The sequence below is a fragment of the Aeromonas allosaccharophila genome (assembly GCF_016026615.1).
Taxonomy (GTDB): domain Bacteria; phylum Pseudomonadota; class Gammaproteobacteria; order Enterobacterales; family Aeromonadaceae; genus Aeromonas; species Aeromonas allosaccharophila.
Genome location: NZ_CP065745.1, coordinates 2,977,501 through 3,092,843 on the forward strand (window position 1 = coordinate 2,977,501; position 115,343 = coordinate 3,092,843).

Consider the following 115,343-nt stretch of genomic DNA (forward strand, 5'->3'; position numbering starts at 1 on the left):
CAGCCCCAGAGCTGATGGCCGACCGGGTTGATCTCTGCAGGGCATGTTCAGGGTGTTGCCACCGGATAGTGGATCAGGTTGTGGAAAATAGCCGGAGCAATGCCCAGATTGCGATAACCGTGGGGGCGGTCGGCAGCAAAGCGCACCGCCTCCCCTTGCGCCAGTGAGTGCCACTCCCCTTCCACCAGCACCTCCATCATGCCGCTGATGACGATGACATGTTCGGTCACTCCCGGCTCATGGGGCTCGGATTCACGCTGGTAACCCGGCAACAGGGTCAGCTCAAGCAATTCGAAGCCAAACCGGTTTTCATAAGGGAAGAGCGGCGCCACTTGCATGCCCTCTCCCGCTGGCTGCTGGCGAATGGCATCGGCGGTGCGATAAAGCACCTCTTCCTGCGCGGCTGGTGCGGGCTCGATGAAACTGGAAAATGAGACTCGAAAACCGGTGGCAATCTTCCATAGTGTTGCCACCGTCGGGCTGGACTCCCCCCGCTCAATCTGCCCCAGCATCGCCTTGCTGACACCCGTTTCGCGCGCGGCGGCATCCAGACTCCAGCCGCGCTCGCTGCGCAGCTCCTTCAGTCGAGCAGCCAGATGCTGACTCATCTCTTGCATAACTGCCTCTTTATTACTCTTGCACAATGCGCCTTGTGCGCTATAGCGCACGACGATATAGTCAAAACCAGATTGTACGTAATAACGCACAGCGCGTCACAACGCCAAGAGGAAGCCCAATGCCCTTCGCCCTCCCCCATCTGGTCGCAGGTTTTATCGCCGTGATGGTCGGTTACACCAGCTCCGTCATCCTGATCATCCAGGCCGCCACGGCGGCGGGTGCTGATACTGCCCAAGTAGCCTCCTGGCTCTGGACGCTGGGGATCGGCATGGGGGTGAGCTGTATCGGCCTCTCTCTCTATTACCGCATGCCCGTACTGACCGCCTGGTCCACCCCGGGCGCGGCACTGCTGATCACCACGCTGGGCAACTTCACTCTGGCGGAAGCCATCGGCGCCTTTGTGATCTCGTCCTTGCTGATCACTCTGTGTGGCATCAGCGGCTGGTTCGACCGTTTGATGAGACATATTCCGGCTCCACTGGCCGCCGCCATGCTCGCTGGCGTGCTGCTCAGATTCGGGCTGGATCTGTTCAAGGTCGCCCCGCAAGATCCCTTGCTGCTTGGCACCCTGCTGCTGACCTTCCTACTGGGGCGTCATCTCTGGCCCCGCTATACCATGGTACTGGTGCTGGGAGTGGGGATGCTGATCTGCAGCGTGCGGGGGGAGTTGCAGCTGGCAGCCCTGCACTGGCAGCTCGCCAGCCCGGTCTGGACCTGGCCAACCTTCTCCCTTGATGCCCTGTTTGGCATCGCACTGCCGCTGTTCATTGTCACCATGACATCGCAAAACATGCCGGGGATCGCCATCTTGCGGGCCCATGGTTATCAGCCTGCCACTTCCTCGCTGATCAGCTGGACCGGCCTGACCGGCCTGCTGCTGGCCCCTTTTGGCGGCTATGCCTTCAATCTGGCCGCCATCACCGCCGCCATCTGCATGGGCAAAGAGGTCGACCCGGATACCAAGCGCCGCTGGCCTGCTGCGGTCTGGGCGGGTTGCTTTTATCTTGTGACCGGCTGTTTTGGCGCAACCGTCGCCGCCCTGTTTAGTGCCTTCCCGGCAGCCCTTGTCAACTGCATCGCCGGATTGGCCCTGCTAGGCACCATCGGCAGCAGCCTGCACTCTGCCTTGCACCAGGATGAAGCGCGAGAAGCTGCGCTGCTTACCTTCATCATTACCGCGTCCGGGATCAGTCTGCTCGGCATCGCAGCAGCCTGCTGGGGTCTGCTCATCGGACTTGCCTTGCACTGGCTTCATTTATATCGACAAGAAAATCAATGAGACATCAAACCGTGATGACCTGCGCAAGATCCGGAAAAATTAGTTCACAGATGAAACTAATTACCCTCTATTGGTGTCAGGGCACCACTCTTCCCGGACATGTTGCCCTGTCAGGTTCATGCAACGGAGAATAATAATGAAACATCAGGCTTTCATCATTTTGCTGGCGCTTCTGGGCGTCAGCACGGCACACGCAGCCGACACGGACAGAGAGCTGGCTCGCCAGCTCGCACTTCAGCAGAAAAACCTGCTGCCCCTGCTGAGCAATCAGCAATACCAGAGCCCGCTTCCCAACCTGCTGCAAAAAGCCAGCCCGCGCCTTAAACGGCAGGCGACCGATGCCAACCAGGCGGCCATCAATCGGCAAGGACTGGATGGCGAGGTCAAGCAACTGATGCAGTTGCGGCTGGCCAACACCGATCAGGCCGCCGCACTGCAACAGGGCGTCGAACCGCTGGTCGCCTATGTTCCGAGCGGGGATGAGAAGAGCTGGAGCGCGATCGAGGCGTTCGACAGCGCCGGCAATCCCGTCTATCTGGATGTGGACAAGGCACCGGCCCGGCCGGTTCTGGTGGTCGAAGCCGATCCCGTCAAAGCCAAAAATGCAGGCTTGAAGGTGATGCGCAAGGCGCTGGCCGATGCGGATCTGCAAAGCGCCCCGCAAGCGGCGGCCAGCACGGCGCCGCTCAAGACCAGTGTCCTGAAAAAGATCAGACTGAAGGATGATCAGGAACCTTGGCTGCTCGGCGCGGCCGAAGTGTATGCGGTGGTCGCAGGGGTCAATCCCGGTCGGGATGAGCCAGTGGTCGATATTGTCGACATGCCCTACCTCGACTATGACAACACCGATTACACCCCTAACCAGATCCTGGTCTACTGGGATCGCTATCGCTGGGGTGCCGTCGACGTGGTGATGATGGAGCAGGATGACAACGTCAACTACAAGGAGCTGAGCGCTCTGCTGATTGAAGCCCTCAAGCTCGGCTTTACTGCGGGTGGGGTGCCGGAAGCGCTGCCCTTCCTCGATCTCGGCGGTCGCATCGTCAAGGCGCTGCCCGACTCCTGGATGACCAACAACGATGACTATCTGGATACCTTCTACACCCTGGAGCAGGATCAGGTCTATCACCAGTATCCGGGGGCGGCCGGTAATGCGGTTATCGATCTTGAACCGAAAGAGATCCCGGTGACCCGGCCTTAAGCAACGGCCATAACGAAAAAGCCAATGAGCAACTCATTGGCTTTTTGCTTTTATCGCGGTGACCAATGGTCAGCCCTTGGGACGAACCCCCAGGGTATGACAGATGGCATAGGTCAGCTCGGAGCGGTTCAGGGTATAGAAGTGGAAATCTTTCACCCCCTCCTGACTCAGCACGCGCACCTGATCGATGGCGATGCTCGCTCCCACCAGATTCCGGGTCATCTGATCGTTATCCAGCCCCTCGAAACGCTGATGCATCCAGCGCGGGATCTTCACGTTGGTGAAACCGGCAAACTTGGCCAGCGTCTGGTAGTTGGAGACCGGCAGGATCCCCGGCACGATTTCGGCATCGATACCGATGGCGGCGCAGCGATCCCGAAAGCGCAAGTAAGTCTCCACATCGAAGAAGAACTGGGTGATGGCGCGGTTGGCACCGGCATCGATCTTGCGCTTGAGGTTGAGCAGATCGGATTGCGCACTCTTGGCCTCCGGGTGGCCTTCCGGATAGGCGGCAACCGAGATATCGAAATCAGCCTCTGACTTGAGCAGGGCAACCAGATCGGTGGCATACATATCCGGCTTGTCCAACCCCTGCGGCAAGTCACCGCGCAGAGCCACGATATGACGAATACCGCTGTTCCAGTAGTCGCGGGCGATGGTGCGCAGCTCGTCGCGGCTGGCATCGATACAGGTCAGGTGCGGCGCCGCAATCAGACCAGTCCGCTCCTTGATGTCCTTGATCACCTTATGGGTGCGATCACGGGTGCCGGAGTTGGCGCCATAGGTGACAGAGACGAACTTGGGTTCCAGCACTTTTAGCCGTTCGATGGACTGCCAGAGGGTATTCTCCATCCCTTCACTGTTGGGCGGAAAAAACTCGAAACTGACCGATATATCGCCATTCAAATCTGCCAAGCTCTGGTTGAGCGCCTCAACCTGACGTGCACTGTGAAATCCCATCTGCTCTTCTCCCTGTCCTGCAATCCATCTTCCTACGTCAAAACGGATGTTTGGACGTCTAAACGTCTTTATATTTATGAGTAAAACGATACAAAGTCAACAGGGATTTACCTCACATCCGATCTGACGAACGTCATATTTACAAAATTAACGGTACGTAACCGAAAAGTGCCCATCCCAAAATCGCCCCAGTCGAGTTATGATGGGGCCAGATCGTCCTGGACGTTCTGAATCTGCGTGTGATTGTTTGGCCGGAGGATTCTCCGGCCCCTTTTCATCTATTTCCCACTCCTGCCGATAACAGAATGAGTCTTTGCAGGAGCACCATCATGGATACCCACCCCGGCTTTGCCACCGACTTGCTGTTTGATCGCTACCAAGGCGAGGTCACTCAGCATGAGCAGTTCTGGGCGGTTCGCACACCGGATGCTCCCGACTACTACTTTGGCAACTACCTGCTGCTCACCACCCCGCCCAGCGACCGTGACAAAGGCTGGCTGGAAGCCGCCTTTGATCAACTGATCGGTCACGACCACAGAGTCCGCCATCGCACCTTCCAGTGGCCACTGGCAGCAGGGCAAAACAGCCGGATCGCCGGTTTTGTCGCAACGGGATACCAGTATATGGAGTGCGTGGTGCTGGCGCTGGATAAGCAGAGCTGGCAGCCTCATGGTGATATCAATGGTCCCCAGGCTCGCACCTTCACTACTGCGGATTGGCAAGAGTGGCTCGACTTCGAACTCCATGAGAAGGATGAGGGGCACACGGCAGAGAGTTATCTCCCCTATCTGCAATCCCGCCGGGCGCTCTATCAGGCCATGATTGCCGATGGGCTCGGGGATTGGTGGGGGATCTGGCAAGAGGGGCAACTGGTCGCCAGTTGTGGTCTCTTCTTCTGCGGCACGCTGGGTCGTTTCCAGTTGGTACGCACTCACCAGGCGTGGCGCAACCAGGGGTTATGCCGCCAGCTGCTGAGTCAAGTAGCTCGCGCAGGATTGTCCCGCGCCAAGCAGCTGATCATCGTGGCCGACGAGCACTACCATGCCCAGCGCATTTACCGCTCTCTGGGGTTCGCCCCGGTAGCCCGCATCGGCAGCCTCTGTCGCTGGCCCCACGACACACCATAAAGCGATTCGCTCTGGCCGCGAGCCATCAATAAAAACGGGAGGCTGATGCCTCCCGCTTGTTATTTATGCTGATGAGTTATTGCTGCGGTGCTTCCAGCTCGTTGGAGAGCGCCTGCTCCACATCAGCCGCAGGAGCGGGGACTGGCGCCGTCGCAGCTGATGCAGGTTCTGCGGGAGTCACAGCGGGTGTCACCACGGCCGGCGTGTCACTGGTCGCGGGTGCAGCGGACACAGCAGCCGGTGCTGAAACCGGAGCTGGCGTGACGGCATCACACTGACAATCCGCGCTCTTGGCCTTGTTGCCCTGATGAGGGGCATACCAGCCCTTCAAGCCACCTTCCAGTCGATCCGCGGCCGCCTTGGGCTCCATCTTGCCAAGCAGCACCGCCTGACTCACTTCGGCCAGTTCATCCCCCAACTTGGGCGTACCACGAGAGAGGATCTGGGTCGCCACCCGAATGGTCGAATCACACTGATCGCGCCACTCCATCATTTCTTTAGCCGCCGGATTGGTGACATCGAAGAAGTGGTTGGAGAGGGAGAAGAATCCCGGCAACGAGTTGGTATAGAGCTCGGCAAATTGCGGCGTCGTCAGCCACTGCAGGAAGGCCATTGCCCCCTCTTTGTTCTTGCTGGCCGGATTCATCCCCATACCGATATCGGTGTGGTCGGTAAAGAAGCAGCCATCACCCTGTTTGGCCACCGGCGGACGCATGACGCCAAAATCAACCTTGTCGGTGAAGGGCGCAATCTCCCAAGAGCCCGCCACGTAGAAGGCGGCCTTGCCCGAGGTGAACAACTCGTTGCTGGTCGCATAATCGCGGCTCTCGCCCCCCTCACCGAGGTAGGAGCGCCAGCGGGCCAGTTCGTCGAACACCTTCACATATTGCGGGTTATCCAACCGCTCCTGCCCGCCGATCAGCGCCAGACGGCCGTCCTCCCCCTTCCAGTAGTTGGGGCCAATATTCTGGAAGCCCAGTTCGGAAGCAACCCAGCTCTCGGAGCCGCTCATGGCCAGCGGCACATAGCGACCATCGGCCTTGATCTTGTCCAGTACCGCAAAGAACTGATCGCGGGTTTGCGGCAATGTGAGCCCCAACTCACTGAAGATCTTCTTGTTATAGAAGAAGCCATGGATCACCGAGGCCATCGGCACACAGAAGGTCTGGGCACCGGAATCGGTCTGCCAGGGTGACTGGGCAAAACTCGGGAAGTTCTCCATCCCCGCCATCTCGGTCAGCTCGGCCAGATGGCCCGCCTTGAACAGGGCGAGCGAATCATCAAACGGACGGCAGGTGATCAGATCCCCCGCCTTGCCCCCTTTCAGACTCTCCCACAGGGTGGGCATGTAATTGACGTTCTGCACCGGATGAAAACTCACCTTGATGCCGGGATGCGCCGCCTCAAACGCCGGAATGATCTTCTGCTCCCACAGCGCCTTGTCATCGGTTCTCCAACTTTCAATCACCAGCTCACTGGCCATCAGCTGGCCACACAACAGGAGACTCAGGGCTCCAATCCACTTTTTAGACATAAGCCCTCCTAGACCTTGAAATGTGCGATCAATTGCTGCTGTTTGGCGACTAGGTCGGCCAGCACTTCGCTGCTGCTGGCGGATTCGCGCGCCTCCCGCTCTGTCTCGTATGCCACATCGGCAATACCGGCAATATGACGAGCAACCCCCTGACTGACGGAGATCTGCTCCTGAGCGGCATGGGCCACCTGATCGGCCATCGACTTGATGGCCCCCATCCGATCGGCAATGGATTGCAGCGCCACATCCATCTCGCGAGTCTGCTCGACACAGCTTTGGGTCTGCTCCTGGCTGCGCCCCATCACTTCAACCACATGCTTGCTGGAGCTTTGCAGGTTCTCAATCATCCCCTGGATCTCTTCGGTCGAGGTCTGGGTGCGATTGGCCAATGCCCGCACCTCATCGGCCACCACCGCAAAACCGCGACCGGCATCGCCAGCACGAGCCGCTTCGATGGCGGCGTTCAGAGCCAACAGGTTGGTCTGCTCGGCAATACTGCGGATCACATCGAGAATGCTGCCAATGTTGTTACTGAATTCCCCAAGCTTGTAGGTGATCCCGACCGCCTCTTCCATGGCACCGGCCAACTGCTCGGTAAGCCGGCGAGTGGTAGCTACTTTCTGGCGACCACTGCGCGCCTCTTCATCGGCCAGATCCACCTCCCGCTTGGTGCCATCGGTAGAGCGGGCCACCTCGGTGGCGCTCACTTCCAGCTCGGTAATGGCGGCGGCCACCTGATCGGTCTGGCTCTTCTGCTCCTGCACCCGGGACATGGCCCGTTCGCTGATCTCGGCGGCACGGCTCGCCTCATCCACCAGATGACGTGAGCCCGCATTGATTTGGGAGAGCAGCTCGCCGGTCTTGCCTGCCAGCGTATCGATGGAGCGGGAGAGCGTGCCAAATTCGCAACTGCTGCGGTAGTTAATGCGGCGGGTCATGTCACCGGCCGCCATGTAATCGAGCTCCTTGTTGATCATCTGCAACGGACGCTGAATACTGCGCGCCGTGGTATAGCCGATCACCAGCGCCGCAGCAGCCGACATCGCGGCAACCACCAGGATCCAGAAGCTGGCGCTACTGACCGCCGCATCGGCATTGATCCGGCTATCGCTGGCAATGGCACCGGCAGACTTGCCCATCTCATCGAGCAAATTGAGGCTGTTGACCAGACTGGCATCCAGCTGCTGATTCTGAGTGGCCAGCGACAGCTCCAGTTGCTGAGCCTGACGCATGGTTGCCAGCAATCCCTGAGCACCAAGCGCCAACTCCTGCATCCGGTCGAGATTGGAGACAAAGCGCGCTTTCACATCATCCGGCACCGTCACTCGCTCCAGACGCTTGCGCGCCATCTCGATATCCTTGCTCAACACCTTTTCCAGCTCGTTCAAATCGGTTTTGGCACCGGCACGGCGGATATTCTTCAGATCGCGGGCGATACCGGAGGTAATGAGCTCCGCCTTGTTGCGCATGGAGCGTTTGCTAGCAGTCTGTTGCAGCAGCAGATCCGCCGCCCACTGGTAGGTATCCTCAAGCCGGATAAATTCCATCTCCAGCTTGTGGCGCTGATCCAGTGCACTGACCCACTGCCGATGCTGGGCCAGCATCTGATCCGCCAAGCCATAAAATTGCGTGGTGGCACTCTCGACCTGCTGGAAGCGGGCGCGGGCATCCGCCACGCCGGTAAATTTACCCATCTCCTGACTCAGCTGGGCGAAGCGGTTCTGCTGCTCCTTGAACTGATTAGCCAGCTGCGGCAACTGGGCGGCATCTTCACTGGTGCGGTAGACCAGCACCCAGCGGTTGCTATCCTGCAGCGCCCCCTTGAGACCTGCGACAGCCACCACCAGCGGGGTTGCCCGGTCAGATACGGCGGAGAGGCCGTCATTTATACCCTTGATTTTAAAGGTACTGATCACGCCAAGCAGGATCAGCAACAGCAGCATCAACACAAATCCGGCGATGATCCGCTGCACGATAGATAAACCCATGGAGACATCCTCACTCATTGGGGGAAGGTAAAGTGAACATAGTCACTATCGGCAGGGGTGGCGAATAACTGAAATAAAGCTGTGGGTATTTAATTGATTTGTATCGGGTTGGATCACAGTCCGGACCGGACCAGATCAGTCAAATAAAAAAAGCCCGGCACAAGCCGGGCTGAAAGAGACGTACTTTGCTATCTTCCGCGATCCTTTCAGAACCGCAGTCAGAATCATTAGAAGCGGTAGCCGACACCTACCATAAAGGCCATCGGGTCGACCTTGGTATTAATGGTGCCAATCGCAGTATGTACATCGGTATCGATATCCATGATCCAGGCCGAGCCATTCACAAACCAGCGATCGGTGATCGCCATATCGATACCAACTTGTCCGGCAACACCCCAGGAGTCATCGACTTTGACATCGGTCCCGGACAATGCACCACGGCCCTCTTCATCAAAGAAGGTGGTGTAATTCACGCCAATACCGACATACGGGCGAACCTTGCTCTGAGCATCGCCAAAATAGTACTGACCCATCAGAGTCGGCGGCAGATGCTTGATCTTGGCAACTTCAGAGCCACCCAGTTTGACTGAATGAGAGAAGGGCGTTGCAGCCAGCAACTCAACACCCCAGTTATCAGTAATCATGTAAGAGAGAGTCAATCCCAATTGCATGTTGTCATTAATTTCCAGCTCTACAGGCGTGCTGCTTTCCTGCGGCGATACAAATGCCAAACCACCACGAACCAGAATGTCGCCAGCCTGGTGGGCCATGGCGAAGGGAGAGGTCACTGCAGCGGCAATCATCAGAGGAAGTAATTTTTTCATCACGTAATCCCTTTTTTTGTTTTCATTTGATGCTGTAAGCCCGCTGACTATATGCCCTTGTAAATGCAAAGTTATTGACCTGAAGCAAAAGTTGCACAGAAATAAATCGATTGCTGTGACATCTTTGCGCACCATCCCAATCTTGTCGTTCCCCCAGATAACACGCCGCCATGCCCATTCCTGGATGCCTGCGCCGCCTGCACCCAACGCCAAAAGGCGCATGTCAATGACACCTTACAGCCATGTAGGACAACGATTAATTGTTGTTAAGATGAGCAAATCAGCGTATTTTTGCGCCACGCAAGTTATTGGGAAGTAATGGTTTATTTATGAAGAATGAGTCGAGATGGCAAAAGGTGGGGGCCTTTCTCGCGGCCGTGTGGGGAATCGGATCCTTTCTCTTTATCCTGCTCGGTTTTATTGTCGCGCTGGCCTATCTGGTCCTGGTAAAACACGGTTAATCAAGGCTTGCAGATGAGTATTGAGTGAGAACCGCCCCTTCGACAAGTTGTTCCGGGGTCTGGCCCATCACATCGCGAGAAGACGGGGAACCACCATACCCGCACCACCGATTGCGCCCTCCCAGCTTGGCCTGATAAAGCGCCATATCAGCCAGCTTGAAACTGTGGCTCCAAAATGAATCCGGATACTCCGGATGCAACGGATAGCGACAGTATCCCAACGACACCGTCAACCATAGCGGCCTGTCTTCGAAACCAAAGCGGTGCTGGGCAACACGCAGCCTGAGGTATTCGGCTCGCAGCGCCAACTCCTGTTCGTTATCCACCTGCAACAACAGTAAAAACTCCTCTCCCCCCAGTCGGATAATCGGCTCTGATTCACTCACCACCAGCTTGCGCAGCAGTTCAGCCAGTTGCTTCAACACCAGATCCCCGATGTCATGACCAAATCGATCATTTATCCGTTTGAAATGATCGAGATCCAGCAGCAACAGCAGACAAGGCTTGGCTCCGTTAGCCTGCAACCAGCCATCCAAATAACGGCGATTGAAGCAACGGGTCAAGGGATCGGTGAACGCCGCCATCTCCATCTGACAGGATCGCTCCAGCAACGCATCGTGTTGCTGGCTGACCTTGCTGGCCATCTCCCTGAACTTGCCACTCAAGGTCGCCATTTCGGCACTGCTGTCGATAAACGGGATCAAATTGGCATCTGGCCGATCGCCAAAACGCTGCAACGCTGAAACCAGCTGCTGCAACGGGGTAAGCACAATACTGTTGAGTCGGTACATGGCAATCATGATGCAGATAAAACTGATGAACAGCATGCCCACAAAGGTCCAGAGCGCCCCTTCCAGCACACTACCCAATACTTTGCGCTCCTCCTCGATGACCAGCGTCAACACCGGCAGGTTATCGCTGTTGAGCAGCCGCACCTCTCCTCTCAGCCGATCCAGCCCCAGGTCAATCAGGCGATAGGTCATTTGCGATTTCAACGGTTTGAAGGAGGCGGTGACATCCAGATTGGTATGGGAGATCGCCAGTGGCAGTTCGGTTCGCTGCGATACCTGCTCGAGATAAGCGGTGTCGAGCCAACGCATCACCAGCAAAAAACCGTTGAACGGCGCAGAGCCGTCACTGTTTCTGATCGGCTGCCAGGAGTACATCAGTGGCCCCCACTGGGAGGCTCGAATGCCATGCAGGTTGGCCCCCCCCTGCGCCATAGACTGCTCTTTGAGCTGTTTTTTCAGCTCGTCGAGGAAATAGGGAAACTGATCAGGATTGATCCCGGGCGCATCGGGCAGCAGGGTGCGCGTCCAGATTTCGTGCCCCCCGAGATCCATAAAGCTCATCAGGTTGAGGCTGAAATCCCGCATTGGCATGTCGTTGAACAGATTGGATTCGATGTACATCCTGTTTCTGTTGCCTATAAAGCGGTGGCTATCATCCCAGATGCCCCAATCCCGACTGAATGCATCGAGAGCAGCGACATCGGACTGCACCACCCGGCTAACTCGCAGCAGGTGATCCTTCATGCGCTGCTCTTCAATCCGGCTGGCCGCCGGGATCTGGGCCCATGCCAGCAGGAACAATAGCAGCAGGATAGCCCCCAGCCAGATGGGGAACATGGAGTAAGCCAACTGATGATCAATCGTGCGCGGAGCCTGAGCCATAACCCGATATATCCATTACCATGATGCCGTGATACCCAGCCTGCCCGCATCACACGAGCCGCACCTGCAGGCTCCCGAACTTCATAGTAAAAAGGGGCCAAAGGCCCCCCGATTATAACGGTTTATCTGGTCAATAGCGGTCGCAAAAAACGTGCTGTATGAGACTCTTTATGGCCGCATATCTCCTCTGGCGTCCCCGTCACCAGAATTCGGCCGCCACCGGCGCCCCCCTCCGGCCCCAGATCGACGATCCAGTCGGCTGTTTTCACCACATCCAGGTTGTGCTCGATGATGACGATGGTATTGCCGCGATCCCGCAACTGGTGCAGTACCTTGAGCAGTTGCTGGATGTCGTGGAAGTGCAACCCGGTGGTCGGCTCGTCCAGAATATAGAGGGTCTGACCGGTATCCCGCTTGGAGAGCTCCCGCGCCAGCTTGACACGCTGCGCCTCGCCGCCAGAGAGAGTGGTCGCTGACTGACCAAGGCGAATGTAAGAGAGGCCCACATCCATCAGGGTCTGCAACTTGCGCGCCACTGCCGGCACCGGATCGAAGAACTCGCGGGCATCTTCCACTGTCATGTCGAGGATCTCGTGGATGTTTTTGCCCTTGTATTTCACCTCCAGGGTCTCGCGGTTGTAGCGCTTGCCCTTGCAGACATCGCACGGCACGTAGACATCCGGCAGGAAGTGCATCTCCACCTTGATGACCCCATCCCCCTGACACGCCTCGCAGCGACCGCCCTTGACGTTGAAGGAGAAACGGCCCGGCTGGTAGCCGCGCGAGCGCGCCTCCTGGGTGCCGGAGAGCAGTTCGCGGATCGGGGTAAACAGACCGGTGTAGGTGGCCGGGTTGGAGCGCGGCGTACGGCCGATGGGGCTCTGGTCGATATCCACCACCTTGTCCAGATGTTCCAGCCCCTCGACGCTGCGATAGGGCGCAGGCGTAGACTCGGTCGCCTTGTTCAGTTCACGGTGGGCGATTCGGAACAGAGTGTCGTTGATCAGGGTCGACTTGCCGGAGCCGGAGACGCCGGTGACGCAGGTCATCACCCCAATGGGCAGATCCAGATTGACGTTACGCAGGTTGTTGCCGCTCGCCCCCTTGAGTTTCAGCCACTTGCCGGTGAGCGGCGTGCGCTCGGCCGGGATGGCGATCTGCTTGCGGCCGGAGAGGTAGTCACCGGTCAGCGACTCCGGATTGTCGATGATCTGCTGGGGGGTGCCCTGCGCAACAATCTCGCCGCCATGCACGCCCGCCCCCGGACCGATATCGAGCACATGGTCGGCGAGGCGAATGGCATCCTCGTCGTGCTCCACCACGATCACCGTGTTACCGAGATCGCGCAGGTGAGTCAGGGTCTTGAGCAGCCGCTCGTTGTCGCGCTGGTGCAAGCCGATGGAGGGTTCATCGAGCACATACATGACCCCCACCAGACCGGCACCGATCTGACTCGCCAGTCGAATGCGCTGGGCTTCACCACCGGAGAGGGTCTCGGCGCTGCGCGACAGGCTCAGGTAGTTGAGACCGACGTTCACCAGGAAGCCGAGTCGCTCGACGATCTCTTTCAAGATCTTCTCGGCGATCTGGGCGCGCTGGCCGGTGAGATTCAGCCCCTCAAAGAAGGCGAGCGCATCACCGATAGACTGCTCGGCGATAGCGGGCAGGTTGCGGTTGTCGACGAAGACATGACGCGCCTCTTCCCGCAGTCGGCTGCCACCGCAGCTGGTACAGGATTTGTTGGCGATGTATTTGGAGAGCTCTTCGCGCACCGAGTTGGACTCGGTTTCCCGATAGCGCCGCTCCATGTTGTGCAGGATCCCCTCGAACGGGTGCTTGCGCACCACTACGTCGCCGCGATCGTTCATATAACGGAACTCGATCTCGGTGCGGCCAGAACCACGCAGGATCACCTCCTGGGTCTTCGGCGGCAGATCTTCCCACGGCGTATCCAGATCGAACTTGTAGTGCTCGGAGAGGGATTTCAGCATCTGGAAGTAATAGAAGCTGCGCTTGTCCCAGCCACGGATGGCGCCGTTGGCCAGGCTGATGGCAGGATCGCCGATCACCTTGGCCGGATCGAAATATTGCTGCACCCCGAGGCCGTCACAAGTCGGGCAGGCACCGGCCGGGTTGTTGAAGGAGAAGATGCGCGGCTCCAGCTCCGACATGGAGTAGCCGCACTCCGGGCAGGCGAAGTTGGCGGAGAAGGTCATGGGGGCAGCCCCCTCCTCTCCATCCATCGGCACGACCTGCACGATGCCACCGGAGAGGGTCAGCGCCGTCTCGAACGATTCGGCCAGCCGCAACGCCAGGTCGTCACGCACCTTGAAGCGATCCACCACCACCTCGATGGTGTGCTTCTTGTGCAGCTCCAGCGCGGGCGGGTCTGAGAGATCGCACACCTCGCCATCGATGCGGGCCCGGATATAGCCCTGCGCCGCCAGATTCTCCAGCAGCTTGGCGTGTTCCCCCTTGCGATCGCGCACCACCGGGGCCAGCAGCATAAGCTTGCTCCCCTGTGGCTGGGCCAGCACCTGATCCACCATCTGGCTGATGGTCTGGGCGGCGAGCGGGATGGCATGAGTCGGGCAACGAGGCTCACCGACCCGGGCAAACAGCAGACGCAGGTAGTCGTAGATTTCGGTGATGGTGCCGACGGTCGAGCGCGGGTTGTGGGACGTGGACTTCTGCTCGATGGAGATGGCGGGCGAGAGTCCCTCGATATGGTCGACGTCCGGCTTCTCCATCAGGGAGAGGAACTGGCGGGCATAGGCAGAGAGCGACTCCACGTAGCGGCGCTGCCCCTCGGCATAGAGGGTATCGAACGCCAGAGAGGATTTGCCCGAACCGGATAGGCCGGTGACCACGATCAGCTTGTCGCGGGGCAGGGTCAGATTGATGTTCTTGAGGTTGTGGGTGCGAGCACCCCGGACCACGATCTTTTCCATCTTGTTGCACGCTCGATACGGAAACCTGAGCGAGTCAGTATGGCATAGAGACTACTGGATGAATAGACAGGCATTATCTATCGCCATCATCCTTTTTCACGGTGAACAACAGCGCCGTCATCCCCTGACCAAGCAGGGGGCCCCACCCTCAATCCATGCCAGCAACCGCTCGCCCGCGGAGTGATCAACTGTTACTATTGGGGGCTAAACGTGAGCCAGGTAATGGATAAACATCAGCCTGATTGCTGCAACGGATATAGAAAAACTATGTTGTTCAATATGATAACAACATGGGGAAAGATAAAAGCGCGGTAACTCATTTGGTTGGCCCAGGCTTTCAGTCTGGCCGGAATATAAAGGTGGAAGAGAGATTATGGCCAGTCGAGGCATCAATAAAGTCATTCTGATCGGTAACCTCGGGCAAGACCCGGAAGTACGCTACATGCCGAGTGGCGGTGCTGTGACCAACATTACTCTGGCTACCTCTGAAACCTGGCGCGACAAGCAGACTGGTGAGCAGAAAGAGCGTACCGAATGGCATCGCGTTGTCTTCATGGGCAAGTTGGCCGAAGTGGCTGGCGAGTACCTGAAGAAGGGCTCCCAGGTCTATGTCGAAGGCAAACTGCAAACCCGCAAATGGCAAGATCAGAGCGGCCAGGAGCGTTACACCACTGAAGTGCTGGTCGACAGCTTCACTGGCGTGATGCAGATGTTGGGTGGCCGTCCACAAGGCGGTCAGGGTATGGGCCAGAACATGGGTGGCCAATCCCAGGGTAACTGGGGTCAGCCGCAGCAGAGCATGCCTGCCCAGCAGCCGATGAACCAGCAGCGCCCGGCGCCGGCTCCGCAGCAAAACATGCAGCCGCAAGGCGGTTATGGCCGTCCGGCCCAGCAGCCACAATCTGCGCCGCCGGTATATAACGAACCACCGATGGATTTCGACGACGATATCCCGTTCTAAGAACAGACATATTAAAAAGACCCTGATAAAACAGGGTCTTTTTAATTCAAGCCGAGCACCTCTACCAGCAGGGAAGAGTATTCTATTAGTGACGGCCCATATTCAGCCATGAACCGGCGCCACAGGAGCACTTGATGAAAGGTGCGATGAAACCGATTGCCCGGATGCTGCTATTGCTGGCGATTTTTCTCCCCGGACAACTACTGGCACAACCGCTCAAGGTAGGGGTCAGCTTTGCCATCCCTCCTTATGTCATCGAAGGCGATAACCGCGGCATCGAACTGGATCTGTTGAAAGAGGCGTTCGCCGGTAGCGGCTATGAGCCCAGCTTTGAATATCTGCCGCTGGAGCGCACCTTCCGCCTGTTCGAGTCGGGCAAGCTGGATGCCATTATCAACGTCAGACCCGGCATGGTTGATACCCTCTTTCTGACCCGCCCCGTCATTACCTTCCATAACCGGATCTTCAGCCTACGCACTACCCATATCAGTATCCTGGACGATCTGCATTCAAAACGAGTCACCGCCTTTCAACGGGCAAGGATCATTCTGGGGGGCGAGTTTGCCACCATGGCCAACCAGAATCCCCACTATGAGGAGGTGGCCAAGCAGCAGGGACAGGTTCATCAGTTGATGCGCGGCAGGGTCGATGCGGTGGTACTGGAGGAGCGGGTGTTCTACTACTATCTGGACCAGCTGATCGCCACGGCGCAGGCTGGCGAGCGCTACGAACGCAGCCAGGTCAGGCAAGCGGACCTCTTCCCACCCACTGTCTATCACTTCGCCTTTCGCTCGGCTGATGCCCTCAAGTTGTTCAACGCTCGTCTTGAGGCCATGAAAAAGGATGGCAGTTATCAGCGAATTTTCGAGGTGTACGGCGCCAAGCCCTAGACATTCATCAGTTCAAGACGACAGCCCCGAACTCGGAAACATAAAAGCCAGCCCATTACAGGCTGGCTTTGTACTGGCTCCGAAGGAACAGCAGTAAAGGAGCGTTACTTCATTGCGCTGCCGTTTTTCAGATCTGCTTTCTGACGTTTGGCTTCGCGTTTCTCTTTCAGTGACATCTGCGGTTTTTTCTTGGCATCTTTGCCGTTGTGATGTTCTTTGTTACTCATCATCAAACTCCAAAAATGTTACCCAGACAGTTGGTTCCTCATGGGAGCCAGCATGCCATCCGAATCATCAACTTCAGTACGCTTGGTGGGATGGTGCAAGACCATCACCAGACTCAGCATACCCTCCAGCGGCATCCGGATCCAGCCTCATTCTCGCCCAAAAAATGCAGTGCTCAGCCTCCGGAACACTGACGCCACACAACCTCGACATGAAAGACCAAAAAAGAGTAATTCGCATTATTAAATGTTGTCATGCTTATATTAACGCATCACTTTCTAGATATTTTTACGGATAAATATAAACCTCACTCAATATTTATTGCCGCTCAAGCCGTCACCATTTTCATAAGCATTCGCAATATCACCAGAAACATCAGGTTACAACACCGAATAGGTTATTTCCGGTCAGCCAGATATAATGCGCGCCGCACCGAAATATCCGTTTTTATTCAGGAAGCTGTGACATGAACAGAAAAACCAGAGCCGCCATGGTGTCGGTCTGCTCCAATATCAGTCTGATTATCATGAAGGTCGTAGCCGGTTTCGCCAGTGGCTCGGTCAGTATCATCTCGGAGGCCATCCACTCCGCGATGGATCTGGTCGCCGCCCTGATCGCCCTGTTCGCAGTAAAAAAATCCGATCTCCCGCCCGACGAGCGTCACCCCTATGGCCACGACAAGATTGAAAATGTCTCCGGCGTCATCGAAGCACTGCTTATCTTGCTGGCCGCAGGCTGGATCATCTTCGAAGCCGTCGACAAGCTGATCTCACCCAGCCCCATCGAGAGCATTGGCTGGGGCGTACTGGTGATGGTGATCTCGGCGCTGGTCAACAGCGGGGTATCGGCTTACCTATATAAAGTCGCCAGAGAGGAGGAGTCGGTCGCGCTGGCTGCCGATGCACTCCACCTCAAGGCTGACGTGCTCACCTCCGCCGGGGTGGCCGCCGGTCTTGGCGGCATCTGGCTGGCCGGTCTGTTCGGCCACTCCCTCGCCATCCTCGACCCGCTGGTCGCCATTGCCGTCGCCATCTTTATTGTCAGAGAGGCGATCAGCATGCTCAACGAGGCCTTCCAACCTCTGATCGACCAGAGCATGAGCCCGGAAGAGCTGGCGATGACCAGCCGCATCATCACCGAGTGCTGCCCCGCCGCCAGCGGTTTTCACGATCTGCGCAGTCGTCGTGCCGGTCGCCGCCGCCATATCGACTTTCACCTCACCCTGCCCCCGCAGATGAGCATCGGCGAAGCCCACGACATCTGTGATCGCATCGAACACGCCATCATGCAACAACTGCCCCACGCCATCGTACTGATCCACGTCGAGCCGGAGGAGCAAGGCGTACTATCCCCTCTCGCAATAAACTGAAATGTGGCAAACAGGCGGTAAAGTGGCAGCGAAATACCGGAGATCTGGCACAAACCCGCATTTTTGCGGCCTAAATGCCGATTGCATAAGAAGTGATCGGCACAACTGTGTTAGGGTATCTAACCCCCCTGCCGCAGGAGCGCGCCGTGAAAAAGCTGGAAATGAAAGATCTGACCGAGGCTGAAAAAGCCGAGATAGCCTTGTTATTGCAAAAGGCACAAGCCAATGCAGACCACCAGCTGACCAACGGAGAGCGGAACAAGATCCGCGAAGAGGGTCGCCTGAAAATTGTGGCCGACCGCGCCGAAGCGGCCAAGGTAGCCTCCAAGCTGGCCCGCGAGAAAGCCAAAGAACGCGCCAAAAATCAGGTACTGCCAGAAACCTTCAGCTGGATCGACTCGGTCAGCAACAAGTTTCGCAGCAAGCGCTGACCCCCAGCTTCCAAAACGCCCGCTCGCACTTGGTGCCAGCGGGCGTTTGCATTTCTGGCCCGCGCACGATGAATCCGATGTGGTCTTGTTATCTTGTTAACTGATTCACTGCTCTGGCGTTCATCCCAGCGTCAAATGGTTGCTTTGCATGACGGGTTCTACACCCAAGCAAACTGACGCCCCAGCCATCGCCACCCTTTCGTTTTTTCATATTTTTTGCCAGAACTGGCTACATAGTCAGGACAAAAAAGCCAAATCCGGCTTTCTAGAGGGTAAGGCTAATCTTTGCTGATTTCGCTATGCAGTTGAAATACATCATGTTTACTATAAAAGATGAGATTTTCGGCTGTTACAAAACATTAATATCGAGATAAAGTTTGCTTTAAAAATGAGAGCGTGTTTTAATCTTTCTCGATGGTTCGGCAGTTCAGACCTGATTATGTTAGGCAGTCATTTTAGTAAAGCAGTGATTAGCATAAGCGTTATCCTCGGATAATTCTTATCAAATAATTCTCCTTCTTTAGTGCTCCCCATACGTATTGCTGACGAAAAATCAAAAATTGCCATCTAGGTGGCATTCAACACTATTTAAGGAAATTATTATGTCTAACAAAATGACTGGTACCGTTAAGTTCTTCAACGCTGAGAAAGGTTTTGGTTTCATCTCCCCGGCTGACGGCAGCAAAGACGTGTTCGTACACTTCTCCGCTATCCAGTCCACCAGCTTCAAAACCCTGGACGAAGGTCAGCGCGTTGAGTTCACCATCGAGCAAGGCCAGAAAGGCCCGGCTGCTGCCAACGTAGTTGGTCTGTAATTCAAGCCTGAGCATGCCGCTGATGGCTCACGCCAATCGCTGACAGCTCTGCAAGAATTAAAAAAACCCGCCTAGGCGGGTTTTTTGTTGTTCCCCGATTTTTTCCTCACGGTTCTCCCACCGCCCAACCATTTGATCCCTTCCTTACACAACTCTCACCGCTTGAGTCTGACAATGAGCTCCAAGTGAGCTCAAAATGTAAAATAGTGACGAAAAAGTCAGGTTATCCGCTGTATTTGCCGCGAATTCTTGCTATTTTGCGCGCCACAAAAGCAAACGATTTCCTTCACACTTTCAGGATAAGTTATGGCAAAGCAAGATATGGCCGCCAACCGAGCAAAGGGCGGCTTTTTGGACTCTTATTTTTCCATTTCTGCGCGCGGCAGTAGTGTGCGCCAGGAGCTGTTGGCCGGTTTGACCACCTTCCTGGCCATGGTCTACAGCATCATAGTGGTGCCGAACATGCTGGGTGCCGCCGGCTTCGAGCAGGGCCCCGTCTTCGTGGCGACCTGCTTGATCGCCGCCTTCGGCTCCCTGCTGATGGGCCTGTGGGCCAAGTTGCCGATGGCCATAGGTTGCGCCATCTCCCTCACCGCCTTTACCGCATTCAGTCTGGTACTGGGTCAGGGACTGAGCATTCCGGTCGCCCTGGGCGCCATCTTCCTGATGGGTGTGCTGTTTACCCTGATCAGCGTCACCGGCGTGCGCCAGTGGATCCTGGATAACCTCCCCTCCGGCATCGCCCACGGCACCGGCATTGGTATAGGTCTGTTCCTGCTGCTGATCGCCACCAACGGCGTCGGCATGGTGATCAAGAACGAAGGGGCCGGTCTGCCGGTTCAACTGGGTGAAGTGACCTCCTTCCCGGTCATCATGACGGTGCTGGGTCTGGCCGCCATCTTCGGTCTGGAGCGTCGCAAGGTGCCGGGCGGCATCCTGATGGTGATCATCGCCATCTCCATCCTCGGCCTCATCTTCGATCCGAAAGTGACCTGGCAGGGCTTCTTCGCCATGCCGAGCCTGACCGGCGAGAAAGGCTCGCTGGTAGGCAGCATGGATCTGCTGGGTGCCCTCAATCCTGTGGTCATCCCGACCGTGCTGGCGCTGGTGATGACCGCCGTGTTTGACGCCACCGGCACCATCCGTGCCGTGGCCGGTCAGGCGGGCCTCATCAACGAGCGTGGCCACATCATCAGCGGCGGCAAGGCGCTGACTGCCGACTCCGTCAGCAGTATGGTCGCTGGCGTGGTAGGTGGTGCTCCGGCTGCCGTCTACATCGAATCTGCCGCAGGCACTGCGGCTGGCGGCAAGACCGGTCTGACCGCTGCGCTGGTCGGCGTGCTGTTCCTGCTGATGATCTTCCTCTCCCCGCTGAGCTACCTGGTGCCTGCCTACGCCACCGCACCGGCGCTGATGTACGTCGGCCTGCTGATGCTGGGCAACGTCACCAAGCTGGACTTCAATGACTCGGTCGATGCCCTGGCCGGCATGCTGTGCGCCGTCTTCATCGTACTGACCTGCAACATCGTGACCGGCATCATGCTGGGCTTCGTGGCGCTGGTCGTTGGCCGCATCTTCGCTGCCGAGTGGAAGAAGCTGAACATCGGCACCGTCATCATCGCTCTGGCGCTGGTGATCTTCTATGCCGGTGGCTGGGCCATCTAACCTGCCCGTATATTCCGGTTATAGCCAAGGGCCCTGCGGGGCCCTTTTTCATGGCTGTGAGGCCGCTAACAGTTTCCCGCCCGTTTGCCCCACGTAGTTTCAAATTGAAACACCAACCTCCCCTTAGCTGTTTCAAATCAGAACCAAACCGACCGTCATTTTTATCCTTTTTTCTGTCGTTAGACTGGCTCTATCAACCATTTGCCCACCCGTGCGGTGGCAAGCCAAGGAGTGAGCCATGAAGAAACTGATCAATGCCGTCGATGCTGTGGTCCGTGAACAACTGATGGGGATGGCTGCCGCCCACCCCGAGCTCAAGGTACGTATCGAACCCCACTACATCACCCGCGCCGACTCCCCCGTGATGGGCAAGGTCGCGCTGGTCTCCGGCGGTGGCAGCGGCCACGAGCCGATGCACGGCGGTCTGGTGGGCAAGGGGATGCTGGATGGCGCCTGCCCCGGCGAGATTTTTACCTCCCCGACACCGGATCAGATGTACGAGTGCGGTCAGGCCGTTGATGGCGGCGCGGGCGTGCTGTTTCTGGTGAAGAACTACACCGGCGACGTGCTCAACTTCGAGACCGCAGTCGAACTGCTGCACGGAGACGGCGTCAAGGTCGGCTTCTCGCTGATCGATGACGACGTGGCGGTCAAAGACAGCCTCTACACCGCCGGCCGCCGTGGCGTAGCCACTACCGTGCTATGCGAAAAACTGGTGGGGGCCGCTGCCGAAGCGGGCTATGACCTGACCCGCTGCGAGGCACTGGCCCGCCGCATCAACAACCAGAGCCGCACCATCGGCGTTGCCACCCACGCCTGTACCGTGCCTGCCGCTGGCAAGCCCTCCTTCACCCTGGCGGACAACGAGATGGAGTTCGGCGTGGGCATTCACGGTGAACCCGGCATCGAGCGCCGCCCCTTCACCGACCTCAATACCCTGGTGGATGACATGTTCAGCGAGCTGGCGGATAACACTCCCTATGGCCGTACTCTGCGTCACTGGGACAGAGCCTCCGGCAACTGGCAGGAAGAGCACACCTTTATCGAACCGCTCAACAAGGGCGATCGGGTTATCGCACTGGTCAACAGCCTCGGCGGCACCCCCATCTCCGAGCTCTATGGCGTCTATGGTCGCCTCGCCACCCTGTGCGAAGAGGCGGGCATCCATCTGGTGCGCAACCTGATTGGCCCCTACTGCACCTCCCTGGACATGACCGGCATCTCCATCACCCTGCTCAAGGTGGATGATGAACTGATGACCCTGTGGGATGCCCCCGTTCACACCCCCGCCCTGCGTCGCGGCTGCTAAGGAGAACCCATGTTAAGCAAGCATCACATCGTCAACTGGCTGCTCGACTGCGAACACATCTTTACCGAGCAGCGTGACTACCTCACCGCGCTGGATACCGACATCGGTGACGGTGACCACGGCCTCAACATGCAGCGCGGCTTTTCTAAAGTGGCCGAGAAGCTGCCCGCGGTGGCAGACAAGGATATCGGTCAGGTACTGAAAACCACCGGTATGACCTTGCTCTCCTCGGTCGGTGGCGCCAGCGGCCCGCTCTACGGCACCTTCTTTATCCGGGCGGCGGCCAGCACCGACGCCTGCCAGAGCCTGAGCCTCAGTCAGCTGTGCAAAATGCTGAGCGACGGGGTCGAGGGGATCGTCTCCCGCGGCCGTGCCGAGCCGGGCGACAAGACCATGTGCGATGCCTGGTGGCCAGCGCTGGCCGCCCTGCAACAGGCGCAGCAGCAAGAGCTGCCGCTCAACGAGGCGCTGGACAAGGCGGTGGCAGCTGCCGCAGCCGGTACCGAGGCCACCATCCAGATGCAGGCCCGCAAGGGGCGCGCCAGCTATCTTGGCGAACGCAGCATCGGCCATCAGGATGCCGGGGCCACCTCGACCCTGCTGCTGCTGACCGCCCTGCGTGACAGAGCGAGGTTGTGACATGATCGGAATCGTAGTTGTCTCTCACAGCGCCATGTTGGCGGCCGGTTTGAAAGCACTGGCCGACCAGCTCGGCAGCCCGGCCCGATTGCTGCTGGCGGCCGGGGTCGATGACCCCGACCACCCCATCGGCACCGATGCCATCGCCGTGATGAGTGCGATTGAAGAAGCGGATGACGGCAGCGGCGTGCTGGTGCTGATGGACTTGGGCAGCGCTCTATTGAGCGCCGAGACCGCCCTCGAACTGCTGCCTCCCGAGTTAAGCGCCCGGGTGCGGCTCTGCCCCGCTCCCTTGGTCGAGGGCACCCTGGCCGCCGTGGTGGCAGCCGGTTCCGGCCTGACGCTGGATGAGGTGGCCGCCGAGGCACTCGGCGCGCTGGGGCCGAAACAGGCGATGTTGCCGGGCAAGGCGGAACCGCAGGATGTCGAGGCCGCTCCAGCCCCCGACGACGACTGGATGCGCTGCGAGGTAGTGGTGGATAACCCCCACGGCCTGCATGTGCGCCCCGCCGCCCGACTGGTGGCCGCCCTCAAACCCTTTGCCGCTGAACTCAAGCTGCAAAAGGGGGACAAAGAGGCCAATCCCCGCAGCCTGACCCGGCTCGCCATGCTCAACGTGCGTCAGGGCGACACGCTCACCCTGCTGGCGCGTGGGGAAGATGCCACCGCCGCATTGACCTGCTTCCAGCAACTGGCCGACGAGCGTTTCGGCGACTGACGCCGCACGCCACTGTTTCAAGGGGCTGCACTCGCTCGCTGAGCCTGTGCAGCACCACTTTCGTGCAAGTAAAAAGAAGACGAAGGAGTCCCCGGCACTGCCGCCCCTTCGCCCCGATTCTTAATTCATAAAGAGAGAGGGATAGAATATGGACCGCATTATCATCAGCCCCAGCAAATACGTGCAAGGCAACGGGGCCCTCGCCAATATCGGCAACTACGTTAAAGCGCTCGGCGCCAAGCCACTGATTCTGGCCGACGCCTTCGTCACCAAGCTGGTGGGCGATACCGTGGCCACCAGCTTCCACGGCGCCGGTATCAAGCCAGAGTTCGACTGCTTCAATGGCGAGTGCTCCCGCCCCGAGATCGACCGCCTGCTGGCCCGCTGCAACCAGACCCCGTTTGACGTCATCATCGGCATCGGCGGCGGCAAGACGCTGGATACCGCCAAGTCGGTCGCCTTCTACCAGAAGGTGCCGGTGGTCATAGTGCCGACCATCGCCTCCACCGATGCGCCGACCAGCGCGCTGGCGGTCATCTACACCCCGGAAGGGCAGTTCAGCGAATACCTGATGATCCCGACCAACCCCAACATGGTCATCATGGATACCGGCGTGATCTCCCGCGCTCCGGTACGGCTGTTGGTCTCCGGCATGGGGGATGCGCTCTCCACCTACTTCGAGGCGCGCGCCAACAAGGTCTCCGGTTGCCAGACCATGGCCGGGGGTGCCTCCACGCTGGCGGCGCAGGCCATCGCCGAGCTCTGCTACAAGACCCTGCTGGCCGATGGCTACAAGGCCAAGCTGGCGGTGGAACAGGGGCTCTGCACCAAGGCGGTGGAGAACATCATCGAGGCCAACACCTATCTGAGCGGCATCGGCTTCGAGAGCAGCGGACTGGCCGCCGCCCACGCCATCCACAATGGCCTGACCCAGCTGGCCGAGTGTCACCACCTCTACCACGGTGAGAAAGTGGCATTCGGTACCCTGGTGCAGCTGGTGCTGGAGAACGCCCCGATGGCGGAGATCGAAACCGTGCTGGGTTTCTGCCGCTCGATCGGCCTGCCGACCAACCTGCATATGATGGGGGTCAAGGAGCTGGATATGGCGCGCCTGATGGAGGTGGCCAAAGCCTCCACCGCCGAGGGGGAGACCATCCACAATATGCCGTTCAAGGTCACCGCCGAGGATGTGCTGGCGGCCATCGTCACCGCCCACCAGCTGGGGCTGTAACCGCGCCACCGCTGACCTTGCCATATACAACGGCCCCGCAACTGCGGGGCCGTTTCGTTTTCAGCGGGCTGCTTGGCGACGGTTCAGGTCGGCGTTAGCCGTGATAGTCGGCGGGATCGATCTCGAGCAATTTGAGCCGCCGCCAGAGGGTGGTGCGGCTGATGCCAAGATGCTGGGCCATCTGGCTCACCTGCCCCTTGCAGGCGTGGGCGCAGCGCAAAATGGCCTGCCGCTCCAGCTCTGCAAGCGTGAGCAGCGGTTGCCCCACCACCTCGTCCGCCACCTGCTGATAGCCGTGACGAATGGCGGCAGGCAGCGCCTCAGGCGGGATCGGCCCCTGACCGGCATGAAGCAGCGCATGCTCCACCGCACTGCGCAGCTCCCCCAGATTGCCGGGCCAGGGATAGGCGAGCAGACAGTCGAGGGCCGCCGGACTGAACTGGCGCACCGGCTCGCGCCCCTGCGCCCCTAGCTGCTGGCTGATAAGGCCCGGCAGATCGGCCGCGCGCTCACGCAGCCCCGGCAGCCATAGCTCGCACGCCTGCAGCGCATAGAGCAGCTGGCGGCCAAACAGCCCCTCCTGCACCAGTTGCTCCAGCGGGGCGCTGCTGGTGGCGATGATCCGCACCTTGAGCGGCAGGATACGGGCCGAATCGAAGCGCTGGATGCGGCCGGTCTTGAGCAGTTGCAGCAGCGCCGCCTGCATGGGGGCAGAGAGACACTCCACCTGCTCCAGCACCAGGGTGCCGCCGTGGGCCAGCTCGAACTTGCCTGCCCGCTCCTGCCCCGCCTCATCGGAGCCCATCAGCTCCAGCGCCATCCGCTCGCTCGGCAGCGCCTTGCAGTTGAGGGTAATGAGCGGCCCGGCGGCCCGCTCGCTGCCAAAGTGAATGGCCTCCGCCAGCTGGGCCTTGCCCACCTCCTCCTCGCCGCGCAGCAGGATCGGCCCCTGACTCTGGGCCGCCTGCCGGGCATAGCGCAGCAGCTTGCGCATAGCGCTCGACTCGCCCACCAGCGCCGACAGCTCGGGCACCGTCTGCCGTAGCTGGTGAATGGCCCGCAGCCGATCGACCGGGTGCAGCAGGGCGATAAAGCTGACCCCCTCCGGCCCCGGCAGCGGCTTGAGGCTCACCAGCGCATTGATAAACTCCCCCTGCTGAGCGCCGAGCCGCTCCAGCGTCACCTCCACATGACTCAGTGGCGTCTGCCCCTTGATGGCCAGCTGCAACCGCTGGGGCAGCAGCAGGTGCTGCTCCAGCGGCTGGCCGAGACAGAGCGCCGGATCGAGCCGCAGCCGGTGTGCCGCCAGCGCGTTGAGGTAGCGCAGTCGGCCCTGCGGATCCCAGGCCAGCACGCCGTCATCCATACCATCGAGCAGGGCGTAAAGTTCGCTCAGGTGATGCTGGGACTCCTGCATCAGGGTCTCCATCTGCAGCAGATGGGCCAGCTCGCGCCCCGCGCTGACGGTGAGCGCCAGATCGCCGGCGCTCGCCTCCTCCACCTTGCAGATCAAAGCGATGATGGCGACCTGACGGCCATTGCTGTTGTAGACCGGACTGGCACAGCTGTGCCACGGGTGCAGGGTCTGGTTGAAGTGCTGGGGGCCGCTGACGCAGAGCGGCACTCCCTCCAGCGCCGCCAGATTGATGGCATTGGTGCCGATGCGCCCCTCGCTGAAAAAGGCGCCGGGGCCAAACCCCAACGCCGCCAGCTCGCGCAGGGTGTCGGGGTGGCCGGTCCGGGCCAGCAGGCAGCCGCTTTCGTCGGTGAGCAGCAGGGCGCAGGGACGCCCCTCCATAAATTCGTAGAGATCTTCGAGGGCCATCTCGCCGGTAGTGAGCAAGTCCCGCTTGCGCTGGCGCAGGCTCTGCAAGGTCTGGCCCTTGGCGCTGTGGGGCGGATGCCAGAGGGTGGCGCTGGTCTGGTGGGCGCAGCGCAGCCAGGATGCCTGCAGATAGTCAGGCCAAGCGAGCAGCGGCTGAAGGTCAGATGGCATGGTCACAGCAATATCCGGCAAGATGTGAGCCGACCATTTAACCACGCCAGCGCCCCCAATTCAGTGACCTGCCTCAGAGGGTGGCAAGCCCGTCATCTTCCCGCTCGAGCTCACCGTCGGCAAATTGCTGGCCGAGCCAGTGACAGAATGCGCGGCACTCCGGCATCCCCTCGCTCTCCTGATGCACCAGCAGATCCCACTGCGGCCCCTTGACCCGATGGGCAGAGAGCGGCAACAGCAACCCCTGCTGACGGGCCGGACGGGAGAGCAGTTCGCTCACCAGCGCCACACCGAGTCCGGCGCTGGCGGCCTCCAGCAGCAGGCCGGGATCGGAGAAGTTGAGCCCCCGGGTCTGCAGATGCAGATCCTCCCCTCCTCTCAGCGTCCAGTGATGCCAATCCAGCTCCCGCTCGCCGTGCAGGGTAGTGCGCTCCTCCGCGGGCCGGGACAGCACGGTTGCGGTGGCCACCGGCAGCAAGCGATCCGCCAGCAGGTGCTGATGGCGACACTCGGCCTGCGGCGCGAGATCCCAGCGCAGGGCGAGATCAACGGTCTGCTCGGCCATGTCGGGCTCTTCATCGCTGGTGAACAGCCAGAGATCGATGTCGGGATACAGGCGATGAAACTCCCCCAATCGCGGCAGCAGCCAGTGGCGGGCGATGGCGGTGCTGGTGTTGAGCACCAGCTGGTTCGGTTTGCGGTACTGCTCCAACCGCTGGATCCCCATCGCCAGCTGCAACAGCACGCTCTGGGTGGTCTCCAGCAGATCCTGCCCCGCATCGGTCAGCGCGACCGAACGCCCCTGCCGGTGAAACAGCGGCTGGCCGAGCAGCTCCTCCAGCGAGCGGATCTGCTGGCTGATGGCGGACTGGGTCAGGTGCAGCTCCTGCGCCGCCTGATGAAAACTGCCGAGTCTGGCCGCCGCCTCAAAGCCCCGCAGCACGTTGAGCGGGGGCCACTGCTTGAACACCATTGATTAGCTCCACTTATCACATTTACGGAAAATTGATCGTTTGTTCGCCGCTACGGCCACGGATAGTCTATTACTCAACGCAATTCGATTAACAGCGCTTGTCACTTCCGGTCATTCAGCGACAGCAAAGAGCGCCCTCATCCAAGGAGTTTTTCATGCCATCCCGACGCAACGTATTGAAACAGCTGGCCGCCATTGGCGTGCTGGCCGGGCTCGGCAATCTGCCGGGCAAGGCCCACGCGGCCAGCGGCAATGCCGGTGAGGATGCTGCCAGCGGCGAGCAATTCCATATGCCCGATGAAGCCGCCCCTCAGACGCAGGTCTGGGTCGCCTTTGCCGCCAGTGCCGATATCTGGGGTCGCGACTACAAGGAAGTGCAGGCCACCATCGGGCGGCTGGTTCAAGCCATGACCCCTTACACCAAGGTGAGCGTGCTCTGCCGCGAAGAGGAGGAGGCGCTGGCCCGCAAGCTCTGTGGCGAGCAGAACACCCGCTTTATCGTCGCAGAGCTGGACGATATCTGGCTGCGCGATACCGGCGGCGTCTTCGTTCAGAATGGCGAAGGGGAGCTGGGGCTGGTGGATTTCAACTTCAACGGCTGGGGTGACAAGCAGGAGCACGAACAGGATGCGGGCGTCGCCGAGCTGGTCAGCAAGCAGGCGGATGCCCACTATCTGCAGAGCAAGCTGACTGGCGAGGGGGGCGGCATCGAGGTGGATGGCAACGGCACCGCCATCATGACCGAGAGCTGCTGGCTCAACAGCAACCGCAATCCAGGTGTGAGCAAAGCGCAACTGGAGGCGGAGCTGAAAGCCAATCTGGGGCTGCGCAAAATCATCTGGCTGCCGGGTATCAAGGGCAAGGACATCACCGATGCCCACGTCGATTTTTATGCCCGCTTTGTCCGCCCCGGGGTGGTAGTGGTCAATCTGGACAACGATCCGGCATCCCACGACTACCAGGTGACCCGCCAGCATCTGGCCATCCTCAAGCAGGCCACCGATGCGGACGGCAACAAGCTGGAGCTGCATATGTTGCCGCCACCGCTCGATGTGCGGGACAACCGCTTTAGCCGCAGCCGCGACTTTGCCGCCGGTTATATCAACTATCTGCCGATCAATGGCGCGGTGATCGCCCCCGAGTTTGGCGACAAGGCCGCCGACCGCTACTGCCACGATCTGCTGGCCAGGCTCTACCCCGGCCGCCAAATCGTGCAGATCAATATTGATCCGGTCGCCGCCGGTGGCGGTGGCATTCACTGCATCACCCTGCACCAACCGGCCTGACCCTCCCCTACCCACTGATAACCCGGGGCGTTGCCCCGCCCCGGGTTATATCGCCATACCCATTGTTGTTAACCACGAGCCCCTGACCCGCCACCCTAAATCTTGGCCAGTGATGCCATACGGGGTGTCACCGCGATCACACTACCGAGTTACTCAAGAAGCAGAGTCTCGGTAGCGATTTCCATTAGCGTTCGAGGTAGACTGGTAACATTATTATTTTTTACATGGCAGTTATCAGATCTGGTTGATGTTATTACAATGCTCTATTAACGGATCGATGCTGCTTTCCACCTAATTACATAAATATTTTCAGGAGATGGTTTTGATCTCAGATTCTTTATTTTGGAAAGATGAGCTGCTAAAGCTAGCTCAAAAGGTAGGTCTAAGGTTGGCCCAACGAAGATGGAGCCAACGCTCATTGTTTGCGGTTGAAAAATAAATTTTTCTTGGATTTTACTCTATTCGCAAGCTAATTGAATCAAAAAAAGTCTCCAGTTCTGTTTCTGGCAAGAGTTACAAAGTCATTGAATTCCCCAAAAATAGTCAATTTAACATTTCATTAATTGATAATCCGTCAAAAGAGTTTGATTTCAAAAAATATAATCATATTAACATATCAATTGCTGATATTTGCAATCAGTTTATCCACAGTTATTATTTCCTTCCTGTCATACCGGACGGTAAGTCACTAGTAGGTTTTTTTATCTGCTCTGACTATCAGCGCAAGAAGTCCATCTACTTCATAAATATATTAGATGTTGTTGACATATATAAAGCCGTCGGAGAAAACTATCCAAAAAGTTACCATCTAATAAAAAATGAGAGTGGAAAGATCAATATTAATATTGAGTGAGCATATATTAACCCGCAGGTTCGATTAGCCGCAAGGCGTAATAGGTCGCTCGCGCAAATCAATTTCTCCGATATAACGGGTACCAATATTTCCCCTCTGGCAGATGCCGCTGATTCACGGAAACGCCGGAACAGCGGCATCTCGAGCGTCCGATCACGCTTCGCCAATCGAACCGGCATGGGACGGCAATAAACAAAAGAGCCGCCCTTATGGGCGGCTCTTTGCATCAGCGATTGCTGGCTGAATCGTCTTTTTACTGAATCGTTATTGGGCCTTGGGCGCTTCAACCGCAGCGGCCGCCGGTTGGTCATCTTCCTTGATCCAGGCATCCAGCAGGGTGTAGCCCACCGCCAGCACCACGGGGCCGATAAACAGACCGATGATCCCCATGGTCAGCAAGCCGCCGATAACACCCACCAGAATCAGGATCAGCGGCAGATTGGCGCCGCGTTTGATCAGGAAGGGGCGCAGGAAGTTGTCCATGGTGCCCGCAAACAGTGACCACACCAGCAGGAAGGTGCCCCAGGTGGTGTCGCCGCTCCAGTAGAGGTAGCCGATACAGGCCAGCAACACCGGGAAGGGGCCGATCTGGGCGACGATCAGCAGGAACATCACCACCACCAAAATCATGGCGTAGGGGATACCGGCAATCAGCAGGCCGACACCGGCCACCGTGGATTGCACCAGCGCGGTCACCACCACCCCCATCGCCACGGCGCGGATCGCCTGTGACGCGAGCACAGTGGCATTGTCACCCCGTTGGCCCGCCAGCCGGTGGGCAAAGCGGCGAATACCGGTCGCCACCACTTCACCTGAGTGATAGAGCAGGCCGCAGATACCGACCGTCAGCAGGAAGTGAACGAACAGCAGCCCCAGATTACCGGCCTGAGAGGCCAGCCAGCGGGCGGTCTGACCGAAATAGGGCGCCAGCTTGGCAAACAGCACCTGACCACCACTCGCCAGAATTTGCTGCCAGAACTCATACAACTTGGTACCCACCAGCGGGATCTGTTGCAGCCAGAGCAGCTCCGGTGGCGGCGACTGGCTGATATGGGTGCCCAGCTCGATCAGCATGGGGGCCTTCTCCGCCACATTGGCCAGCGTCATAAAGAGCGGGATGACAAATATCAGCAGCAGCACCAGCGTCATAAACAGGGCCGCCAGCGAACGCTTGCCCCACAGCAGGCGCTGCATCATCAGCATCAGCGGCCAGGTGGCGATGGTGATCATGGTGGCCCACACCAGTGCTGGCAGGAAGGGCTGCAACACCAAGAAACAGGAGATAATCAGGAGGCTGATAAACAGCACCCCCAGGGTTGTCTTGGCCAAATCCACTTTTTTCACATTCATAGAGTTCCCTTGTCAGAGCCGTTGCCCTTGGGTCGTGTGTCGCATTTCAAGAAAGAGAGTATCCACCAGAGGCCCGCGCTCAACCAGAGCCCCAGCCCGAAAAAGAGCGATAACTGGCCGAGCAGGATGTTAAGCGAACTGCTGGTCAGCAGCGGCACCGCCCACAGCCCGGCCCCGATCACCGCGCCCCCCGCCAGCGTGACTGCGCAGGTCAGGATGGGGGGATAACCGCCGCGACTCAGGGTAAGCAAACCGCCCATCCAGAGCCCGAGCGCCGTCAGGCCGATCCCGGTCAGATGGGCAGATTGGGTCAGTCCCCCGAGCGCCAGCGCGGCGGCAATCAGCAGCAGCCAGCCAACCGCATGCCCATCGGCACGCCAGCAGGGGCGAGCAGCCAGCAGCAAGGCACCGATCAGCAGGCCCGCCGCCACGTCAGAGATAAAGTGTACCCCGAGCCAGACCCGCGCCAGACCTGTGACCAGCGCCAGCAGCAAGGCCAGTGAGAGCGCCCGCCAGCGGTGCGTCGGCCACAGCCAGCCAAGCAGCGCCCCCCAGAACAGCAGCGCCGAGGCGGTATGGCCGCTCGGCATGCCAAAGCCCTGAGCACTGTGAGTCGCCAGCAGCGGTTGCAGATGGAAGGGGCGCGGCCAGCCGATCCCCTCCTTGCTCACCTGCACCAGCAGCCCGAGCCACAGCATGGCGAACAGCAGCTGGCGCAGCCGTGGCCACCCCAACAGCGGGAGCAGCAAAGGTATCAGGGCAAGCTGAAAGCCGCCTGAACCAAACAGATTGCTGACCGACAGCCACCAGACATCCGGCCCCAGCCACTGCTGCAGACGCATCATCAGCGGGATCTCGGCCTGATGCAGCGCATTGCCCTGCGCCACGAAATCGGCCTGCCAGCGCACCTCGCTCTCGGGCACCTGTTCAAGCCGGGATTGCAGCCAGTCGAGCTGATCCGGGAAGCGGCGCTGCTCGCGGGGGAGCTGGTCGGTGGCGATCAGCCGGGCGTTGAGGATCTCGCCCCCCAGATTGGGGGCCGTCAGGATCGAGACAAACGCAGAGTCTTGCTGGGCGACAATCGGTTCCAAGGTGCGGCAGGCAAAGACCTGCGCTTTCTGCCAGCGGCCAAGATCCTCGACGATTTCGCCCTGCAAGCCGGTCTCTTCATGGAGTTCGCGCAGCGCCGCCTGTTGCGGGCTCTCGCCGCCATCGATATAGCCGCCGCTCAGGCTGTAGCGGGAGGAGATGCGATCCTGCACCAGCAACAGTTGATCCTGATGGCGGATGGCGCAGGCTGCCGCCGAGGGTGCCGAGGGAGCCGCCGGTTCGGCACTCACCGCAGGCACTACGGCAATCAGCGCCAGCAACAGTAAAAAGAGGGTTCTCGACATCAATTTGCTTTCCCTATGCGTAATGGCGACAAGCCTCCCAGAAATCAGATAGTTGGGCAATGGTAGCGGCCGGATCGCCGCCGTTCCCGCCGCGATGGCGGTGCACGGAAGATTGCGATGAAGCGGGGCACTCCCTACTATTGGCGGCTATCTTCAATTTCATGCAGCAAATGCTGGAGCCCTCCATGAGACAGTTCGGCTTTTTCCTCGGCATCGCCATCGGTGTCATTTTGATCCTGTTCGGCAGCATCGTCATCTTCCAGGCGCTCCCTGCCGCACTGGATGTGCTGGAGATGCCAAGCCGCATCCCGTTCGTACGCGAGGTCTACACCTGGCTGATGACCAGCGCCAACGGCCTGACCTCCCAGCTGGAGCAGAACTTCCTGGAAGCGTTCCAGACCGTGCTCAAGCTGATCCTGCTCATCACCTTCATGTGGGTCTGCGTCAAGCTGGTCAACATGGGGGTGCTAATTATCCGCGCCGGGGTTGATCTCATTCGTACCGCCATCGCCCACAGCGAAGGTCCGCACGACCAGAAGAAGCCGGATCAGCACGATCACTTCTGACTCTGCCGTGGTCGATAGATGTGAATGCTGCCGCTCCCAACAGGGGCGGCAGCGTTATATGCGCGGTATGAAGGCCCTTCCCTGCCCCATGAATGCCCGATAAAGCACCGGCTTTCCCTTGTGAATCAGCAAACTGCCCATATGTTGCATCACCTTGACATGGTTTGCGCCCCGCGCGGCGGCTGCCCGGTTTCTATCCCGACCCCGTGCTCTGGTATAATCGACCACCTCTTTTCCCCGTTATGGAGCCTGTTCATGCCCAATCATGCAGAAAGTGCCCTCGAGGTTCGTCTCGACAAGTGGCTGTGGGCGGCCCGTTTCTACAAGACCCGCTCCGTGGCGCGGGATCAGATAGACGGGGGCAAGGTGCACTACAATGGTCAGCGCAGCAAACCGGGCAAACAGGTGGAAGTGGGTGCTCTGATCCGCTTCTGGCAGGGGCAGGACGAGCGCGAAGTGCGGGTGCTGGCCTTGAGCGAGCAGCGCAAATCGGCCCCACTGGCCCAGCAGCTCTATGAAGAGACCGCCGAGAGCCTGAAAAAACGGGCCGAGAACAGCGAGGCACGTCGCTTCAACAGCCAGTTTGCCCCCAGCCCCGAGCGCCGCCCCGACAAGCAGGAGCGACGCCAGTTGCTCAAGGTCAAACAGTACTGACCGACCCCGATTTGATACCGGGCTGGCAGCAACCCCAGCCCGCCCGATTTACCTCACCGAAAAGCCAGGAATACATGATGAGCAACCAAGATCTGCTGTATCGCTATCTGTTTGAAGAGTACGAAGTGCGTGGCGAGCTGGTCCAGCTGGATCACACCTACCGCCACGTGGTGGAAGCCCAGAACTACCCGGTGCAGGTGCAAAAACTGCTGGGCGAGCTGCTGGTCGCCACCAGCCTGCTGACCGCCACCCTCAAGTTTGAAGGCTCCATTACCGTACAGCTGCAGGGCGATGGCCCGGTGCGTCTGGCCGTGATCAACGGTGACAACAACCAGCAACTGCGCGGTGTGGCCCGCTATGAAGGCGAGCTGCCGAGCGATGGCAAGCTGCAGAGCCTGATCGGCAATGGCCAGCTGATCATCACCATCACCCCGGAACAGGGCGAGCGCTATCAGGGCATCATCGCGCTGGACGCCGACACCCTGGCAGGCTGCCTGGAGCACTACTTCGCCCGCTCCGAACAGCTGGCGACCAAGTTGTGGATCCGCACCGGCTACCACGAAGGTGTACCGCGTGCCGCCGGCATCATGCTGCAGGAGCTGCCCGCCCAGAGCGAGGATCACAGCAACGATTTCGATCACCTGACCCAGCTCACCAGCACCATCAAGGATGAAGAGCTGTTCGGGCTGGAAGCGGAAGAGATCCTCTACCGTCTCTACCATCAGGACAAGGTACGGGTGTTCGATCCGCAGGCGGTCGAGTTCCGTTGCACCTGCTCCCGCGAGCGCTGCGAAGGGGCCCTGTTGCAGATAGAAAAGGAAGAGGTGATGGAGATGGTGCAGGAGCTCGGCAAGATCGACATGCACTGTGATTATTGCGGCGCCCAGTACCAATTTAATGGGATCGATGTCGAAACCCTGTTCAGCAGGGCTCCCGGCAATGATGCAAACCAGTTACACTAATTAAAGGCGGGCAAAACCCGCCTTTAACTTTAATAACAAAAAAATACCCTATTTTATAAAGTTTGATGGCGATCGCTAAACTCTACCACCTAAGTGATAGGATGACCGTCAGATAGAACCCTACCAACCTCTGAACCCAGGAGAATACAATGACAATCGTGGCAGAACCCACCCTGGCCCAACAATTAGGACTGGACCAGTACGGCATCACAAACAGCCAAGAAATCGTTCGCAACCCCTCTTACGACCAGCTTTTCGCGGAAGAGACACGTTCTGACCTGGAAGGGTTCGAGCGCGGTGTGGTGACCGAGCTGGGCGCCGTCAACGTCAACACCGGTATCTTCACCGGTCGCTCCCCGAAAGATAAATATATCGTCAAAGATGCCACTACCCAGAACACTGTATGGTGGTCTGACCAGGGTAAAAACGATAACAAAGCCATTAGCCCGGAAGTGTGGTCACATCTGAAAGCGCTGGTCACCAAACAGCTCTCCGGCAAGCGTCTGTTTGTGGTCGACGGCTTCTGCGGTGCCAACCCGGATACCCGTCTGGCCGTGCGCGTCATCACCGAGGTGGCCTGGCAGGCTCACTTCGTGAAGAACATGTTCATCCGCCCGAGCGATGAAGAGCTGAAAACCTTCAAGCCTGACTTCGTGGTGATGAACGGTGCCAAATGCACCAACCCGAACTGGAAGGAGCAAGGCCTCAACTCCGAGAACTTTGTTGCCTTCAACCTGACCGAGAAGATCCAGCTCATCGGCGGCACCTGGTACGGTGGCGAGATGAAGAAGGGCATGTTCTCGATGATGAACTACTTCCTGCCCCTGCGCGGCATTGCCTCCATGCACTGCTCCGCCAACGTGGGTCAGGACGGCGACGTCGCCATCTTCTTCGGCCTCTCCGGTACCGGCAAGACCACCCTCTCCACCGATCCCAAGCGTCAGCTGATCGGCGATGACGAGCACGGCTGGGACGATGACGGCGTATTCAACTTCGAAGGTGGCTGCTACGCCAAGACCATCAAGCTCTCCGAAGAGGCAGAGCCGGACATCTACCACGCCATCCGTCGCGATGCGCTGCTGGAGAACGTGACCGTTGCTGCCGATGGCACCATCGACTTCGATGATGGCTCCAAGACCGAGAACACCCGCGTCTCCTACCCCATCTATCACATCGACAACATCGTCAAGCCGGTCTCCAAGGCAGGTCACGCCACCAAGGTGATCTTCCTGACTGCCGATGCCTTCGGCGTGCTGCCCCCGGTCTCCAAACTGACCAAGGAGCAGACCAAGTACCACTTCCTGTCTGGCTTCACCGCCAAACTGGCCGGTACCGAGCGCGGCATCACCGAGCCGACCCCGACCTTCTCCTCCTGCTTCGGCGCCGCCTTCCTCTCCCTGCACCCGACCAAGTACGGTCAGGAGCTGGTGAAACGGATGGAAGCGGCAGGTGCAGAAGCCTATCTGGTCAACACAGGCTGGAACGGCACCGGCAAGCGCATCTCCATCAAGGATACCCGCGCCATCATCGACGCCATCCTGGATGGCTCCATCGAGAAGGCCGAGACCAAGGTGCTGCCGATCTTCAATCTGGAGATCCCGACTGCGCTGCACGATGTGAACCCGGCGATCCTCGACCCGCGCGACACTTACGCCGACAAGGCCGAGTGGGATGCCAAGGCCGTCGATCTGGCAGGCCGCTTCATCAAGAACTTCGAGCGCTTCACCGATAACGACGAAGGCAAACGTCTGGTTGCGGCAGGTCCGCAGCTGTAATAGCCCCGCTTCCTATCAGTGACATCATGCCGGTCAGCCACGCTGACCGGCATTTTTGTTTTTATGGAGCCCCGAACGCCGCCAGCCACGCGGCGGCGAGCCCCTAAACCTTGCCTTGCCACTCCTGACGGGGTAGATTCAGCCAAACTTTATACAATATACAATTTTGTAACGCCCAATCGTGACCCGACCATGACCCCACCCTACAAGACCCGAACCCAGATGGTGATGGAAAACCTCCGTGGCCGGATCCTCCGTGGGGAGTTCCCCGCCGGCGCCCCCTTGCGTCAGGATGCCATTGCCAAAGAGCTGGCCGTGAGCCGCATTCCGGTGCGCGAAGCATTGATGCAGCTGGAGGCACAGGGGCTGGTCAAGTTCGAGGCCCATCGCGGCGCCGTGGTCACCATGCTGGATGCCTCGGCCATCGAAGAGCTCTTTTATTTGCGAGCACTGCTGGAAGCCGATACCCTGTTTCACGCCGTCGACAAGATGACGGAAGCCACCTTCGCGCAAGCGGAGGCGATCCTCGCCCAGTTTGATCACGCCCTGGAGTCAGGCACCCAGATCGAACATTGGGCCGAGTTGAACCACAGCTTTCACGCCACCCTCTATCAGGCAGCCGGTCGCCCCCAGGCACTGGATCTCATCGCCCAGATCAATCTGAGCTGTGACCGCTATGTCCGCTTCGAGCTGCTGTTTGCCAGCGACGGCGTGGACAAGGCGGAGCGTGAACACGCCCAATTGCTGGAACTGTGCCGCGCCCGACGCAAGCACGAGGCGGTGGTGCTGCTCAAACAGCATATCGAAGCGGCGGGCCAGTCGATCAAGCGGATCCTGGCCAGCGGCCATAAAAACTGAACACTCATATAGCAACCATCTGGCACTAACGACATGAATAATTTCGAGATAATTGAAACCCGCGTCGCCCAAGTCAGGGCCGAGCTGGCCATGCAGGAGTTGGACGCCTTTATCGTCCCCCACGATGATGAGCACCTCGGCGAGTACATCCCCGCCTATGCCGAGCGGCTTGACTGGATCACCGGTTTCAACGGCTCTGCCGGGGTCGCCATCATCATGACCCAGCGAGCAGCCCTCTTTGTCGATGGTCGCTATACGGTGCAGGCGCGGATGCAAACCCCCGCCGAACTGTTCGAATTCCTCCACCTCAATGAAGATCCCCACGTCCAGTGGCTGGCCGAGCAGCTGCCGTCAGGCTCCCGGGTTGGCTTCGATGCCCGCCTGCACAGCCTGACCTGGTACAAGAATGCCAAAGCGGTGCTGGCCGATCGCTGTATCGAGCTGATCCGCGTCGAGCAGAACCCTATCGACCAGCACTGGAGCGATCGCCCGGAGCCGACCAAGAGCCCGGTCATCCTCTACAGCGAGGAGCTGGCGGGCCAGTCCAGCCAGTCCAAACGTGAACAGCTGGCGGCCGACCTGCGCAAGCGCGGGCTGGATGCAGTGCTGCTGACCCAGGCCGAGCCCATCAACTGGCTGCTCAACCTGCGCGGTCGCGACATCGACCGGCTGCCGGTGGTGCTGGGCTTTGCGGTGCTCTACGCCAACACCAGCATGGATTTCTTCGTCGATACCGACAAAATTGACTGCTTCGCCTTCACCCAACACGTAGGCCAAGACGTCTCCGTCTACCCCATCGACAAGCTGGGCGACGTGCTGCAACGCATCGGTGAAGATCAGCAGAAGGTGCTGGCCGATCCGGACAGCGCCAACGCCTGGACCCAGCTCATCATGGAAGAGGCGGGCGCCATTCTGGTGGCCGGCCAAGACCCGACCATGCTGCCGAAAGCGTGCAAGAACGAGATCGAGCTGACCGGCATGCGCGCCGCTCACCTGCGCGACGGCGTGGCCATGACCCGCTTCCTCGCCTGGCTGGATCGGCTGATCGCCTCCGGCGAGTTCGAGGGGATAGATGAAGGCACTCTGGCCGATCAGGTGGAAGCGTTCCGCCGCGAGCAGGAGCACTACGTCGAGCCGAGCTTCGATACCATCTCCGCGCTCGGCCCCAACGCCGCCATGTGCCACTACCACCACACCAACGGTGTGCCGCGTGCATTCGGCCAGGACAGCCTCTATCTACTGGACTCCGGCGCGCAATACATGGATGGCACCACCGACATCACCCGCACCATCAAGGTGGGTGAGGTGAGCGACGAGCAGAAAGCGATGTTTACCCGGGTGCTGCAGGGCCATATCGCGCTGGATCAGGCCCGCTTCCCCCGTGGCACCGCCGGTATCCAGCTCGACGTGCTGGCCCGCATGCCGCTGTGGCAAGCCGGTTACAACTATGACCACGGCACCGGCCACGGCGTCGGCCACTTCCTGAGCGTCCACGAAGGGCCCCAGCGCATCGCGCCGAAAGGGAGCATGGTCGCCCTGCAACCGGGCATGGTGCTCTCCAACGAGCCGGGCTACTACCGCGAAAATGGTTTTGGCATCCGCTGCGAAAACCTGGTGGTGGTGACCGAGCTGGAACAGGTTGGCGAGCTGCCGATGCTGGGCTTCGAACGGCTGACCTACGTGCCGTTCGATACCCGCCTGATCGACCGCAGCCTGCTGAGCCCGGCCGAATTCCGCTGGATCAACGAATACCACGTCGAGGTGTTCCGCCGCCTGAGCCCGCTGCTCGAGGGCGAAGATCTCGCCTGGCTGGAGCAGGCAACCAGCCTCATCTGATGACACAGGGCCTGCGGGCCCTGTTTTTTTATCGCCCCTTTTGACCTGTATCAACACCCCGAACGAGCAGGTCAGGAGAATGGCGGCCATGAAAAGTCATCATGCCAGCCCAGCCCGGGGCTCACACGCCGCAGCCAGCAAAAAGGCGAGTGACCACCCCAGACTCATGCGCGAGCAGCAGACGGTCAGCGCCATGATCCGCCTCTACTGCGACCACCATCATCAGGATCCCCACTGCCGCCACTGTCGCCAGTTGCGGGATTTCGCCCATCAGCGCCTTCGTCGCTGCCGTTATGGCCACGGCAACAAACCCACCTGCGCCAACTGCACGATCCACTGCTACGCCCCGGCGATGCGCAAAGAGATCCAGCAGGTGATGAAGTGGAGCGGCCCGCGCATGTTGCTGCGCCACCCCTGGCTCACCCTCCGTCATCTGCTCGATGGCTTGCGCAAAGCCCCCAAACAGCCCCAGAGCCGGCCACTGCCACCATAACCGCCAATCCCTTGCATCCGGCAGGGGATGACCACTACCCTATGACTCCTTTTCTGCCGTTGACCCAACCGTCAGCGGCGTTGCTGATCCGCTTGCTGCCGATGGAGTCCTGATGCACCACAACCCGCCCCTGCTACGCCCCGCCACCCACCATGACATGCACGCCATCTGGCAGATCGATGCCAAGGTCTTTGGCGACGATGTCTATCCCGCCTTCTTCTTCCGTCAGGCGATGGACTTGTGGCCCGAGCTGCTGTTGGTGGCCGAGTACGAGGGGCAACTGGTGGGTTATGTGCTGGGTGGCGTTGGTCAGGAGCGGTCGCAAGGCTGGGTGCTCTCGCTGGCGGTACTGCCCGAGGCACGCGGTTTCGGTCTGGCCGAGCGAATGATGCGCCAGATGGAGGCCAACCAGCAGGCGCTGCAGATCAGCGAACTGCGGCTCACGGTCGATCCGGTCAATCCGGCCCAGCGCCTCTACTACCGGCTCGGTTACACATTGCAGGCGGAGGTCGCCGACTATTTCGGCCCCGGAGAAGACCGTCTGCTGCTGGTGAAAACGCTCTCCGGTACAGCTGCGATTCAAGGACAAAACCGGTTACAGAACGCATAATTGGTTACATTTTGCCGATTTCATGTGTGACGGGGTTGGAGTAGAGTTCACTCATCAACCGGATTGTTCAAATTACGTGCAGCCCAGGAGGCCCACCATGTTGAAGCGTATGACCCTTATTGCCCTGCTGGCAGCGACCACCATCACCGGATGCGCCAACAGTGACGTTTACTCCGGCGATGTGTACACCAAAGACCGCGCCAAACAGGTGCAGACTGTCAGCTACGGCACCATCATCTCCACCCGCCCAGTGAAGATCCAGGCCGATGAGAACTCACTGGTGGGCACCATTGGCGGCGCCGTGGTCGGCGGCCTGCTCGGTAGCACCATTGGTGGTGGCCGGGGCAGCGATATCGCCGCCGCCGGTGGTGCCATCGCCGGTGCAGCGGCAGGCAACGCCATCGGCAACAAGGTGAATCAGGTCGACGGCGTCGAGCTGGAGATCAAGAAAGAGAGCGGCGAAGCCATCGTGGTGGTGCAGAAAGCCAGCCCCACCTTCGTACCGGGCGCGCGGGTGCGCATGACCCAGGGCAATGGCAGCATCAACGTGGCCGTCGTGAATTAAGCGTGTGAACTCAGGTTTCGCCACGCTCGAGTTATAAAAAAACCGCCGGAACCGGTAATGCCAGTCAGTTAAGCCTGACTGGCATTGTTTTTATTGGCTTTTTTCACACTATACCTCTGTGGCCTTGGCTTCACGCAGCGGGGGTAACTTCGCTCCCTTCGTGCCGGCAGCACAAACTGCCCCGCCTGTTTCTCCAGGTCAGCTACCCGCTTCGGGATAGTACCCGGTGACAGGTACGGCATGCAGCTCAGTTCATGGATGAGATACACCGACGCCATGTGAAAACTCAGCTGACTCGCCGTGTACCCCTTCAGGCTCGCCGCCATCTTCACCATCTGGCTGCGCAGCAGGTTGTACGCCAGCAACACGCCCCACAGCTCTTGCCGTATCCCCGTCGCCTTCTTGCTACGCAGGGTCAGTCGATGTTGTTGCAGGCTGTGCTTCATCTCCCGATAGCCCAACTCGATTTCCCAGCGATGGCTGTAGAGTTCAGCGATGTCAGTCCCCGGGAAGCGCATCGGGTCGACCATCGAGGTTAACACTTGGCGCTCCTTGCCGTTGATGTTGCGAGTCAGCAAGCGGGCTTCCACCGTATCCGGCAGTTGTGGCCACTTCTTGCGTGCCTGTGGACTGGTCGTCAGGCGCACCAGCACATCCTGGCGCCCCAGCTTGCGTACCACCTCGTATTGCGTGCCCTTTTTGAGCGGCAGCAGCCAGTGCCGCTCGCTACCCGCAGTTTGCCAGGCATGTAGCAGACCGAGGGAGTAAAACCCCTTGTCGAACAGGGTCAGCGAGTGGTCCGGCGTGCGCGCGACAAGCTGTTCGGCCAGCACCATCTCGTTGACGGCGCAGCTCTCCATGACAGCCTGAACAAGCAGGTGACTGGTCAGCTCCATCTGGCAGAGCATGCGTACCTGCGGATAGGCTGTCTCGCCATGCTGGGTGCCGGGCTTGGCAAACGCGGCGGTATTGTCCAGGGTATCGGGCGTGCGCCACATCACGCCATCGACGGCGAGCAGTTGCAGCCCGGCCCAGCCGGGGTGATTGGCCTGCTGGTGCCAGAGCGAGGCTGTCTCGTGAAACAACCGCTCGATGCTCTTGTCCCCGAGCTTTTGGCGGGCTTGCAGGAAGGCGCTGGGGGCAACAAAGGGACGGTCACCGGGCAACAGGATATCGAGCTGATTGACCAGCTGGGTCATGGGGACATGGCGGAACATGGCCATGCCGATGATGGCCCAGACCAGGCGCTCCATGGGCATGCGGCGACGGCGCAGGGTCACGACATCCTCTTCGGCGAGCAGAGTTGTGATGAGCTCGGGGGAAATGAGGTCGGAGAGTGACTCAAACTGAGCGGGATTGCTGGCGTGGAGGAAGTCGAGAGCCTGTACGATACGCATAAAAAATCCGAAACCAATCAACAGGTTTCGGATTTTTACACATCAGGAGGATCGGTCAATGGATCCTTAACTGATCGGCATTAGCCGGAACCGGCGGTTTTTTGTTATCTGACGTTCAGGATTACATGCTGTAAGCCTTCTCGCCGTGGGAAGTGACATCCAGCCCTTCCCGCTCGGCATCGCCGTTCACCCGCAGACCCACCAGCATGTCGACCGCCTTGAAGGCAATCGCCGCCACGGCACCGGACCAGAGGATGGTGACACCAACCCCGATGGCCTGGATCTTCACCTGAGTCAGGATGGAGTAACCCTCGGCAACCTGATTGGTGACATAGTCCCACACCCCGGTGCCGCCCAGATCCGGGCTGGCAAAGACGCCGGTCAGCAGGGCGCCGAGAATGCCGCACACCCCGTGCACGCCAAACACGTCCAGACTGTCATCGGCCCCCAGCAGGCGCTTGAGACCGTGGACACCCCACAGACCCGCCACACCACTGATAAGCCCCATTATCAGACCACCGCCCACTCCGACGAAACCGGCCGCCGGGGTGATCACCACCAGACCGGACACCGCGCCAGAGGCCGCACCCAGCAGGGAAGGGCGTCCTTTCATCACCCACTCGGCCAGCGTCCATGACAGCGCTGCCGCAGCCGGTGCCACCCAGGTGTTGATAAAGGCGAGTGCGGCGATACCGTTGGCTTCCAGCGCGGAGCCGGCGTTGAAACCGAACCAGCCGAACCAGAGCAGGGAGGCGCCAATCATGGTCATGGTCAGGCTGTGCGGGGTCATGGGATCACGACCGTAGCCCAGACGCTTGCCCACCAGATAGGCCCCCACCAGACCCGCCACGGCGGCGTTGATGTGCACTACGGTGCCGCCGGCGAAGTCCAGCGCACCATGCTGGAACAGATAACCGGCAGTGGCGGTCGCGGTTGCTGCGGCCTCGGCGCTGGTATAGGCATCCGGACCCGCCCAATACCACACCATGTGAGCCAGCGGGATATAGGCGAAGGTGAACCAGATCACCGAGAAGAGCAGCACGGCAGCGAACTTGATGCGCTCGGCAAACGCCCCCACGATAAGGCCGCAGGTGATGGCGGCAAAGGCCCCCTGGAACACCACATAGATCAGCTCGCTGATCCCGACACCCTTACTGAAGGTGGCGGCGATGGAGTCAGGCGTCACCCCCTTGAGCAGCACCTTGCTGAAGGAGCCGTAGAAATTGCCCCCCTCGGTAAAGGCCAGCGAATAGCCGTAGATCACCCAGAGCACGCAGATGAGGCAGAACAGGGTAAAGACCTGCATCAGCACGCTCAGCATGTTTTTGGCTCGCACCAGACCGCCGTAGAAGAGGGCCAGACCGGGGATCGACATCAGGATCACCAGCGCCGCCGAGAGCAGCATCCAGGTGTTGTCACCCTTGTTGATTGTCACGGCGGCAACCGGTGCCACCGCCGCCTGTACCTGAGCGACCTCTTCGGCCCAACTTGGGGTAACCAGCAAGGCAGGCAACATCGTCAGACCAGCCATCATCCATTTTTTGACCATAGAGCACTCTCCTTCCCTGTCGTACCGGTACGAGACCGGCTCCATTTCCCTGATTGAATCTGTGGCGAGCCGCAAGGTGTTGCAGCAACCCGCCAGAATCACACCCGTGCCCGGCACGGGGATGTCTCTTGCTACCTCCTCATCACTGCGTCTGCCGCCGATGACAGCAAGAGACCGTCTGACAGATAATAAGCATAAAGCGGGCCATAAATTTAAATCCTTTAAAATCATAAAATTAACTATCGACGAAACCCCGCTTGCACCAACATGGCGCGCTGACTGCGCCAACCCGCCCAGGGCCGCCCTGTCACAGGGCAGGCGATAACGTGCGCACCATAAGTGCGCAAACCCGGGGCCAGCCCACAAGCTGACGTCATCGATATCGCCTGCTGAGGGCCCGCTCGTTTACACTGACAGACCAGCCGCTTCCTGTTATCCGACTACGGCATACCATTACGCAGCCCCTTGTTTGCAAGGTGATGGCAGGCCCAATCCGAGGAACACCATGCAGTTCGATCGTCTCGACATCAGACTCTCCCACTACCGCCATCTCGACCGGGAGCATCGTGCCCACATCATGCTGCTGGGGGGATTGATGCTGGTCATCATGGTCCTTCATCTGTTGCTGTTGCCCCATTTCCCGTTCGCTCGCCTTCATGTCATCAGCTTTGGCTTCGAGGGGATCAACTGGCTGACCATGCTGTTCCTGTTCTGGGTGGTGCAGTGCGCCCCTCTGCCCACCAGAACCTATCGCCTGCTCTGCTACGGCCTGATGTTGTGGATCATGGGCGCCACCGCCGACATCATGGACGAGCTGGTCGCCCAACCACTCTGGATCGCCATCTATGCCGAGGATCTGCTGCGATCCAGCGGCATCCTGCTCAGCAGCATCGGCATCCTGAGCACCATGCACCACCTCTTTCACGTCAACGCCCAGTTCAGACAACAGGCGCTGTTTGACGATCTGACCCGCCTGCCAAACCGGCGCTACTTTCATCAGCAGCTGTTTCTGGAGCAGGGCGAGTGCCAGGGGCTCATCCTGCTGGATCTCGATCACTTCAAGGTGATCAATGACAACTACGGTCACGATATCGGGGATCGGGTGTTGCTGCAGTTTGGCGAGCTGTTGCAGCAGCACTGCCCGCCCGGGGCGCTGGCAGCCCGCATCGGCGGAGAGGAGTTTGCCCTGCTGCTGCCCGCAGCAAACGAAGCCCGCTTACAGCAACTGGCCAACACCCTGCTGGCGGCGACCCGCGCCATTGCCCCTGACCCGGCCCATCCCCTGACAGTCAGCTTGGGGGTGGGGATCCGCGAGCCTAAGGAGTCGGCAATCTCGCTGTTCAAGCGGGTGGATCAGGCGCTCTATGGCGCCAAGGAGGCGGGCAGAAATTGCGCCGTGTGGGCAACCCCGGTCAATCACGGGACGTGAGCATCTGCCGGAGCAATGATGAGCGCTGCAGCAAACATCCAGACAAAAGGGGCCATACGGCCCCTTTTTCCAGCATGAAATTGTTGCAGCTTAAAAGCGGAAGGTGAGACCGATATTGGCCTGCCACTGGGTCACCAGCTCGCCCCGCACCTTGAACACGCACTGCTCCGGGTTGCAGAGAAACTGGCTGCTGTCGTTGACCAGCGAGCCATAGCCGCGCACCTCGGCCCGCAGCGCCAGATGCTCGGCGAGGCGCGGTTGCACCCCGAGCGCCAGCGACATGGAGGGGGTCACCTCGCTGTCGTAGGCGGCGAAACGGGTCACCCCGATCCCGGCGCCGATATAGGGCGCCATCAGGTTGTCAGAGAGGGTCAGCGCACCGGCAAAGTGCAGGGTATCGACCGTCAGGCGATCAGGCTGGTCGGGAGAGAGGGTGGTGGACTGGTGGCTGTAGAGCAGCTCGATCATGCCGGGATCATCCACCTCCTTGCTGATAAAGAGGCCCCAGCTGCCGGAGCTCTGCCCCTGCAGTGAATCGAGCGAGGCAGAAAGCGGCACCGGCTGCACCTCATCGCTCTTCTCGAAGTCAATGGACGAGCTGTAGCCGAAAAACGGCGTCACCTGCCAACCGGATGTGGCCGCGCCCTCGGCACTCCAGACCTGCCCGAATGGCAGCAGCAGCCCCATTATCACGATCCCTGCTCTCTTCATCATCGATCCCTGAACTGAATGTGATTGTTCAAAGAGCATACCAGAGTCATCCTGCTCCAATCCTAAATGGCGGCTGTACCGGTTCAATTTCATGGCGGTGATCACACTCACCGATGGCGCTGCAGGCCAGCACCACTGCCGCCGCCATGTGCCCCTGCCACCATTCATCAACGGTTAACCTCTGCCACGTATGCTGGCGCCAAATCGGGCCATAGGGGCCCGTTATCACCACTCAGAAGGACATCAGGGAATGGTTGCCGCGCAACTCAACGACCCCAAAACCACCCTCGCGGATACCCTGAGGGCCACCGCGCATGCCATCGACGAGAGCCATATCAGCCTGCGCCAGATGCTCGCGCTGGTGGGTGAGCAGGGCATGCTGCTGTTTTGCGTGCTGCTCACCGTCCCCTTTCTGCTGCCGGTCTCCATTCCCGGCGTCAGCACCCCGTTTGGCCTGCTGATCCTCTTTATCGGCATCGGCATCACCCTCAACCGGGTGCCCTGGCTGCCCGCCATGCTGATGGAGCGCCGCTTCGCCGCCGATCAGCTCAAGCCCACCCTGCACAAGGGAGCGGATCTGCTGGCACGGGTCGATCGCGTGATCCGCCCGCGTCTGCTGTTGCTGACCGGCAGCAGCACGGTCAACCGCTGCAATGGCCTGCTGATCATGCTGGCCGCACTGCTGCTGATGCTGCCCCTGGGCGCCATCCCCTTCACCAATGCCATGCCTGCCTGGGCCATCCTGCTGCTGGCCACCGGCATGTTGCAGCGGGACGGCCTGTTCGTCGCCAGCGGCTATCTGCTGGTGAGCGCGACCCTGGTCTGGTTCAGCGTGCTGGCCATCGGCTTGCTAATGGCGGGCCAGAGCGCCAGCGGCCTGCTCGGCTAAACCCGATGCACAGAAAAAGGGCGACCATATGGTCGCCCTTTTTGATTTGTGCGGGATACCGCCCGGTCAAAGCAGATCGTAGATAAGGGCCGAGATGGCAAGCAGCCCCATCACCAACACAAAAAGGGTACTCGGCCCGCGATAACGCTTGAGTGCGGGCAAGCGATAAATGGAGCAGGCTGGCAGCAGAAACAGGATCACCGCGATCAGCGGGCCACTGACACGCTCGATGATGTCGAGCACATTGGGATTCAGATAGGTGATGACGGCGGTCACCATAAACAGGATCACCGACGACACCCGGGCGATGGTCGACTCTCTGAGGGAGAGCCCCAGCCCCTGACAGGCACCGCTCACCATGCTCACCGTCCCCTCGCTCACCCCCATGGAAGTGCCGAGGAAGGATTTGGACATGGCCAGAATGGCGATGAGCGGCCCCACATAGGCGATCAGCGGGTTGGAGAACTTGTTCGCCAGCGCCGACAGCACCGAGATATTGTCGGTGCGGGCCAGCGCCATCTCCGCCTGACTCAGGCTCATCACGCAGCTCACCACGAAAAAGAGCACACTGCCGCAAATCAACATGCTGCTGCACTTGATGATCCGCTTGGCGCGCAAGTCGGCACTCTCCTGACAACGCTTCTTCTGCGCCGCGCTGAAGGAGGAAATAATGGGCGCATGGCTGAAGGAGAACACCATCACCGGCACGATCAGCCAGAGGGATTTCCAGAATGCCGGATCACGCCAGTCCACCGCCTGACTCTCGCTGAAATAGGAGAGGCTCCACTGGGGCAACAGATAGATAGAGAGGCCAATCAGAAAGGCGACCATCGGCAGTGCCAGCACGCTGATGGCCGACACCACGATCTGTTTGCCAGCCAGCAGGATTAGATGCAGACCCAGCATCACCCCCAGCACCAGCAGGCCACGCGGCAGCTCGGCGTTGCCCAGTTGGTGGACCACGAAGCTCTGGATCGCATTAGTGATGGAGATGCTGTAGACCAGAATGATGGGGTAGAAGGCCATCAGATAGACCAGCATCAGCAGCTTGCCCGCCTTGGCACCGAAGTGCTCCTCCACCACATGGGTGATATCCCCTTCCCGATGGGAGCTGGAGAGCACAAAGCGGCTCAATGCCCGGTGGGAATAATAAGAGAGCGGAAAAGCCAGCAATAAAATAAACAGCAAAATAACCGGAGAATTACTGCCAACAGTAATAGGGAGAAATAACGTACCGGCACCGACAGCCGTGGCATATAAGCCCATGGTCCATACCGAATCGCTTTTCTCCCATTTCAACTTTGAAACATGGTGACTCTTTTCAGCAATAGAAACACTCATTGCAATATATACCTTATTAGTCTGTCATCATTATTTTTATTGGCCCAAATAACAGGCTGGAGATATGTCATTGCATATCGCCCTGTACATGAAAAAACAACGCCGCCAGCGGCCAACAGGGCCACCGGAGGAAGACGGAGCTGCCACGCTACCATCGTTGAAATCGCTATCCGGGTCAAGGTTAATAATTCATGACTGTTTGAATCGGATTGTTTCAAAAGAGAGCGAGATGTGTCACATCCGTCACCCAAAACCCGATTCAAGTCTGTTTGATAACATACCGATAAAACCTCATCCTGTTGCCCAACAATACAAATAAGACCAGCGATCAGGCCGATAATATTAACACCTTAGCCAGTGGAATATGAGTGAAATAATACGGCGAACTTTTCCACTAATTGACAGTGATGTCAGCCAAATTATTGATGGCAAAAGGACAGGTCATTTCTGGCCAATAACAGGGCCAATCAGCTCAGCGTGCCGGGCAGTGTGCCACCCGGTTGCGCCCTGCCCGCTTGGCCCGGTAGAGCCACTCATCGGCACGGGCCAGCGCCTGATTGATCTCCTCCTCCGGCCGCACCAGGGTCGTGCCCAGACTGACTGTCATAGCGACCGGATCGGCAGGCAGCGCTTCGACGGCGGCGCGGATCTGCTCCGCCATCTGCAGCAAACCGGCTTCATCGATCCGTGGCAGCAGGATCAGAAACTCCTCACCACCGCTGCGCACAAAGAGATCGTCCGCCCGCAACAGGGCATCGATGCAGCCACTGAAGCGCTGCAACGCCCGATCTCCCTGCTGATGGCCGTAACGATCGTTGATCTGCTTGAAGTGATCGATGTCGAGCATGATAAGGCCACAGGGCGCATCCCCTGCCCGCAACGACTGACAGTGCTCGAAGAAAAAACGGCGGTTGTAGAGGCCGGTCAGCTGGTCGGTTTCACTCTGGCGCAGCAGTCGCTGCTGCAACTCGAACTGACGGGTGATATTGCGGGTCACCCAAGCCACCGCCCGCTTGCCGTCATAGAGGGAGGGCAACGGCGCAATCTTGCCCTCGAAACGCTGCACCCCTTGCGGCCCGACGGCGGCGTTGATCCCCCCCACCTCGGCGGCGGAGAGCTCATACTCCACCACCCGCACCTGACCGCTTGCCAGCGACTCGGCCACCTGCGCCTTGACCCACATAGCCATCTCGGGGGGCAGCACATCGGCCAGCTGTTTGCCCGCCAGCGGATTGCCATCGTGATAGGATTGCTGCTCCATGCCGCCGATATATTCCACGTAATAGCCATCCTCACTGAGGATAAAGATAGGGTCTGGCAGTTGGGCCATCACTTCATAAAGCTGGGTTACCGAAAGCGCCACGGAGACTCCTGTACTTCAGCGTCAAACAGGGGGGAGATATTCTGCCTCAAGAGGACTCAACGGCCCTCATCGACCCGGATGGTTAATTTACCGCCACAGCCAACAATCCTTTACATCTAGCCGCCCGTCAACATCTCGGCCAACACCGATTACCAGCGTGCTCCGCCTCCCGACCCCGCGCTCGCTCACAGTAGCGAAAGCCCCCTCATCCGGTCGCGGATATCCCATTGTTTCAACTCACAAGTTCATTTACGCTGGCCGTCCTGAGTCCAGTTTTCAGCTCATCAGCCATCAGGGAGCCAGCCACCCGCAACCGCAGGGGCTGTACCACGGAAAAGGAATCGCCAGATGAAAAACGCCATCGTCACCGCCCGCTTCGACGCCATCAGCACCGAAGGGGAACAGCTCGTCCTCAAGATCGCCATCAAGGCCCCCGAGCCGGATCCCAAGTCCGCCAGCGGTGACTGGCGCTGCAAGGTGAAGCTGGCGGGGCTCAGCGACAAGACTTTTATCTACGGTGTCGACAGCCTGCAGGCCCTGAGCCTCGCCATCAAATTTGTCGAAACCGAACTGTGCGCCTTCTCCGATGCGGGTTGGCAATTCTATCTGCCGGGCTGCCCCGATCACCCCATCGACATGAGCGCCTGCTACTTTCCGGCGCTCTAACCCGGCCAACCCAAGGAGCCCTGATGCACGGACCCGATCCCGCCAATCCCCACCCCATGAACGGTTTCCCCCAAGTGTGCTTTATCAAGAACACCATCAAGGGGCCCAATATCGAGGTGGGTGACTACACCTATTACGACGACCCGGAGGATTCGGCGGGCTTCGAGCGCAACGTCCTCTACCACTTCCCCTTCGTCGGCGACAAGCTGATCATCGGCAAGTTCTGCGCCATCGCCCGCGGGGTGAAGTTCATCATGAACGGCGCTAACCACCAGACCTCCGGCTTCTCCACCTACCCCTTCTTTATCTTCGGCAACGGTTGGGAAAGTTCCACCCCCGCACCGGGCAGCCTCCCCTACAAGGGGGATACCGTGATCGGCAACGATGTCTGGATTGGCTATGACGCCCTGATCATGCCGGGGGTAAAGGTCGGCAACGGCGCCATTATCGCCGCCCGATCCGTGGTCACCGGTGACGTGCCCGCCTACGCCGTGGTCGGTGGCAACCCGGCCAAGGTGATCCGCTACCGCTTCGACGACGACACCATCGCCCGTCTCAACGCCATCGCCTGGTGGGACTGGCCGGTAGAGCAGATCAGCCGCAATCTGGCGCTGATAAGCGGCGGCGAAATAGCCACGCTGGAAGCGGCAACCCGCTAGAGGCAACCTGCAAACCCAGCAAGATCGTAGAAACAACAAAGGGCGCCTTGTCGGCGCCCTTTGGCTTGATTGATATTGCTGAAGCCTGCTGGCTTGGGCTGGCTATCAACCCGTATTACGCATGCCTGCGGCGATACCGGCGATGGTGACCATCAGCGCCTTGTCCAGCTCGGGGTGCAGGGTCTCCGGGTGGTTGCGGGAGCGGTTGAGCAGCTCGGCCTGCAGCACGTTGAGCGGGTCTGTGTAGGGGTTGCGCAGCTTGATGGACTCCTTGATCCAGGGCTGATCCTCCAGCAGATCCCCGCGCGGGCTCAGTTTCAGCACCACCTCGATGGATTCGGCGAGCTCCTGACGCAGCTGTTTGCCAAGGCCCCACAGCTCCTGCGGCACCAGACGGGTGTCGTAGTACTCGGCGAGCCAGACGTCCGCCTTGAGGAACACCATCTCCAGCATCTCGAGGCGGGTGCGGAAGAAGGGCCACTGGGCGCTCATCTCTTCTAGCACCGCCAGCTTGCCGCCGTCGATGGCCTGTTGCAGCGCCTTGTGGGCACCGAGCCAGGCCGGCAGCATCAGGCGGTTCTGGGTCCAGGCGAAGATCCACGGAATGGCGCGCAGGCTCTCGACGCCGCCGTTGGGTTTGCGCTTGGAGGGACGGGAACCGAGCGGCAGCTTGCCGAGTTCCATCTCCGGGGTGGCGGCACGGAAGTAAGGGACGAAGTCCGGATGACCGCGCACGATACTGCGGTAGTGATCGCAGGAGTCGGCGGCCAGCTGCTCCATCACCTCGCGCCAGCACTCTTTCGGCTTGGGCGGCGGCAGCAGGTTCCCTTCCAGCACGGCGCTGGTGTAGAGCGCCAGACTCTTGATCGCCACTTTCGGCAGGCCGAACTTGAAGCGGATCATCTCCCCCTGTTCGGTGGTACGCAGACCCCCGCGCAGGGATCCCGGCGGCTGGGAGAGGATCGCCTGATGGGCAGGCGCACCACCACGGCCGACGGTACCGCCACGGCCATGGAACAGGGTGAGGCGGATATTGTTGGCTTCGGCCAGACCCACCAAGGATTCCATGGCAGCGTACTGGGCCCAGCCAGCGGCCATCATGCCCGCATCCTTGGCGGAGTCGGAGTAGCCGATCATCACGTACTGACGGCCCTGAATGTAGCCGCGATACCAGTCCACCGAGAGCAAACGCTCCATCACGGCGGTGCCTGCCATCAGGTCATCCTGGGTCTCGAACAGCGGGGCGACCGGCATGCGGAACTTGCAGCCCGCCTCTTTGAGCAGCAGTTGCACCGACAGCACATCGGACGGTGCTCCGGCCATGGAGATGATGTAGATACCGAACGCATCGGGGTCGTGCTGGGCGATAACCTGACAGGTATCCAGCGTCTCGCGCACCTCGGCACTCGGCTCCCAGTCGTGGGGAATGAGCGGGCGGCGGGAGCTTAATTCAGTGAGCAGGAAGGCCTGCTTGTCATCTTCGCTCCACTCGGCGTAGTCACCCAGGCCCAGATAGCGGGTCAGCTCGGAGAAGACCAGCCCATGACGCTCGCCATCCTGACGGATATCCAGCTTGACCAGATGGATGCCGAAACAGGCGACCTTGCGCAGCACGTCCAGCAGCATGCCATCGGCGATGTTGCCCATGCCGCAGGCGTGCAATGAGTGGTAGCAGAGCTCCAGCGGCTCGCGCAGCTGGGCGGTGGTGGTGATCAGGTCGCGACTCTCGCTCACCTGCCCTTGCACCTTGGCGGTGAGGTGCTCCTTGGTTTCGCGCAGCGCTTCACGCAGTTCGCGCACCAGCGCACGGTAGGGCTCGGGGTGATCGCCAACGCGGGCGCGCACGTCGTCGGTACAGTCGGACATGGAGAGCTCGGAAGTGAGCTCCTTGATGTCTTTGTAGAACAGGCTCACCGCCATCCAGCGGCCCAGCTCCAGCACTTCGGCAGTCACCTTGGCGGTGACGAAGGGGTTGCCGTCGCGGTCACCGCCCATCCAGGAGGTGAACTTGACCGGCGCGGCATCCAGCGGCAGCCGCACACCCAGATGGTGTTGCAGACGCTCGTCCAGATTGCGCATGAATTCGGGAATGGCTGGCCACAGGCTGTTCTCCACCACAGCGAAGCCCCACTTGGCCTCGTCAACCGGAGTCGGGCGCTGTTCGCGGATCTCGTTGGTGTGCCACGCCTGATTGATCAGCTGTTCGATGCGATTGAGGATCTTGTCCCGCTCGCGGGGCAGCAGGTCGGAGAGCTCCAGCGCCTCGAGGCAGTCGTTGAGCTGCACATGCTTGTGGATCAGGGTGCGACGGGTCACCTCGGTGGGGTGAGCGGTCAGCACCAGATCGATATCCAGCTCGCGCACGGCCTGAATGATGGCCTCTTGCGACAGGTTGGAGGCTTTCAGCTTGTCGAACATCTGCTCCAGCGGATCCGGGGTGCAGACCTGCTCTTCGCAGCGACGGGAGATGGTGTGGAACTGTTCCGCCACGTTGGCCAGATTGAGGAACTGGCTGAAGGCGCGCGCCACCGGCAGCAGCTCGCTATCACTCAGGGTGCGCAGGGTATCGAGCAGACGTTCCCGGTCTGATTCATTGCCCTTGCGGGAGGACTTGGCCAATTGGCGAATGGTTTCGATCTTGTCGAGAAAGGCCTGACCCTGATGATCCTTGATGGATTTACCCAGCAGCTGACCCAGCATGCCTACGTTGGCGCGTAGTGCGGCGTACTTTTCGTTCATTCCACATCCTTATCTTGTTGGTGCCTGACACCCATCCGGGGTGCGAGACGACCTCACTTATTGTTGTGCGATTACAACATATGCTCCGTCATCTTAGGGTGACAATCTACCCAGATTGTCTGCGCAAGGTCAAATAACAGGCCGATTCAGAACATGTATTTCCGTCACCACTCCACAACCGGCTTGTTATGTAACTTACTTACAGTTTTACGCCCCTTTCACCGCCGCCGCTACAGGCAAAAACGTCTGATCAAGTGCTGCAACACCGAGGTGGTCGGCTTGACGAAGGAGAGGTCGAGATACTCATCCGGCTGGTGCGCCTGGGTGATATGGCCGGGGCCCATCACTATGGTCTCGCAACCAAGCTGCTGGATAAACGGTGCCTCGGTGCAGTAGTTGACCGACTCGGCGGCGCGGCCGCTCGCCTTCTCCGCTTCGCGCACCAGCACAGAGTCGTCCGCGCAGGCGTAGGCGGGAATGGGCTCGTGCAGATGTTGCAGATGCAGGCAGCCCGGCTGGTGGATTTCGATGGGTGACAGCGCCTCTTTGAGCATCCCCATCAGCTCGTCCGGCCCCACCTGCGGAGTGGGCCGCAGGTCGATATGCAGCTCGCAGCAGCCGCAGATGCGGTTCGGGCTGTCACCACCCTGAATGTAACCGAGGTTCAGGGTCGGCTGCGGCACGGCAAAGCGGTGGTCGGCGTAGCGCTCTTTCAGATCCTGCTGCAAGCGCAGCACCTGGCCCATCGCCTTGTGCATGATCTCCATGGCGTTTACGCCGTTGGCGGGATCCGAGCTGTGACCGCTCTTGCCGGTAATGCGGATCGCCTCCGACATATGCCCCTTGTGGGCCACCACAGGCACCAGCCCGGTCGGCTCGCCAATCACGGCGTAGTCGGGTTTCAGCTCGGCCGCCGCAGCGATGGCGCGGGCCCCCGCCATGGTGGTCTCTTCGTCGGCGGTAGCGAGAATGCGCAGCGGCTTGGTCAGTGTGGTTAGGTCGATCTCTTTCAGTGCCTCCACAATAAAGGCGAAGAAGCCCTTCATATCGATGGTACCGAGGCCATAGAGACGGTTGCCCTCTTCGGTCACCTTGAAGGGATCCTTGCTCCAGCCCCCCTCATCGAACGGCACTGTATCTGTATGACCCGCCAGCAGCAGACCGCCCTCCCCCTGACCGATCGTCGCCACCAGATTGAACTTGCCCGGCAGATCGGGGAGCGCCGTCACCTCGCACTGAAAACCGAGCTGACCGAACCAGTCGGCCAGCAGCCGGATCACCGCCTCATTGCTCTGATCCCACTTGGGATCCGTGCTGCTGATAGAGGGAATCGCAATAATATTCTTATAAAGTGAAAAAAAATCCAGATTGGCCATCAGCTCCTCCTTGCGTCCCCGGAATGTTTCTGTTAGAAAATACAAATGCAAAGTGAGTGCATGAATATTCTGTAATTTTACCTGAATATCTGGCTCATCAACAAAGGCTTCTAGTTGTAAGGGAAAGTTAATGTTCTGTCACCTGATCTATAACCGACGACACACACCCGCCTGACTTGCCCCTCCGCACTTGTGCAAAGGGGCGATCGAACACCCTTGTGCACTACAGCGTCATGCTGTGAATCTCGAACTCTGACTTGGAATATTCAACATGCTTAACACCGTCATCGTCGGTGCCAGTGGCTACGCGGGAGCCGAACTGGCCGCACTGGTACAGAACCATCCACAACTCAAACTGTTCGGCCTCTATGTCTCCGCCGGCAGTCAGGATGCCCACAAGCGCTTCTCTTCCCTGCATCCCCAGTGGGTCGGCGCCCTCGATCAGCCGCTGCTGCCGCTGGACGACGACGGCATGACCCGGATCCTGACCCAGGCCGATCTGGTGCTGCTGGCCACCGCCCACGAGGTGAGCGCCGAGCTGGCGCCCAAGTTTCTCGCCAAGGGGCTGCCGGTGTTCGATCTCTCCGGCGCCTTCCGGGTCAAGGATCAGGGCTTCTACGACAGCTTCTACGGCTTCACCCATGACAGCGAGCAGTGGCTGGATCAGGCCGCCTATGGTCTGGCCGAGTGGAACGCCGATGCCATTGCCAACGCCCAGCTGATCGCCGTACCCGGTTGCTACCCGACCGCCTCCCTCTGCGCCCTCAAGCCGCTGCAGCAGGATGGCCTGATTGCCAAGGATTGGCAGCCGATCATCAACGCCGTCTCCGGGGTCTCCGGTGCCGGTCGCAAAGCCGCCATCAACACCAGCTTCTGCGAAGTGAGCCTCAACCCTTACGGCACCTTCAATCACAGACACCAGCCGGAGATCAGCCATCACCTCGGCAAGGAGGTGCTGTTCCAGCCCCATCTCGGCAACTATGTGCGCGGCATTCTGGCCACCATCTATGTCCAGCTGGCGGACGGCGTGCCCCCCACCCAGGTGGATCAGGCCTTCCTCAAGGCTTACGAAGGCAAGCCGCTGGTGCGCCTCACCGGCCAGATGCCCTCCATTCGTGGCGTCGCGGGCACTCCTTACTGCGACATCGCCTGGCAACAGCAGGGCAACATGCTGGTGGTGGTCTCGGCCATCGACAACCTGCTCAAGGGCGCCGCCTCGCAAGCGATTCAGTGCATAAATATCAAATTCGGATTTGAACCGGCCACCGGCCTGATTTAAGGACTCAAGGAAGGATTGCAACGATGGACAAGCAGACTCTGGTAATCAAGCTGGGCGGCGCCCTGATAGAAAACGACGAGGCGCTGACCGCCCTGTTCGCCACCCTCAAAACCTTTCTCGACGATCAGCACCGTCCGCTGGTGCTGGTGCATGGCGGTGGCTGTCTGGTGGATGACCTGCTCAAGGGACTGGGTCTCACCTCCACCAAGAAGAACGGTCTGCGAGTGACCCCGTTCGAACAGATCCCCTTTATTGCCGGGGCGCTGGCGGGCACTGCCAACAAGCAGATGATGGCCAAGGCGATCGCCACCGGCATTCCGGCGGTGGGGCTCTGTCTGGCAGATGGCGGCCTCTGTCAGGTGACCCAGCTCGACCCGGACCTCGGCGCGGTCGGCGAGTGCAAACCGGGCAACCCGGCGCTGGTGGCGGGGATCCTCGGTCAGGGCTTCCTGCCGGTGGTGAGCTCCATCGGCATCACCGCCGAGGGGCAGCTGATGAACGTCAACGCGGATCAGGCGGCCACCGCCATTGCCGAGGCCCTCGGTGCCGATCTGGTGATGCTCTCCGACGTGAGCGGCATCCTCGATGGCAAGGGCAAGCTGGTACCCCAGCTCGACAAGCTGACCGCACTGGATTTGATGGAGAAAGGGGTAATCACGGACGGCATGGCGGTCAAGGTAGAAGCGGCCCTGCACGCCGCCGAGACCCTCGGCAAGCCGGTCTGTGTCGCCAGCTGGCGTTACCCGGATCAACTGCTCAAGCTGCTGGCTGGCGGCGCGGTCGGCACCCAAGTGGCCATTTAATCTCCACCGGAACAAGGAACATCCGATGCAACATCTTCTGAAAGACAGTGATCTGAACAAAGCCCAGATCGAGGCGCTGATTGCGCTGGGCAAAGCAGTGAAGGCCGACCCGAAGAAGTACAGCCAGGCGCTGGCCGGCAAGAGCGTGGTCACCCTGTTCGAGAAACCCTCCCTGCGTACCCGGGTCACCTTCGACATCGGCATCGCCAAACTGGGCGGCCACAGCGTCTATCTGGATCAGCAAAACGGCGCGCTGGGCAAACGGGAGTCGGTGAAGGATTTCGCCGCCAACCTGTCGCGCTGGTGTGATGCCATCGTCGCCCGGGTGTTCGATCACCAGACTCTGGTCGAGCTGGCTGAGCACGGCACAGTGCCGGTGGTGAACAGCCTGTGCAACCTCTACCACCCCTGTCAGGGGCTGGCCGACTTTATGACCATTGCCGAGTACTACGACGACTTGTCGAAGGTGAAACTCGCCTACCTCGGTGATGGCAACAACGTTAGCCACTCTCTGCTGCTGCTGGGGGCAACTCTGGGCACCGACGTCACCCTGATCTGCCCGAAAGGCCACGGCCCGGATACCCAGATCTTCCTGCAGGCGCAGGCACTGGCGGCCAAGTCGGGGGCGACCATCCACATCAGTGATGACGTGGCAGATATCGAAGGGTTCGACGTGGCCTACACAGATACCTGGGTCTCCATGGGCGACAACACCCCGATGGAGCAAGTCACCGAGCTCTTTATGCCTTACCAGATCAACCAGGCCCTGCTCGACCGGACCGGCATCCAGCACGTGCTGCACTGCCAACCGGCCCACCGGGAGCTGGAGATCACTTCTCAGGTGATGGATGGCCCCGCCTCCCTCATCATGGACGAGGCCGAAAACCGGATGCATATCCAGAACGCCGTGTTGCTGACCCTGTTTGGGCATAAATAGTCAGGGCAACAAGTAACGCGGCAATCAACCTGAATCACGACCCTTTTATTGAATCATCATCGAATCATCACGGAGAGAAGTAACATGAGCGGAATCAACAAGATCGTACTGGCTTACTCGGGTGGACTGGATACTTCGGCCATCATTCCCTGGCTCAAAGAGCACTATGACGCCGAAATCATCGCCTTCGTCGCCGACGTCGGTCAGGAGCGTGACGATCTGGAAGGGATCGAGCAAAAAGCCATCGCCTCCGGCGCCACCAAGTGCATCATCAAGGATCTGCGGGAAGAGTTCGTCAAAGAGTACGTCTACCCGACCCTGAAGACCGGCGCCGTCTATGAGGGCACCTATCTGCTGGGCACCTCCATGGCCCGCCCGATCATCGCCAAGGCGATGGTCGAAGCGGCACTGGCGGAAGGGGCCGATGCCATCTCCCACGGCTGCACCGGCAAGGGTAACGATCAGGTGCGTTTCGAAGGTGCGGTCGCCGCACTGGCGCCCCAGCTGAAAGTGATCGCCCCGTGGCGGATCTGGGACATGCGCTCCCGGGAAGATCTGCTCTCCTATCTGGAGACCCGCGGCATCCCCTGCAAGGCGACCCTGAAGAAGATCTACAGCCGCGACGCCAACGCCTGGCACATCTCCACCGAGGGTGGCGAGCTGGAGAGCACCTGGAACGAGCCGTCCGAAGCGGTCTGGCAGTGGACCGTATCGGCCGAGCAGGCCCCGGATCAGCCGGAGTACGTCAAGCTGACCGTGGCCAAAGGCGAAGTAGTGGCCGTTGACGACCAGCCGCTCAGCCCGCACCAGATCCTGATGACCCTGAACGAGCGTGCCGGCAAGCACGGCGTGGGCCGCATCGACATCACCGAGAACCGGATGGTGGGCATGAAGTCCCGCGGCTGCTACGAAACCCCGGGCGGTACCGTGATGGTCGCCGCACTGCGCGCCGTGGAAGAGCTGGTACTGGATCGCCCGACCCGCGCCTGGCGGGAGAAGCTGGGTGCCGAGTTCTCCCACCTGGTCTATGACGGCCGCTGGTTCACCCCGCTGTGCAAGGCGATCGTCGCCTCTGCCAACGCCATCGCCGAAGATCTGGATGGTGAAGTCATCCTGAAGATGTACAAGGGTCAGGTCACTGCGGTGCAGAAGAAATCGCCGAACAGCCTCTACTCCGAAGACTTCGCCACCTTTGGTGCCGACGAAGTGTATGACCAGAGCCATGCCGAAGGCTTCATCCGTCTCTACACCCTGGCCAGCCGGATCCGCGCCATGAAGGAGCAGCATCAGGCCATCGGTGGCGATCACACCCACGGTTGATCCGCGATCATTGATCCCGTCGCATGGGTCAGGGGCTAAACCCTGACCCGATACTCACAAGAGGTGAGCAAGGCCTCGCCCAACGGCAAGAGGCCTTGATTTTTTCACCTCAACCGATAAGGACAGTAGCGCATCTATGGAATTATTTTGGGCACAGTTAGCGGTCGTGCTGGTATGTATCGCCATTGGTGGAAAATTCGGCGGTATAGGTTTGGGGGCTGCAGGAGGGATGGGGTTATTCATCCTCTCGTTCATATTCAATCTGGCACCAGATGCCCCCTCAGTCAGCGTCATTCTCATTATCATCGCAGTTATTACCTGCACCGCAATTTTACAAGCTGCAGGCGGGTTAGATCTGCTGGTTGGCTTGGCAGAAAGAATATTACGGGCCAGACCCAATGCCATCACCTTTCTCGGGCCATTAATTTGTTATATTTTTACCGTCCTGTGTGGCACCTCCTATATCGCCTTCTCGGTTTATCCAGTCATCGCCGAAATTGCCACAGATGCCAGAGTACGACCAGAAAGAGCCATGTCGATGTCGGTGATCGCAGCCAATATGGCGCTGGTCGCCAGTCCTATTAGTGCCGTGGTCGTAGGAATGCTGGCAAAAGCCGCCTCGTTACACATTTCACTGCTCGATATTTTAACGATTACACTTCCGGGCACCCTGCTCGGGTGTCTGGCTGGTTGTCTATTTGTCTATAAAAGAGGGGCCGAACTCACTGATGATGAAGAGTTTGTCCGGCGCCAGCAAAGCGGTGAGTTCAACCCGCAAAAGGTGTCTGCAAAACAGGTCGACAACCCGGCCCAAGCCAGGCTTGGCTTGGCCATTTTTGCCATCGGGATCTTGTCCACCGTCATACTGAGCTCGTTTGAGGGGCTGCGGCCGGTGTTTGATCATCAACCCATGTCGATTGCCACCACCTTGCAGATTTTGATGCTGACGACAGCCAGCCTCATCATGATTCTGTGCCGCATTTCACCCGAGGCGCTTCACGAGGGATCAACCTTTAAATCCGGGCTAATCGGCGTGGTGGGTATATTTGGTTTATCGTGGATGACTGGCACCTTATTTGGTCATTACAACGATATGTTCATCAGCAATTTCTCGAATATGCTAAATGAATATCCGATGCTGTTTGGATTAATCTTGTTCTCACTATCCATTTTGATATATAGCCCGGCTGCAACCATCATAGCCTTAATGCCAATGGGGGTTGCCATGGGATTACCAGCATACACCCTGATTGCATTATTACCGACTGCATGTGCCGTCTTTATTATCCCCGGAGGCGCTCAAATTGCCTGCGTGGCATTTGACCGGACCGGCTCAACCAGATTGGGTGGATATGTTGTAAACCACAGTTTTTTATTGCCTGGCATGGTATCGTTAATCATGTCGGTCATATTTTGCATGGTAATTGCAAACACCCTGTTTTGATGCTCTGGATAGATGACCAGTTAGCACACTACAACATTAATTTATTCTCGGTGGCCAAGGTGCCGCCGACAACGGATTCAAGGAGAGCAGTATGGCACTTTGGGGTGGACGCTTCAGTCAGGGAGCCGATAGCCGGTTCAAGCAGTTCAATGATTCGCTGCGGTTCGATTACCGCTTGGCGGAGCAGGATATTCAGGGCTCTATGGCCTGGGCCCGCGCGCTGGTGAAAGTGGGCGTATTGACCGCCGATGAGCAGGGCAAGTTGCAACAGGCGATGGAGGTGCTGCTCACCTCGGTGCAGCAGGATCCCCAGCAGATCCTGAGCTCGGACGCCGAAGATATCCACTCCTGGGTCGAGAGTCAGCTGATCGCCGCCGTCGGCGATCTCGGCAAGAAGCTGCACACCGGCCGTTCGCGCAACGATCAGGTCGCCACCGACCTGAAACTCTGGTGCAAGGCGCAGGGCGAGCTGCTGCTCGGCTCCATCACTGCCCTGCAGCAGGGGCTGGTGGCCTCCGCCCGTGCCAATCAGGCCGCGGTGCTGCCGGGTTATACCCACCTGCAGCGGGCCCAACCGGTCACCTACGCCCACTGGGCGCTGGCCTATGTGGAGATGCTGGAGCGGGACTACTCTCGCCTGCAGGATGCGCTGAAGCGCCTCGATACCAGCCCGCTCGGCTGCGGTGCGCTGGCGGGCACCGCCTACGCCATCGACCGCGAAGCGCTGGCGCTGGATATGGGCTTTAGTGGTGCCACCCGCAACAGTCTGGATTCGGTCTCCGATCGGGATCACGTAGTGGAACTGATGCACGTAGCGTCCCTCTCCATGACCCACCTGTCGCGCTTTGCCGAAGACCTTATCTTCTACAACACCGGCGAGGCTGGGTTTGTCGAGCTCTCCGATGCGGTGACCTCAGGCTCGTCGCTGATGCCGCAGAAGAAAAACCCGGATGCACTGGAGCTAATCCGCGGCAAGACCGGCCGGGTAGTCGGCGCCCAGATGGGTATGCTGATGAGCCTCAAGGCGCTGCCGCTGGCCTACAACAAGGACATGCAGGAAGACAAGGAGGGACTGTTCGATGCCCTCGACACCTGGCACGACTGCCTCGATATGGCGGCGCTGGTGCTGATCGATCTGAAGGTCAATGGCGAGCGCACCATGGCGGCTGCGCAGGGCGGCTACGCCAATGCCACCGAGCTGGCGGACTATCTGGTGGCCAAGGGGATTCCGTTCCGTGAAGCGCACCATATCGTCGGCGAAACCGTGGTCTTTGCCATCAGCGTGGGCCGCCCGCTGGAGGAGCTCTCCATCGGCGAGTTCCAGCGCTTCAGTCCGGTGATCGAGTTCGACGTCTACCCCAATCTGGAGCTGGAAGCGACCCTGGCCAAGCGGGTCGCCAAAGGCGGCGTCGCCCGCGAGCAGGTAGAAGCGGCCCTTACCGCCGCAGAGCAGTGGCTGGCCAAACGGGTGGGTTAATCCACGGTCATACTCATCCGAAATAGAAAGAAAAACGGCAACCTGAGGTTGCCGTTTTTTATTCTCATATAAATCACTCAGCACATATTCATACCAAAACTATAGGCTTATAAAGCTACTCACTATGGCAACTGAAAACGCATCCATTATTCATTAGGAAATCGCAGCTCATCGTACAGTTCCTGTAGGCATTGCTCAATCAATTTAATTGAGTTTCCATACACAGATATTGCGCTGCTTGATAATTCTGAATCTTTATTACCAGCAGACATGTAAAGCTCTATGTTACATAGAGTAGAGCAACGACTGTGCAAATCATTCAAAATATCTTTTGATTTTTTTGAGAGGAAGATGAAATCCTCCTGCATTATATAATGCAAAGCTGTTAGATGAAGCAAGGCGGAAGTGTAAATCTCTGGTGATAGCGAATCTAATGTAGGATGAAAATCCCCTCGCACATCATGCTCACCAAGTGATGCTTCACAATACTTCTTAAAATCAACAAGTTGATTTTGAAGCCTTTTGAAAACCCTAATTTTTTCATCCAACAAAACATCTTGTTTTTTAGATAGTAAAGATAAATCCACCTTTAATCGTTCAATTTCTTTCAAGTAAACTACCTTTACATCCTCAACCTTCCTTGTTATCTCCTCAATATCTTCTTGTGTCGCTAAGTTTTTACCTTTTTCAGATGAATAAGCAAATAAGTAACGTCGAAATAAGAATACGCAACCTATACCTAACAGAATTAGGCACTGTAAAAAAATCATAACCCCACTCATAGACACATCGACCTCTAGAGGAAACATTACTCATTTAAAAAACGAACTAAAAACATAGTTACTTTCAGATCTAACATCTTATTTTATGATTATTCCATGTCAACATTTAAATCTGCAGAATAATAACCTCGGGAGCACTAATTACAACTCCCCTCAAGCGCTGGCATTTAGCAGCTTGCCAACCCCCTCCCCCTTGCCATTGGGCAGGGTCTGTTTAAAGGCGCCGAGCAGCTGGTCGAGGTTGAGATTGCTGGCACCGAGGGAATCCTTGAGGGTATCGAGCTCGATCTGCAAGGCATCGAGGCGGGTGCTCTGGGTGCCGTTTGCCAACTGGCCACGGGCGCTATCGATGGCGGCAGGGAGGGATTGGCCACCATTCTCCTGTCCTAGGGTCTGCATCAGCTCCCCCATAAAGTGGTTGATGGCAGCACGGTTCTGCTCGCTATTGGCATCCTTGATGCCGAGTCGCTGGAACAAACTCTGGACGGTCGGGGCGAGGCGCTCCTCCTGCACGGTTGGCTGCACAGGCTCAGGTTTGCTACTGCTGCCAAGCAGCTGACTGCCCAGCTTGAGGGCGATAGAGGCAAGGGGGAGCAGGTTGCTGATCATGATATCTCTCCGCGACAACGACCCTGAATGGTGTTGCCAAGAGATGTGCATAAGCGGGGCCAGCACGGCGATAAAACGCACCGCACCGGCTAATCCCTTGAATGGCTGATCTATTTGTTCAAGCAGCACGCAGGAGATAGCCGAGCACAAAAGGCAGTCAGGCGGCCAGTAGCTGCCGCCACGAACGGTAGTGGCAATGTGGTGGCAAAGTGTTTTGCCGCCCACCCGAGCCTCTACCCCTTCCTTTTACACCCGGATCGCCAACTCTTTGAGCCACTTGCGCAGCCGCCCGTTGGCATTGAGATAGGGGGAGGCGCTATTGAACTGGATCATCCGCCCGAGCGTCCACTTCTCATACCAGAGGCAGCCATACAGCTGCTGGTCGCTGCGCGCCTCCACCAGTTCGATGATGCGTCCTCTGGCGGCTACCAACCGCTGCAACAACGCCGGATAGCAGAGCCCCTCGTAATCCCGATAGAACTTTTGGGCCAGCCCGCCCAACTCGTTCCACTTAAAACCGGTTTCGGGAAAATCCACTGGCAGACCTGCCGCATCCCGCTCGATCCACTTGATCAGCAGTTCGTTCCAGCCGATAAGGTAGGCCAACAGATTGACAACGCTCATGGTGGTTCCCTTGCTGTGCCCTGCCAGGGTCGGCTCCCGCACCCGACTCTCGGGGACGGCCTGCAACGCCTTGAACAACTTGCTGAAATTGGTATCGATCACGAGTAGCAGCTCGGCCTTGTTTTGCGGGCTCCCCATTGATCTCCCCTTGTCAGATTTGCTTGCGGCGCAGCCGAGGCGATTGCCGCAACCAAGGCAGCACGTTACGCCAGCCCTCTTCATCCTGTGCAGCTCATCCAGTGCAGGCCAACCATCACGGCAAGATCGGCAATGAATCAACTAATCAGCTATATCAGGGCCATTCATCGACAGGCGAGCCCCGTCACCCTCACACGCCAAGAGAGTGAACACTATAGCGAGCATGATGAGAGCGGCACTGTGATCCAGCACCAGATAACGACCAGCTGGTTTGCCAATGGAGTCGTCATCCGCCAGCAAACCGAACAGGACGAAGCACCATCGCAGCAACTTTGTGCCGAGTGCTGGATCAGCTATCGGGTCATCGCCAGTCCCATCCCCATCACTCCAGCCAGCAAGCTGTTTCACAACCACTGTCAGGAGCGATTCTGGTTGAAGGTGCAGGGCATCACGCCACAAGGGTGATTGGTATGCCCGTGAACAGAACCGGCAGGGAGAAATGCAAAGAGGCTCCGAAGATCCTCTTTTTATATCCGTGCCTGAACCCGACTCAGCCCAGCAGCATATAAAGCTGGTGAGCCGCCACACCGGCGCACAGGCCACCGATAGTGTGGGCGACGATGGCGCGGGAGGTGAGGTGGCGATAGCCGAGGGCATCAAGCATGGCGGTGTGGGTGCTCAGGAAGCCACTCCAGCACATCCCCATGGCGGTAAACACCGCGACCTCGTTACCGGTGATCCACCCTTTGGCAATAAAAGGCGGCACCAGTGACATGGCGGCACCAACCGCACCAAGCGAGGTGGCCGGGAAAGCGACCAACTCCGGCTGCTGGAAGCCAAACAGCAGGTCAAACAGCCAGCTCACCTTGGCGGCCAGCACTGGCAGCAGGGCTACCCCCTGAAACGCTTCGCCGGTATAGCCCTTGTCGCCCGGGCCAAAGGTCAGCAGCATCACGAAGGTACTGATGATCAGCACACCCGGGATCACCGCCATCCCCAGCTCCACACCGGATTTGCCGCCATCGAGCAGGGAGTTGAGGATCCGCAGCCAGCCGGGGGCGGCCTCTTTGGTCACCCCTACCTTGGGGCCGTTGCCCGCAGGCAGCTCATCGATCAGCACTTCACCCACCAAGGGGCGGATCATCCGCTGCATCAGTCGGGTAGAGACCACCGACCCCACCAGAGCGCCGAGCAGACCGATCAGCGCCGCGCTGGCGGTGGATTCACCGCTCGGCAGCTGCAGGGTGGCCATAAAGGTGACCACGATCAGCCCCATGCCAAAGGCGGTGCCGAAGTTGGTCAGCGATACCAGCTGCCAGGGGGTGAAGCCTTTGCGAAAACGGCTGTCCTTGGCGAGGCTGATCACCGCCGGGTTGTCGGAGAAGAAGGTCATCAGCGCCGCCAGCGCGGTGCGACCGGGCAGGCGAAACACCGGCTTCATCAGCGGGGCCAGCAGCACCTCCAGCAGCCGGATCACCCCGAACTCGCTCAGCAGTTGACTGAGCGCACCGGAGAGCACGGTGATCCCCATGATAAAGAGCACGGTATTGAGCAGCAGCTGGTGGGCGGTATTGAACAGGGTGTTGACCATGGCAGAGAGGCCCATCTGGCTGCCGAGGTAACCGAACAGGCTGCCGAGAATAAGCAGCACCAGCACCGGCTCCAGCCAGTCCCGAATGGCGGCAAGTCGCCCCTTTGACTCTATAACTACATGATTTTCCATATCTATCCTGCGGTTCATCTGTGCGTGTGTGGTTGTTTTTATGGTTGTAAACGGGCTGGGCCCAATAGAAAAAAGCCCTTGTCTTGCGACAAGGGCTTTTTGAATTGGCTCCTCCTACTGGACTTGAACCAGTGACATACGGATTAACAGTCCGCCGTTCTACCGACTGAACTAAGGAGGAATTGTACTTCGGAGACCAGATATCGCTATCTCATCAACCTTAATTGGTGCCCAGAGACGGAATCGAACCGCCGACACGGGGATTTTCAATCCCCTGCTCTACCGACTGAGCTATCTGGGCAAATGGTGCCGGCTACCGGAATCGAACTGGTGACCTACTGATTACAAGTCAGTTGCTCTACCTACTGAGCTAAGCCGGCACACTTTAAACCATTGTGCATGAACAAATTTTTTATTTCATGGCACCAAAATTGGTGCCCAGAGACGGAATCGAACCGCCGACACGGGGATTTTCAATCCCCTGCTCTACCGACTGAGCTATCTGGGCGTGGGCGCTATTAAACGGATTTTAAGCCGGATGGTCAACGGGAAATTTCACTTTTTGTCTCGTTCGTCTCTTTTTTGCGCAACATCGCTCATTTCTGCCACTTCCTCGGCACAGGCCGCGCGTTTTCGCCCCCAGACTCTGGGTTCCTCTCCCTTGAGCAGGCGGGAGATGTTCTCGTGATGGCGGATCAGGATAAGGCAGGAGAGCAGCGAGACTGGCAGGGTGTATTCGGGTTTGAGCAGGTAGGTAAAGAGCGGCGTCAGCAACACGGTAATGATGGAGGCCAGCGAGGAGTAGCCGCTCACCAGCAGCACCAGCAGCCAGGTGCCAATCACGGCGCCCCCCATGGTAAAGCCGATGGGCATCATGGTGCCAAGGGCGGTGGCGACCCCTTTGCCACCACGAAAATGAAAGAAGATGGGGTACATATGGCCGAGGCAGGCGGCGACCCCAATAAAGCCGAGGTAGACGGGTTTGATCTGCAGATACCAGGCGAGATAGACGGGCACAGTCCCCTTGAGCACATCGAGCAGCAGCACCACCAGCGCCGCCATCCGGCCACCGAGGCGCAGCACATTGGTTGCCCCCGGATTGTGGGAGCCATGATCCCGCGGGTCGGGCAGACCGGTGCAGCGGGAGACCAGCACAGCACTGGATAGTGAACCACCCAGGTAGGCCAGAATAATCATCAAAATCGTCAGGGCCGTCATCTTGGTCGTTTTTACCACGATATGAATGGGGTATGATGCGGGCCACATACGCTGGCATGGGCCCATGCCCACCCAGAGCGCCTCGGCAAGCCTGTTGCCCGGCCAGCATCCCTGCGCTGTCATCACAGCCCATCAAGAGTAAAGAAGAAGTACAGTCATGGACAAGGTGTTTATTCGCGGACTCGAAGTTTTGACCACCATAGGTGTATATGAGTGGGAGAAGGGCATTCGCCAAAAGCTCCGTTTTGACCTCGAGATGGGGTTCGACAACCGCCCCGCGGCAGCAACCGACGACATCAATCTGGCACTGGATTATGCCGACCTCTCCAACAAGATTTGCGAGCATGTCACCGGCAAGGTGGTCGAGCTGGTCGAGACCATGGCCGAGCAGGTCGCCATGCTGGTGCTCACCGACGAGCGGGTACAGTGGGTCAAGGTCACCCTCACCAAGCCGGGCGCCGTGCCCAATGCCGCCGGGGTCGGCGTCGAGATCCTGCGCCATCGCACGCCAGCCGCGAGCAGCAACTGATGACCACCATCTATATCAGCCTGGGCTCCAACATCGAGCGGGATCGCCATATTCGCGCCGGACTCGATGCCCTGCACGCCGAGTTTGGCGAGCTGCGGGTCTCCCGGGTATTCGAGAGCGAGGCGGTCGGCTTCAACGGCCGCCCCTTCTACAACCTGGTAGCGGCTGCCGAGACCGACCTGCCGCTGGCCATCGTCTGCCAGCGACTGCGGGCCATGGAGTTCGCCCACGGCCGCGAGCCGGATGCCAAGAAGTTCGCCCCGCGCACCCTGGATCTCGATCTGCTGCTCTATGGCGAGCTGGTCTGCGAGACCCCGCTGGTGTTGCCGCGCGGTGAAGTGCTCACCAACGCCTTCGTGCTGTGGCCGCTGGCCGAGCTGGCCCCCACCCTGCACCACCCCGTCGATGGCCGCACCATGGGCGAGCTGTGGCAGGCCTATGACAAGGCCTCCCAGCAGCTGTGCCCCATTCCCTTTCACTGGGAAGCGTGCGAATTGCAGCATCACTGATCGACAAGGGCGCCTCACGGCGCCCTTTTTGTTTATAGCGGATAAGAGGGCCTGACCCTGCGAGGCTGGCAGGATAGCGCCCACGACAGGAGAACCCCATGCCACTCGATACCATTCACCATTTCAACTGCCAGCTGCTGGCCGAACTGCCCCACCAACGCTTCGAACATGAGCCCATCCTCGACTACGCCACCGACGAAAAGGTCAAAGCCCGCCTCGGCTGGCAGGCGGAGTTCAGCAAGACCCTGTTTCTCAAGTTCAAGGATGGCCGCTTCGCCCTGCTGCTGACCCACAGGGACGGCCGGCTCGACAACAAGGCGGTCAAGGCCGCACTCGGTGCCAAGCCCTCCATCTGCACCGCCGAGGAGATGCAGGCGGAGATCGGCTGCCTGCCGGGAGCGGTCTGCCCCTTCCTGCCCCGTGCCGATATTCCGCTACTGGTGGACCCGCAACTGCTCAACCACACAGCCTTCACCTGGACTCCGGGACTCCCGGAGCAGACCTTTCTGCTGGCGACCGAGCATCTGGCCGAGGTGCTGGCACAGCTCCCCTGCGAGGTCAGCTATCTGCCCGCCCCGGCGGCGTAGCCCCATCGCGCGCCAGTTGGGCGAAGATCAGCGCTGCCAGCATGGAGAGCAGCCCGACACAGAGGTAGGTAAGGTGGAACCCGGCCAGCCACTGACCCTCGGCCGCTAAGGTGCCCGCTGACGTGCCCGCCGAGAAGAGCCCGAGCAGGCTGGCGGCAATCGCCACCCCCAAACTCATGGAGAGCTGCATCACCACCGAGAGCAGACCGTTGCCACTGCTGGCCAGGGTCGGGCTGAGATCTTGCAGCGTGAGAGTGTTCATGGCGGAGAACTGCAGCGAGTTGATGGCGCCGAAGATCGCCAGCCAGCCCAGCAAGACCCCGTAGGGGAGCTGGTTGTCGATAAAGTAGAAGCTGGCGATCATCGCCCCCAGCAGCAGGGTGTTGCCGATCAGAATGCGGCGATAGCCCACCTTCGGAATCAGCTTGTTCACCAGCGTCTTGGTCAGCATGGCGCCAATCACGGTGGGGATCATGGTCATCCCCGCCTTGCTTGGCGAGAAACCGAGCCCCAGTTGCAGAAACAGCGGGGTGAGGAAGGGCATGGCGCCGCTGCCGAGGCGGGCAAACAGGTTGCCCCAGATGCCGATGGCAAAGGTGGCTGTCTTGAACAGGGCCAGGCTAAAGAGCGGCTGCTCCGCATTGGCGGCATAGAGCCAGTAGCTCGCCATCGCCGCCAGCCCGAAAATCAGTGCAAACAGCGCCCAACCGGTGGAGATGCTGTGCTCCCCCAGCCCCTGCAAACCGACCGACACCAGCACCATGCCGACGCTGAACATCACAAATCCCTGCCAGTCGAACCGGGCGGTCTGTTGCCGCAGCTCCGGCATAAAGTGCCAGCTGGCGATAAAGCCGAGCAGCCCCACCGGCAGGTTGATAAGAAACACCCAGTGCCAGCTCGCCACTTCCACCAGCCAGCCACCGAGCGCCGGCCCCATCAGCGGGCCGAGCAGCCCCGGGATGGTAACGAACGACATCACCCGCAGCAGCTCGTGCTTGTCATAGACCCGCAGCACCGCCAACCGTCCCACCGGCATCAGTAGCGCACCGCCAATCCCCTGCAGCACCCGGGCGGCCACCAGCATGGAAAGCGAATTGGAGGCGGCACAAGCCAGCGAACCGAGCGTGAAGAGCGAGATGGCGACCAGATAGATACGGCGGGTGCCAAATCTGTCTGCCAGCCAGCCGGAGGCCGGGATCAGCAGCGCCACCGTCAGCATGTAGGCAATGATCACCGACTGCATCTGCAGCGGGCTCTCCCCCAACGTCTCGGCCATGCTGGGCAGGGCGGTGTTGAGGATGGTGCCATCCAGAGCCTGCATAAAGAAACCGACCGCCGCCAGCAGGGGCAGCCACTTGCGCTGGGCGGGAGTCACCATGTTTGTGCTATCGGGCATGAGCAGCCACCTCCTCTTCAGATAAAAAATGACCCGCACGAAAGCGGGTCATTTCAGCATATCAGGCGTCCGGTTGGCCGAGCATGGTTTTGAGCCGCTCTTCCAGAGTAGGCTCGGGGGCCTTGAGCGTATCAAGGAACAGCCGCTCTATCCCCGCCTTGTCCTGACTCTTCACGATAAACACCAGCCGGGACTGAGCTTTGCCCTCCGGCCAGTCGCCCAATGCCTGCAGCGGATAGAGCTGGCCGTGTACGCCGTGGATCACCACCGGCTGACTCTCCCCTTCCAGTTGCAAGATCCCCTTGAGCCGCAGCAGGGCATCGCCATATTGCGCCTGCACCGCATCGATGGCAGCCAGCAGACGCGAGGGCTTGAGCGGCTCACCGATACGCAAAGAGAAACTCTCAATATTGTTGTGAGCAAAAGCGCTACCGTGCTCGAAGTGGGTGGGCGCCGCTGTGCCCACCTTGGCGGCGAACGGCTGCATCTTCGGCTGCATCGGTGACGCCAGCCCCTGCTTGGGGGATTCGGTGCGCAACCAGGCCAGCAGCTGGCGCACATCGCGCCCCGCCGCTTCGTTGTAGGCGCCGAGCTTCTCCAGCACCGCTGGCGACAGTTCGCCATTGGTCACCTGCTGGATCGGGGCCGCGGGGTTGAGTGCCGCCAACTGAGCTTCGACCCGCGCCAACTGCTCGCTATCAACCAAATCCCCCTTGCTCACCACCAGCAGATCCGCCAGCGCCACCTGTTTCACCGCTTCATACTGGGCCGCCAACTGCTGCTCGATATGACCGGCATCCACCACGGTGACGGTGCCATCGAAGCGGTAGCGCTGGGCGATAAAACCCTCTTCGCGCAGGGTAAACAGAACGGGGGCCGGATCTGCCAGACCTGTGGTTTCGATAATGAGCCGCTTGAACGGTTTGATCTTGCGCTGGATGGCCTTCATAAACAGTCCCTGCAGCGCCTCCACCAGAGAACCCTGCACCGAGCAGCAGATGCAGCCGGAGTCGAGCAACATCACCTGCTCGTCTACCTGCTGCACCAGATGGTGATCCAGCCCCACCGAGCCGAACTCGTTGATCAGTACCGCACACTCACCGAGCTCCGGCTGCTTGACCCAGTGGTTGAGCAGAGTTGTCTTGCCGCTACCGAGAAAGCCGGTCAGCAGGGTCACAGGGATACGAGTATCTTGCATATCGGTCATGTCGAGTCCTTACCGGTTGGCAAACAGGTCGCTGAGCCAGCGGTTTTCAAAGCGGCCGTGGGGGTCGAGCTCGGCTTTCAACGCCACGAAGTCGTTCCAGCGCGGCAGCAGGGCCGGGAAATCGTAGAGATCCATCGCCAGATGCTTGCCGAAGTGGGGGATGCCGCCAAGGGGCGCCAGCAGTTGCTGCAGCTCGCGCATCTGCTCCATGGAGCCGTTGACGAAGGTGCCGTCCGCCGCCAGATAGACCAGAAACCCGATCCAGCAGACCGACTGGCCATAAGCAGCGCTGAGCCAGGCCTCGGAAGGGCCGGTGCAACGCAGGATAAAGGGGTAGTGCAACACGCCCGGGTTGGCCTGCTGCCACGCTTGCAGGGTCTCCAGTGCCTCGTTCATGCGATTAAGCGGCACCGCCACCTCGCAGTTGATCTGGGGGGCCGGGATCCCCTTGCAGAGGATCTGGTAGACGTTGCCCACCAGATCGGAGGCATCCTTGAAGCGGCGCACCGTCTCGAAGTGCTCGCCAGCCAGCGCCTCATCCTTGGTATCTTTCGCCATCTTCTGCAAAGTGGCATCAATAGTGGCATTCATGCGGGCGTCGATATCGCCCTCCAGCAGCAGCGGCTCGCTGCCGCCGGCGCGGTAACGGGCCACCTCGTCATCGGAAGCAGGGTCCACCAGCCAGATGTGGCTCTCGCCGGTCCAGGCAAACCACCAGCTCTTCACAAAGCCATGCTCGCGGTTGAGCCGCTCGTTGTGCTCCAAGAGGAAGGGGTAATCGGTGGTGAACTTGGTGCAGCGCATGATGCGGTTAGGCACGGTGCGAAGGCGCACGTCGAGCAATATGCCGAGCATGCCCATGCCCATCACGAAGGCGCCGAAGCGCGGGTCGGTGCGATCCACCCGAATAATCTCGCCATTGGCCAGCATCACCGTCATCGCCTCTACCGCATCGCACAGGGCTGACTGATGCAGCCCCTGGCCGTGGGTGCCGGTGCTGAGCGCGCCGCCCAGGGTCTGGATGCCGATAACACCGGGGGATGCGGGCAGCATCCGCTCCATGGCAATCAGCTCGGCATAGACGGTATCGAGCGGCGTCCCCGCCTGATAGGTGACGGTATCGGCGGTCTGAGCCAACTGGCCACGCAGGTGGTGCAAATCCACCAGCAGCGCCTGACTGCCTTCGGCATAGACGCTGTGAATGGGTTCAAAAGAGAGGCCGGAGCCGATAAGGCGCAGCTTGCGCTCGGGATGTTCCCGCAGCAGCGCTTGCAACTGGTCGCGGGTTTTCGGGCGCCACACCTGATCCAGCGCCCCGAGGGGATTGGTTCTCGACCAGTTGAACAGCACCTCCCGATTACCGATCGCCTTGATGCTGTGAAATGCCTGGAACTGAACCGTCATACCGCGCCTCATCTTTTACTGACGTCAAAATGAGCGCTGATTCTACCGAAAAGCGAGTCACAAGGCATGGAAAACAAGCCCCTGCACTAGAGGGGGAATAGGGGAGAAGGTCTCTCCCCGAGCTTCAACGTGTCTGCTGAGTCAATGCCAGCAGCATGCCGAATCCGACCAGCAGCCCGCCAAACACCCGATCAATCCAGTGGCGCACCGCCAACAGCCGACCCCGCACCGAGTCGGTGGAGAAGAAGATCGCCACTGCGCTGAACCAGACGGCGTGGGCCAGCACGATAAAGGCGCCATAACCGAGCTGAACCGCCAGCGACGTCTGCGGCTGCACCACCTGCATAAACAGGCTGACGATGAAGATGGTGGTCTTGGGGTTGAGCACATTGGTCAGAAAACCGGTGCGCAGTGCCCTCAGGCTGGAGAGAGCGGGCTGAGCGACCAGCACCTCATCTGTCGCCGGTTTGGCGCGCAGCATTTTGATGCCGAGGAAGATCAGGTAGGCGGCCCCCGCCAGCTTGATGAGGTTGAACAACCAGAGCGACTGCTGGATCAGCAGGCCCACCCCGAGCAGGGTGTAGGTCACATGAACACAGACCCCGGCGGCAATGCCGAGCGCCGTCAGCACGCCGGTGCGACGGGAGAGCAGCAGGCTGTTGCGCGACACCATGGCAAAATCGGGCCCCGGGCTGATGACAGCAAAGAAGGTAATGGCCACTACGGCTAACAGTTCGGTCATGAAAAAGAGTCCTGATGCAGAGAGATATCGGCTATTTTATTTGGCATCAACACCAATAACGAACGATAACTTCTGACATGAATGGTGATAATAACTCACAGAAAGACCTCTCCCTCCCCTCCCTGACGGCACTGCGCTGTTTCGAGGTGGCGGCCCGCACCGAGCACTTCAGCCGCGCCGCCGATGAGCTGCACCTCACCCACGGTGCCGTCAGCCGTGCTGTACGCCTGCTGGAAGAGGATCTGGGGATCAGGCTGTTCGAACGGCGCCAGCGCAGGGTTTTTCTGACCGAGGCGGGCGAGCGGCTCTATCAGGCGGTCAGAGAGGGTTTAGGTGGCATCCGCCAGACCGCACAGTCACTGCGCCAGCAGAGCAAGCCCCAGTCACTGGTCATCTCCTGCGAACCCTCCCTGCTGATGCGCTGGCTGATCCCGCGCTGGCCCGCCTTTCAAGCCCTGCACCCCGAGCTGGACGTGCATCTGATGGCGGGCGGTGGCGCCCTCAGCTTTGGCAACGGCATAGACCTCACCATTCGGCGCAACGACTTTCACTGGCCTGATGACCTTTACAGCCAGCTGCTGTTTGAGGAGCAGACCGGGCCAGTCTGTCAGCCGGGCAAGGTGGCGCAGTTTTTCGAGCCACAAGGAGGGCTGCCAGCGCTGCGCCCCTCTGCCCCCCGCCTGCACACCAAGACCAGTCCCGCCGCCTGGCAAAGCTGGCTGGAACAGGCCGGGCTGAGTGCAAGCGATGAGGCGCCGACCCAGACCTTCGAACACTTTTACTTCAGCCTGCAGGCCGCCGTGGCGGGCCTTGGCATCGCCATCGGCCCCTACCGACTGGTGTGCGACGATGTCGCCGCCGGCCTGCTGGCCGCCCCGCTAGGATTCATCCCGGATGGCACCGGCTATCACCTGCTCGCCCCCGCGCCGCCCATTCCCGGCAGCCCCCATGAAAAGCTGGCGAACTGGCTGCAATCCCTGAGCAAATAGGTCACGACACCTCGCGGGCCCCACCTGCATCCCTGCCTCGCGTGTGGCCGCTGGACAGTGACGACACAGATTCAGCGGGCCCGAAAACCACTGCCATGCTCTTGCGCCGCCTGCAACAAGGCATCGACCACGATACGCACCTTGAGCGGCATGTGCTGACTCCTGGCCCAGATAACGTTGATCGGCATCTCGCCACCAGACTGGTCATTGAGCACACAGACCAGCGATCCCGCGTCCAGCTGTTCCCTGACCAGCCAGGTCGGTACCTGAACCAGCCCAAGACCAGCCAGCGCCGCTGCTCGTACGGCTTCGCCATCCCCCATCTCGTAGTGTACCGGGATATCGTAATCTTCCATTTTCCCCGCCCCGTTGCGGAGCAGCCAGCTATGACGATGTCCAGAGCGCCAGTCGATGATGCAGTCGTGCCGTGACAACTCATCCGGGGTAAGAGGAACCCCACGCCGTGCCAGATAGGCGGGCGCCCCGCAGATGACCAGCAGCTGCTCCCCCAAGCGGCGAGCAACGAGATCGGCCTGATCTTCCAGCGCACCAATCCGCACCACCAGATCGATGTTGGCCTCAATGAGATCAACCTTACGCTCGTTGAAGCTCACCGACAGATCCAGCTGTGGATGCTTGCCCGCCAGTTCCAGCAGGATCGGCAGCACATGCCTGCGACCAAACGCAGCGGGCAGATCGATGCGCACGCGCCCCGACGGGCTCTGTTTTCCTGATGCAAAGCTCTGTTCCGTCTCCTCCAGCACCTGGATGGCCTGGAGACAGCTGGCCAGATATGCCTCCCCCTCCAGGGTCAGGCTCACCCGACGGGTTGTTCTGTGCAACAGCTTGACCCCCAGTCGCGCCTCCAGCCGCACTATGCTCTTGCTCAACGCCGAACCGGTCAGCCCCAGCGCCAATGCGGCGGCGGTAAAACTGCCCGCCTGCGCCACGGCGACAAAGTGTCTGACGCTCAGAAAAGGGTCCTGCTCTGCCATCGACTCGGTCCTTGAGGGAAATAGAGATTGGAATAATAGCTACTTAATCAATCCCAAGGAATCAATCACACTGTAAACAGGTTCATTCAACGCCATCCCTGGCTTGGGGTGACCCAGAGAGCCTTAGTTCCCGACTCGCTCAGACGTTGTTTTATCACCAGACAGGAGAGACCAGATGTTGACCGTTAAACCCCTCAGTGGACAAGTTGCCTTCGTACAAGGTGGTTCGCGCGGCATCGGCGCCGCCATTGTAAAACGCCTCGCTCGCGACGGTGCCGCCGTGGCCTTCACCTACGTTTCCTCGACCAGCAAGGCAGAGGAGATAGTCGCGACCATCACAGCCGCTGGCGGCAAAGCGCTGGCCATCCGGGCCGACAGCGCAGATGCCGTGGCCGTTCAGCACGCCATCCGCCAAACCGTCACTACCTTTGGTCGACTGGACATCCTGGTCAACAACGCCGGGGTGCTGGTATGGGGCAACATTGAAGAGCTGACCATGGACGCCCTCGATCGCACCCTGGCGGTCAACATCCGCAGCGTGTTCGTGGCCTGTCAGGAGGCGGCTCACCATATGGGCAAGGGGGGGCGCATCATCAACATCGGCAGCACCAATGCTGACCGCATCCCCATGGCGGGAGGGGCTGTCTACGCCATGAGCAAATCGGCACTGGTCGGCTTGACCAAGGGCATGGCACGGGATCTGGGCCCGCGGGGCATCACGGTGAATAACGTGCAGCCAGGCCCGGTTGATACCGATATGAACCCGGCTGACGGGGAATCGGCGGCGCAGCTCAAGGGGATGATAGCGCTGGCCCGTTACGGCAAGGATGAGGAGATCGCCAGCTTCGTCGCCTATCTGGCAGGGCCCGAAGCGGGCTATATCACTGGCGCCAGCCTGACTATTGATGGCGGTTTCTCTGCCTGACCCGTCGTTTTAGGCTACACAAAAAAGCCCCTGCACTTGCCGGGGCTTGATAACAGGGCGAGTTGCGGCGGCACAGGTCGCGATGCCGCCACAGTGGCAAGGCTGATTCAGGCTGGCTCAAGCCTCCCCTCGACTGGCGAAGCCTCCTGCGCCAGCAGCTCCTCGCAAAACTGGCGCAACGGCATTGGGCGGGCAAACAGGTAGCCCTGCAGATAATCGACCCCCTTGGCCCTGAGGTAATCAGCCTGACGTTCGGTCTCCACCCCTTCCGCCACCAGCGCCAGTCCGAGTCGGGTGGCCAGGTCGATCACGTTGTCCACGATATGTTCCGAGAGCGACTCGGTGCCGATGCGGGCGATAAAAGATTTGTCGATCTTGAGGTAATCCACATGAAACTGCTGCAAGTAAGCCAGGCTGGAGTGGCCGGTGCCGAAGTCGTCGATGGCGAGTTTAACCCCCATCTCGTCCAGCTGGCGAAACAGGGAGAGCGTCTGGGGATCGGACATCAGCAGCTCCCGCTCGGTCAGCTCCAGCACCAGAACTACCTTGCCCGGCGCAAAGTGGCCGAGGAAGGTGCGGCACTCGGCCAGCAGGGCAAAATCGTGGCAATGGGCCGCGCTGATGTTGAAGCTGATATGAAAGCCATCGGGCAACTGCGCCTGAACCCGATTCAACCTTGTAGCAACCAGCTTCATGATATGGGTGGTCATGGGGACGATCAGTCCCGACTCTTCCGCTTGCGGGATAAAGAGGTCGGGCCGGATCACCCCTTCATTGGCATGTTGCCAGCGCATCAGCACCTCTGCCCCCATCATCTTGCCATCGTGGCTGGCAATCTGCGGCTGCAGATAGGGAACAAACTCCTTGGCTCGCAGGGCACGTCGCAGCTCATCCGTCGGCGAGCCGGGGCGCCCCAGCACCCACCACACCAGCCAGGCCAGCAGCGTAGAGGTTGCGGCCAACCACAGCAGCGCCTGATGCCTGGCGTCCCACAGCGATTTCCAGTAGATCGGCATGGCATAACCGGCGTGAATGGTGAAAGGATAATGGGATGAGCCGAGGGCGAGACTGGTTCTGCGATGCAGGGTGGGCGCTTCATTGAGATAGCGACCCGACGCGTCGAGCCAGGCCGACCCCACCTGCAGATAGAGGGCGCTGGACTTGCCACTCAGAGAGAGCATGAAGCTGAGCTGGGTGCTGTCGATGGCGCTCAATGCGGCATTCCTGCCCTGTTTGGTTCGCACCACTATCAACGGGTGATTCTGCCGCACCCGATTGCCACTCATCAGCAACAGCTTATTGCCGGTATAGATCGACCTGTCATCGGCATCACTCACCGCGCCGAACAGGGAGGTACAGCTGATGATGCCGTCGCGCACCAGATTGACCGAACGCAGAAAGGGCTCGATGGCCACCTTTTTGCGCAATACCAGCAGGTTTTCGTCACAGGGCGCATTGACCAGTGGCAATACCGAGCGATTGGCCTGTTCCGCATGATCCAGCATCGCCTCCAGCAGGGTTCTGGCCTTGTGGGCCGAGGCGCTGGAGTCCGCTTTCAGATCCTGCATATAGTTGCTGTGGATGATCCAGCCGCCCGCCAGCAGTGGCAGGACGAAGACCAGCAAGGCGCCGCCGAAGCGTAACCGGGTTCGGGAAAGATCGATCCTGAACAAAAACATAAAGAACCACGCCGCAATTCGTCGGGCCAGCCAACGCAAGCACCCAGTGAACAGATATCCACTTTCCCTCGATAACGATGCCCCATCATTACCGCACATAACCGAACAACATAACCCAAAGCGTTTATAAAACGAACCACCAAGCAGGTGGTTGGATCTCTCTAGCAAGGATCGTGCAAACAATCTTCAAAAAAGACGGTGAATAACACACAAATAAATAATGCCGCGTAAATACGCGGCATTATTGGCTTCTTATCGCGCAAATCGCGCAAGAACTCCGTTAAACGGCTTGCTGCAGGATCACCGCATCGGCCTTCTTGGTGTAGGAGGCGATCTCGTTGAAGTTGAGGTAGCGGTAAGTATCTGCCGCAGTGGCATCCAGCGCCTTGGCGTACTGCAGGTACTCCGCCACGGTCGGGATCTTGCCGAGGATGGCGGCAACAGCGGCCAGCTCCGCAGAGGCCAGGTAGACGTTGGCCCCCTTGCCCAGACGGTTCGGGAAGTTACGGGTGGAGGTAGAGACCACGGAGGCCCCTTCCGCAACCCGCGCCTGGTTACCCATGCAGAGGGAACAACCCGGGATCTCGATGCGGGCACCGACGCGACCAAAGATGCCGTAGTAGCCCTCTTCGGTCAGCTGATCCTTGTCCATCTTGGTAGGCGGCGCGATCCACATGCGGGTCGGCAGCTCGCCCTGATACTTCTCGAGCAGTTTGCCGGCGGCGCGGAAGTGGCCGATGTTGGTCATGCAGGAACCGATGAACACCTCGTCGATCTTGTCGCCAGCCACGTCGCTCAGCAGACGGGCGTCGTCCGGATCGTTCGGCGCACACAGGATTGGCTCCTTGATGGTGGCCAGATCGATCTCGATGATTTCGGCGTACTCGGCATCCTTGTCCGCTTCCATCAGGGTCGGGTTGGCCAGCCACTCTTCCATCCCCTTGATGCGGCGGGTAATGGTGCGCACGTCGCCGTAACCTTCGGAGAGCATCCACTTCAGCATGACGATGTTGGACTTCAGATACTCGATGATCGGCTCTTTATCCAGCTTGATGGTGCAACCTGCGGCGGAACGCTCGGCACTAGCGTCAGCCAGCTCGAACGCCTGCTCTACCTTCAGGGTCGGCAGACCTTCGATCTCGAGGATACGGCCGGAGAAGATGTTCTTCTTGCCTGCTTTCTCGACGGTCAGCAGCCCTTTCTGGATGGCGGCGTAGGGGATGGCATGGACCAGATCACGCAAGGTGATGCCCGGTTGCAGCTCACCCTTGAAGCGCACCAGCACGGATTCCGGCATGTCCAGTGGCATCACGCCAGTAGCGGCGGCGAAAGCCACCAGACCGGAGCCCGCCGGGAAGGAGATGCCGATGGGGAAACGGGTGTGGGAGTCACCACCGGTACCCACGGTATCCGGCAGCAGCATGCGGTTCAGCCAGGAGTGGATGACGCCGTCACCCGGACGCAGAGAGACACCGCCGCGGTTCATGATGAAGTCCGGCAGGGTGTGATGGGTCTGCACGTCGATGGGCTTGGGATAGGCCGCTGTGTGGCAGAAGGACTGCATGGTCAGATCGGCGGAGAAGCCGAGACAGGCCAGATCTTTGAGCTCGTCGCGGGTCATCGGGCCCGTGGTGTCCTGGGAGCCGACCGTGGTCATCTTGGGTTCGCAGTAAGTACCCGGGCGGATGCCTTTCACGCCACACGCCTTGCCCACCATCTTCTGGGCCAAGGTGAAGCCTTTGCCGGTATCGGCCACCGGCTGCGGGCGGCGGAATACGGTGGAGAACGGCAGACCCAGCGCTTCGCGGGCCTTGTCGGTCAGGCCGCGACCAATGATCAGCGGAATACGGCCACCGGCGCGCACTTCGTCGATCAGCACGTCGGTTTTCAGTTCAAACTGCGCCAGCACCTGCTCGGTGCCGTGCTTGCAGATCTTGCCGGCAAACGGGTAGATGTCGATGACGTCACCCATTTCCAGCTTGGAAACGTCCACCTCGATGGGCAGGGCGCCGGCATCTTCCATGGTGTTGAAGAAGATAGGGGCAATCTTGCCACCCAGCACAACGCCACCGGCGCGCTTGTTCGGCACGAACGGAATGTCATCGCCCATAAACCAGAGCACCGAGTTGGTGGCAGATTTACGGGAAGAGCCGGTACCGACCACGTCACCCACGTAAGCCAGCGGGAAACCTTTCTCTTTCAGCGCATCGATGGTCTTGATGGGGCCAATGGCGCCGTCTTTGTCAGGAGTGATGCCTGGACGAGCGTTCTTCAGCATCGCCAGCGCGTGCAGCGGAATATCCGGGCGGGACCAGGCGTCCGGCGCAGGAGATAGGTCGTCGGTGTTGGTTTCGCCGGTCACCTTGAACACGGTGACGGTGATCTTCTCGGCCAGTTCAGGGCGGGAGAGGAACCACTCGGCATCGGCCCAGGATTGCATCACCTGCTTGGCGTGCGCATTGCCCGCCTTGGCCTTCTCTTCCACGTCGTGGAAGGAGTCAAACATCAGCAGGGTGTGGGAGAGGCCCTTGGCGGCAAGAGGAGCCAAAGTCGCATCGTCCAGCAGGTCGATCAGCGGTTGGATGTTGTAACCACCCTGCATGGTGCCCAGCAGCTCAACGGCTTGCGCGGCGGTCAGGATGGGAGAGTGGGCTTCGCCCTTGGCGACGGCAGTAAGGAAACCGGCTTTGACATAGGCCGCTTCATCAACACCGGGGGGAATACGGGAGGACAACAGCTCTTTCAGAAAATCTTCTTCACCAGCGGGCGGGTTCTTGAGCAGTTCGACCAGGGCGGCGACCTGCTCTGCATCCAGAGGTTTGGCAACCACGCCCTCGGCGGCACGTTCTGCGACGTGTTTACGGTATGTTTCAAGCACGACTAATTCCTCTTTGGTCTTTTTTTGGGGTTCGCCCAGGCTCGCGGCGATCGTCCTTGCGGGACACCCCGTAGGGTGCTCCCCACTATATAAGTTTTAACGACTAATTAAAATCCAAACCCTGTTCACTTATTCACCACAAAATCGTAACCAATTAAACAGACTGGTATTTTTTGAAAATTAATTGGCCAGCCACAACCATAGTTAACAAATTAGCATCAATTCGGCATTATTCGAACGTACTGCCCAATTGCAGATAAAAGACGTCATTGCCCCCCTCCGCCATGCCGTAGCCGAGGAACACCGGGCCGAGGAAGCTCTCCACCCCGACATACACAGAACCGGCGGTAAACGAGCTATCCAGACTGATATCCGCCCCCTTGTTCCAGACCCCGCCCTGCTCCAGAGATCCACCGAGATAGAGCGGCACCTTGAGGGCACCGAAGTCGTTGTCCGCCACCCGATAGATGTAGCGCAGGCCGCCAAACAGGCTGTAGCGACCGCTCAGCTGGTAGCGCTGGAAACCGGAGAGGTGGAACAGCCCCCCCAGATCCTGGATATAGAGCGGGATGCTCTCTTCACTGCCCGAGCCACCACCATCGAGGATCAGGTTGAGGCTGTGTCTGTCCCAGGACCAGGGTTTGACCATGGAGAGGCGATAGTTCCACCCCTCGCTACGGGAGGCCTGGAAGCCATCCCCATCCAGATTGACGTGGGAGTAGCCCATCTTCACATCCCATTTGACCCCCTGATAGGGGAAATAGCTGCTGTCCAGGGTGTCGTGTTCGAAGCGGGCATAGGGCCCCCATGCCGTGGCATCCCCTTGCAGCTCTTTGACGTTCTTGATCTCGATACTGCCTGTCTGCCCTTCCAGCCCCATCGACAGGCGACTCCAGGGCTGACGATTCCAGCCTACCGCCAGATCGGCGCTGAAGAAGGAGTACTCGGCATCGAGATAGGTGAACAGCGGATCGTCCGGATCCGGGTTGAAGAGGCTTCTCTGGGTCTGGTCATAGGCCAGGCTCGCCTCGCCATAGAAGGTCTGGGAGGGTTCCAGCGGGGTATAGAAGTCGGTCTTGATATGCTTGGCCGTGCCCAGTGACGCCTCGGTCAACCACTCGGCCCCCCAGTCATTGACGTTGGTGAGGGTATAGGACATGCCGACGTTGTAGTTGGAGGTGTTCTCGAAGTCGTCGGAGAAGCCGAACTGGAAGTTGAGGTAGCCCGGCCCCCAGTTCTTCTCGCTGGCATCCACCACCAGCACGTTCTCCCCGTCGCGCTCCTCCACCTCATAGGTGATGCGATCGAACGACTCCAGCGCATAGAGCCGGCGAATGCCTGCCTCCAGGCTCTCGTTGGTCTGGATCTTGTCTGGCCGCACTTTCAGCATGGCGCGCACCGTCTCGTCGGAGAGGCGCGACTTGTTGATGATCTCCACCTTGTCGATGAAGTAGGCGGGCTGACCGCTGCGCTCGGCACGGCGGCTCAGCTTCTGGTTGCGATAGGCGTTGTACTGCGCCTTGGTGAGCGATAACCGGTCGAGTTGCAGCGACGCCTTGTCCGCCGCTGCTTCACCCAACTTGATCCCCTCCGGCATCCGGGTAAAGTCGGCGATCCCCATATCGCCAAACTCGGGGGCGAGCAGGATATCCTTGGGCCCCATCAGCGCCTTCTGCTTGTCGGTGCCGACCTGGGTCATATAGGTAGTGAGTTGGTCAATCATCGCCAACCCTGACTTGAGGGATTCACGGGTGCGCAACTTGGCGCTGATATCCACCGCGATCACCACGTCGGCCCCCATCGCCTTGGCGACATCCACCGGCATGTTGTTGACGCTGCCGCCGTCCGCCAGGATGTGGCCCTCCCACTCCACCGGCTTGAGTGCGCCGGGGATCGACATGGAAGCCTGCATCGCCTTGGCCAGACTACCGTGATCCAGCACGAAAGGCGTCACCGTCTCCATGTCGGTTGCCATGGCGCGGTAGGGGATCGGCAGATCGTCGAAACTCTCCTGCACCGGCAGGTTGGAGGTAGCCCCACGCAGCAGGCTGGCCATGGATTGCCCCTGAAAGAAACCGTCCGGCAGCTGGGTAGTGTCGCCATTCACCCCGATGTCGGTACGCAGCTGATACTGCTCGTTCTGCTGCTTCTTGCGCAGCGACAGCTCGTCACGACCGACCTTGTCCTGATACCCCTTGTTCCAGTCGATGGCGAGCGTCATGCGCTCCACCTCCTCGGCACTGAGCCCCATGGCGTACATGCCCGCCACATAGGAGCCCATGCTGGTACCGACGATGATGTCGACCGGGATCCGTTTCTGCTCCAGCACCTTGAGAATGCCGATATGGGCCGACCCCTTGGCGCCGCCGCCGCTGAGCACCACCGCAATTTTCGGGCGCTCCCCTGCTGCCGCCATGGCCAGCAGCGGGCAGGCCGCCAGCATCACCAAAAGCAGACGGGTCCATCCCGCACCTAAGCTGCGCATCATATTTTCCATATTATTCAGAGGGTCAGTCACCAAGGATGGCCTCTACTATAAGGGGCCGGGCAGTTAGCGCAACCGGCAATCCGTATCCCGAATGGCCTGCACGCCGGAGGAGCGAGCCGCCGCCGCTGTGAGCGCAAACGTAATCCGCAAATAAAGGGTCACCAGCCTCATGGGCGGGGCTGCGCTGCCGCTAATATGAGAGTCGTCAATCCTCAACCTTTTGAGCACCTTTATGCTGGCAACCCTCACGCTTAAACAGAAAATACTGGCTACGGTCACCCTGGCGGTGGTCGTCTCCTGCCTGCTGGTGGGCTACTTCAGTCAACGCTCGGCCCAGCAGTTGATCGAAAACCGGATGTTCGAACAGGAGCTGCCCAACCTGACCCAACGGATCAGCAAGGAGATCGAGCAGGATCTCCACGGTATCGCCCAGGCTGCCCGCCAACTGGCCACCGACCGCTTCATTCTCGACTGGGTGGATCGGGGCATGCCCAAAGAGCAGGAGCCGATCCTCATTAACCAGCTCAAGGATGTGGCCAACCAGTACGGTCTGGTAACCGCCTCCTTCGCCGATCGCCAGAGTGCCGCCTACTACAACCAGGATGGCTTCCTGCGCAACCTGACCCCTACGCAGGATGCCTGGTTCTATGACTACACCAAGAGCCAGAAGGAGATGACCCTCAGCATCTTCCGCGAGAGCAACGGCGAGGTGAAGCTGTTCGTAAACTTCCAGCAGCTCAACGGTCGCGGGCTGGCGGGCTTTGCCAAATCCCTCGATACCATGGTGACCATGGTCGCCAACTTCCGGCTGGAAGAGAGCGGCATCGTCTTTATGGTCGATGGCAGCGGCAAGGTGAAGCTGCACCCCGAGGCCAACCGCATCGAACGCGATACGCTGGGCGGCATCGCCAGCGGTGATACCGGCAGCCTGCTGGCCAAACGCCCCTTTGCCGTTATCAACGCCGAAGTCAATGGCGAGCCTATGGTACTGGCCAGCAGCTATATCCCGTTGCTCGACTGGTATCTGGTGGCCCAGGTGCCGCAAGCCGAGATCTATGCCGAGCTGGATCAGACCCGCAACGAGATCCTGATGATCTCGCTGGTGATTGCGCTGGCCATGGGGCTGATGGGGATGCTGCTGGCTGGCTCGGTCAGCCGTCCGCTCAACGAACTGGCCCGCCTGTTCAAGGAGCTGGGCAGCGGCGATGGGGATCTCACCCAGCGCCTCAAGGTGGAGGGGCGTGACGAGCTGAGTCAGGTCGCCACCGGCTTCAACAACTTCGTCGCCAAAATCCACGGCTCCATCGAGCAGGTGGCAGAGAACTCCCGCCAGCTCGCCGACACCGCCAACGAGGTGGCCAACAAGGCGCAACTGACCCAGCACAACTGTACTGCACAGCGTGACCGCACCGTGCAGGTGGCAACGGCCATCCACGAGATGGGTGCCACGGTGAGCGAGATCGCCGGTAACGCTTCGCTGGCAGCCGAAGTAGCCAGACAGGCCAACGATCAGGCCGATGCGGGGGCTGTGGTGGTGGCGCAGGCGCGCCACGGCATCGTCGGCCTCTCCGGCGAAATTGAGCAGGTGGCCGGGGTCATAGAATCGCTGGCGAGCCAGACCGACTCCATCGGCAGCATCCTCGAAACCATCCGCAGCATCTCGGAGCAAACCAACCTGCTGGCACTGAACGCCGCCATCGAGGCCGCTCGCGCCGGTGAACAGGGTCGCGGCTTCGCCGTGGTAGCGGATGAGGTGCGCAATCTGGCCAACCGCTCCGCCGCCTCGACCGCCGAGATCCAGGGGATGATCAACCGCTTGCAGGAGCAGAGTGCCCGCGCCGTCAGCGCCATGGCGCAGGGGCGTAACCAGAGTCTGGAGGTGGTGAGCCAGGCCGATGAGGCCAACGCCGCCCTCGGCCAGATCACCGCCCACATCACCCAGATCAACGACATGAATATCCAGGTCGCCACCGCCACCGAGGAGCAGTCGAGCGTGGTTGGCGAGATCAACCGCAACGTGGAAGATATCAACCAGCTCACCATGGAGACCGCCGACATCGCCCACCAGCTGACCGAGTCCAGCCGCAGCCTGCAGCAGCTCTCCGGTCAACTCGACAAGCTGGTCGGCAACTTCCGTCTGTAGTCTGTCATCCCACTCCTGAAGACTCACCAGAGGGCGCTGCGGCGCCCTCTGTCATAGCCACGGCAAACGGTGACGCACGGCCATTGAAACGCCGTTATGCGGCTCTCGAAATGCCTCATAATCAGGGAAATATGAGGAGGAGTTATGGGCAAGCTGATCGTAATGATATTGCTGGGGGGCGTGCTCGGCGCTTGCAGCAGCGGGCCGGTACGGGTACACGGGGCGGATGTCAGCGTGGACGATACCCGGATCCGGGTCAGTGACGGCAGTGGTGGCTATGGCACCTTCTGCCCGCCGGGGCAGGCCAAGAAGGGGCGCTGCTAACCGGACTCCGAAGGCCAGATAGCAAAAAGCCGCTCATTCGAGCGGCTTTTTTATCCAAGCTGAGAAGAAAATTACTTTTTCTTCTTGGCCTTGGCGTTGGGCAGGTCGGTGATGGAGCCTTCGAACACTTCGGCAGCCAGACCCACAGACTCGTGCAGAGTCGGGTGAGCGTGGATGGTCAGCGCGATATCTTCGGCGTCAGCACCCATCTCGATGGCCAGACCGATTTCACCCAGCAGTTCACCGCCGTTGGTACCCACGATGGCACCACCGATGACGCGGCCGCTCTCCTTGTCGAAGATCAGCTTGGTCATGCCGTCGGAGCAATCAGAGGCAATGGCGCGACCGGAAGCAGCCCACGGGAAGGTGGCGACTTCAAAGTTCAGACCTTGTTGCTTGGCCTCTTTCTCGGTCAGACCGACCCATGCCATCTCTGGCTCGGTGTAGGCGATGGACGGGATCACTTTCGGGTCGAAGTAGTGCTTCTTGCCAGCGATCACTTCGGCGGCGACGTGACCTTCGTGCACACCTTTGTGCGCCAGCATCGGCTGACCCACGATGTCACCGATGGCGTGGATGTGCGCCACGTTGGTACGCAGCTGCTTGTCCACCTCGATGAAACCGCGCTCGGTCACGGCAACGCCAGCCTTCTCGGCATCCAGCATCTTGCCATTCGGCACACGGCCTACGGCAACCAGCACGTTGTCGTAACGAACCGGCTCGGCCGGGGCGTGCTTGCCTTCGTAGGAGACGTACAGGCCGTCTTCACGGGCTTCAACTGCGGTGACCTTGGTCTCCAGCATGATGTTGAATTTCTTGGCCACACGCTTGGTGTAGATCTTGACGATGTCTTTGTCGGCAGCCGGTACCAGCTGGTCGGCAAATTCCACCACGTCGATCTCGGAACCCAGAGAGGAGTAAACGGTACCCATCTCCAGACCGATGATGCCGCCACCGATAACCAGCAGTTTGCCAGGAACGGTTGTCAGCTCCAGCGCATCGGTAGAGTCCCATACGCGCGGGTCATCGTGGGGGATGAACGGCAGCTTCACCGGACGGGAACCGGCAGCGATGATGGCGTTGTCGAAGGTCACGGTGGTCTTGCCTTCTTCGCCGGTCACTTCCAGGGTGTTCGGGCCGGTAAATTTACCGAAGCCGTTAACAACCTGAACCTTACGCATCTTGGCCATGCCAGCCAGACCGCCGGTCAGCTGGTTGATGACCTTCTCTTTCCACAGACGGATCTTGTCGATGTCGGTCTTGGGTTCGCCGAAGACGATGCCGTGCTCGGCCAGCGCCTTGGCTTCTTCAATCACTTTGGCGACGTGCAGCAGCGCCTTGGAGGGGATGCAGCCCACGTTCAGGCAGACGCCACCCAGGGTGGAGTAACGCTCGACGATAATAGTATCCAGACCCAGATCGGCTGCACGGAAAGCAGCGGAATAACCGGCAGGGCCAGCACCCAGTACTACGACCTGGGTTTTGATTTCTTTACTCATCATGACCTCTTTGTCGTTCTTATATCCCCGGACAGCGCAGTCTTATGCCTTCTTTTCGTTGTAAAACAAGAGGCCGCTGCAGCCGTGAAAAAACGGGGCAAGTTTACGATCATGTTAATGAAATGAGAAGTAAAAAGGGCAGGCTCTGGGCCCGCCCTCTCACTTACAGGACCAGTCGACGAATGTCGGACAGCACGCCGTTCATGGTGGTGATGAAGCGAGCTCCATCGGCACCATCGATCACGCGGTGGTCGTAGCTCAGAGCCAGCGGCAGCATCAGGCGCGGCGCGAACTCTTTGCCGTTCCACTTCGGCTTCATCTCGGATTTGGAGACACCGAGGATAGCCACTTCCGGCGCGTTGACGATCGGGGTAAAGCTGGTACCGCCGATGCCACCCAGGCTGGAGATGGTGAAGCAACCGCCCTGCATGTCGGCAGCGGTCAGCTTGCCGGCACGAGCCTTCTTGGAGATCTCGGCCAGATCGCGAGACAGCTCCATGATGCCCTTCTTGTTAACATCGCGCACCACGGGCACAACCAGACCGTTGGGGGTATCAACCGCCACACCGATGTGGATGTACTTCTTCATGATCAGCTTGCTGCCATCTTCGGACAGGGAGCTGCAGAAGCGCGGGTGAGCTTCCAGCGCCTTGGCGGCGGCTTTCAGGATGAACACCAGCGGGGTGATCTTCACGTCTGCCTTCTGCTTCTCGAGCATCGCATTCTGCTCTTTGCGGAACGCTTCCAGCTCGGTGGTATCGGCTTCGTCGAACTGGGTGACATGAGGGATCATGACCCAGTTGCGGTGCAGGTTCGGCCCAGAGATCTTCTGGATGCGGGTCAGCTCGACCTCTTCCACATCACCGAACTTGCTGAAGTCTACTTTCGGCCACGGCAGTACGCCCAGACCGTTGCCACCGGCCACGCCGGCAGAGGCAGGAGCGGACTCGGCACGCTTGATGGCATCCTTCACGTAGGCTTGTACGTCTTCTTTGACGATACGGCCCTTGCGACCGGAGGCTTTCACCTTGGCCAGGTTGACGCCGAACTCGCGCGCCAGACGGCGTACCGCCGGAGAGGCGTGTACGTAAGCGTCGTTGGCAACGAAATCGGAAGAGGCTGCAGCCTGAGCAACCGGAGCCGGAGCAGCAGCAACGGGTGCAGCAGCGACCGGAGCGGCAGCTTGAGCAACCGGCGCGGCGACAGGCGCAGCGCCAGCCACTTCGAACACCATGATCAGGGAACCGGTGGAGACCTTGTCACCCGCCTTCACCTTGATCTCTTTGACCACACCGGCGAACGGCGCAGGCACTTCCATGGAGGCCTTGTCACCTTCCACGGCGATCAGGGACTGGTCGGCTTCAACCTTGTCACCAACAGCAACCATGATCTCGGTGACTTCGACTTCATCGCCACCGATATCCGGTACGTTGACGTCTTTCGCGCCAGCAGCAACCGGGGCGGCGGCAGGAGCTGCAGCCTGAGCCGGTGCAGCAGCAACGGCAGGAGCCGCGCCAGCCACTTCAAATACCATTACCAGAGAGCCGGTAGAAACCTTGGCGCCAGCGGCAACCTTGATCTCGACCACGCGACCGGCAAACGGCGCAGGCACTTCCATGGAGGCCTTGTCACCTTCCACGGCGATGATGGATTGGTCGGCTTCAACCATGTCGCCCACGGCAACCATGATCTCGGTGACTTCAACTTCGTCACCACCGATGTCCGGTACATTGACATCTTTGCGAGCGGCAGCGACCGGTGCGGCAGCCGGAGCTGCAGCAACAGGAGCGGCCACTTCTGCAGGTGCAGCAGCGCCTTGCGCTTCAAAGATCATGATCTGGGAACCGGTGGCAACCTTGTCACCTACCTTGATCAGGATCTCTTTGACGATACCGGCGGACGGGGCCGGTACTTCCATGGAGGCCTTGTCGCCTTCTACCGCGATGATGGACTGGTCCAGCTCGACCTTGTCACCCACGGCCACCATGATCTCGGTGACTTCAACTTCATCGGCGCCGATATCCGGCACCATAATCTGTTTGGACATTGTGCTTTATCCTCTTGCGTCGATCCGCGTAACTGGCTGATGCCGCCACGCACATCTCGCGTTAACCGTTTTAAACCCTGGCAGGGTCGCGCCGCATGACGGCGCGCCCCTTGATCCACTTACGCGTACAGCGGGTTGATCTTGTCGGCATCGATGCCGTACTTGGCGATGGCATCGGCCACAACCTGCTTGTCGATCTCGCCGCGCTTGGCCAGCTCGGTCAGGGCAGCAACCACCACGTAGAACTCGTTCACTTCGAAGTGACGACGCAGGTTGGCACGGCTGTCGGAACGGCCGTAACCGTCGGTACCCAGCACGCGGTAGTTCTCGGTCGGAACGAAGGCGCGAACCTGGTCGGCGAAGGACTTCATGTAGTCGGTCGCAGCGATGGTGGCTTCGGAACCCAGTACCTGAGCGATGTACGGTACGCGAGCTTCGGCGGTCGGGTGCAGCATGTTCCAGCGATCCGCATCCTGACCATCACGAGCCAGCTCGTTGAAGGAGGTGACGCTGAACACGTCGGAGCCCACGCCATATTCGCTTGCCAGGATCTGGGCAGCAGTGCGCACGTGACCCAGGATGGAACCACAACCCAGCAGCTGCACTTTCGCCTTGGCACCGGCGACGGATTCCAGCTTGTAGATACCCTTGCGGATGCCTTCCTCGGCGCCTTCCGGCATGGCCGGCATGGCGTAGTTCTCGTTCAGGGTGGTGATGTAGTAGAACACGTTCTCCGGGTTCTCACCGTACATGCGGCGCAGGCCGTCCTGTACGATCACCGCCACTTCATAGGCGTAGGACGGGTCGTAGGAGATGCAGTTCGGGATGGTGCCGGCCAGGATGTGGCTGTGACCATCTTCGTGCTGCAAGCCCTCTCCGTTAAGAGTGGTACGACCGGAGGTTGCACCCAGCAGGAAGCCACGGGCTTGCTGGTCACCGGCTGCCCACGCCATGTCGCCGATCCGCTGGAAGCCGAACATGGAGTAGTAGATGTAGAACGGGATCATCGGGCAGTCGTTGGTGCTGTAAGAGGTCGCAGCAGCCAGCCAGGAGGACATGGCGCCCAGCTCGTTGATACCGTCTTGCAGAACCTGACCCTGCTTGTCTTCCTTGTAGTAGGAGACGATGTCGCGGTCTTGCGGAGTGTATTGCTGACCGTGCGGGCTGTAGATACCGATCTGGCGGAACAGACCTTCCATACCGAAGGTACGGGCTTCGTCAGCCAGGATCGGCACAATGCGCTTGCCGATGGACTTGTCTTTCAGCATCACGTTCAGGGAACGCACGAACGCCATGGTGGTGGAGATTTCGCGCGCCTGCTCACCCAACAGCGGGCCGAAGGCATCCAGCGCCGGGATTTCCAGCTTGGTGGTGCTTTCGCGCAGACGGGTCGGCAGATAGCCTTTCAGGGCAGCGCGACGGTCGTGCAGGTATTTGTGCTCGGCAGAACCGGCTTCGATCTTCAGGTAAGGCAGATCGGCCAGCTGCTCGTCGGCCACCGGCAGGTTGAAGCGGTCACGCAGGTGACGCACGGAGTCCAGCTCCATCTTCTTGACCTGGTGAGCGATGTTCTTGCCTTCAGCCGCTTCACCCATGCCGTAACCCTTGATGGTCTTGGCCAGAATAACAGTCGGCTTGCCCTTGGTCTGGGTCGCCTTGTTGAACGCAGCGAACAGTTTGCGGGGATCGTGACCGCCGCGGTTCAGAGCGAAAATTTCCTCGTCGGTCATATCTTTGACCAGCGCGGCAGTTTCCGGATAACGGTTGAAGAAGTGCTCGCGGATGTAGCCACCGTCGCGGGACTTCATGGTCTGGTAGTCACCATCCACGGTCTCGTTCATCAGCTGGATCAGCTTGCCGGAAGTGTCTTTCTTCAGCAGCTCATCCCACTTGCGACCCCAGATGACCTTGGTGACATCCCAACCGGCGCCAGCGAACAGGCCTTCCAGCTCGTTGATGACCTTGCCGTTACCGACAACCGGACCATCCAGACGCTGCAGGTTGCAGTTGACCACGAACACCAGATTGTCGAGCTTTTCACGCACGGCAACGGTCAGGGCGCCTTTGGCTTCCGGCTCATCCATCTCGCCGTCACCCAGGAAGGCGTAAACGGTCTGCTCGGAGCAATCCTTGATACCACGGTCGGTCAGGTACTTCAGGAAGCGAGCCTGATAGATGGCGGCGATGGGGCCCAGCCCCATGGATACGGTCGGGAACTGCCAGAAGTCCGGCATCAGTTTCGGGTGCGGATAGGAAGGGATACCCTTGCCGTCCACTTCCTGACGGAAGTTGTCCAGCTGCTCTTCGGTCAGACGACCTTCAGCGAAGGCGCGAGCATAGATGCCCGGGGAGATGTGACCCTGGAAGTAAACCAGGTCACCACCATCCTTCTCGTTGCGAGCACGGAAGAAGTGGTTGAAGCAGACATCATAGATGGTCGCAGAAGAAGCGAAGGAAGACATGTGACCACCCAGGTCCAGGTCTTTCTTGGACGCGCGCAGCACGATCATCATGGCGTTCCAGCGGATGATGGCGCGAATGCGGCGCTCCATCTCCAGGTCGCCCGGGTAGTCCGGCTCGTCGCTGGACGGGATGGTGTTGATGTAATCGCGATTTGCCTTGGCAGCCACGTCCACACCGCTTACACGGGCTTTCTCGGCCAACTGTTCAAGGATGAACTGAGCGCGTTGCGGACCCTCTTCACGCAGCAGGGATTCCAGAGAGGCAAGCCACTCCAGCGTTTCTATCGGGTCCACATCGTTCTTCAGGATATCAGACATGGCTGGTTCCTATTTTGTTGTGATTGCACGGCATTGCACGGCAAAAGGCGCAAGCATTCGACAATAAAGCCTTGTGGGATTAGTTTTCCTGCTGACGGATCCGACGCATGGATCGCTGGATCCGGCTGTCTTCCCTCTGCATATCCAACAAGGTGTCCTCGATAAAGGCCAGATGCTCATGACAAGCTGTTCTGGCCCGCTCCGGAGCCCCCGAAAGAATAGCCTCGATCAGATTCGCGCGATGGCGACGTATCTTGGCTACCACTCCCGGGCGGCGATTCAAAATCTCGTTATTCTGCAGAATGTTCTGCTCGAGCATCGGGCTCATGGCCCGCAGCAGGTGCAGCAGCACCACGTTGTGGGACGCCTCGGCCACCGCCAGATAGAACTGGGTCACGGCTGCCGATTCGGCCACCAGCGAGCCCGACTGGCCCGCCTCTTCGATGGCGGTTTGCACCTGACGAATGCGCTCGAAATCAGACCCGGTTCCCCGCAAGGCCGCGTAGTAGGCACAGATGCCTTCCAGCGCATGGCGAAACTCCAGCAGGTCATACCGGGCTTCCGGGTGGGTACTGAGCAGTTCGAACAGGGGATCGGCCATCCCCTTGCTCAGGGCATTCTGCACGTAAGTGCCGCCGCCCTGACGGCGATAAAGCAACCCGCGCGCTTCCAGCCGCTGGATGGCTTCGCGCAGCGAGGGGCGCGATACCTGAAACTGGATGGCGAGTTCCCGCTCGGGAGGCAATTTCTGCCCCGGCTGCAGGCTGCCTTCCAGAATCATCTGTTCCAGCTCGGCGACAATGGAGTCGGCCAACTTGGGTTGCGTAATCTTGCGATAGGGCATGAGGCTACTTTGTTAAATTGGTATTACCAATTTCATGGATGGGGCGAAAATTAGCAGAGCCCTTTTGAAAAGTCCACCCAAAAGATGATCTGAGTCAAGAATCACCCCCACCACTTAAGGGGTAAAACAGGGCAAACATGATTTAGCTCATAGAAAATGGTCTGACCAATATTCTTGACGGCGCTCACAAATAACATTTGCGCAACCAGAGACGAAAATGGCCTGCCAGATCGGCAAGCCATTGATTTTAAAATCCAAACTAAATTTGAATAATTACTTTAGCTGTTTAGCAGCTGCCGGTAGTAATCCCACTGAAAACTGGCTCCGGGATCCGTCTTGCGCCCTGGTGCGATGTCACAATGGCCGACAATTTTTTCATGGGTGATAGCCGGATAGCGCTCTGAGATGGCTCGGGTGAGCCCCGCCAGCGCCCGGTACTGGGCCTCGGTATAAGGGGTCTCGTCAGTCCCTTCCAGCTCGATACCGATGGAGAAGTCATTGCACGCCTCCCTCCCCTGCCAGCTCGATACTCCCGCATGCCAGGCGCGCGCGCCGAACGGCACATACTGCACCAGCTCGCCATCACGGCGGATCAGGCAGTGGGCCGAGACCCGCAACTGATGAATACCGGCAAAATAGGGGTGAGCCTCGGGGTCGAGCCGCCCCATAAAGAGATCATCGATAAAGGGGCCACCAAACTCCCCCGGCGGCAGGCTGATGCCATGCACCACCAGCAGGGAGATATCGCCCGGCGCGGCCCGTTCGTTGTGATGGGGGGAAGGCACCCGACGCGCCTGCTGGCACCAGCCAGCGGCATCGATAGAAAAGCAAGGTTGCGAAGCGAGTTGAGTCATCGGCTACTCGAGTTGGCTGATTAATGGCGAAAAGATGAGATGTGATGGACAAGCCAGCACCAACTCACTGAATCAACGGGAAATGGTATGTTAGGCTGAGTCATCTTTCGCTCGATATGGATGGGGTATGCAGCACACGGCACGCTGGATGTGGTTACTGGCCTGGCTCTCTCTGATGGGCCTGCTGACCCTCTATTTTCACTCCCGCAACCAGCCGAGCGTCACCGCCAGCGGCGAGCTGTTGCTGCGGGCCGACCAGAGCGGCCACTATCGTCTGGAGGGTGCCATCAACGGTCAGCCGGTGCAACTGCTGCTCGATACCGGCGCCACCCGCATCACCATCCCGCAGCAGGTTGCCGAGCGGCTCGGCCTGACCGCTCATGGCAGCAGCCAGGTCAATACCGCCGCGGGGCAGATCCGGGTCGGCAACGGCACCATCGAAACGCTGGCGATGGGGCCATTGACCTTGTACGATCTGGCCATCTTTATCAATCCGGCGGCAGACGGTGACGAAGTGCTGGTTGGCATGAACGCCCTCGGTCGGCTGGAGCTGGTTCAAAAGGAGCGGCAGTTGCTGCTCAGACCCTTGCAGGAATAAGGCATGTTTCAACAGGATGTCAGCCGCGCCGTGCGCGCCGCACTACTCGAAGATCTGGGCGATGCCCTCACCACGCTGGACCAACCGGACGCCAGCGCCGATATCACCGCCCAGCTGATCCCGGCCGATCGGATTGCCAGCGCCCGGGTTATCACCCGCGAAGCCGGTGTATTCTGCGGCCAGCCCTGGGTGGATGAAGTGTTCACCCAGCTGGGCGGCGACGTGAAGGTGGAGTGGAAGGTGCAGGATGGGGAAGTGCTCTCCCCCAATCAGGAGCTGTTCCGCCTCCATGGCCCTGCCCGCTTGCTGCTGACCGGCGAACGCAATGCGCTGAACTTTGTCCAGACCCTCTCCGGCGTTGCCACCCTCACCGCCCGTTATGTGGCAGAACTGGAAGGCACCGACTGCCGTCTGCTCGACACCCGCAAGACCGTCCCCGGGCTGCGCACGGCCCAGAAGTACGCGGTCACCTGCGGCGGCGGCAAGAATCACCGCATCGGCCTCTATGACGCCTACCTCATCAAAGAGAACCACATCCTCGCCTGCGGCGGCATCGCCGAGGCGATTAATGAGGCTCGTCATCTCAATCCGGGCAAGCCGGTCGAGGTGGAGGTCGAATCGCTGGCAGAGCTTGAGCAGGCGCTGGCGGCACAGGCCGATATCGTGATGCTGGATAACTTCGACGTGACCATGATGCGGGAAGCCGTCGCAATCAATCAGGGCCGTGCCAAGCTGGAAGTCTCCGGCAATGTGACGCTGGACACCCTGGCTGAATTTGCCGCCACCGGTGTCGACTTTATCTCTGTCGGGGCGCTCACCAAACATGTGCGGGCGCTCGATCTCTCCATGCGTTTTATCCAGCAGTGAGATTCCCCCCACAGGCTTGAGCAAACACTCGATATAACCGGATAAACAACTTGCAAAAGGCGCCATAGGCGCCTTTTCTTTAAGCAGGATCCCTCGGCAAAGGAGTGTGATGACGGACCCGCTTCCCCCCATGAAAAAGAGTCGTTAGAAGCCTCTTATTTTATGATTTATATCATGTTTTTGATAAATGATAGAAAAGTGGTTAACAAAGACAGCAATCTCTGTTGCCACCCCTGACAGCTCGGATAAGATACTGACGTGCGGATGGTTTTCTACCGGCACTTCCCAGGAACCAAGGATAAAAGGACATTTGAAATGAAGAAACAATCGGGTTTTACCCTTATTGAACTGATGATCGTGGTCGCGATCGTGGCTATTCTGGCGGCGGTGGCACTGCCGGCGTATCAGAGTTACACCCTAAAAGCGAAGGCTACCGAATTAACCACTGCAATGGGGCAGGTCAAAACAGAGTTGGAAATATGCTCTCAAACAAGCACACTTCCATGCAGCGCGTCAGGTGCAGCTTCAACATATGTCACGAGCGTAGCTGGCTCAATTACCAGCGCAGGGACAGCAACAGTGACTGGAACCGGCACCGCGGCTATCAATAACATGGTATGTTCTCTTTCTGGCACCAGAGACGCTAATAACGGCAAAGTTTCGTGGGGTTCCATCTCAGGGGCAAATTGCTCCTAATTTATGACCTCTAGCCCTAATAGCGGCTTGGCGTTAAGCCTGGCCGCCTCTTCCCTCATTAGTGAAGAGGACTCCCAGCGCTATCTGAGCCAGGCCAAGGCCCAGCGCAAACCCTTTGTGACCTTTCTGATCGAGAACAACATCCTCGACAGCAAGGCATTGGCCGATTTTTGCGAGCTGGAGTATGGGGTACCTCTGCTGGATCTTGCCGCCTTCGATTTGGCCGAGATCCCGCAGAAGTTCCTCAATCAAAAGCTGATCGACAAGCACCACGTCCTGCCCATCTACACCCAGGGCCATACCCTCTATATCGCCATGTCGGATCCGACCAATGTGTCGGCACTGGAGGATTTCGGCTTCAGCTTCGGGCTCCATACCGAGGCGCTGCTGGTAGAGGAAAACAAGCTCACCGCCGCCATAGCCAAGCTGCTGGAGAACGAGAACGACGCCCTCGGCATGGAAGATATCGACGAGTCCGAGATTTCGGATCTCGAGGTCTCCGACGAGAACAGTCGGCTCGACGAGAGCGTCAATACTGCCGATGACGATGCCCCCATCGTCAAGTACATCAACAAGATCATGATGGATGCCATCAAGCGCGGCGCCTCCGACCTGCACTTCGAACCCTACGAGTTTAAGTATCGGGTACGCTTTCGCATCGACGGCATCTTGCACGAGATCGCCACCCCGCCGGTCAATCTGGCCAACCGCTTCTCCGCCCGCCTCAAGGTAATGGCGCGGCTCGATATCGCCGAGCGGCGGCTGCCGCAGGATGGCCGCATCAAGCTGAAGCTGTCGCGCAACAAGTCGATGGATATGCGGGTCAACACCCTGCCCACCATGTGGGGGGAGAAGATCGTGATCCGTCTGCTCGACTCCTCCGCTGCGCGGCTCAATATCGAACAACTCGGCTTTGACGACCGGCAGAAGGCGCAATATCTGCGTGCCCTCTCCAAGCCGCAGGGGATGATCCTGGTGACCGGCCCCACCGGCTCGGGTAAAACCGTCTCGCTCTATACCGGTCTCAATATTCTCAACACCACTGAGGTGAACATCTCCACCGCCGAAGATCCGGTAGAGATCAACTTGCCCGGCGTCAACCAGGTGCAGGTCAACCCCAAGGCGGGGCTCACCTTTGCCAGCGCCCTGCGCTCCTTCTTGCGGCAAGACCCGGACGTGGTGATGGTGGGGGAGATCCGCGATCTCGAAACCGCCGAAATCGCCATCAAGGCAGCCCAAACCGGCCACCTGGTGCTCTCCACCCTGCACACCAACTCCGCCGCCGAGACCCTGACCCGGATGATGAACATGGGGGTGCCCGCCTTCAACATCGCCTCCTCGGTGACCCTGATCATGGCCCAGCGGCTGGCCCGTAAGCTGTGCGACCACTGCAAGGCGCCGGAGGTGGTGCCAGAAGCCGAACTGCTGGAGCTGGGCTTTACCCCACAGCAACTGGCGGCCGGATTACGACTGTTCAAACCGGTCGGTTGCAAGGAGTGTTCCGGCGGCTACAAGGGGCGGGTCGGCATCTACGAAATCATGTTGATGTCGGAGAACATCGCCAAATTGATCATGCAGGGGGCTAACTCGCTGCAAATCGCCGCGATTGCCCAGAAAGAGGGGATGCGGACTCTGCGAACCTCGGGGCTTGAGAAGGCCCGACTCGGGGTCACCAGTCTGGCCGAGGTCAACCGGGTTACCACCAACTAATTCGCGTGGCGAAACAGTCGCCGCTAACACTCGGTGCGTAGGTTCGATTAGCGTGGCGTAATCGGACATTCGCGCAGGGAAACAGGATTCACGCAGCGTCATCGGACGTTTGTGTCATAAGGGCTGGCGCCCGACCCAATTGCAGGATGCAAAGATGGCAACCCTAACCAAGAAGAACAATGCCCCCAAGAAAGTCTTCGCCTTCCGCTGGCACGGGGTAAACCGCAAGGGGCAGAAGGTCTCCGGCGAGCTGCAGGCCGACAGCATCAACACCGTCAAGGCCGAACTGCGCAAGCAGGGGGTCAACGTCACCAAGGTGGCCAAGAAATCCCAGGGGCTCTTTTCCAAGGGCGGAGCCAAGATCAAACCGATGGATATCGCCATCGTCTCCCGCCAGATCACCACCATGCTCTCCGCCGGTGTACCACTGGTGCAGAGCCTGCAGATCATCGCCCGCAGCCACGAGAAAGCCTCGATGCGCGAGCTGATGGGGCAGATTGCCGCCGATGTAGAGACCGGTACCCCCATGTCGGAGGCGCTGCGCCGTCACCCCCGCTACTTTGACGATCTCTACTGCGATCTGGTGGAAGCCGGTGAGCAATCCGGTGCGCTGGAGACCATCTACGACCGTATCGCCACTTACCGGGAGAAATCGGAAGCACTCAAGTCGAAGATCAAGAAGGCGATGTTCTACCCCACCATGGTCATTCTGGTCGCCATTGTGGTGACCTCCATCCTGTTGCTGTTCGTCATTCCGCAGTTCGAGGATATCTTCAAAAGCTTCGGTGCCGAGCTGCCAGTGTTCACCCAGTTTGTCATCGGTATCTCACGCTTTATGCAGAACTGGTGGTATGTCTTCTTTGGTGGCTCAGCCCTTGGCATCTTCCTCTATGTGCGAGCCTGGCGCGCCTCCCAGAAGGTGAGAGACAACACCGACAAGTTTGTACTCACCATTCCGGTGGTCGGGATGATCCTGCACAAGGCGGCGATGGCTCGCTTTGCCCGCACCCTGTCGACCACCTTCTCCGCCGGTATTCCACTGGTGGATGCGCTGATTTCGGCGGCCGGAGCCTCCGGCAACTATGTCTATCGCACCGCGGTCATGGCGATCCGCAACGAGGTAGTAGCCGGTATGCAGATCAACGTGGCGATGCGTACCGTCGATCTCTTCCCCGACATGGTGATCCAGATGGTGATGATCGGTGAGGAGTCCGGTGCCATCGATGATATGCTCTCCAAGGTCGCCACCATCTTCGAGCAGGAGGTGGATGATCTGGTCGATGGTCTCACCAGCCTGCTGGAACCCCTTATCATGGTGGTGCTCGGGGTGCTGGTCGGCGGCATGGTTATCGCCATGTACCTGCCCATCTTCAAGCTGGGCGACGTGGTAGGCTGATTCATCAGGGCATGGCACCACCGCCATACCCTCCCCCTCATTTAATGACTGACGGTTGGTTATGACACTTCTTCTCGAGCTGGCTCACGGCTTGCCCTGGCTCTACTTCTCGCTGGTTTTTCTCTTCTCCCTGATGATCGGCAGTTTCCTTAACGTGGTAATCCATCGCCTGCCCATCATGCTGGAGCAGGAGTGGCAGGCCGAGTATCGCAGCTACTTCGCCCCCGATGAGGAGGCCACTGCGCCAGAGCACTACAACCTGATGGTACCGCGATCCGCATGCCCTCACTGTGGTCACGCCATCACTGCGCTCGAAAACATCCCACTGCTGAGCTGGCTCTGGCTCAAAGGGCGTTGCCGTGACTGTCAGGCCCCCATCTCGGCCCGCTATCCGCTGGTAGAGCTGCTGACCGCCCTGCTCTCGGTGGCTGTTGCTATGGTGATTACACCGGGATGGAGCACGCTGGCCGCCCTGCTGCTCACCTGGGTACTGGTCGCCCTCACCTTTATCGATCTCGACAAGATGTTGCTGCCAGACCAGCTCACCCTGCCACTCCTGTGGGGCGGGCTGCTGTTCAATTTGGCAGGTGGCTTCGTGCCGCTGGCGGATGCCGTGATCGGTGCTATGGCGGGCTATCTGGTGCTCTGGAGCCTCTACTGGGCCTTCAAGCTGCTCACCGGCAAGGAGGGGATGGGTTATGGCGACTTCAAGCTGCTGGCAGCCCTCGGCGCCTGGCTCGGTTGGCAGGCGCTGCCCATTATTCTGCTGCTCTCATCCCTGGTCGGCGCGGTGATCGGCATCAGCCTGATCGCCTTGCACAAACACCATCAGGGCAAGCCCATCCCTTTCGGCCCCTACCTCGCTATCGCGGGCTGGATCGCCCTGTTGTGGGGCGATACCATCACCCGCTGGTATCTCTCTACCCTGCTTTGAGCAAGAGGCCCCCATGTATGTAGTTGCTATCACAGGTGGTATCGGCAGCGGCAAGACCACTATCGCCAATCAGTTTGCCGCGCTGGGTATCGAGGTAGTGGATGCCGATGTGATCGCCCGCGAAGTCGTTGAGCCGGGCACCCCGGCCCTTGCCGCCATCGCCGACCATTTTGGCCCGGATGTGATTGAGCCGAGCGGTCAACTCGACCGCCGCACCCTGCGCGAGCGGGTCTTTAGCGACCCACAGGCCAAAGAGTGGCTCAATGCCCTGCTTCACCCGCTTATTCGCAGCGAAATGCTGCGCCAGTGTGCCGCAGCCCGCTCACCTTACTGCCTGCTGGTGGTGCCACTGCTGGTGGAGAACAAACTCACCGGCCTCGCCAATCGGGTGCTGGTGATCGATGTGGATGAAGCCACCCAGATTGAGCGCACCTGCCGCCGGGATGGGGTATCGGCCGAGCAGGCCCGGGCCATCATCGCCGCCCAGACGAGCCGGTCGGAGCGCCTTGCCGCGGCGGATGATGTCATCGAAAACCACAATGGCAGCGAAATGGCGATTAAAACGCGGATTTTGGCGCTGCACGAGACATATCTGGCAATTGCCTCTCAACAAGCCCGCCAAGTGTGAGTACACTAGGCCGGTTTATGGCTGGCCAGGATTAGGCATGATTTACGATTTCCCCCTCAATGAAAAAAGCCGGACCTATCTTCGTCTGGAGTCCCTGTTTTCCCAGATCCGCGACAATCTGGAGAGTGAACAATCCTGGGCACATATCGCCTTCTTCAAGGGGCTGTTCGATCTGCAGGAGTTGCTGGAGCGTGGTGACCTGCGCGCCGATCTCATCAAGGATCTGGAGCGTCTCGGCCAGCGTCTGAGCCACTGGGCCAGCCTGCCCGATGTCGATCTGGAACAGATCAAGCAGATGCAGCAAGAGAGCAGCCAGCTCTCCCGCAACCTGCTCAACTCGCCACGCCCGGGCGCCCGCCTGAAAGAGGATCGTCTGCTCGGCTCCATCCGCCAGCGTTTCTCCATCCCCGGTGGCCTGTGTGCCTTCGATGTGCCGCAGCTGCACCACTGGCTCGGTACTCCGGCCATCACCCGTCACCAGCAGATGCAGGGGTGGCTGAGCGACATCAACCTGCTGATGAATGCCATCACCCTGTTGCTGCGCCTGTGGCGTGAGTCAGGCAGTTTCAGTGAGCAGGTTGCCAGTAACGGTTTCTTCCAGGACACCGCCGAGAGCGCCGAGCTTATCCGCATCAAGCTGCCGGGCAATCTGTTCTGCTACCCGACCCTGAGCGGCCACAAGAACCGCTTCGCCCTGCGCTTTCTGCCCACCGCAGAACAACCGATTGGCGATGTGACGTTCCAGCTTGCCTGCTGCTAAGGAGACATCCTGATGGTCACCAAGGTCAAATGCCCGACTTGCCAAACCGAGCTGGAATGGGGCCCGCAGAGTCCGTTTCGCCCCTTCTGCAGCAAGCGCTGCCAGCTGATCGATCTCGGCGAATGGGCCGATGAAGAGAAGCGCATTCCGGGGGAGATCAACCCGGATCTGCTACCGGAGCCGGAAGAGGGCGATCAGTGGCTATAAGCCAGTGGTCACTCACCTCTGCAATATGAAAAAAGGGCCGATGGGCCCTTTTTTGATGCTTGTTGATTGCTACCGGTTCAAGCCAGCAGGCCCTGTAGCCGCGCCACAATCGGGCCATTGGCATCGGGGAAGTGGTAGTTGTGCAGCTCTGCCACCGGCACCCACAGACACTCCTGCCCCTCCTTGCCGAACGGTTCGCCGCTGAAACGGGTCACCTTCCAGATATCCAGCAACACCTGCTTCTCGGGGTAGTCGTGCTGCAACTCCATGAAGGGAGCGCAATCCTGTACCCGGATACCGATCTCTTCCCACAGCTCCCGATCCAGCGCGGTGAGCAGATCCTCGCCCGACTCCACCTTGCCACCGGGAAACTCCCAGCGATCCCCCTGATGGCGATCGGAGGAGCGTCTGGCGATGAAGATATCGCCCTGTTCATTCTCGATGACGCCAACCGCCACCCAGATCCGCTTTTTCTGTTCCATCTTGTTACCTTTGCACACTATGCCTGACCGGGCCGTTCGATGCGCCCAACCTCCGGCTGGGTGAACGGCCGATGATGCCTGATATCCGATAACCCTTCGCCAAGTGGCGCCACCACTGTGACTTTGCCACCCTCTGACAAAAACAAGGCGGGCACCGGGCCCGCCTTGTCATGGCACTGCGTCGATCAGGTCAACTGACCGTGGCAATGCTTGTACTTCTTGCCGGAGCCGCACGGGCAGGGATCGTTGCGGCCGATCTTCTGCTCATCGCGCACGAAGGTGGTGTGACCCTCTTCGCCTGTGGCCTCCTCATCGGCCAGCTGGCTCTCTGCGGCGGCGTGGGTGTAGGTACGTGGAGCGGCTTCCGCCTGCTGGCGCTGCTGCTCTTCCATCGCCTCCACATCGCGCTCCTGCACTTGAACACGGCTCAGGATGCTGACCACGTCGCGCTTGAGGGTTTCCAGCATCTGGGTGAACAGATCGAAGGATTCGCGCTTGTACTCCTGCTTGGGGTTCTTCTGAGCGTAACCGCGCAGATGGATGCCCTGACGCAGGTGATCCATGGCCGCCAGATGCTCTTTCCACAGACCATCCAGAGTTTGCAGCATCACCGCTTTCTCGAAGTTGCGCAGCACCTCTTTGCCGACCAGCTCTTCCTTGTGGGCATAGAGCTTGGTGGCTTCGTCCAGAATGCGCTCGCGCAGTTTCTCTTCATACAGCTTGTCATCTTCCGCCAGCCACTGCTGCAGCGGCAGATCCAGCGCGAAGTCGGCCTTCAGGCGCGCTTCCAGACCCGGCACCTCCCACATCTCTTCCAGAGACTGGGGCGGAATGTACTCGTCGATCACCGCGCCGTACACGTCGTCACGGATAACATGGATGGTCTCGGAGATGTCGTTGGTATCCAGCAGCTCGTTGCGCTGCTCGTAGACCACCTTGCGCTGGTCGTTGGCAACGTCATCAAACTCCAGCAAGCTCTTGCGGATGTCGAAGTTGCGACCTTCCACCTTGCGCTGGGCATTTTCGATCGCCTTGGTGACCCACGGGTGCTCGATGGCTTCGCCCTCTTCCATGCCCAGCTTCTTCATCATGCCGGTCACGCGATCGGAGGCGAAGATCCGCATCAGGGTATCTTCCATGGAGAGGTAGAAACGGGAAGAACCCGGGTCACCCTGACGACCGGAACGGCCGCGCAGCTGGTTGTCGATACGACGGGATTCGTGACGCTCGGTACCGATAATGTGCAGACCACCGGCGGCCAGCACTTCATCATGACGCACCTGCCAGGCGGCTTTCAACTCGGCAATCTGCTCGCTGGTCGGATTTTCCAGCTTGGCAATCTCTGCCTGCCAGTTGCCACCCAGCACAATGTCGGTACCACGACCGGCCATGTTGGTGGCGATGGTGACCGCACCAATCTGGCCAGCCTGAGCGACGATCTCCGCTTCCATGGCGTGGAACTTGGCGTTCAGCACCTTGTGCGGAATGTTCTCCTTGGTCAGGATGCCGGAGAGCAGCTCGGAGTTCTCGATGGAGACGGTACCCACCAGCACCGGCTGACCACGGGAAACGCAACCACGGATATCTTCGACGATGGCGGCATACTTCTCATTGGCGGTCAGGTAGACCAGATCGCCCATGTCTTTGCGCACCATCGGCTTGTTGGTCGGGATAACCACGGTATCCAGGCCATAAATCTGCTGGAATTCAAAGGCTTCGGTATCTGCAGTACCGGTCATCCCCGCCAGCTTGTTGTAGAGGCGGAAGTAGTTCTGGAAGGTGATGGAAGCCAGCGTCTGGTTCTCGTTCTGGATCTTCACCCCTTCCTTCGCTTCAACAGCCTGATGCAGACCATCAGACCAGCGACGACCCGGCATGGTACGGCCGGTGTGCTCGTCGACGATGACGATCTCGTCTTTCTGGACGATGTAGTCCACGTTGCGCTCGAACAGAGTGTGAGCACGCAGACCGGCGTTGACGTGGTGCAGCAGGCTGATATTGGAGGCGGAGAACAGCGAGTCGTTCTCGTCCAGCAGCCCCTCTTTCTTGAGCAGCTCTTCCACGAAGATCTGGCCGTTTTCGGTCAGCAGGGCCTGACGGTTCTTCTCGTCCACCGTGTAGTGACCGTCGCCGGTGTACTCTTCGGTGTCTTCCTTGTCCTGCTTGACCAGCAGCGGGATCAGCTTGTTGACGCGAATATAGAGCTCGGAGCTGTCTTCGGCCGGACCGGAGATGATCAGCGGAGTACGGGCTTCATCGATAAGCACCGAGTCAACTTCATCCACCAGCGCGTAGTTAAGCGGACGCTGGACGCGCTGCTCCGGCGAGAACGCCATGTTGTCGCGCAGGTAGTCAAAACCGAATTCGTTGTTGGTACCGTAGGTGATGTCGGCGGCGTAGGCGTCACGCTTCTGGGACGCATCCATACCGGGCACGTTGCAATCGACGGTCATGCCGAGGAAGGCAAACAGCGGACGGTTCGCTTCCGCATCACGCTTGGCCAGGTAGTCGTTCACCGTTACCACGTGCACACCACGGCCACTCAGGGCGTTCAGGTAAGCTGGCAGGGTTGCGGTCAGGGTCTTACCTTCACCGGTCTTCATTTCCGCGATGCGGTTGGAGTTCAGCACCATGCCGCCGATCAGCTGCACGTCGAAGTGACGCATACCGAACACCCGCTTGGAGGCTTCACGCACGGTCGCGAACGCTTCCGGCAGCAACTGCTCCAGGGTTTCACCCTGCTCGATACGCTGACGGTATTCGGCCGTTTTGGCCTGCAACTCGGCATCGGACAGAGCCTCGAACTGCGGCTCCATGGCATTGATCTGTTTTACAATTTTGCGCAAAGCCTTGAGCGTTCTGTCGTTCCGGCTGCCGATAATCTTGGTAAGCAGTGTGCTAATCATGGGTACCAACTATTTCTGGTTATAAAAGCGTTCCGTCACTGGAACTGAAGAAAAAAACCTAACCCCGGCTGGCACTGAGAAAGCGTGCGGGGTTGACCTGACGACCGTCTTTCAACACTTCGTAATGCAGATGGACCCCGGTCGCGCGACCGGTACGTCCCATCAAGGCAATCTTCTGACCCTGATCAACCAGGGTGCCCACCTCGACCAATAATTTGGAGTTGTGGGCATAGCGGGTGACCAGGCCATTGCCGTGATTAATCTCCACCATATTGCCAAATTCCGGATGACGGCCCGCCCAGCTGACAATGCCAGGTCCGGTGGCCAGAATCGGGGTTCCGGGTTTGCCACGGAAATCGACCCCTTTGTGCATCTTGGCACGCCCGTTGAACGGATCGACCCGTCCACCAAACCCGGACGAGACCCAAACTCGCTCCTGTTTGACTGGCGTGCCGGAAATAAAACCGGCATCGGTGATATGGTGATTCATGATGAAAGATTCAAGTACCGACAGCTGCTCTTCGCGGCTGCTGAGCTGCTGGCTGAGGTGTTTCATCGAGGCTTGCAGCTCGTTGAGGCTCACTTCCAGATCTTCATCATAAGAAGGGCCGCCCATCGGGGGCAGCTCTTTGAAATTGAACTCGTCGGGATCGAGATCGGCCTGCTCGGTCAATCGTTCGCCGAGGGCATTGAGACGGCCAAGCTGGCCCTGCATGGTGCCCACCTGAGCAGCCAGCATTGCCAACTGTTCACGGGCTTCGTCGCCACTCTGGTCGACGGACTGCTGCTCGGCAACGGCAAGCGCCACTTCCAGCGCCTCCATTTTCTGGTGCCAGCTCTGCCAGAGCCAACCACCACCTAGAGCCAACAGGGAGAAGAGAATACCGCCGACCCAGGCCAGACGTTGTTTGGGCAGGTGCAACTTGCGTCGCTGCTTGCCGTGGAGGATCAGGGTAATGCTCATAGAACTAAGTCTGCTCGGTCAGGTGCGGCCAGGAGCCTGCACGGGAAATAAAACCGGGAGATAATCGGTATTAAAGGATGGAGTAAACAAATGACGGAACGTCGGTGCGGAGAGAGGACCGACGTTCCGTTGCACAGCTATCAGGCCAGAACCAGACCGTTATCGTAGTAAGCGATAGGCGCTTTGTCGCCCTCACCCTCGAAGGTCACCAGTTCCCAAGCCTCCTGCTCGGCCAGCAAGGCACGCAGCAGCTTGTTGTTCAGGGCATGTCCGGTCTTGTAGGCACGGAACTCACCGATGATGCTGCGGTTACACATATAGAGGTCACCGATCGCGTCCAGCATCTTGTGCTTGACGAACTCGTCCTCATAACGCAAACCGTCTTCGTTCAGCACTCGATAGTCGTCCAGTACCACGGCGTTTTCCAGGCTTCCGCCCAGCGCCAGGTTCTGGGAACGCAGGTACTCGATATCACGCATGAACCCGAAGGTACGGGCACGGCTGATCTCTTTCACGAAGGAGGCACCGGAGAAGTCCAGTACGCAACGCTGATTGCGCCCTTCAAAGACCGGATGCTGGAAATCGATCTCGAGATCCATCTTGAAGCCGTTGCGATAGGGGTGGAATTCCGCCCACTTGTCGCCGTCTTCAACCCGGATGCTCTTCTTGATCCGCACAAACTGCTTGGCAGCATTCTGCTCACGGATCCCGACTTCCTGCAGCAGGTAGATAAAGGGATGCGCACTGCCGTCCATCACCGGGATCTCGGGCGCGTCGACCTCGACATAGAGGTTGTCGATCCCCATCCCGGCCAGCGCGGCAGAGAGGTGCTCAATGGTAGAGACACGGACACCGGCTTCGTTGACCAGAGCGGTACAGAGCACGGTATCGCGCACCTGATCGGCATTGGCTGGCAGCTCCACCACAGGATTCAGGTCGGTACGCAAGTAAACGATCCCTGTGTTCACAGGCGCCGGACGGAACGTCATAGTGACTTTCCGGCCCGAATGCAGGCCGACACCAGTCGCCTGTACACTCGTTTTCAAGGTTCTTTGTCTAATCATGGGTGTACCCTAAACAGCTTAAAATCCGGACCAGATGGTCGTTGGCAGGCCATCTTAGCACATTCCTTGAACAACAAACAAACAAGAGCCATAAGAGGCTTAGTCAGCTTGCTTGCGCAGGAACGCCGGAATATCCAGGTAATCCGGTTCGCGACGAGCTTGCGGCTCGGCGTTGACCACCTTGGCCGGGGCTTCGTCCATCACACGGCCTTGCATCATGTCGCTGACCAGCGGTTGACGCACCGGGCGCTCTTGCACCTGGCTGCTCTTGACCAGAGTGATGTCCGGCTTGCGCTCGGCACCGATACCGGTAGCAACCACGGTCACACGCAGTTCGTCGTGCATTTCCGGATCGATTACGGTACCCACTACTACAGTGGCGTTCTCGGAAGCGAAGGCCTTGACCGCGTTACCCACGGTTTCGAACTCTTCGATGGTCATGTCCATACCGGCGGTGATGTTGACCAGGATGCCACGGGCACCGGCCAGATCCACGTCTTCCAGCAGCGGGCTGGAGATAGCTTTCTCGGCCGCTTCTTCGGCACGGTCATCACCTGAGGCGGAACCGGTACCCATCATGGCGGTACCCATTTCACGCATCACGGTACGCACGTCCGCGAAGTCGACGTTAATCAAGCCCGGACGGGTGATCAGCTCGGCAATGCCCTGTACCGCGCCAAGCAGTACATCGTTGGCCGCCTTGAAGGCGTCCAGCAGGGAGATACCGCGACCCAGCACCTTCAGCAACTTGTCGTTGGGGATGGTGATCAGGGAGTCGACGTTTTTGGACAGCTCTTCGATACCGTGCGCGGCGAAGCCCATCCGTTTCTTCCCTTCAAAGGAGAACGGCTTGGTGACGACGGCAACGGTCAGGATGCCCATCTCGCGCGCCACTTCGGCCACGATCGGCGCAGCACCGGTACCGGTACCACCGCCCATACCGGCGGCGATGAACACCATGTCGGAACCGGTCAGCAGCTCACGCAGCGCTTCGCGATCTTCCATGGCCGCATCACGACCCACTTCCGGATTGGCGCCGGCACCCAGACCCTTGGTGATGCCACCGCCGATCTGCAGGGTAGTGTTGGCGCTGGAGTTACGCAGTGCCTGGGCGTCGGTGTTGACGGTAATGAACTCAACACCCTCAATATTTTGACGAACCATGTGCTCGACAGCGTTACCGCCGCCGCCACCTACACCGATCACTTTAATGACGGCTTCGTCAGTGTGGCTATCCATAAATTCAAACATGTTGTCTCTCCGCTTTATTTGCCTGACTCAGCAAAATTCTTAGAACTCGCCACGCAGCCAGTTGCTAACCCGTTTGACCAGGCCACCGACGCTTGCCTTGGCGGCATATTCTTTGTTGCTACCTGTGGCTTGATGGGTGCGGCCATATTGCAGCAACCCGACCGCAGTCGAGTACACCGGTGCCTGCACGTAATCACTCAAACCACGTATGTTCATGGGCTCTCCCACCCGGACCTGGCTCTGGAAGATCTGCTCTGCACACTCCACAATGCCTTCAATCTGGGCAGCGCCGCCGGTCAAGACCACACCGGCTGCCAGCTGATGCTTGACCCCCTGCGCTTTCAACTCGCTCTGTACCCGCACCAGCTCATCATTCACCATGGAGAGCAACTCGGTGTAACGGGGCTCAATCACTTCAGCCAGTGTCTGCCGTTGCAGGCTGCGCGCCGGACGACCGCCGACACTGGGTACTTCAATATTGTCTTCCTTGCTGACCAGACGGCCGAGGGCGCAGCCGTAGCGCACCTTGATCGCTTCTGCGTCGAGCGGCGGCGTGCCGAAGGCGTAGGCGATATCGCTGGTCACAGTGCTGCCAGCGTACGGGATCACCTTGGTGTGGCGCAGGGCACCGCCGGTAAACAGCGACATGTCCATGGTACCGCCACCGATGTCTACGACGCAGACACCCAGCTCTTTCTCGTCTTCGGTCAACACGGCATAGCTGGAGGCCAGCGCGGAGAAGATCAGTTGATCCACCCGCAAGCCGACCTTCTCCACACATTTCTCAATGTTGCGAGCCATGTCGTTGTGGCAGGTGATCAGGTGAACCTTGGCCGCCATCCGCACACCGGAGAGGCCAACCGGATTCTTGATCCCTTCCTGATAATCGATGGCAAACTCCTGAGGCAGCACATGCAGCACCCGCAGCTCGTCGGAGAGGCGAACCGACTTGGCGGTGTGGATCACGTTGTCCACATCCTCCTGGGTCACCTCTTCATCGGAGATGGGCACCATACCGGTCTCATTGCGGCAGTCAATATGCTTGCCGGACAAACCCAGATAAACCGAGCTGATCTGGCAATCGGCCATCATCTCGGCCTCTTCCACCGCGCGGCGCAGTGACTTGACCACGGAGTCGAGGTCATTGACCCCGCCCTTCTCCATTCCGCGGGAAGCGTGACTGCCCATACCGATGACGTTGAGTTCACCGTCCGGCAATACTTCCCCGACCAGAACCGCCACCTTGGTTGTGCCGATATCCAGTCCGACAATCAAATTCCTATCTGCGGTGTTGGTCATGCACTTTCTCTTCGCTCTTCTTCCAGCCAACTGCCATTCCGGTGTCGTATCGAAGATCCACGTAGGCAACTTGCGCACGGGGTTCGATAACCGGGAAGGCATCGATAAACCGCTGCAGCCGGAGCGCAATGTCATTGCGTCCCAGGAACAGCTTGATATTGCCATCCAGGGTCAGTTCCCAGGCATGGCGGGGGGTCAGATTCACCCCAAGCAACTTGTATCCCTTGGCAGCCAGTTGCGACTCGTACTGCCGACTCTCTTTCAACACCCTGGCGGCCTGGTCATCCGGCCCTGACAGCTGCAACAGCGGCGTCTTGACCCGATCCGGGGCACTGAAGACCGTGCCCCTGGTGTTGACGAAGCGATTGCCATTCCAGCGCGCCGCCACATCTTGTTCCGTGAGGTAGATCTTGATCTTGTTCGGCCACTTCTTTCGTACCGAGACCTGAGCTACCCATGGCAGGGCGTTGAGCCGTGCCTGCAATTCGTTGACGTCCAATTCGAAGAAGTTGCGCAGCTCGGCGCCATCCAGCACGGCCATCCGCAGCTCTTCGGTTTGCAAATACTGATGTTGCCCCTGCAGCAACAGCTCGCTCATGGGCAACCGGTTGGCATCTGTTAGCCAACCTTTAACGTCCAGCGCCGTCCGGTAGCAGCCCCATATCACCAGCAGGAAAAACACTACGCCTGCGATGAAGCCACCCTTGGTGCGCCCCTGTGCCCTTGCCTCCACCCGATCGTTCCCCGTGTAACGCGCTAATCCGGCCTTTTGACAGACCGGTTCGCCATTATATAGGCCCCGGCTTGGCGGTCAAAATACTCATTGGGCCCTCAGGCGCCAGATTTCATGCTATCTACGCTCAATTTCATCTCTCCGAGACGACGGGCAAGCGCCCCGACGTTCCCGGCGCCTTGAGTCAGCACCAAATCCCCCTCGCCGATCAGGTCGGCCAGCACGGCGGGCACGTCATCTGGCGTGGCGACGAAGATGGGTTCAAGGTTGCCGCGCGAGCGAATGGAGCGACACAGCGCACGACCATCAGCGCCCGGGATCGGCTCCTCACCGGCAGCATAAACCTCCAGCATCACCAGCACGTCTACCTTGGAGAGCACATCGGCGAAGTCCTCGTAGAGGTCGCGGGTGCGGGTATAACGGTGCGGCTGGAACACCATCACCAGACGCTTCTCGGGCCAACCGGCACGGGCGGCGTTGATGGTGACCTTCACTTCACTCGGGTGGTGACCGTAATCGTCCACCAGCATCGCCTTGCCGCGACCGGTTTCAAACTCGCCATACTGCTGGAAGCGACGGCCGACCCCCTCAAATTTGGCCAGCGCACGGATGATGGCCTCATCGCTGACACCGTCCTCAGTCGCGACAGCTATCGCCGCTGCGGCGTTCATTGCGTTGTGAATCCCCGGCAAATTGAGGGTGACCTGCAGTTCCCCAGCCTCTTTGCGGCGAACCCGGAAGCAGCTGTGGTTGGTGGTCTGGACAAAATCCAGCACCTGCACGTCGGCATCGTCAGAGAGACCGTAAGTCAGGGTCGGGCGGGCAATCTCGGGCAACATGCCACGGATCACCGGATCATCGATGCAGACCACCGCCAGACCGTAGAAAGGCAGGTTGTGCAGAAACTCGATGAAGGTGGCCTTCAGCTTGGAGAAGTCACCGCCGTAGGTGTCCATGTGATCCGCTTCGATGTTGGTCACGATAGAGACCATCGGCTGCAGATGCAGGAAAGAGGCGTCGCTCTCGTCCGCCTCGGCAATCAGGTAGCGGCTGCTGCCCAGACGGGCATTGGTGCCGGCACTGTTGAGCAGGCCACCGATAACGAAGGTCGGGTCGCGGTCGGCTTCGGCATAGATGCTCGCCACCAGACTGGTGGTGGTGGTCTTGCCGTGGGTACCGGCGATGGCGATGCCGTGACGGAAACGCATCAGCTCGGCCAGCATCTCGGCGCGGCGCACGACCGGGATCCGCAATTCGCGGGCAGCCAGCAGCTCAGGGTTGTCCTGCTTGATGGCGGTAGAGACCACCACCACGCTGGCACCCTCGACATGTTCGGCACTGTGACCGACAAAGATGTGCGCGCCCAGTCCGGCCAACCGTTCGGTCACGGCGTTGCGAGCCAGATCAGAACCCGTTACCTGATACCCTTCGTTGGCAAGCACTTCGGCGATCCCGCCCATACCGGCACCACCGATACCGATAAAGTGGATGCGACGCACGCGGCGCATTTCGGGGATCACAGTACGCAGTTTTGCCAGTTCAACCTTGGTCATAATCGTCTCTTTAGTCTGCCGCAGGCCATGTGCCGTCAAAACGCGGCCGCACAGCGGCATCAATACATACAGGTACAAGGCTGCACGGTGTCACCGCTGCAACCTTGCTCATCAATCTTTACCACTCTGCCCGGTTGCGAGCTGTTTGCACTCATCGGCAACCCGCTCGGCCGCATCGGTAATGGCGACGCGGCGAGCCGCTTTCGCCATGTTAAACAGGGTCTCCCGGCGGCCAGCCAGCCAGGTCAGGCGCGCCGCCAGTGAGGCGGTATTCAGCTCGGACTGGGGCAAGAACTCGGCCGCACCGCCGTCGACCAGGGTCAGGGCGTTACGGGTCTGGTGATCATCCACCGCATGGGGCAGCGGCACGAAAATGGCAGCCACACCGGCGGCAGCCACTTCGGAAACGGTCAGGGCACCGGCACGGCAGACCACCAGGTCGGCCCAGGCGTAGGCGCTGGCCATATCCTTGATAAATTCGCTCACCTCGCCATTGATGCCGTGTTGGGCATAGGCAGCAGAGACAGCCTCGGCATTGCCCTTGCCACACTGGTGACGCACCTCAATGGGCACACCGGCAGCCGCCACCGCAGCAGGTACTTGCTCGTTGAGCACCCGGGCACCCAGACTGCCACCGACGATCAGCAGATGCAGTGGCTCGGCTCCACTGCGCAGTTGCGGATCCGGCAGGGCGACCACTTCGGGACGCACCGGATTACCGACCACTGCAGTGCGACGGCTCGGCGCGAAGGCGCCCGGAAATGCCATCAGCACCCGCCTGGCGATACGCGCCAGCAGCTTGTTGGTCATGCCGGCAGCAGCATTCTGCTCATGGAGCAACAACGGGATGCCGGAGAACCAGGCCGCCACGCCACCCGGGCCAGAGGCAAAACCGCCCATACCGAGCACCACGTCAGGGCGAACGGTCTTGAGTACCTGACGTGCCTGCAGGATCGATTTGACGATGCGATAGGGCGCCACCAGCAGTCGCTTGATGCCGTTACCACGCACTCCCTGAATATCGATGAAGGAGATGGGATAACCGTGGGCGGGCACCAGCTCCGCCTCCATCCGGTCGGCAGTGCCGAGCCAGTGGACAGTCCAGCCCTGGGCCTTCAGGCGATCGGCCACGGCCAGACCGGGGAACACATGTCCACCGGTACCACCTGCCATCACCAACAGAGTCTTGCTCACTAAACCTCCCGCACGCGCGCCTGGGCTGTCGCCTGACGCAACTCAAAATCGATTCGAATCAACATGCTCACCGCCACCGCCATGATGATGAGACTGGAGCCACCGTAACTGACCAGCGGTAGGGTCAAGCCCTTGGTCGGCATCATGCCGCTGGCCGCGCCAACGTTGACGAAGGTCTGGAAGCTGAACCAGATGCCGATGCCGATGGCCAGATAGCCGTCATAGAGCCGCTCTGCCACCAGCGCGCGATGCCCCAGCTTGAGCGCCTTGATCGCCAGCGCAAAAATCAGGAACAGGGCGCCCAGCACCCCGACGTAACCCAGCTCTTCGCCGAGGATCGCAAACACGAAGTCGGTGTGCGCTTCCGGCAGGTACTCCATCTTCTGGATGGAGTTACCAAGCCCTTCGCCAAACCAGCTGCCACGGCCAAACGCCATCAGCGACTGGGTCAACTGGTAGCCACTGCCGAACGGATCGGCCCAGGGATCCATAAAGGAGGTCACCCGCCGCATCCGGTAGGGCTCGACGATGATCAGCATCACCACCGAGCCGAGGCCCGCGCCGATCAGGGTCAAAAACTGCCCCAGTCGGGCACCGGCCAGAAACAGCATGCCAAACGAGGTAACGAACATCACCACGGTGGAACCCAGGTCAGGCTGCAACAGCAGCAAGACTGCCAGCACCCCGAACACCGCCAGCGGTTTCAGGAAGCCGATCCAGGCTTCGCGCACTTCGCTCTGGCGCCGCACCAGATAACCGGCCAGATAGACAAACAGCGCCAGCTTGCCAAATTCCGCAGGCTGCAGGTTGAAGGGGCCGAGCGGCAACCAGCGCACCGCACCGTTGACGTTGCGACCGACCAGCAGCACCAGCACCAGCATCAAGATCGCCAGCAGCAGCATGGGGCCGTTGTGCTGTTGCCAGCGCGCCATCGGCACCTGCAACACAAACCAGGAGATACCGAGCGCCATCACCAGAAACAGGGCGTGACGCTTCACAAACATGAAGGGGTCATCTCCCAGCGCAATCCCTTCGGGGATCGACGCCGAGGCCACGATGACCACCCCGACCGCCATCAGGGAGAGCGCCAGCAGTACCAGCTGCCGATCGTAGAGACCGGCAGGACGCGCTGGTAACAACCAGCGCTGGAACAGACCTGCTGCTGCGCGAAGGGCGTTCATAGTGCCAGCACCATCTCGGTGAAACGATCGCCGCGCACCTCGAACGACTTGAACTGATCGAGGCTGGCACAGGCTGGCGCCAGCAGCACCCAGTCACCGGGCCGGGCATCGGCCGCCGCCTTGGCAACCGCAGCGGCCAAGTCGGCCACCCGTTCGGTCTGCTCGCCCAGTGCCAGCAGCACCTCGGCATCCTGACCGAAGCAGTACATGTGATCGATCCGGTTGCCCAGCAGCGCCTGGATCGGGCCAAAATCCTGCCCCTTGCCCTGACCACCGGCCAGCAGCAACAGGCGCCCCTTGACCGACTCGCGCACACCGGCAACGGCAGCCAGCGTGGCTCCCACGTTGGTAGCCTTGGAGTCGTTGATCCAGCGTACCCCGTTCACCTCGCGCACGAAGCGAGCGCGATGGGGCAAGCCTTCAAAGCGGCGCAGCACGGTGAGCTGGGCAGCGCGGGGAATGCCGACCGCATCGCACAGCGCCATGGCGGCCAGCGCATTGGCCTGATTGTGGGCGCCGACGATCTTCATCTCGTCCACCGCCAGCAGCGGTTCGCCGTGCAGGGTCAGCCAGTAGCGGCCATCCAGC

The 115,343-nt window shown here is 59.5% G+C and carries 99 protein-coding genes and 4 tRNA genes (2 of these 103 only partly in view); 51 read left to right on the forward strand and 52 right to left on the reverse strand.

All coding sequences use genetic code 11. The features are described from left to right. Nucleotides 1–31 carry the 3' portion of an NnrS family protein gene (locus tag I6G90_RS13520; RefSeq protein ID WP_197927908.1) on the forward strand. The gene continues 1,166 nt to the left of window position 1, outside the view, so only the last 31 of its 1,197 coding nucleotides appear in the window; its start codon lies off the left edge, out of view; its stop codon occupies nucleotides 29–31. A 16-nt stretch (nucleotides 32–47) separates the two neighbouring features. Here the strand turns inward: I6G90_RS13520 and I6G90_RS13525 are convergent, their stop codons facing one another. Next, nucleotides 48–617, reverse strand: a complete 570-nt coding sequence (locus tag I6G90_RS13525) for a helix-turn-helix domain-containing protein (RefSeq protein ID WP_197927910.1) — start codon at nucleotides 615–617, stop codon at nucleotides 48–50. 119 nt (nucleotides 618–736) lie between these two features. Here I6G90_RS13525 and I6G90_RS13530 point away from each other — a divergent pair, with 119 nt between their 5' ends. Continuing rightward, on the forward strand, nucleotides 737–1,897 hold the full coding sequence (locus I6G90_RS13530) for a benzoate/H(+) symporter BenE family transporter (RefSeq protein ID WP_197927912.1): 1,161 nt from the start codon (nucleotides 737–739) through the stop codon (nucleotides 1,895–1,897). A gap of 136 nt (nucleotides 1,898–2,033) precedes the next feature. After that, the gene (locus tag I6G90_RS13535; RefSeq protein ID WP_197927914.1) at nucleotides 2,034–3,098 is read left to right on the forward strand and encodes a DUF3103 family protein; all 1,065 of its coding nucleotides are present in this window, start codon (nucleotides 2,034–2,036) and stop codon (nucleotides 3,096–3,098) included. 69 nt (nucleotides 3,099–3,167) lie between these two features. Here I6G90_RS13535 and metF read toward each other — a convergent pair whose 3' ends face one another. Continuing rightward, nucleotides 3,168–4,058: a methylenetetrahydrofolate reductase gene (gene metF, locus I6G90_RS13540; protein WP_033138589.1), complete on the reverse strand. Its 891-nt coding sequence runs from the start codon at nucleotides 4,056–4,058 to the stop codon at nucleotides 3,168–3,170. Between the two features lie 329 nt (nucleotides 4,059–4,387). Between metF and I6G90_RS13545 the strand changes: the two genes are divergently transcribed. Further along, a complete protein-coding gene (locus tag I6G90_RS13545) occupies nucleotides 4,388–5,185 on the forward strand; it encodes a GNAT family N-acetyltransferase (RefSeq protein WP_197927916.1) in 798 nt (265 codons plus the stop codon). Between the two features lie 76 nt (nucleotides 5,186–5,261). On the opposite strand, the gene I6G90_RS13550 is transcribed toward I6G90_RS13545, so the two are convergent. The 5 genes from I6G90_RS13550 to uvrA all read right to left on the reverse strand — a co-directional run bounded on the left by I6G90_RS13550 (nucleotide 5,262) and on the right by uvrA (nucleotide 14,616). Continuing rightward, nucleotides 5,262–6,719, reverse strand: a complete 1,458-nt coding sequence (locus I6G90_RS13550; RefSeq protein ID WP_197927918.1) for an ABC transporter substrate-binding protein — start codon at nucleotides 6,717–6,719, stop codon at nucleotides 5,262–5,264. 8 nt (nucleotides 6,720–6,727) lie between these two features. Continuing rightward, nucleotides 6,728–8,707: a HAMP domain-containing methyl-accepting chemotaxis protein gene (locus I6G90_RS13555; protein ID WP_197927920.1), complete on the reverse strand. Its 1,980-nt coding sequence runs from the start codon at nucleotides 8,705–8,707 to the stop codon at nucleotides 6,728–6,730. A gap of 227 nt (nucleotides 8,708–8,934) precedes the next feature. Next, nucleotides 8,935–9,531, reverse strand: a complete 597-nt coding sequence (locus tag I6G90_RS13560; protein ID WP_058054129.1) for an OmpW family outer membrane protein — start codon at nucleotides 9,529–9,531, stop codon at nucleotides 8,935–8,937. A gap of 457 nt (nucleotides 9,532–9,988) precedes the next feature. After that, entirely contained in the window at nucleotides 9,989–11,665 is a 1,677-nt protein-coding gene (locus I6G90_RS13565; protein ID WP_197927922.1) for a sensor domain-containing diguanylate cyclase, read from the reverse strand. A gap of 122 nt (nucleotides 11,666–11,787) precedes the next feature. After that, nucleotides 11,788–14,616: an excinuclease ABC subunit UvrA gene (uvrA, locus tag I6G90_RS13570; protein ID WP_197927924.1), complete on the reverse strand. Its 2,829-nt coding sequence runs from the start codon at nucleotides 14,614–14,616 to the stop codon at nucleotides 11,788–11,790. 373 nt (nucleotides 14,617–14,989) lie between these two features. Here uvrA and I6G90_RS13575 point away from each other — a divergent pair, with 373 nt between their 5' ends. Further along, the gene (locus I6G90_RS13575) at nucleotides 14,990–15,577 is read left to right on the forward strand and encodes a single-stranded DNA-binding protein (protein WP_005340181.1); all 588 of its coding nucleotides are present in this window, start codon (nucleotides 14,990–14,992) and stop codon (nucleotides 15,575–15,577) included. Between the two features lie 134 nt (nucleotides 15,578–15,711). Beyond that, nucleotides 15,712–16,467, forward strand: a complete 756-nt coding sequence (locus I6G90_RS13580) for a substrate-binding periplasmic protein (protein ID WP_408628278.1) — start codon at nucleotides 15,712–15,714, stop codon at nucleotides 16,465–16,467. Nucleotides 16,468–16,571: 104 nt separating this feature from the next. Here the strand turns inward: I6G90_RS13580 and I6G90_RS21425 are convergent, their stop codons facing one another. Beyond that, complete coding sequence (locus I6G90_RS21425) at nucleotides 16,572–16,694, reverse strand: hypothetical protein (RefSeq protein WP_111809286.1); 123 nt, start codon at nucleotides 16,692–16,694, stop codon at nucleotides 16,572–16,574. A gap of 464 nt (nucleotides 16,695–17,158) precedes the next feature. Here I6G90_RS21425 and I6G90_RS13585 point away from each other — a divergent pair, with 464 nt between their 5' ends. The 8 genes from I6G90_RS13585 to I6G90_RS13620 all read left to right on the forward strand — a co-directional run bounded on the left by I6G90_RS13585 (nucleotide 17,159) and on the right by I6G90_RS13620 (nucleotide 24,869). Then, complete coding sequence (locus I6G90_RS13585) at nucleotides 17,159–18,061, forward strand: cation diffusion facilitator family transporter (RefSeq protein ID WP_197927926.1); 903 nt, start codon at nucleotides 17,159–17,161, stop codon at nucleotides 18,059–18,061. A gap of 146 nt (nucleotides 18,062–18,207) precedes the next feature. Beyond that, nucleotides 18,208–18,492, forward strand: a complete 285-nt coding sequence (gene yjbD, locus I6G90_RS13590; protein ID WP_042063489.1) for a DUF3811 domain-containing protein — start codon at nucleotides 18,208–18,210, stop codon at nucleotides 18,490–18,492. A gap of 602 nt (nucleotides 18,493–19,094) precedes the next feature. Next, nucleotides 19,095–19,307, forward strand: a complete 213-nt coding sequence (gene cspE, locus I6G90_RS13595) for a transcription antiterminator/RNA stability regulator CspE (protein ID WP_005316548.1) — start codon at nucleotides 19,095–19,097, stop codon at nucleotides 19,305–19,307. Nucleotides 19,308–19,613: 306 nt separating this feature from the next. Beyond that, a complete protein-coding gene (locus I6G90_RS13600) occupies nucleotides 19,614–20,972 on the forward strand; it encodes an NCS2 family permease (RefSeq protein WP_269668378.1) in 1,359 nt (452 codons plus the stop codon). A gap of 238 nt (nucleotides 20,973–21,210) precedes the next feature. Beyond that, entirely contained in the window at nucleotides 21,211–22,281 is a 1,071-nt protein-coding gene (gene dhaK, locus I6G90_RS13605) for a dihydroxyacetone kinase subunit DhaK (RefSeq protein WP_111809263.1), read from the forward strand. A gap of 9 nt (nucleotides 22,282–22,290) precedes the next feature. After that, entirely contained in the window at nucleotides 22,291–22,920 is a 630-nt protein-coding gene (dhaL, locus tag I6G90_RS13610; protein ID WP_075112818.1) for a dihydroxyacetone kinase subunit DhaL, read from the forward strand. Between the two features lies 1 nt (nucleotide 22,921). Continuing rightward, nucleotides 22,922–23,638 (forward strand): dihydroxyacetone kinase phosphoryl donor subunit DhaM, encoded by a 717-nt coding sequence (gene dhaM / locus I6G90_RS13615; protein ID WP_197927928.1) that lies wholly within the window; start codon nucleotides 22,922–22,924, stop codon nucleotides 23,636–23,638. Between the two features lie 148 nt (nucleotides 23,639–23,786). Then, nucleotides 23,787–24,869, forward strand: coding sequence for a glycerol dehydrogenase (locus I6G90_RS13620; RefSeq protein WP_197927929.1), 1,083 nt, complete (start codon nucleotides 23,787–23,789; stop codon nucleotides 24,867–24,869). A 94-nt stretch (nucleotides 24,870–24,963) separates the two neighbouring features. On the opposite strand, the gene dhaR is transcribed toward I6G90_RS13620, so the two are convergent. Beyond that, entirely contained in the window at nucleotides 24,964–26,865 is a 1,902-nt protein-coding gene (dhaR, locus tag I6G90_RS13625; protein WP_197927930.1) for a dihydroxyacetone kinase operon transcriptional regulator DhaR, read from the reverse strand. Between the two features lie 73 nt (nucleotides 26,866–26,938). Beyond that, nucleotides 26,939–27,838: a LysR family transcriptional regulator gene (locus I6G90_RS13630; RefSeq protein WP_197927931.1), complete on the reverse strand. Its 900-nt coding sequence runs from the start codon at nucleotides 27,836–27,838 to the stop codon at nucleotides 26,939–26,941. A 155-nt stretch (nucleotides 27,839–27,993) separates the two neighbouring features. Between I6G90_RS13630 and I6G90_RS13635 the strand changes: the two genes are divergently transcribed. Next, on the forward strand, nucleotides 27,994–29,124 hold the full coding sequence (locus I6G90_RS13635; RefSeq protein ID WP_197927932.1) for an agmatine deiminase family protein: 1,131 nt from the start codon (nucleotides 27,994–27,996) through the stop codon (nucleotides 29,122–29,124). Nucleotides 29,125–30,241: 1,117 nt separating this feature from the next. Here I6G90_RS13635 and ydiK read toward each other — a convergent pair. Next, nucleotides 30,242–31,327, reverse strand: a complete 1,086-nt coding sequence (gene ydiK, locus I6G90_RS13640) for an AI-2E family transporter YdiK (protein WP_075112810.1) — start codon at nucleotides 31,325–31,327, stop codon at nucleotides 30,242–30,244. Then, nucleotides 31,324–32,721, reverse strand: coding sequence for a phosphatase PAP2 family protein (locus I6G90_RS13645; protein ID WP_197927933.1), 1,398 nt, complete (start codon nucleotides 32,719–32,721; stop codon nucleotides 31,324–31,326). Before I6G90_RS13645 ends, ydiK begins: the two co-directional genes overlap by 4 nt. Before the next feature lie 185 nt (nucleotides 32,722–32,906). On the opposite strand from I6G90_RS13645, the gene I6G90_RS13650 reads away from it, so the two are divergent. The 9 genes from I6G90_RS13650 to I6G90_RS13690 all read left to right on the forward strand — a co-directional run bounded on the left by I6G90_RS13650 (nucleotide 32,907) and on the right by I6G90_RS13690 (nucleotide 41,040). Beyond that, a complete protein-coding gene (locus I6G90_RS13650) occupies nucleotides 32,907–33,287 on the forward strand; it encodes a hypothetical protein (RefSeq protein WP_042655745.1) in 381 nt (126 codons plus the stop codon). 255 nt (nucleotides 33,288–33,542) lie between these two features. Beyond that, nucleotides 33,543–33,941 carry a ribosome-associated heat shock protein Hsp15 gene (gene hslR, locus I6G90_RS13655; RefSeq protein WP_005356527.1) on the forward strand — a complete coding sequence of 133 codons (399 nt, stop codon included), beginning with the start codon at nucleotides 33,543–33,545 and terminating at the stop codon, nucleotides 33,939–33,941. A gap of 77 nt (nucleotides 33,942–34,018) precedes the next feature. Then, nucleotides 34,019–34,903 (forward strand): Hsp33 family molecular chaperone HslO, encoded by an 885-nt coding sequence (gene hslO / locus I6G90_RS13660; RefSeq protein WP_197927934.1) that lies wholly within the window; start codon nucleotides 34,019–34,021, stop codon nucleotides 34,901–34,903. A gap of 149 nt (nucleotides 34,904–35,052) precedes the next feature. Beyond that, on the forward strand, nucleotides 35,053–36,678 hold the full coding sequence (gene pckA / locus I6G90_RS13665) for a phosphoenolpyruvate carboxykinase (ATP) (protein WP_058054150.1): 1,626 nt from the start codon (nucleotides 35,053–35,055) through the stop codon (nucleotides 36,676–36,678). Nucleotides 36,679–36,870: 192 nt separating this feature from the next. Then, on the forward strand, nucleotides 36,871–37,536 hold the full coding sequence (locus I6G90_RS13670; RefSeq protein WP_042062182.1) for a GntR family transcriptional regulator: 666 nt from the start codon (nucleotides 36,871–36,873) through the stop codon (nucleotides 37,534–37,536). A gap of 33 nt (nucleotides 37,537–37,569) precedes the next feature. Further along, nucleotides 37,570–39,372, forward strand: a complete 1,803-nt coding sequence (locus I6G90_RS13675) for an aminopeptidase P family protein (protein WP_197927935.1) — start codon at nucleotides 37,570–37,572, stop codon at nucleotides 39,370–39,372. Nucleotides 39,373–39,460: 88 nt separating this feature from the next. Further along, a complete protein-coding gene (locus tag I6G90_RS13680; protein WP_197927936.1) occupies nucleotides 39,461–39,865 on the forward strand; it encodes a nitrous oxide-stimulated promoter family protein in 405 nt (134 codons plus the stop codon). A gap of 112 nt (nucleotides 39,866–39,977) precedes the next feature. After that, a complete protein-coding gene (locus I6G90_RS13685) occupies nucleotides 39,978–40,475 on the forward strand; it encodes a GNAT family N-acetyltransferase (protein ID WP_139710731.1) in 498 nt (165 codons plus the stop codon). Between the two features lie 97 nt (nucleotides 40,476–40,572). After that, nucleotides 40,573–41,040, forward strand: a complete 468-nt coding sequence (locus I6G90_RS13690) for an outer membrane lipoprotein (protein WP_182938355.1) — start codon at nucleotides 40,573–40,575, stop codon at nucleotides 41,038–41,040. 68 nt (nucleotides 41,041–41,108) lie between these two features. On the opposite strand, the gene I6G90_RS13695 is transcribed toward I6G90_RS13690, so the two are convergent. Beyond that, complete coding sequence (locus I6G90_RS13695; protein ID WP_197927937.1) at nucleotides 41,109–42,437, reverse strand: IS4 family transposase; 1,329 nt, start codon at nucleotides 42,435–42,437, stop codon at nucleotides 41,109–41,111. A gap of 121 nt (nucleotides 42,438–42,558) precedes the next feature. Beyond that, nucleotides 42,559–43,986 (reverse strand): ammonium transporter, encoded by a 1,428-nt coding sequence (gene amt, locus I6G90_RS13700; protein WP_042655723.1) that lies wholly within the window; start codon nucleotides 43,984–43,986, stop codon nucleotides 42,559–42,561. Between the two features lie 505 nt (nucleotides 43,987–44,491). On the opposite strand from amt, the gene I6G90_RS13705 reads away from it, so the two are divergent. Next, the gene (locus tag I6G90_RS13705; RefSeq protein WP_197927938.1) at nucleotides 44,492–45,415 is read left to right on the forward strand and encodes a GGDEF domain-containing protein; all 924 of its coding nucleotides are present in this window, start codon (nucleotides 44,492–44,494) and stop codon (nucleotides 45,413–45,415) included. A gap of 90 nt (nucleotides 45,416–45,505) precedes the next feature. Here the strand turns inward: I6G90_RS13705 and I6G90_RS13710 are convergent, their stop codons facing one another. Next, nucleotides 45,506–46,126: an outer membrane beta-barrel protein gene (locus I6G90_RS13710; RefSeq protein ID WP_111809252.1), complete on the reverse strand. Its 621-nt coding sequence runs from the start codon at nucleotides 46,124–46,126 to the stop codon at nucleotides 45,506–45,508. Nucleotides 46,127–46,376: 250 nt separating this feature from the next. Between I6G90_RS13710 and I6G90_RS13715 the strand changes: the two genes are divergently transcribed. Further along, on the forward strand, nucleotides 46,377–47,015 hold the full coding sequence (locus tag I6G90_RS13715) for an exopolysaccharide biosynthesis protein (RefSeq protein ID WP_042062170.1): 639 nt from the start codon (nucleotides 46,377–46,379) through the stop codon (nucleotides 47,013–47,015). A 66-nt stretch (nucleotides 47,016–47,081) separates the two neighbouring features. Here I6G90_RS13715 and I6G90_RS13720 read toward each other — a convergent pair whose 3' ends face one another. Together I6G90_RS13720 and I6G90_RS13725 are read right to left on the reverse strand one after the other, a co-directional pair. After that, nucleotides 47,082–48,356, reverse strand: a complete 1,275-nt coding sequence (locus I6G90_RS13720) for an amino acid permease (protein WP_197927940.1) — start codon at nucleotides 48,354–48,356, stop codon at nucleotides 47,082–47,084. A gap of 472 nt (nucleotides 48,357–48,828) precedes the next feature. Further along, nucleotides 48,829–49,719, reverse strand: coding sequence for a sensor domain-containing diguanylate cyclase (locus I6G90_RS13725; RefSeq protein WP_111809249.1), 891 nt, complete (start codon nucleotides 49,717–49,719; stop codon nucleotides 48,829–48,831). 348 nt (nucleotides 49,720–50,067) lie between these two features. Here I6G90_RS13725 and I6G90_RS13730 point away from each other — a divergent pair, with 348 nt between their 5' ends. Both I6G90_RS13730 and I6G90_RS13735 read left to right on the forward strand, forming a co-directional pair. Next, nucleotides 50,068–50,385: a DUF6968 family protein gene (locus I6G90_RS13730; protein ID WP_197927941.1), complete on the forward strand. Its 318-nt coding sequence runs from the start codon at nucleotides 50,068–50,070 to the stop codon at nucleotides 50,383–50,385. A 23-nt stretch (nucleotides 50,386–50,408) separates the two neighbouring features. Further along, nucleotides 50,409–51,044 carry a Vat family streptogramin A O-acetyltransferase gene (locus I6G90_RS13735; protein ID WP_197927943.1) on the forward strand — a complete coding sequence of 212 codons (636 nt, stop codon included), beginning with the start codon at nucleotides 50,409–50,411 and terminating at the stop codon, nucleotides 51,042–51,044. A gap of 105 nt (nucleotides 51,045–51,149) precedes the next feature. Here the strand turns inward: I6G90_RS13735 and ppc are convergent, their stop codons facing one another. Further along, a complete protein-coding gene (ppc, locus tag I6G90_RS13740) occupies nucleotides 51,150–53,783 on the reverse strand; it encodes a phosphoenolpyruvate carboxylase (RefSeq protein ID WP_197927944.1) in 2,634 nt (877 codons plus the stop codon). Between the two features lie 230 nt (nucleotides 53,784–54,013). Continuing rightward, nucleotides 54,014–55,159, reverse strand: coding sequence for an acetylornithine deacetylase (gene argE / locus I6G90_RS13745; protein WP_197927946.1), 1,146 nt, complete (start codon nucleotides 55,157–55,159; stop codon nucleotides 54,014–54,016). A gap of 271 nt (nucleotides 55,160–55,430) precedes the next feature. Here argE and argC point away from each other — a divergent pair, with 271 nt between their 5' ends. From argC to argH, 6 genes are all read left to right on the forward strand, one after another. Continuing rightward, entirely contained in the window at nucleotides 55,431–56,438 is a 1,008-nt protein-coding gene (gene argC, locus I6G90_RS13750; protein WP_197927947.1) for an N-acetyl-gamma-glutamyl-phosphate reductase, read from the forward strand. A 23-nt stretch (nucleotides 56,439–56,461) separates the two neighbouring features. Further along, the gene (gene argB, locus I6G90_RS13755) at nucleotides 56,462–57,241 is read left to right on the forward strand and encodes an acetylglutamate kinase (RefSeq protein ID WP_040099221.1); all 780 of its coding nucleotides are present in this window, start codon (nucleotides 56,462–56,464) and stop codon (nucleotides 57,239–57,241) included. A gap of 25 nt (nucleotides 57,242–57,266) precedes the next feature. Then, complete coding sequence (locus I6G90_RS13760) at nucleotides 57,267–58,178, forward strand: ornithine carbamoyltransferase (RefSeq protein ID WP_197927948.1); 912 nt, start codon at nucleotides 57,267–57,269, stop codon at nucleotides 58,176–58,178. 84 nt (nucleotides 58,179–58,262) lie between these two features. Next, complete coding sequence (locus I6G90_RS13765) at nucleotides 58,263–59,498, forward strand: argininosuccinate synthase (RefSeq protein WP_197927950.1); 1,236 nt, start codon at nucleotides 58,263–58,265, stop codon at nucleotides 59,496–59,498. 136 nt (nucleotides 59,499–59,634) lie between these two features. Next, entirely contained in the window at nucleotides 59,635–60,942 is a 1,308-nt protein-coding gene (locus I6G90_RS13770; RefSeq protein ID WP_197927951.1) for an anaerobic C4-dicarboxylate transporter family protein, read from the forward strand. A 91-nt stretch (nucleotides 60,943–61,033) separates the two neighbouring features. Continuing rightward, nucleotides 61,034–62,419: an argininosuccinate lyase gene (argH, locus tag I6G90_RS13775; protein ID WP_197927953.1), complete on the forward strand. Its 1,386-nt coding sequence runs from the start codon at nucleotides 61,034–61,036 to the stop codon at nucleotides 62,417–62,419. A 146-nt stretch (nucleotides 62,420–62,565) separates the two neighbouring features. Here argH and I6G90_RS13780 read toward each other — a convergent pair whose 3' ends face one another. The 3 genes from I6G90_RS13780 to I6G90_RS13790 form a co-directional block, all read right to left on the reverse strand. Then, the gene (locus I6G90_RS13780; RefSeq protein ID WP_197927954.1) at nucleotides 62,566–63,201 is read right to left on the reverse strand and encodes a hypothetical protein; all 636 of its coding nucleotides are present in this window, start codon (nucleotides 63,199–63,201) and stop codon (nucleotides 62,566–62,568) included. Nucleotides 63,202–63,354: 153 nt separating this feature from the next. Further along, nucleotides 63,355–63,810 carry a hypothetical protein gene (locus I6G90_RS13785; protein WP_197927956.1) on the reverse strand — a complete coding sequence of 152 codons (456 nt, stop codon included), beginning with the start codon at nucleotides 63,808–63,810 and terminating at the stop codon, nucleotides 63,355–63,357. 246 nt (nucleotides 63,811–64,056) lie between these two features. Next, on the reverse strand, nucleotides 64,057–64,572 hold the full coding sequence (locus I6G90_RS13790; protein WP_197927957.1) for a ClbS/DfsB family four-helix bundle protein: 516 nt from the start codon (nucleotides 64,570–64,572) through the stop codon (nucleotides 64,057–64,059). Between the two features lie 132 nt (nucleotides 64,573–64,704). Between I6G90_RS13790 and I6G90_RS13795 the strand changes: the two genes are divergently transcribed. Further along, on the forward strand, nucleotides 64,705–65,037 hold the full coding sequence (locus I6G90_RS13795) for a hypothetical protein (RefSeq protein WP_058053389.1): 333 nt from the start codon (nucleotides 64,705–64,707) through the stop codon (nucleotides 65,035–65,037). Between the two features lie 85 nt (nucleotides 65,038–65,122). Here the strand turns inward: I6G90_RS13795 and I6G90_RS13800 are convergent, their stop codons facing one another. The 6 genes from I6G90_RS13800 to plsY all read right to left on the reverse strand — a co-directional run bounded on the left by I6G90_RS13800 (nucleotide 65,123) and on the right by plsY (nucleotide 67,513). Continuing rightward, entirely contained in the window at nucleotides 65,123–66,295 is a 1,173-nt protein-coding gene (locus tag I6G90_RS13800) for a CD0519/CD1768 family membrane protein (protein WP_197927958.1), read from the reverse strand. 105 nt (nucleotides 66,296–66,400) lie between these two features. Then, nucleotides 66,401–66,476: transfer RNA gene (locus tag I6G90_RS13805), tRNA-Asn, on the reverse strand. 44 nt (nucleotides 66,477–66,520) lie between these two features. Further along, nucleotides 66,521–66,596: transfer RNA gene (locus I6G90_RS13810), tRNA-Phe, on the reverse strand. Between the two features lie 3 nt (nucleotides 66,597–66,599). Further along, a tRNA-Thr gene (locus I6G90_RS13815) sits at nucleotides 66,600–66,675 on the reverse strand. Between the two features lie 52 nt (nucleotides 66,676–66,727). Beyond that, nucleotides 66,728–66,803 (reverse strand) — tRNA-Phe (locus tag I6G90_RS13820). A gap of 47 nt (nucleotides 66,804–66,850) precedes the next feature. After that, nucleotides 66,851–67,513, reverse strand: a complete 663-nt coding sequence (plsY, locus tag I6G90_RS13825) for a glycerol-3-phosphate 1-O-acyltransferase PlsY (protein WP_075112912.1) — start codon at nucleotides 67,511–67,513, stop codon at nucleotides 66,851–66,853. A 157-nt stretch (nucleotides 67,514–67,670) separates the two neighbouring features. On the opposite strand from plsY, the gene folB reads away from it, so the two are divergent. The 3 genes from folB to I6G90_RS13840 all read left to right on the forward strand — a co-directional run bounded on the left by folB (nucleotide 67,671) and on the right by I6G90_RS13840 (nucleotide 69,138). Further along, nucleotides 67,671–68,042, forward strand: a complete 372-nt coding sequence (gene folB, locus I6G90_RS13830; protein ID WP_075112913.1) for a dihydroneopterin aldolase — start codon at nucleotides 67,671–67,673, stop codon at nucleotides 68,040–68,042. Beyond that, nucleotides 68,042–68,551, forward strand: a complete 510-nt coding sequence (gene folK, locus I6G90_RS13835) for a 2-amino-4-hydroxy-6-hydroxymethyldihydropteridine diphosphokinase (protein WP_197927960.1) — start codon at nucleotides 68,042–68,044, stop codon at nucleotides 68,549–68,551. Before folB ends, folK begins: the two co-directional genes overlap by 1 nt. Nucleotides 68,552–68,649: 98 nt before the next feature. Next, nucleotides 68,650–69,138 carry a YbaK/EbsC family protein gene (locus I6G90_RS13840; protein WP_197927961.1) on the forward strand — a complete coding sequence of 163 codons (489 nt, stop codon included), beginning with the start codon at nucleotides 68,650–68,652 and terminating at the stop codon, nucleotides 69,136–69,138. On the opposite strand, the gene mdtD is transcribed toward I6G90_RS13840, so the two are convergent. The 4 genes from mdtD to I6G90_RS13860 form a co-directional block, all read right to left on the reverse strand. Beyond that, nucleotides 69,110–70,534 (reverse strand): multidrug transporter subunit MdtD, encoded by a 1,425-nt coding sequence (mdtD, locus tag I6G90_RS13845; protein ID WP_197927963.1) that lies wholly within the window; start codon nucleotides 70,532–70,534, stop codon nucleotides 69,110–69,112. The two genes, I6G90_RS13840 and mdtD, sit on opposite strands and share 29 nt — an antisense overlap. A 61-nt stretch (nucleotides 70,535–70,595) precedes the next feature. Beyond that, nucleotides 70,596–71,741, reverse strand: a complete 1,146-nt coding sequence (locus tag I6G90_RS13850) for a CobW family GTP-binding protein (RefSeq protein WP_197927964.1) — start codon at nucleotides 71,739–71,741, stop codon at nucleotides 70,596–70,598. A gap of 9 nt (nucleotides 71,742–71,750) precedes the next feature. Then, a complete protein-coding gene (locus I6G90_RS13855; protein ID WP_197927965.1) occupies nucleotides 71,751–73,145 on the reverse strand; it encodes a D-arabinono-1,4-lactone oxidase in 1,395 nt (464 codons plus the stop codon). Nucleotides 73,146–73,269: 124 nt separating this feature from the next. Continuing rightward, nucleotides 73,270–73,887: a LysE family translocator gene (locus I6G90_RS13860; RefSeq protein WP_197927967.1), complete on the reverse strand. Its 618-nt coding sequence runs from the start codon at nucleotides 73,885–73,887 to the stop codon at nucleotides 73,270–73,272. A gap of 77 nt (nucleotides 73,888–73,964) precedes the next feature. Between I6G90_RS13860 and I6G90_RS13865 the strand changes: the two genes are divergently transcribed. Further along, nucleotides 73,965–74,876, forward strand: a complete 912-nt coding sequence (locus I6G90_RS13865; RefSeq protein WP_197927969.1) for a LysR family transcriptional regulator — start codon at nucleotides 73,965–73,967, stop codon at nucleotides 74,874–74,876. A gap of 71 nt (nucleotides 74,877–74,947) precedes the next feature. On the opposite strand, the gene I6G90_RS13870 is transcribed toward I6G90_RS13865, so the two are convergent. Further along, nucleotides 74,948–75,871 carry a LysR family transcriptional regulator gene (locus I6G90_RS13870; RefSeq protein ID WP_197927971.1) on the reverse strand — a complete coding sequence of 308 codons (924 nt, stop codon included), beginning with the start codon at nucleotides 75,869–75,871 and terminating at the stop codon, nucleotides 74,948–74,950. Between the two features lie 175 nt (nucleotides 75,872–76,046). Here I6G90_RS13870 and I6G90_RS13875 point away from each other — a divergent pair, with 175 nt between their 5' ends. Then, complete coding sequence (locus I6G90_RS13875) at nucleotides 76,047–76,796, forward strand: 3-oxoacyl-ACP reductase family protein (RefSeq protein WP_197927973.1); 750 nt, start codon at nucleotides 76,047–76,049, stop codon at nucleotides 76,794–76,796. 107 nt (nucleotides 76,797–76,903) lie between these two features. Here I6G90_RS13875 and I6G90_RS13880 read toward each other — a convergent pair whose 3' ends face one another. From I6G90_RS13880 to I6G90_RS13890, 3 genes are all read right to left on the reverse strand, one after another. Further along, the gene (locus tag I6G90_RS13880; RefSeq protein WP_197927975.1) at nucleotides 76,904–78,475 is read right to left on the reverse strand and encodes an EAL domain-containing protein; all 1,572 of its coding nucleotides are present in this window, start codon (nucleotides 78,473–78,475) and stop codon (nucleotides 76,904–76,906) included. A 280-nt stretch (nucleotides 78,476–78,755) separates the two neighbouring features. Beyond that, nucleotides 78,756–81,353, reverse strand: a complete 2,598-nt coding sequence (gene acnB, locus I6G90_RS13885; RefSeq protein WP_197927977.1) for a bifunctional aconitate hydratase 2/2-methylisocitrate dehydratase — start codon at nucleotides 81,351–81,353, stop codon at nucleotides 78,756–78,758. Between the two features lie 229 nt (nucleotides 81,354–81,582). Beyond that, entirely contained in the window at nucleotides 81,583–83,838 is a 2,256-nt protein-coding gene (locus I6G90_RS13890) for a patatin-like phospholipase family protein (protein ID WP_182939800.1), read from the reverse strand. 235 nt (nucleotides 83,839–84,073) lie between these two features. Here I6G90_RS13890 and I6G90_RS13895 point away from each other — a divergent pair, with 235 nt between their 5' ends. Continuing rightward, nucleotides 84,074–85,984 (forward strand): methyl-accepting chemotaxis protein, encoded by a 1,911-nt coding sequence (locus I6G90_RS13895; protein ID WP_075112924.1) that lies wholly within the window; start codon nucleotides 84,074–84,076, stop codon nucleotides 85,982–85,984. 144 nt (nucleotides 85,985–86,128) lie between these two features. Further along, a complete protein-coding gene (locus I6G90_RS13900) occupies nucleotides 86,129–86,308 on the forward strand; it encodes a hypothetical protein (protein ID WP_182938382.1) in 180 nt (59 codons plus the stop codon). A gap of 71 nt (nucleotides 86,309–86,379) precedes the next feature. On the opposite strand, the gene lpdA is transcribed toward I6G90_RS13900, so the two are convergent. The 5 genes from lpdA to ampD all read right to left on the reverse strand — a co-directional run bounded on the left by lpdA (nucleotide 86,380) and on the right by ampD (nucleotide 94,332). Continuing rightward, a complete protein-coding gene (gene lpdA, locus I6G90_RS13905; RefSeq protein WP_042655690.1) occupies nucleotides 86,380–87,807 on the reverse strand; it encodes a dihydrolipoyl dehydrogenase in 1,428 nt (475 codons plus the stop codon). 163 nt (nucleotides 87,808–87,970) lie between these two features. Further along, nucleotides 87,971–89,854 carry a pyruvate dehydrogenase complex dihydrolipoyllysine-residue acetyltransferase gene (gene aceF / locus I6G90_RS13910; RefSeq protein WP_197927979.1) on the reverse strand — a complete coding sequence of 628 codons (1,884 nt, stop codon included), beginning with the start codon at nucleotides 89,852–89,854 and terminating at the stop codon, nucleotides 87,971–87,973. Nucleotides 89,855–89,973: 119 nt separating this feature from the next. Further along, nucleotides 89,974–92,634 (reverse strand): pyruvate dehydrogenase (acetyl-transferring), homodimeric type, encoded by a 2,661-nt coding sequence (gene aceE, locus I6G90_RS13915; RefSeq protein WP_197927981.1) that lies wholly within the window; start codon nucleotides 92,632–92,634, stop codon nucleotides 89,974–89,976. A 79-nt stretch (nucleotides 92,635–92,713) separates the two neighbouring features. Next, a complete protein-coding gene (gene pdhR, locus I6G90_RS13920; RefSeq protein ID WP_058053405.1) occupies nucleotides 92,714–93,478 on the reverse strand; it encodes a pyruvate dehydrogenase complex transcriptional repressor PdhR in 765 nt (254 codons plus the stop codon). Between the two features lie 278 nt (nucleotides 93,479–93,756). After that, entirely contained in the window at nucleotides 93,757–94,332 is a 576-nt protein-coding gene (gene ampD, locus I6G90_RS13925) for a 1,6-anhydro-N-acetylmuramyl-L-alanine amidase AmpD (protein WP_197927983.1), read from the reverse strand. A 127-nt stretch (nucleotides 94,333–94,459) separates the two neighbouring features. On the opposite strand from ampD, the gene I6G90_RS13930 reads away from it, so the two are divergent. The 9 genes from I6G90_RS13930 (at nucleotide 94,460) to yacG (ending at nucleotide 102,128) form a co-directional block, all read left to right on the forward strand. Continuing rightward, nucleotides 94,460–94,930, forward strand: coding sequence for a retropepsin-like aspartic protease family protein (locus I6G90_RS13930; protein WP_040068932.1), 471 nt, complete (start codon nucleotides 94,460–94,462; stop codon nucleotides 94,928–94,930). A 3-nt stretch (nucleotides 94,931–94,933) separates the two neighbouring features. Beyond that, nucleotides 94,934–95,797 (forward strand): carboxylating nicotinate-nucleotide diphosphorylase, encoded by an 864-nt coding sequence (gene nadC / locus I6G90_RS13935; protein ID WP_197927985.1) that lies wholly within the window; start codon nucleotides 94,934–94,936, stop codon nucleotides 95,795–95,797. A gap of 315 nt (nucleotides 95,798–96,112) precedes the next feature. Continuing rightward, on the forward strand, nucleotides 96,113–96,493 hold the full coding sequence (locus I6G90_RS13940; RefSeq protein ID WP_197927987.1) for a pilin: 381 nt from the start codon (nucleotides 96,113–96,115) through the stop codon (nucleotides 96,491–96,493). 3 nt (nucleotides 96,494–96,496) lie between these two features. Next, nucleotides 96,497–98,203 carry a PilB family type IVa pilus assembly ATPase TapB gene (gene tapB / locus I6G90_RS13945; protein ID WP_197927989.1) on the forward strand — a complete coding sequence of 569 codons (1,707 nt, stop codon included), beginning with the start codon at nucleotides 96,497–96,499 and terminating at the stop codon, nucleotides 98,201–98,203. 154 nt (nucleotides 98,204–98,357) lie between these two features. Then, entirely contained in the window at nucleotides 98,358–99,599 is a 1,242-nt protein-coding gene (locus tag I6G90_RS13950) for a type II secretion system F family protein (protein ID WP_139406689.1), read from the forward strand. Nucleotides 99,600–99,660: 61 nt separating this feature from the next. Continuing rightward, on the forward strand, nucleotides 99,661–100,533 hold the full coding sequence (locus I6G90_RS13955; protein WP_197927991.1) for a prepilin peptidase: 873 nt from the start codon (nucleotides 99,661–99,663) through the stop codon (nucleotides 100,531–100,533). A gap of 13 nt (nucleotides 100,534–100,546) precedes the next feature. Continuing rightward, nucleotides 100,547–101,161: a dephospho-CoA kinase gene (gene coaE / locus I6G90_RS13960; RefSeq protein WP_197927993.1), complete on the forward strand. Its 615-nt coding sequence runs from the start codon at nucleotides 100,547–100,549 to the stop codon at nucleotides 101,159–101,161. A gap of 37 nt (nucleotides 101,162–101,198) precedes the next feature. Further along, nucleotides 101,199–101,921 (forward strand): cell division protein ZapD, encoded by a 723-nt coding sequence (zapD, locus tag I6G90_RS13965; protein WP_042058692.1) that lies wholly within the window; start codon nucleotides 101,199–101,201, stop codon nucleotides 101,919–101,921. Nucleotides 101,922–101,933: 12 nt separating this feature from the next. Then, complete coding sequence (yacG, locus tag I6G90_RS13970; RefSeq protein ID WP_033138127.1) at nucleotides 101,934–102,128, forward strand: DNA gyrase inhibitor YacG; 195 nt, start codon at nucleotides 101,934–101,936, stop codon at nucleotides 102,126–102,128. Between the two features lie 77 nt (nucleotides 102,129–102,205). Here yacG and mutT read toward each other — a convergent pair whose 3' ends face one another. From mutT to murD, 11 genes are all read right to left on the reverse strand, one after another. Beyond that, nucleotides 102,206–102,610 carry an 8-oxo-dGTP diphosphatase MutT gene (mutT, locus tag I6G90_RS13975; protein ID WP_197927995.1) on the reverse strand — a complete coding sequence of 135 codons (405 nt, stop codon included), beginning with the start codon at nucleotides 102,608–102,610 and terminating at the stop codon, nucleotides 102,206–102,208. A 185-nt stretch (nucleotides 102,611–102,795) separates the two neighbouring features. Beyond that, on the reverse strand, nucleotides 102,796–105,516 hold the full coding sequence (secA, locus tag I6G90_RS13980; protein ID WP_197927996.1) for a preprotein translocase subunit SecA: 2,721 nt from the start codon (nucleotides 105,514–105,516) through the stop codon (nucleotides 102,796–102,798). Nucleotides 105,517–105,574: 58 nt separating this feature from the next. Continuing rightward, nucleotides 105,575–106,480 carry a M23 family metallopeptidase gene (locus I6G90_RS13985; protein WP_163127649.1) on the reverse strand — a complete coding sequence of 302 codons (906 nt, stop codon included), beginning with the start codon at nucleotides 106,478–106,480 and terminating at the stop codon, nucleotides 105,575–105,577. A 140-nt stretch (nucleotides 106,481–106,620) separates the two neighbouring features. Next, nucleotides 106,621–107,544, reverse strand: coding sequence for a UDP-3-O-acyl-N-acetylglucosamine deacetylase (gene lpxC / locus I6G90_RS13990; RefSeq protein ID WP_005336146.1), 924 nt, complete (start codon nucleotides 107,542–107,544; stop codon nucleotides 106,621–106,623). Between the two features lie 99 nt (nucleotides 107,545–107,643). After that, on the reverse strand, nucleotides 107,644–108,795 hold the full coding sequence (ftsZ, locus tag I6G90_RS13995) for a cell division protein FtsZ (RefSeq protein ID WP_005336147.1): 1,152 nt from the start codon (nucleotides 108,793–108,795) through the stop codon (nucleotides 107,644–107,646). Nucleotides 108,796–108,834: 39 nt separating this feature from the next. Then, nucleotides 108,835–110,094, reverse strand: coding sequence for a cell division protein FtsA (gene ftsA / locus I6G90_RS14000; protein WP_005336148.1), 1,260 nt, complete (start codon nucleotides 110,092–110,094; stop codon nucleotides 108,835–108,837). Beyond that, nucleotides 110,075–110,827: a cell division protein FtsQ/DivIB gene (locus I6G90_RS14005; RefSeq protein ID WP_042655677.1), complete on the reverse strand. Its 753-nt coding sequence runs from the start codon at nucleotides 110,825–110,827 to the stop codon at nucleotides 110,075–110,077. Before I6G90_RS14005 ends, ftsA begins: the two co-directional genes overlap by 20 nt. A gap of 98 nt (nucleotides 110,828–110,925) precedes the next feature. Next, the gene (murC, locus tag I6G90_RS14010; RefSeq protein ID WP_197927998.1) at nucleotides 110,926–112,380 is read right to left on the reverse strand and encodes a UDP-N-acetylmuramate--L-alanine ligase; all 1,455 of its coding nucleotides are present in this window, start codon (nucleotides 112,378–112,380) and stop codon (nucleotides 110,926–110,928) included. Nucleotides 112,381–112,491: 111 nt separating this feature from the next. Further along, the gene (gene murG / locus I6G90_RS14015; protein WP_182938392.1) at nucleotides 112,492–113,574 is read right to left on the reverse strand and encodes an undecaprenyldiphospho-muramoylpentapeptide beta-N-acetylglucosaminyltransferase; all 1,083 of its coding nucleotides are present in this window, start codon (nucleotides 113,572–113,574) and stop codon (nucleotides 112,492–112,494) included. After that, nucleotides 113,574–114,755, reverse strand: coding sequence for a cell division protein FtsW (gene ftsW / locus I6G90_RS14020; RefSeq protein WP_042058675.1), 1,182 nt, complete (start codon nucleotides 114,753–114,755; stop codon nucleotides 113,574–113,576). Before ftsW ends, murG begins: the two co-directional genes overlap by 1 nt. Further along, nucleotides 114,752–115,343 carry the final stretch of a UDP-N-acetylmuramoyl-L-alanine--D-glutamate ligase gene (gene murD / locus I6G90_RS14025; RefSeq protein ID WP_197928000.1) on the reverse strand. The gene runs 692 nt beyond the window's last position, so 592 of the gene's 1,284 nt are visible here — the last part of the coding sequence; its start codon lies beyond the right edge, outside the window — the gene reads right to left on this strand; the stop codon is at nucleotides 114,752–114,754. Before murD ends, ftsW begins: the two co-directional genes overlap by 4 nt.

Coding starts and splice junctions, on each gene's coding strand:
- I6G90_RS13525 (WP_197927910.1), bottom strand. CDS start 617: ATGCAAGAGATGAGTCAGCATCTGGCTGCTCGACTGAAGGAGCTGCGC.
- I6G90_RS13530 (WP_197927912.1), top strand. CDS start 737: ATGCCCTTCGCCCTCCCCCATCTGGTCGCAGGTTTTATCGCCGTGATG.
- I6G90_RS13535 (WP_197927914.1), top strand. CDS start 2,034: ATGAAACATCAGGCTTTCATCATTTTGCTGGCGCTTCTGGGCGTCAGC.
- metF (WP_033138589.1), bottom strand. CDS start 4,058: ATGGGATTTCACAGTGCACGTCAGGTTGAGGCGCTCAACCAGAGCTTG.
- I6G90_RS13545 (WP_197927916.1), top strand. CDS start 4,388: ATGGATACCCACCCCGGCTTTGCCACCGACTTGCTGTTTGATCGCTAC.
- I6G90_RS13550 (WP_197927918.1), bottom strand. CDS start 6,719: ATGTCTAAAAAGTGGATTGGAGCCCTGAGTCTCCTGTTGTGTGGCCAG.
- I6G90_RS13555 (WP_197927920.1), bottom strand. CDS start 8,707: ATGGGTTTATCTATCGTGCAGCGGATCATCGCCGGATTTGTGTTGATG.
- I6G90_RS13560 (WP_058054129.1), bottom strand. CDS start 9,531: ATGAAAAAATTACTTCCTCTGATGATTGCCGCTGCAGTGACCTCTCCC.
- I6G90_RS13565 (WP_197927922.1), bottom strand. CDS start 11,665: ATGGCTCAGGCTCCGCGCACGATTGATCATCAGTTGGCTTACTCCATG.
- uvrA (WP_197927924.1), bottom strand. CDS start 14,616: ATGGAAAAGATCGTGGTCCGGGGTGCTCGCACCCACAACCTCAAGAAC.
- I6G90_RS13575 (WP_005340181.1), top strand. CDS start 14,990: ATGGCCAGTCGAGGCATCAATAAAGTCATTCTGATCGGTAACCTCGGG.
- I6G90_RS13580 (WP_408628278.1), top strand. CDS start 15,712: ATGAAAGGTGCGATGAAACCGATTGCCCGGATGCTGCTATTGCTGGCG.
- I6G90_RS21425 (WP_111809286.1), bottom strand. CDS start 16,694: ATGAGTAACAAAGAACATCACAACGGCAAAGATGCCAAGAAAAAACCG.
- I6G90_RS13585 (WP_197927926.1), top strand. CDS start 17,159: ATGAACAGAAAAACCAGAGCCGCCATGGTGTCGGTCTGCTCCAATATC.
- cspE (WP_005316548.1), top strand. CDS start 19,095: ATGTCTAACAAAATGACTGGTACCGTTAAGTTCTTCAACGCTGAGAAA.
- I6G90_RS13600 (WP_269668378.1), top strand. CDS start 19,614: ATGGCAAAGCAAGATATGGCCGCCAACCGAGCAAAGGGCGGCTTTTTG.
- dhaK (WP_111809263.1), top strand. CDS start 21,211: ATGAAGAAACTGATCAATGCCGTCGATGCTGTGGTCCGTGAACAACTG.
- dhaL (WP_075112818.1), top strand. CDS start 22,291: ATGTTAAGCAAGCATCACATCGTCAACTGGCTGCTCGACTGCGAACAC.
- dhaM (WP_197927928.1), top strand. CDS start 22,922: ATGATCGGAATCGTAGTTGTCTCTCACAGCGCCATGTTGGCGGCCGGT.
- I6G90_RS13620 (WP_197927929.1), top strand. CDS start 23,787: ATGGACCGCATTATCATCAGCCCCAGCAAATACGTGCAAGGCAACGGG.
- dhaR (WP_197927930.1), bottom strand. CDS start 26,865: ATGCCATCTGACCTTCAGCCGCTGCTCGCTTGGCCTGACTATCTGCAG.
- I6G90_RS13630 (WP_197927931.1), bottom strand. CDS start 27,838: ATGGTGTTCAAGCAGTGGCCCCCGCTCAACGTGCTGCGGGGCTTTGAG.
- I6G90_RS13635 (WP_197927932.1), top strand. CDS start 27,994: ATGCCATCCCGACGCAACGTATTGAAACAGCTGGCCGCCATTGGCGTG.
- ydiK (WP_075112810.1), bottom strand. CDS start 31,327: ATGAATGTGAAAAAAGTGGATTTGGCCAAGACAACCCTGGGGGTGCTG.
- I6G90_RS13645 (WP_197927933.1), bottom strand. CDS start 32,721: ATGTCGAGAACCCTCTTTTTACTGTTGCTGGCGCTGATTGCCGTAGTG.
- I6G90_RS13650 (WP_042655745.1), top strand. CDS start 32,907: ATGAGACAGTTCGGCTTTTTCCTCGGCATCGCCATCGGTGTCATTTTG.
- hslR (WP_005356527.1), top strand. CDS start 33,543: ATGCCCAATCATGCAGAAAGTGCCCTCGAGGTTCGTCTCGACAAGTGG.
- hslO (WP_197927934.1), top strand. CDS start 34,019: ATGAGCAACCAAGATCTGCTGTATCGCTATCTGTTTGAAGAGTACGAA.
- pckA (WP_058054150.1), top strand. CDS start 35,053: ATGACAATCGTGGCAGAACCCACCCTGGCCCAACAATTAGGACTGGAC.
- I6G90_RS13670 (WP_042062182.1), top strand. CDS start 36,871: ATGACCCCACCCTACAAGACCCGAACCCAGATGGTGATGGAAAACCTC.
- I6G90_RS13675 (WP_197927935.1), top strand. CDS start 37,570: ATGAATAATTTCGAGATAATTGAAACCCGCGTCGCCCAAGTCAGGGCC.
- I6G90_RS13680 (WP_197927936.1), top strand. CDS start 39,461: ATGAAAAGTCATCATGCCAGCCCAGCCCGGGGCTCACACGCCGCAGCC.
- I6G90_RS13685 (WP_139710731.1), top strand. CDS start 39,978: ATGCACCACAACCCGCCCCTGCTACGCCCCGCCACCCACCATGACATG.
- I6G90_RS13690 (WP_182938355.1), top strand. CDS start 40,573: ATGTTGAAGCGTATGACCCTTATTGCCCTGCTGGCAGCGACCACCATC.
- I6G90_RS13695 (WP_197927937.1), bottom strand. CDS start 42,437: ATGCGTATCGTACAGGCTCTCGACTTCCTCCACGCCAGCAATCCCGCT.
- amt (WP_042655723.1), bottom strand. CDS start 43,986: ATGGTCAAAAAATGGATGATGGCTGGTCTGACGATGTTGCCTGCCTTG.
- I6G90_RS13705 (WP_197927938.1), top strand. CDS start 44,492: ATGCAGTTCGATCGTCTCGACATCAGACTCTCCCACTACCGCCATCTC.
- I6G90_RS13710 (WP_111809252.1), bottom strand. CDS start 46,126: ATGAAGAGAGCAGGGATCGTGATAATGGGGCTGCTGCTGCCATTCGGG.
- I6G90_RS13715 (WP_042062170.1), top strand. CDS start 46,377: ATGGTTGCCGCGCAACTCAACGACCCCAAAACCACCCTCGCGGATACC.
- I6G90_RS13720 (WP_197927940.1), bottom strand. CDS start 48,356: ATGAGTGTTTCTATTGCTGAAAAGAGTCACCATGTTTCAAAGTTGAAA.
- I6G90_RS13730 (WP_197927941.1), top strand. CDS start 50,068: ATGAAAAACGCCATCGTCACCGCCCGCTTCGACGCCATCAGCACCGAA.
- I6G90_RS13735 (WP_197927943.1), top strand. CDS start 50,409: ATGCACGGACCCGATCCCGCCAATCCCCACCCCATGAACGGTTTCCCC.
- ppc (WP_197927944.1), bottom strand. CDS start 53,783: ATGAACGAAAAGTACGCCGCACTACGCGCCAACGTAGGCATGCTGGGT.
- argE (WP_197927946.1), bottom strand. CDS start 55,159: ATGGCCAATCTGGATTTTTTTTCACTTTATAAGAATATTATTGCGATT.
- argC (WP_197927947.1), top strand. CDS start 55,431: ATGCTTAACACCGTCATCGTCGGTGCCAGTGGCTACGCGGGAGCCGAA.
- argB (WP_040099221.1), top strand. CDS start 56,462: ATGGACAAGCAGACTCTGGTAATCAAGCTGGGCGGCGCCCTGATAGAA.
- I6G90_RS13760 (WP_197927948.1), top strand. CDS start 57,267: ATGCAACATCTTCTGAAAGACAGTGATCTGAACAAAGCCCAGATCGAG.
- I6G90_RS13765 (WP_197927950.1), top strand. CDS start 58,263: ATGAGCGGAATCAACAAGATCGTACTGGCTTACTCGGGTGGACTGGAT.
- I6G90_RS13770 (WP_197927951.1), top strand. CDS start 59,635: ATGGAATTATTTTGGGCACAGTTAGCGGTCGTGCTGGTATGTATCGCC.
- argH (WP_197927953.1), top strand. CDS start 61,034: ATGGCACTTTGGGGTGGACGCTTCAGTCAGGGAGCCGATAGCCGGTTC.
- I6G90_RS13780 (WP_197927954.1), bottom strand. CDS start 63,201: ATGAGTGGGGTTATGATTTTTTTACAGTGCCTAATTCTGTTAGGTATA.
- I6G90_RS13785 (WP_197927956.1), bottom strand. CDS start 63,810: ATGATCAGCAACCTGCTCCCCCTTGCCTCTATCGCCCTCAAGCTGGGC.
- I6G90_RS13790 (WP_197927957.1), bottom strand. CDS start 64,572: ATGGGGAGCCCGCAAAACAAGGCCGAGCTGCTACTCGTGATCGATACC.
- I6G90_RS13795 (WP_058053389.1), top strand. CDS start 64,705: ATGAATCAACTAATCAGCTATATCAGGGCCATTCATCGACAGGCGAGC.
- I6G90_RS13800 (WP_197927958.1), bottom strand. CDS start 66,295: ATGGAAAATCATGTAGTTATAGAGTCAAAGGGGCGACTTGCCGCCATT.
- plsY (WP_075112912.1), bottom strand. CDS start 67,513: ATGACGGCCCTGACGATTTTGATGATTATTCTGGCCTACCTGGGTGGT.
- folB (WP_075112913.1), top strand. CDS start 67,671: ATGGACAAGGTGTTTATTCGCGGACTCGAAGTTTTGACCACCATAGGT.
- folK (WP_197927960.1), top strand. CDS start 68,042: ATGACCACCATCTATATCAGCCTGGGCTCCAACATCGAGCGGGATCGC.
- I6G90_RS13840 (WP_197927961.1), top strand. CDS start 68,650: ATGCCACTCGATACCATTCACCATTTCAACTGCCAGCTGCTGGCCGAA.
- mdtD (WP_197927963.1), bottom strand. CDS start 70,534: ATGCCCGATAGCACAAACATGGTGACTCCCGCCCAGCGCAAGTGGCTG.
- I6G90_RS13850 (WP_197927964.1), bottom strand. CDS start 71,741: ATGACCGATATGCAAGATACTCGTATCCCTGTGACCCTGCTGACCGGC.
- I6G90_RS13855 (WP_197927965.1), bottom strand. CDS start 73,145: ATGACGGTTCAGTTCCAGGCATTTCACAGCATCAAGGCGATCGGTAAT.
- I6G90_RS13860 (WP_197927967.1), bottom strand. CDS start 73,887: ATGACCGAACTGTTAGCCGTAGTGGCCATTACCTTCTTTGCTGTCATC.
- I6G90_RS13865 (WP_197927969.1), top strand. CDS start 73,965: ATGAATGGTGATAATAACTCACAGAAAGACCTCTCCCTCCCCTCCCTG.
- I6G90_RS13870 (WP_197927971.1), bottom strand. CDS start 75,871: ATGGCAGAGCAGGACCCTTTTCTGAGCGTCAGACACTTTGTCGCCGTG.
- I6G90_RS13875 (WP_197927973.1), top strand. CDS start 76,047: ATGTTGACCGTTAAACCCCTCAGTGGACAAGTTGCCTTCGTACAAGGT.
- I6G90_RS13880 (WP_197927975.1), bottom strand. CDS start 78,475: ATGTTTTTGTTCAGGATCGATCTTTCCCGAACCCGGTTACGCTTCGGC.
- I6G90_RS13890 (WP_182939800.1), bottom strand. CDS start 83,838: ATGCGCAGCTTAGGTGCGGGATGGACCCGTCTGCTTTTGGTGATGCTG.
- I6G90_RS13895 (WP_075112924.1), top strand. CDS start 84,074: ATGCTGGCAACCCTCACGCTTAAACAGAAAATACTGGCTACGGTCACC.
- I6G90_RS13900 (WP_182938382.1), top strand. CDS start 86,129: ATGGGCAAGCTGATCGTAATGATATTGCTGGGGGGCGTGCTCGGCGCT.
- lpdA (WP_042655690.1), bottom strand. CDS start 87,807: ATGAGTAAAGAAATCAAAACCCAGGTCGTAGTACTGGGTGCTGGCCCT.
- aceF (WP_197927979.1), bottom strand. CDS start 89,854: ATGTCCAAACAGATTATGGTGCCGGATATCGGCGCCGATGAAGTTGAA.
- aceE (WP_197927981.1), bottom strand. CDS start 92,634: ATGTCTGATATCCTGAAGAACGATGTGGACCCGATAGAAACGCTGGAG.
- pdhR (WP_058053405.1), bottom strand. CDS start 93,478: ATGCCCTATCGCAAGATTACGCAACCCAAGTTGGCCGACTCCATTGTC.
- ampD (WP_197927983.1), bottom strand. CDS start 94,332: ATGACTCAACTCGCTTCGCAACCTTGCTTTTCTATCGATGCCGCTGGC.
- I6G90_RS13930 (WP_040068932.1), top strand. CDS start 94,460: ATGCAGCACACGGCACGCTGGATGTGGTTACTGGCCTGGCTCTCTCTG.
- nadC (WP_197927985.1), top strand. CDS start 94,934: ATGTTTCAACAGGATGTCAGCCGCGCCGTGCGCGCCGCACTACTCGAA.
- I6G90_RS13940 (WP_197927987.1), top strand. CDS start 96,113: ATGAAGAAACAATCGGGTTTTACCCTTATTGAACTGATGATCGTGGTC.
- tapB (WP_197927989.1), top strand. CDS start 96,497: ATGACCTCTAGCCCTAATAGCGGCTTGGCGTTAAGCCTGGCCGCCTCT.
- I6G90_RS13950 (WP_139406689.1), top strand. CDS start 98,358: ATGGCAACCCTAACCAAGAAGAACAATGCCCCCAAGAAAGTCTTCGCC.
- I6G90_RS13955 (WP_197927991.1), top strand. CDS start 99,661: ATGACACTTCTTCTCGAGCTGGCTCACGGCTTGCCCTGGCTCTACTTC.
- coaE (WP_197927993.1), top strand. CDS start 100,547: ATGTATGTAGTTGCTATCACAGGTGGTATCGGCAGCGGCAAGACCACT.
- zapD (WP_042058692.1), top strand. CDS start 101,199: ATGATTTACGATTTCCCCCTCAATGAAAAAAGCCGGACCTATCTTCGT.
- yacG (WP_033138127.1), top strand. CDS start 101,934: ATGGTCACCAAGGTCAAATGCCCGACTTGCCAAACCGAGCTGGAATGG.
- mutT (WP_197927995.1), bottom strand. CDS start 102,610: ATGGAACAGAAAAAGCGGATCTGGGTGGCGGTTGGCGTCATCGAGAAT.
- secA (WP_197927996.1), bottom strand. CDS start 105,516: ATGATTAGCACACTGCTTACCAAGATTATCGGCAGCCGGAACGACAGA.
- I6G90_RS13985 (WP_163127649.1), bottom strand. CDS start 106,480: ATGAGCATTACCCTGATCCTCCACGGCAAGCAGCGACGCAAGTTGCAC.
- lpxC (WP_005336146.1), bottom strand. CDS start 107,544: ATGATTAGACAAAGAACCTTGAAAACGAGTGTACAGGCGACTGGTGTC.
- ftsZ (WP_005336147.1), bottom strand. CDS start 108,795: ATGTTTGAATTTATGGATAGCCACACTGACGAAGCCGTCATTAAAGTG.
- ftsA (WP_005336148.1), bottom strand. CDS start 110,094: ATGACCAACACCGCAGATAGGAATTTGATTGTCGGACTGGATATCGGC.
- murC (WP_197927998.1), bottom strand. CDS start 112,380: ATGACCAAGGTTGAACTGGCAAAACTGCGTACTGTGATCCCCGAAATG.
- ftsW (WP_042058675.1), bottom strand. CDS start 114,755: ATGAACGCCCTTCGCGCAGCAGCAGGTCTGTTCCAGCGCTGGTTGTTA.